The organism is Microbispora hainanensis, from assembly GCF_006874475.1.
Classification (GTDB): Bacteria; Actinomycetota; Actinomycetes; order Streptosporangiales; family Streptosporangiaceae; genus Microbispora; species Microbispora hainanensis.
On record NZ_VIRM01000003.1, the window covers coordinates 1 to 114,872 of the forward strand.

At 72.3% G+C, this 114,872-nt stretch carries 104 protein-coding genes and 1 riboswitch (1 of these 105 running past the window's edge); of the genes, 36 read left to right on the forward strand and 68 right to left on the reverse strand.

Features of this window, described 5'->3' with window-relative positions; genetic code table 11:
- The first annotated feature begins 225 nt into the window (after window positions 1-225).
- The 5 genes from FLX08_RS02945 to FLX08_RS02965 all read left to right on the forward strand — a co-directional run bounded on the left by FLX08_RS02945 (window position 226) and on the right by FLX08_RS02965 (window position 3,551).
- Window positions 226-711, forward strand: a complete 486-nt coding sequence (locus tag FLX08_RS02945) for a hypothetical protein (RefSeq protein ID WP_142616628.1) — start codon at window positions 226-228, stop codon at window positions 709-711.
- 134 nt (window positions 712-845) lie between these two features.
- Window positions 846-1,382, forward strand: coding sequence for a hypothetical protein (locus tag FLX08_RS02950; RefSeq protein ID WP_142616629.1), 537 nt, complete (start codon window positions 846-848; stop codon window positions 1,380-1,382).
- 2 nt (window positions 1,383-1,384) lie between these two features.
- Entirely contained in the window at window positions 1,385-1,840 is a 456-nt protein-coding gene (locus FLX08_RS02955; RefSeq protein ID WP_142616630.1) for a hypothetical protein, read from the forward strand.
- Window positions 1,780-2,919, forward strand: a complete 1,140-nt coding sequence (locus tag FLX08_RS02960) for a sensor histidine kinase (protein WP_142616631.1) — start codon at window positions 1,780-1,782, stop codon at window positions 2,917-2,919. Before FLX08_RS02955 ends, FLX08_RS02960 begins: the two co-directional genes overlap by 61 nt.
- Window positions 2,916-3,551, forward strand: a complete 636-nt coding sequence (locus tag FLX08_RS02965) for a response regulator (protein ID WP_142616632.1) — start codon at window positions 2,916-2,918, stop codon at window positions 3,549-3,551. Before FLX08_RS02960 ends, FLX08_RS02965 begins: the two co-directional genes overlap by 4 nt.
- Window positions 3,552-3,634: 83 nt before the next feature.
- Here the strand turns inward: FLX08_RS02965 and FLX08_RS02970 are convergent, their stop codons facing one another.
- Window positions 3,635-5,065, reverse strand: coding sequence for a M1 family metallopeptidase (locus FLX08_RS02970; protein ID WP_142616633.1), 1,431 nt, complete (start codon window positions 5,063-5,065; stop codon window positions 3,635-3,637).
- A 64-nt stretch (window positions 5,066-5,129) separates the two neighbouring features.
- The gene (locus tag FLX08_RS02975) at window positions 5,130-7,904 is read right to left on the reverse strand and encodes a M14 family zinc carboxypeptidase (protein ID WP_142616634.1); all 2,775 of its coding nucleotides are present in this window, start codon (window positions 7,902-7,904) and stop codon (window positions 5,130-5,132) included.
- A gap of 405 nt (window positions 7,905-8,309) precedes the next feature.
- Between FLX08_RS02975 and FLX08_RS02980 the strand changes: the two genes are divergently transcribed.
- Window positions 8,310-10,235, forward strand: coding sequence for a protein kinase domain-containing protein (locus FLX08_RS02980; RefSeq protein ID WP_142616635.1), 1,926 nt, complete (start codon window positions 8,310-8,312; stop codon window positions 10,233-10,235).
- 92 nt (window positions 10,236-10,327) lie between these two features.
- Entirely contained in the window at window positions 10,328-11,938 is a 1,611-nt protein-coding gene (locus FLX08_RS02985; protein WP_142616636.1) for a serine/threonine-protein kinase, read from the forward strand.
- 125 nt (window positions 11,939-12,063) lie between these two features.
- Here FLX08_RS02985 and FLX08_RS02990 read toward each other — a convergent pair whose 3' ends face one another.
- From FLX08_RS02990 to FLX08_RS03000, 3 genes are read right to left on the reverse strand one after another with little or no spacing between them, the layout of a single operon-like run.
- Complete coding sequence (locus FLX08_RS02990) at window positions 12,064-12,993, reverse strand: RluA family pseudouridine synthase (RefSeq protein ID WP_142616637.1); 930 nt, start codon at window positions 12,991-12,993, stop codon at window positions 12,064-12,066.
- Window positions 12,986-13,543, reverse strand: a complete 558-nt coding sequence (lspA, locus tag FLX08_RS02995; protein WP_244312299.1) for a signal peptidase II — start codon at window positions 13,541-13,543, stop codon at window positions 12,986-12,988. Before lspA ends, FLX08_RS02990 begins: the two co-directional genes overlap by 8 nt.
- Window positions 13,544-13,596: 53 nt before the next feature.
- Window positions 13,597-13,989, reverse strand: coding sequence for a TraR/DksA family transcriptional regulator (locus FLX08_RS03000; protein WP_142616638.1), 393 nt, complete (start codon window positions 13,987-13,989; stop codon window positions 13,597-13,599).
- A gap of 696 nt (window positions 13,990-14,685) precedes the next feature.
- Here FLX08_RS03000 and ileS point away from each other — a divergent pair.
- Window positions 14,686-17,844 (forward strand): isoleucine--tRNA ligase, encoded by a 3,159-nt coding sequence (gene ileS, locus FLX08_RS03005; RefSeq protein ID WP_142616639.1) that lies wholly within the window; start codon window positions 14,686-14,688, stop codon window positions 17,842-17,844.
- A 212-nt stretch (window positions 17,845-18,056) separates the two neighbouring features.
- On the opposite strand, the gene FLX08_RS03010 is transcribed toward ileS, so the two are convergent.
- The 18 genes from FLX08_RS03010 to mraZ form a co-directional block, all read right to left on the reverse strand.
- Entirely contained in the window at window positions 18,057-20,126 is a 2,070-nt protein-coding gene (locus tag FLX08_RS03010) for a hypothetical protein (RefSeq protein ID WP_142616640.1), read from the reverse strand.
- A 46-nt stretch (window positions 20,127-20,172) separates the two neighbouring features.
- On the reverse strand, window positions 20,173-21,036 hold the full coding sequence (locus FLX08_RS03015) for a DivIVA domain-containing protein (protein WP_142616641.1): 864 nt from the start codon (window positions 21,034-21,036) through the stop codon (window positions 20,173-20,175).
- A gap of 49 nt (window positions 21,037-21,085) precedes the next feature.
- Window positions 21,086-21,373 (reverse strand): YggT family protein, encoded by a 288-nt coding sequence (locus tag FLX08_RS03020; RefSeq protein ID WP_142616865.1) that lies wholly within the window; start codon window positions 21,371-21,373, stop codon window positions 21,086-21,088.
- A gap of 83 nt (window positions 21,374-21,456) precedes the next feature.
- Entirely contained in the window at window positions 21,457-21,984 is a 528-nt protein-coding gene (locus FLX08_RS03025; protein ID WP_142616642.1) for a cell division protein SepF, read from the reverse strand.
- Window positions 21,985-22,118: 134 nt separating this feature from the next.
- Window positions 22,119-22,832 carry a YggS family pyridoxal phosphate-dependent enzyme gene (locus FLX08_RS03030; protein ID WP_142616643.1) on the reverse strand — a complete coding sequence of 238 codons (714 nt, stop codon included), beginning with the start codon at window positions 22,830-22,832 and terminating at the stop codon, window positions 22,119-22,121.
- Between the two features lie 33 nt (window positions 22,833-22,865).
- Complete coding sequence (gene ftsZ, locus FLX08_RS03035) at window positions 22,866-24,329, reverse strand: cell division protein FtsZ (protein ID WP_142616644.1); 1,464 nt, start codon at window positions 24,327-24,329, stop codon at window positions 22,866-22,868.
- Between the two features lie 247 nt (window positions 24,330-24,576).
- Window positions 24,577-25,248, reverse strand: coding sequence for a cell division protein FtsQ/DivIB (locus tag FLX08_RS03040; protein ID WP_142616645.1), 672 nt, complete (start codon window positions 25,246-25,248; stop codon window positions 24,577-24,579).
- Between the two features lie 31 nt (window positions 25,249-25,279).
- On the reverse strand, window positions 25,280-26,704 hold the full coding sequence (gene murC, locus FLX08_RS03045; RefSeq protein ID WP_142616646.1) for a UDP-N-acetylmuramate--L-alanine ligase: 1,425 nt from the start codon (window positions 26,702-26,704) through the stop codon (window positions 25,280-25,282).
- Window positions 26,701-27,780: an undecaprenyldiphospho-muramoylpentapeptide beta-N-acetylglucosaminyltransferase gene (murG, locus tag FLX08_RS03050; protein ID WP_142616647.1), complete on the reverse strand. Its 1,080-nt coding sequence runs from the start codon at window positions 27,778-27,780 to the stop codon at window positions 26,701-26,703. Before murG ends, murC begins: the two co-directional genes overlap by 4 nt.
- Before the next feature lies 1 nt (window position 27,781).
- Window positions 27,782-29,242, reverse strand: coding sequence for a putative lipid II flippase FtsW (gene ftsW, locus FLX08_RS03055; RefSeq protein ID WP_142616648.1), 1,461 nt, complete (start codon window positions 29,240-29,242; stop codon window positions 27,782-27,784).
- Window positions 29,239-30,615, reverse strand: coding sequence for a UDP-N-acetylmuramoyl-L-alanine--D-glutamate ligase (gene murD, locus FLX08_RS03060; RefSeq protein WP_142616649.1), 1,377 nt, complete (start codon window positions 30,613-30,615; stop codon window positions 29,239-29,241). Before murD ends, ftsW begins: the two co-directional genes overlap by 4 nt.
- Window positions 30,597-31,673, reverse strand: coding sequence for a phospho-N-acetylmuramoyl-pentapeptide-transferase (gene mraY, locus FLX08_RS03065; RefSeq protein ID WP_142616650.1), 1,077 nt, complete (start codon window positions 31,671-31,673; stop codon window positions 30,597-30,599). Before mraY ends, murD begins: the two co-directional genes overlap by 19 nt.
- Entirely contained in the window at window positions 31,670-33,037 is a 1,368-nt protein-coding gene (locus FLX08_RS03070) for a UDP-N-acetylmuramoyl-tripeptide--D-alanyl-D-alanine ligase (protein WP_142616651.1), read from the reverse strand. Before FLX08_RS03070 ends, mraY begins: the two co-directional genes overlap by 4 nt.
- 63 nt (window positions 33,038-33,100) lie before the next feature.
- Window positions 33,101-34,672: a UDP-N-acetylmuramoyl-L-alanyl-D-glutamate--2,6-diaminopimelate ligase gene (locus FLX08_RS03075; RefSeq protein WP_142616866.1), complete on the reverse strand. Its 1,572-nt coding sequence runs from the start codon at window positions 34,670-34,672 to the stop codon at window positions 33,101-33,103.
- A gap of 79 nt (window positions 34,673-34,751) precedes the next feature.
- The gene (locus FLX08_RS03080; protein ID WP_244312300.1) at window positions 34,752-36,482 is read right to left on the reverse strand and encodes a peptidoglycan D,D-transpeptidase FtsI family protein; all 1,731 of its coding nucleotides are present in this window, start codon (window positions 36,480-36,482) and stop codon (window positions 34,752-34,754) included.
- Between the two features lie 986 nt (window positions 36,483-37,468).
- Window positions 37,469-38,335, reverse strand: a complete 867-nt coding sequence (ftsL, locus tag FLX08_RS03085; RefSeq protein ID WP_142616652.1) for a cell division protein FtsL — start codon at window positions 38,333-38,335, stop codon at window positions 37,469-37,471.
- Window positions 38,332-39,255 (reverse strand): 16S rRNA (cytosine(1402)-N(4))-methyltransferase RsmH, encoded by a 924-nt coding sequence (gene rsmH / locus FLX08_RS03090; RefSeq protein ID WP_142616653.1) that lies wholly within the window; start codon window positions 39,253-39,255, stop codon window positions 38,332-38,334. Before rsmH ends, ftsL begins: the two co-directional genes overlap by 4 nt.
- A 284-nt stretch (window positions 39,256-39,539) precedes the next feature.
- Window positions 39,540-39,971, reverse strand: a complete 432-nt coding sequence (gene mraZ, locus FLX08_RS03095; protein WP_079318531.1) for a division/cell wall cluster transcriptional repressor MraZ — start codon at window positions 39,969-39,971, stop codon at window positions 39,540-39,542.
- A gap of 491 nt (window positions 39,972-40,462) precedes the next feature.
- Here mraZ and FLX08_RS03100 point away from each other — a divergent pair, with 491 nt between their 5' ends.
- From FLX08_RS03100 to FLX08_RS03110, 3 genes are all read left to right on the forward strand, one after another.
- Window positions 40,463-41,443, forward strand: coding sequence for an AAA family ATPase (locus FLX08_RS03100; protein ID WP_142616654.1), 981 nt, complete (start codon window positions 40,463-40,465; stop codon window positions 41,441-41,443).
- Window positions 41,444-41,603: 160 nt separating this feature from the next.
- A complete protein-coding gene (locus FLX08_RS03105) occupies window positions 41,604-42,860 on the forward strand; it encodes a DUF58 domain-containing protein (protein ID WP_142616655.1) in 1,257 nt (418 codons plus the stop codon).
- 35 nt (window positions 42,861-42,895) lie between these two features.
- Complete coding sequence (locus tag FLX08_RS03110; RefSeq protein WP_142616656.1) at window positions 42,896-45,337, forward strand: transglutaminase TgpA family protein; 2,442 nt, start codon at window positions 42,896-42,898, stop codon at window positions 45,335-45,337.
- 186 nt (window positions 45,338-45,523) lie between these two features.
- Here FLX08_RS03110 and FLX08_RS03115 read toward each other — a convergent pair whose 3' ends face one another.
- The 14 genes from FLX08_RS03115 to FLX08_RS03180 all read right to left on the reverse strand — a co-directional run bounded on the left by FLX08_RS03115 (window position 45,524) and on the right by FLX08_RS03180 (window position 58,020).
- A complete protein-coding gene (locus FLX08_RS03115; protein ID WP_142616657.1) occupies window positions 45,524-45,904 on the reverse strand; it encodes a DUF3040 domain-containing protein in 381 nt (126 codons plus the stop codon).
- Window positions 45,905-46,051: 147 nt separating this feature from the next.
- The gene (locus FLX08_RS03120; RefSeq protein WP_142616658.1) at window positions 46,052-47,296 is read right to left on the reverse strand and encodes a DNA polymerase IV; all 1,245 of its coding nucleotides are present in this window, start codon (window positions 47,294-47,296) and stop codon (window positions 46,052-46,054) included.
- 42 nt (window positions 47,297-47,338) lie between these two features.
- Entirely contained in the window at window positions 47,339-48,061 is a 723-nt protein-coding gene (locus tag FLX08_RS03125) for a class I SAM-dependent methyltransferase (protein ID WP_142616659.1), read from the reverse strand.
- A 98-nt stretch (window positions 48,062-48,159) separates the two neighbouring features.
- Window positions 48,160-48,570 (reverse strand): transcription antitermination factor NusB, encoded by a 411-nt coding sequence (nusB, locus tag FLX08_RS03130; protein ID WP_142616660.1) that lies wholly within the window; start codon window positions 48,568-48,570, stop codon window positions 48,160-48,162.
- 1 nt (window position 48,571) lies between these two features.
- A complete protein-coding gene (gene efp / locus FLX08_RS03135; protein WP_079318503.1) occupies window positions 48,572-49,132 on the reverse strand; it encodes an elongation factor P in 561 nt (186 codons plus the stop codon).
- 25 nt (window positions 49,133-49,157) lie between these two features.
- Entirely contained in the window at window positions 49,158-50,219 is a 1,062-nt protein-coding gene (locus tag FLX08_RS03140) for an aminopeptidase P family protein (protein ID WP_142616661.1), read from the reverse strand.
- Window positions 50,220-50,359: 140 nt separating this feature from the next.
- A complete protein-coding gene (locus FLX08_RS03145; RefSeq protein ID WP_142616662.1) occupies window positions 50,360-51,394 on the reverse strand; it encodes an LLM class F420-dependent oxidoreductase in 1,035 nt (344 codons plus the stop codon).
- 95 nt (window positions 51,395-51,489) lie between these two features.
- Window positions 51,490-52,290, reverse strand: a complete 801-nt coding sequence (locus FLX08_RS03150; RefSeq protein WP_142616663.1) for an SAM-dependent methyltransferase — start codon at window positions 52,288-52,290, stop codon at window positions 51,490-51,492.
- A 77-nt stretch (window positions 52,291-52,367) separates the two neighbouring features.
- Entirely contained in the window at window positions 52,368-52,943 is a 576-nt protein-coding gene (locus FLX08_RS03155) for a nucleotidyltransferase family protein (RefSeq protein ID WP_142616664.1), read from the reverse strand.
- A complete protein-coding gene (locus FLX08_RS03160; RefSeq protein ID WP_142616665.1) occupies window positions 52,940-54,040 on the reverse strand; it encodes an XdhC family protein in 1,101 nt (366 codons plus the stop codon). Before FLX08_RS03160 ends, FLX08_RS03155 begins: the two co-directional genes overlap by 4 nt.
- Entirely contained in the window at window positions 54,033-55,235 is a 1,203-nt protein-coding gene (locus FLX08_RS03165; protein WP_244312307.1) for a vWA domain-containing protein, read from the reverse strand. The genes FLX08_RS03160 and FLX08_RS03165 overlap by 8 nt, the downstream gene beginning before the upstream one ends.
- On the reverse strand, window positions 55,228-56,130 hold the full coding sequence (locus FLX08_RS03170; RefSeq protein ID WP_142616666.1) for an AAA family ATPase: 903 nt from the start codon (window positions 56,128-56,130) through the stop codon (window positions 55,228-55,230). The genes FLX08_RS03165 and FLX08_RS03170 overlap by 8 nt, the downstream gene beginning before the upstream one ends.
- Window positions 56,131-56,236: 106 nt before the next feature.
- Window positions 56,237-56,557 carry an ArsR/SmtB family transcription factor gene (locus tag FLX08_RS03175; RefSeq protein WP_142616667.1) on the reverse strand — a complete coding sequence of 107 codons (321 nt, stop codon included), beginning with the start codon at window positions 56,555-56,557 and terminating at the stop codon, window positions 56,237-56,239.
- Between the two features lie 185 nt (window positions 56,558-56,742).
- Window positions 56,743-58,020, reverse strand: coding sequence for a flavin-dependent oxidoreductase (locus FLX08_RS03180; RefSeq protein ID WP_142616668.1), 1,278 nt, complete (start codon window positions 58,018-58,020; stop codon window positions 56,743-56,745).
- 239 nt (window positions 58,021-58,259) lie between these two features.
- Between FLX08_RS03180 and FLX08_RS03185 the strand changes: the two genes are divergently transcribed.
- From FLX08_RS03185 to FLX08_RS03215, 7 genes are all read left to right on the forward strand, one after another.
- On the forward strand, window positions 58,260-59,018 hold the full coding sequence (locus tag FLX08_RS03185) for an IclR family transcriptional regulator (RefSeq protein WP_142616669.1): 759 nt from the start codon (window positions 58,260-58,262) through the stop codon (window positions 59,016-59,018).
- A 179-nt stretch (window positions 59,019-59,197) separates the two neighbouring features.
- Entirely contained in the window at window positions 59,198-60,682 is a 1,485-nt protein-coding gene (locus FLX08_RS03190) for a UbiD family decarboxylase (protein WP_167530255.1), read from the forward strand.
- Window positions 60,679-61,713 carry an ABC transporter substrate-binding protein gene (locus tag FLX08_RS03195; RefSeq protein WP_142616671.1) on the forward strand — a complete coding sequence of 345 codons (1,035 nt, stop codon included), beginning with the start codon at window positions 60,679-60,681 and terminating at the stop codon, window positions 61,711-61,713. Before FLX08_RS03190 ends, FLX08_RS03195 begins: the two co-directional genes overlap by 4 nt.
- A complete protein-coding gene (locus FLX08_RS03200) occupies window positions 61,710-62,510 on the forward strand; it encodes an ABC transporter ATP-binding protein (protein ID WP_142616672.1) in 801 nt (266 codons plus the stop codon). The genes FLX08_RS03195 and FLX08_RS03200 overlap by 4 nt, the downstream gene beginning before the upstream one ends.
- Entirely contained in the window at window positions 62,507-63,346 is an 840-nt protein-coding gene (locus FLX08_RS03205) for an ABC transporter permease (RefSeq protein ID WP_142616673.1), read from the forward strand. Before FLX08_RS03200 ends, FLX08_RS03205 begins: the two co-directional genes overlap by 4 nt.
- Complete coding sequence (locus tag FLX08_RS03210; RefSeq protein WP_142616674.1) at window positions 63,343-63,996, forward strand: UbiX family flavin prenyltransferase; 654 nt, start codon at window positions 63,343-63,345, stop codon at window positions 63,994-63,996. The genes FLX08_RS03205 and FLX08_RS03210 overlap by 4 nt, the downstream gene beginning before the upstream one ends.
- A 101-nt stretch (window positions 63,997-64,097) precedes the next feature.
- Window positions 64,098-64,715, forward strand: a complete 618-nt coding sequence (locus tag FLX08_RS03215; RefSeq protein WP_142616675.1) for an HD domain-containing protein — start codon at window positions 64,098-64,100, stop codon at window positions 64,713-64,715.
- 192 nt (window positions 64,716-64,907) lie between these two features.
- On the opposite strand, the gene FLX08_RS03220 is transcribed toward FLX08_RS03215, so the two are convergent.
- A complete protein-coding gene (locus FLX08_RS03220; RefSeq protein WP_142616676.1) occupies window positions 64,908-65,174 on the reverse strand; it encodes a DUF4031 domain-containing protein in 267 nt (88 codons plus the stop codon).
- Window positions 65,175-65,690: 516 nt separating this feature from the next.
- Between FLX08_RS03220 and FLX08_RS03225 the strand changes: the two genes are divergently transcribed.
- The gene (locus FLX08_RS03225) at window positions 65,691-65,966 is read left to right on the forward strand and encodes a hypothetical protein (RefSeq protein ID WP_142616677.1); all 276 of its coding nucleotides are present in this window, start codon (window positions 65,691-65,693) and stop codon (window positions 65,964-65,966) included.
- A gap of 282 nt (window positions 65,967-66,248) precedes the next feature.
- Complete coding sequence (locus FLX08_RS03230; RefSeq protein WP_208761238.1) at window positions 66,249-66,839, forward strand: hypothetical protein; 591 nt, start codon at window positions 66,249-66,251, stop codon at window positions 66,837-66,839.
- 33 nt (window positions 66,840-66,872) lie between these two features.
- Here FLX08_RS03230 and FLX08_RS03235 read toward each other — a convergent pair whose 3' ends face one another.
- The gene (locus FLX08_RS03235; RefSeq protein WP_142616678.1) at window positions 66,873-68,000 is read right to left on the reverse strand and encodes an epoxide hydrolase family protein; all 1,128 of its coding nucleotides are present in this window, start codon (window positions 67,998-68,000) and stop codon (window positions 66,873-66,875) included.
- Window positions 68,001-68,088: 88 nt separating this feature from the next.
- On the opposite strand from FLX08_RS03235, the gene FLX08_RS03240 reads away from it, so the two are divergent.
- The 5 genes from FLX08_RS03240 to FLX08_RS03260 all read left to right on the forward strand — a co-directional run bounded on the left by FLX08_RS03240 (window position 68,089) and on the right by FLX08_RS03260 (window position 72,908).
- Entirely contained in the window at window positions 68,089-69,054 is a 966-nt protein-coding gene (locus tag FLX08_RS03240) for a helix-turn-helix transcriptional regulator (RefSeq protein WP_142616679.1), read from the forward strand.
- Window positions 69,055-69,125: 71 nt separating this feature from the next.
- Window positions 69,126-69,971 carry an ABC transporter permease gene (locus FLX08_RS03245; RefSeq protein WP_142616680.1) on the forward strand — a complete coding sequence of 282 codons (846 nt, stop codon included), beginning with the start codon at window positions 69,126-69,128 and terminating at the stop codon, window positions 69,969-69,971.
- A 92-nt stretch (window positions 69,972-70,063) separates the two neighbouring features.
- On the forward strand, window positions 70,064-70,789 hold the full coding sequence (locus tag FLX08_RS03250) for an ABC transporter ATP-binding protein (RefSeq protein WP_425280611.1): 726 nt from the start codon (window positions 70,064-70,066) through the stop codon (window positions 70,787-70,789).
- Window positions 70,786-71,778: an ABC transporter substrate-binding protein gene (locus FLX08_RS03255; protein ID WP_142616682.1), complete on the forward strand. Its 993-nt coding sequence runs from the start codon at window positions 70,786-70,788 to the stop codon at window positions 71,776-71,778. The genes FLX08_RS03250 and FLX08_RS03255 overlap by 4 nt, the downstream gene beginning before the upstream one ends.
- Window positions 71,775-72,908, forward strand: a complete 1,134-nt coding sequence (locus FLX08_RS03260) for an LLM class flavin-dependent oxidoreductase (RefSeq protein ID WP_142616683.1) — start codon at window positions 71,775-71,777, stop codon at window positions 72,906-72,908. Before FLX08_RS03255 ends, FLX08_RS03260 begins: the two co-directional genes overlap by 4 nt.
- A gap of 98 nt (window positions 72,909-73,006) precedes the next feature.
- On the opposite strand, the gene FLX08_RS03265 is transcribed toward FLX08_RS03260, so the two are convergent.
- Window positions 73,007-73,456: a PH domain-containing protein gene (locus FLX08_RS03265; protein WP_142616684.1), complete on the reverse strand. Its 450-nt coding sequence runs from the start codon at window positions 73,454-73,456 to the stop codon at window positions 73,007-73,009.
- On the opposite strand from FLX08_RS03265, the gene FLX08_RS40360 reads away from it, so the two are divergent.
- Entirely contained in the window at window positions 73,455-73,622 is a 168-nt protein-coding gene (locus FLX08_RS40360) for a hypothetical protein (protein ID WP_167530256.1), read from the forward strand. The two genes, FLX08_RS03265 and FLX08_RS40360, sit on opposite strands and share 2 nt — an antisense overlap.
- A gap of 10 nt (window positions 73,623-73,632) precedes the next feature.
- Here FLX08_RS40360 and ribH read toward each other — a convergent pair whose 3' ends face one another.
- The 5 genes from ribH to ribD are packed head-to-tail and all read right to left on the reverse strand — an operon-like array spanning window position 73,633 to window position 77,721.
- The gene (gene ribH, locus FLX08_RS03270; protein WP_142616685.1) at window positions 73,633-74,103 is read right to left on the reverse strand and encodes a 6,7-dimethyl-8-ribityllumazine synthase; all 471 of its coding nucleotides are present in this window, start codon (window positions 74,101-74,103) and stop codon (window positions 73,633-73,635) included.
- Window positions 74,100-75,359 carry a bifunctional 3,4-dihydroxy-2-butanone-4-phosphate synthase/GTP cyclohydrolase II gene (locus FLX08_RS03275; RefSeq protein WP_142616686.1) on the reverse strand — a complete coding sequence of 420 codons (1,260 nt, stop codon included), beginning with the start codon at window positions 75,357-75,359 and terminating at the stop codon, window positions 74,100-74,102. Before FLX08_RS03275 ends, ribH begins: the two co-directional genes overlap by 4 nt.
- A gap of 17 nt (window positions 75,360-75,376) precedes the next feature.
- The gene (locus FLX08_RS03280; protein WP_142616687.1) at window positions 75,377-76,009 is read right to left on the reverse strand and encodes a nicotinamide mononucleotide transporter family protein; all 633 of its coding nucleotides are present in this window, start codon (window positions 76,007-76,009) and stop codon (window positions 75,377-75,379) included.
- Window positions 76,006-76,614 carry a riboflavin synthase gene (locus tag FLX08_RS03285; protein WP_142616688.1) on the reverse strand — a complete coding sequence of 203 codons (609 nt, stop codon included), beginning with the start codon at window positions 76,612-76,614 and terminating at the stop codon, window positions 76,006-76,008. The genes FLX08_RS03280 and FLX08_RS03285 overlap by 4 nt, the downstream gene beginning before the upstream one ends.
- On the reverse strand, window positions 76,615-77,721 hold the full coding sequence (ribD, locus tag FLX08_RS03290) for a bifunctional diaminohydroxyphosphoribosylaminopyrimidine deaminase/5-amino-6-(5-phosphoribosylamino)uracil reductase RibD (protein WP_244312314.1): 1,107 nt from the start codon (window positions 77,719-77,721) through the stop codon (window positions 76,615-76,617).
- 132 nt (window positions 77,722-77,853) lie between these two features.
- Window positions 77,854-78,004: riboswitch (FMN riboswitch) on the reverse strand.
- Window positions 78,005-78,343: 339 nt separating this feature from the next.
- On the opposite strand from ribD, the gene FLX08_RS03295 reads away from it, so the two are divergent.
- From FLX08_RS03295 to FLX08_RS03315, 5 genes are all read left to right on the forward strand, one after another.
- Window positions 78,344-79,372 (forward strand): ABC transporter permease, encoded by a 1,029-nt coding sequence (locus FLX08_RS03295; protein WP_142616689.1) that lies wholly within the window; start codon window positions 78,344-78,346, stop codon window positions 79,370-79,372.
- A 62-nt stretch (window positions 79,373-79,434) separates the two neighbouring features.
- Window positions 79,435-81,198 (forward strand): ABC transporter substrate-binding protein, encoded by a 1,764-nt coding sequence (locus tag FLX08_RS03300; protein ID WP_208761239.1) that lies wholly within the window; start codon window positions 79,435-79,437, stop codon window positions 81,196-81,198.
- Window positions 81,199-81,277: 79 nt separating this feature from the next.
- On the forward strand, window positions 81,278-82,258 hold the full coding sequence (locus FLX08_RS03305; RefSeq protein WP_142616691.1) for an ABC transporter permease: 981 nt from the start codon (window positions 81,278-81,280) through the stop codon (window positions 82,256-82,258).
- A 50-nt stretch (window positions 82,259-82,308) separates the two neighbouring features.
- The gene (locus FLX08_RS03310; RefSeq protein ID WP_142616692.1) at window positions 82,309-83,373 is read left to right on the forward strand and encodes an ABC transporter ATP-binding protein; all 1,065 of its coding nucleotides are present in this window, start codon (window positions 82,309-82,311) and stop codon (window positions 83,371-83,373) included.
- Entirely contained in the window at window positions 83,370-84,401 is a 1,032-nt protein-coding gene (locus FLX08_RS03315) for an ABC transporter ATP-binding protein (RefSeq protein WP_142616693.1), read from the forward strand. The genes FLX08_RS03310 and FLX08_RS03315 overlap by 4 nt, the downstream gene beginning before the upstream one ends.
- Window positions 84,402-84,526: 125 nt before the next feature.
- On the opposite strand, the gene rpe is transcribed toward FLX08_RS03315, so the two are convergent.
- Window positions 84,527-85,198 carry a ribulose-phosphate 3-epimerase gene (gene rpe / locus FLX08_RS03320; protein WP_142616694.1) on the reverse strand — a complete coding sequence of 224 codons (672 nt, stop codon included), beginning with the start codon at window positions 85,196-85,198 and terminating at the stop codon, window positions 84,527-84,529.
- 80 nt (window positions 85,199-85,278) lie between these two features.
- The gene (locus FLX08_RS03325; protein ID WP_142616695.1) at window positions 85,279-86,565 is read right to left on the reverse strand and encodes an MFS transporter; all 1,287 of its coding nucleotides are present in this window, start codon (window positions 86,563-86,565) and stop codon (window positions 85,279-85,281) included.
- A 55-nt stretch (window positions 86,566-86,620) separates the two neighbouring features.
- On the opposite strand from FLX08_RS03325, the gene FLX08_RS03330 reads away from it, so the two are divergent.
- Entirely contained in the window at window positions 86,621-87,493 is an 873-nt protein-coding gene (locus FLX08_RS03330) for a winged helix-turn-helix transcriptional regulator (protein ID WP_142616696.1), read from the forward strand.
- Window positions 87,494-87,505: 12 nt separating this feature from the next.
- On the opposite strand, the gene FLX08_RS03335 is transcribed toward FLX08_RS03330, so the two are convergent.
- From FLX08_RS03335 to pyrR, 20 genes are all read right to left on the reverse strand, one after another.
- A complete protein-coding gene (locus FLX08_RS03335; RefSeq protein WP_142616697.1) occupies window positions 87,506-89,005 on the reverse strand; it encodes an RsmB/NOP family class I SAM-dependent RNA methyltransferase in 1,500 nt (499 codons plus the stop codon).
- 122 nt (window positions 89,006-89,127) lie between these two features.
- Complete coding sequence (gene fmt, locus FLX08_RS03340; RefSeq protein WP_142616698.1) at window positions 89,128-90,057, reverse strand: methionyl-tRNA formyltransferase; 930 nt, start codon at window positions 90,055-90,057, stop codon at window positions 89,128-89,130.
- Window positions 90,057-90,605, reverse strand: a complete 549-nt coding sequence (gene def / locus FLX08_RS03345) for a peptide deformylase (RefSeq protein ID WP_142616699.1) — start codon at window positions 90,603-90,605, stop codon at window positions 90,057-90,059. Before def ends, fmt begins: the two co-directional genes overlap by 1 nt.
- Before the next feature lie 46 nt (window positions 90,606-90,651).
- Window positions 90,652-91,893 (reverse strand): hypothetical protein, encoded by a 1,242-nt coding sequence (locus tag FLX08_RS03350; protein WP_142616700.1) that lies wholly within the window; start codon window positions 91,891-91,893, stop codon window positions 90,652-90,654.
- 23 nt (window positions 91,894-91,916) lie between these two features.
- On the reverse strand, window positions 91,917-93,584 hold the full coding sequence (locus FLX08_RS03355) for a hypothetical protein (RefSeq protein WP_142616701.1): 1,668 nt from the start codon (window positions 93,582-93,584) through the stop codon (window positions 91,917-91,919).
- Window positions 93,585-93,624: 40 nt separating this feature from the next.
- Window positions 93,625-96,435, reverse strand: coding sequence for a primosomal protein N' family DNA-binding protein (locus tag FLX08_RS40365; protein ID WP_280117082.1), 2,811 nt, complete (start codon window positions 96,433-96,435; stop codon window positions 93,625-93,627).
- A 143-nt stretch (window positions 96,436-96,578) separates the two neighbouring features.
- The gene (gene metK, locus FLX08_RS03370) at window positions 96,579-97,766 is read right to left on the reverse strand and encodes a methionine adenosyltransferase (RefSeq protein WP_142616702.1); all 1,188 of its coding nucleotides are present in this window, start codon (window positions 97,764-97,766) and stop codon (window positions 96,579-96,581) included.
- A 186-nt stretch (window positions 97,767-97,952) separates the two neighbouring features.
- Window positions 97,953-98,321 carry a hypothetical protein gene (locus FLX08_RS03375; protein ID WP_142616703.1) on the reverse strand — a complete coding sequence of 123 codons (369 nt, stop codon included), beginning with the start codon at window positions 98,319-98,321 and terminating at the stop codon, window positions 97,953-97,955.
- A gap of 69 nt (window positions 98,322-98,390) precedes the next feature.
- Window positions 98,391-99,734, reverse strand: coding sequence for a bifunctional phosphopantothenoylcysteine decarboxylase/phosphopantothenate--cysteine ligase CoaBC (gene coaBC / locus FLX08_RS03385; RefSeq protein ID WP_244312316.1), 1,344 nt, complete (start codon window positions 99,732-99,734; stop codon window positions 98,391-98,393).
- A gap of 14 nt (window positions 99,735-99,748) precedes the next feature.
- Window positions 99,749-100,012: a DNA-directed RNA polymerase subunit omega gene (gene rpoZ, locus FLX08_RS03390; protein WP_142616704.1), complete on the reverse strand. Its 264-nt coding sequence runs from the start codon at window positions 100,010-100,012 to the stop codon at window positions 99,749-99,751.
- Window positions 100,013-100,025: 13 nt separating this feature from the next.
- Window positions 100,026-100,586, reverse strand: a complete 561-nt coding sequence (gmk, locus tag FLX08_RS03395) for a guanylate kinase (protein ID WP_244312323.1) — start codon at window positions 100,584-100,586, stop codon at window positions 100,026-100,028.
- Window positions 100,587-100,708: 122 nt separating this feature from the next.
- Complete coding sequence (gene mihF, locus FLX08_RS03400; RefSeq protein ID WP_030450375.1) at window positions 100,709-101,032, reverse strand: integration host factor, actinobacterial type; 324 nt, start codon at window positions 101,030-101,032, stop codon at window positions 100,709-100,711.
- Window positions 101,033-101,251: 219 nt separating this feature from the next.
- Window positions 101,252-101,950, reverse strand: coding sequence for an orotidine-5'-phosphate decarboxylase (gene pyrF, locus FLX08_RS03405; protein WP_142616706.1), 699 nt, complete (start codon window positions 101,948-101,950; stop codon window positions 101,252-101,254).
- Complete coding sequence (locus FLX08_RS03410) at window positions 101,947-102,921, reverse strand: dihydroorotate dehydrogenase (RefSeq protein ID WP_142616707.1); 975 nt, start codon at window positions 102,919-102,921, stop codon at window positions 101,947-101,949. Before FLX08_RS03410 ends, pyrF begins: the two co-directional genes overlap by 4 nt.
- Before the next feature lie 21 nt (window positions 102,922-102,942).
- Window positions 102,943-103,800: a dihydroorotate dehydrogenase electron transfer subunit gene (locus FLX08_RS03415; RefSeq protein ID WP_142616708.1), complete on the reverse strand. Its 858-nt coding sequence runs from the start codon at window positions 103,798-103,800 to the stop codon at window positions 102,943-102,945.
- 114 nt (window positions 103,801-103,914) lie between these two features.
- Window positions 103,915-107,193 carry a carbamoyl-phosphate synthase large subunit gene (carB, locus tag FLX08_RS03420; RefSeq protein WP_142616709.1) on the reverse strand — a complete coding sequence of 1,093 codons (3,279 nt, stop codon included), beginning with the start codon at window positions 107,191-107,193 and terminating at the stop codon, window positions 103,915-103,917.
- Window positions 107,186-108,412 carry a glutamine-hydrolyzing carbamoyl-phosphate synthase small subunit gene (gene carA / locus FLX08_RS03425; protein WP_142616710.1) on the reverse strand — a complete coding sequence of 409 codons (1,227 nt, stop codon included), beginning with the start codon at window positions 108,410-108,412 and terminating at the stop codon, window positions 107,186-107,188. The genes carB and carA overlap by 8 nt, the downstream gene beginning before the upstream one ends.
- A complete protein-coding gene (locus FLX08_RS03430; RefSeq protein WP_142616711.1) occupies window positions 108,409-109,710 on the reverse strand; it encodes a dihydroorotase in 1,302 nt (433 codons plus the stop codon). The genes carA and FLX08_RS03430 overlap by 4 nt, the downstream gene beginning before the upstream one ends.
- A 26-nt stretch (window positions 109,711-109,736) precedes the next feature.
- Entirely contained in the window at window positions 109,737-110,672 is a 936-nt protein-coding gene (locus FLX08_RS03435) for an aspartate carbamoyltransferase catalytic subunit (RefSeq protein ID WP_142616712.1), read from the reverse strand.
- On the reverse strand, window positions 110,669-111,226 hold the full coding sequence (gene pyrR / locus FLX08_RS03440; protein ID WP_142616713.1) for a bifunctional pyr operon transcriptional regulator/uracil phosphoribosyltransferase PyrR: 558 nt from the start codon (window positions 111,224-111,226) through the stop codon (window positions 110,669-110,671). The genes FLX08_RS03435 and pyrR overlap by 4 nt, the downstream gene beginning before the upstream one ends.
- Before the next feature lie 489 nt (window positions 111,227-111,715).
- Between pyrR and bldD the strand changes: the two genes are divergently transcribed.
- The 4 genes from bldD (at window position 111,716) to FLX08_RS40370 (ending at window position 114,423) form a co-directional block, all read left to right on the forward strand.
- Window positions 111,716-112,210 (forward strand): transcriptional regulator BldD, encoded by a 495-nt coding sequence (bldD, locus tag FLX08_RS03445; protein ID WP_030508976.1) that lies wholly within the window; start codon window positions 111,716-111,718, stop codon window positions 112,208-112,210.
- A 204-nt stretch (window positions 112,211-112,414) separates the two neighbouring features.
- On the forward strand, window positions 112,415-113,659 hold the full coding sequence (locus FLX08_RS03450; protein ID WP_142616714.1) for an arginine deiminase: 1,245 nt from the start codon (window positions 112,415-112,417) through the stop codon (window positions 113,657-113,659).
- A 66-nt stretch (window positions 113,660-113,725) separates the two neighbouring features.
- On the forward strand, window positions 113,726-113,995 hold the full coding sequence (locus FLX08_RS03455) for a hypothetical protein (protein WP_142616715.1): 270 nt from the start codon (window positions 113,726-113,728) through the stop codon (window positions 113,993-113,995).
- A gap of 266 nt (window positions 113,996-114,261) precedes the next feature.
- Complete coding sequence (locus tag FLX08_RS40370; RefSeq protein ID WP_167530257.1) at window positions 114,262-114,423, forward strand: hypothetical protein; 162 nt, start codon at window positions 114,262-114,264, stop codon at window positions 114,421-114,423.
- A gap of 157 nt (window positions 114,424-114,580) precedes the next feature.
- On the opposite strand, the gene FLX08_RS03460 is transcribed toward FLX08_RS40370, so the two are convergent.
- Window positions 114,581-114,872 carry the 3' portion of an SAV_6107 family HEPN domain-containing protein gene (locus tag FLX08_RS03460; RefSeq protein ID WP_076432068.1) on the reverse strand. 146 nt of this gene lie beyond the right edge of the window, so the window shows 292 of its 438 coding nt (coding positions 147-438); its start codon lies beyond the right edge, outside the window; its stop codon occupies window positions 114,581-114,583.

The window sequence follows — 114,872 nt, forward strand, 5'->3', positions numbered from 1 at the left end:
CACTCTTCGAAGCTTACCTCCGGAAGCCACCCAATCAAGCTCGACGCCCGAAATACACCTTCTTCATCCCTAACCAATCGACTGACCGTTTCAGAGGCCCTAGCCGACATGGCTGTGGCTTTTTTGATGCCCCCCAACCCGACATGGAGAGGCCCCCCTTTTTCCCAATGGACGAGAACGAGAACAGCCAGCCCGACAACTCCCCTTCTGGTGAGGCCACCGACAATGGCGGGACGCCGCCGAACCGACCAGGCCGGCGAAAAGGACCTGGCGGCCGAGCTGGAGAAGTGGAAGCACTTCGCTCGGGAGCACGAGAAGAAGTGGCAGAAGGCCAGTGGTGAGCTGGAGGAGCTTCGCAAGGCGCAGATGACCGACGCGGAGCGGGCACTTGCCGAGGCCGAGGGGCGGGGCCGCAAGGCCGCGCTGGAATCGACCTCGAAAGAGCGTGCCAAGCTCAAGCTTGAGGCTGCGGCTGCGGCTGCGGCTGCGGCTGCGGCTGCGGCTGCGGCTGCCAAGGCTGGCGTGGACATCACGCCGCTGCTGGACAAGCTCGACGTCTCCCAGTTCTTGTCCGAAACCGAGGACAACGACAACGAGATCGGTGACTTCGTCTCTCAGTTCTCCGCTCAGTTCGCAGCCCGCAAGCAGCCGAAGTTCCCACAGGGAATCGGGATCGGCCCGCAGAGCAACAGAGCAAGCCGGGTCAGCTGACCCATGCCGATCTGAAGCGGATGACGCCCAAGGAAATCGCTGAGGCCGAGGCCAAGGGCCTCTTTGACGACCTCAAGAAGGGGCTCATCTGAGTCCTCTCCCCCAGATAGCCCCACTCGGATTGGACATCATTCATGGCTTTTGACTCCGCCACTCACGGCCAGGTGAAGCCTGGTTTCGTCCCGGAGATCTACTCGGCGAACCTCCAGGTGCGCCTGGAGGGCATGCTGGTCCTCGCCAGCGCCCTGGTCGCCAACCGCGACTTCGAGGGTGAGATCAGCAACCAGGGTGACACGGTTCACGTGCCGCTGGAAATCCTGGACCCGACGATCACCCCGCACCACATGCAGAACGGCCTGGGCACTCCCGAGGAGCTGGGCCTCACCGACACCGACATCAAGATCACCGAGGCGGACGGCTTCAACTTCCGCGTTGAGGACATCGCGGCTGTCCAGAACGCCGTCAAGGGTCTGGTCGCCAAGGTTCAGGAGCGCGCCGCGCGCAAGCTCGCCGAGAAGGCAGACCTGTTAGGTGTCAAACCTGATCACCACGGCGGAGGGCACCGCCGACCCGCGCGGCAAGACCGTCACGAAGATCGTGCGGGACGACGCCCAGGAGCCCTCAAGGCGTACGAGACGATCGTCGCCGCGAACCTGGTCCTGGACAACTAGATATGCAGTCCGGCCGCTACATCGTGGTCAACCCGAAGGTCCGCTCGGAGCTGCTTTTGGACGAGCGGTTCATCTCGGCCGACAAGTACGGCGGGGGCTCGGTGATCACCAACGGTGAGATCGGCCGCATCCTCGGCATGGCGGTCTACATGACCACGGTCATGCACGGCCGGGACATGGTCGTCCGCCACCAGATGGCCGTGACGTTCGCCAACCAGATCGTCAAGACGCCCTGGCCTGCCTCATGCACGGCTCCTGAGCGACGACCTCAGCGGCAGGTTCGCCGCGATCACCGGCGCATGGAGCGTCGAGCGGGACACGGCCATGACCATCGTCATGGTCCCGATGGGCGATTGCATCCGGTCCGGATCTCTCTAGGGTCGAGACCATGGCGCGTATGGATTGGCTCCGTGTCGCCGATCGGCCGTCCCTGTTCAACTTCGTGTTCTGGGCGATGACGGCCATCCTGACCGCCGGCCTCGTGCAGGCGGCCGTGACCCGCACCACCGCCCTGCCGCACGTCGCGCTCTTCGGCGCCGACCTGGTGCTGGTCGCGGCGCTCTGGCCGGCCCTGCCCTGGAGCCGCGGGCGGGGCCGCCTCTGGGTGGCGCCGCTGTTCCTGGCGGCGACGCTCACGCTGGGGGTCACCGGTTCGGCGGGATATCACCTGCCCCTGATCCTGCTCGCGGTGGCCGACCTGGCCTTCCTGTACGGCATGCGCGTCGCGACGGCCATCCTGTCGTGCGTCGTGGTCCTGTGCGCCGTCACGCCTCCGCTCGTCGGTTCGACGATCGCCGACGGCCTGGTCCAGGCCGCCTCGATGGCGATGTTCTCCGCGTTCGTCCTGGGCATGGTGGCGTCCATACGTGAGGCGCGGCGCAGGCGCGAGGAGGCCCAGGGGTTGCTGGAGCGGATCAGGGAGCTGGCCGTCGCCGAGGAGCGGGCGCGGATGGCGGCGGAGATGCACGACTCGGTCGGCCACCACCTCACCGTCATCAAGATGGGCCTGGAGAACGCCGAGCGGTTCCGCGAGCGCCGCCCCGAGGCCGCCTGGGCGGAGGTCCGCCAGGCCAAGGAGCTCACCGTGGAGGCGCTGGCCGACGCGCGGCGCTGGGTGCGTGCGCTGCGGCCGCTCGCGCTGGACGGCCGCGTCGGCAGCGCCGCGCTCGAACGGCTCGCGGCGTCGTTCGACGGCACCGGCATCAGCGTGAGCTTCGAGGTGCGGGGCGAGGAGCGGCGGCTGGAGGCCGACACCGAGCTCGTCCTCTATCGGGTGCTGCAGGAGGGGCTCACCAACGCGCTGCGGCACGCGAAGGCGGAGCACGTGCACGGCACGCTCACGTTCGGAGACGGCCGGGTGGCGCTCGTGGTCAGCGACGACGGAACGGGCCGGGACGACGGGTCGCGCGGCGGCTTCGGGCTGGCGTCGCTGGCCGATCGGGCCAGGGCGCTCGGCGGCACGCTGGCCGGCGGCAACAGGCCGGGCGGCGGGTTCGAGTTGCGCGCCGAGCTGCCGCTGGCGGGGGTGCGGGCATGACGCCGGTCACGGTGGTGCTCGTGGACGACCAGGCGCTGCTGCGCCAGGGGCTGCGCAAGCTGCTTGAGGTCGAGGACGGCATCGAGGTCGCCGGCGAGGCGGCCGACGGCTACGAGGCGCTGCGGGTGATCGGCGACCGCCGCCCGCGCGTGGCGCTCGTGGACATGCGCATGCCGGGCATGAACGGCGTGGAGCTGATCGTCCGCCTGGCCGCCGCGCATCCGGAGGTGGCGGTCGTCGTGCTCAGCACGTTCGACGAGGACGAGTACATCTTCGGCGCGCTGCGCGGCGGCGCGACCGGCTATCTGCTGAAGGACTGCTCGCCGGAGGAGCTGGTCTCGGCCGTCCACCGGGTGAGCCGCGGGGAGACCGTGCTGGGCAGCCCGGTGGCGGCCCGGCTCGTCGCCGAGCTGCGGCACCTGCCGGTGAACGCGGTCGCCTTCCGCGGGCAGGAGCTGCTGTCGGCCCGCGAGGTGGAGGTGGCGCGGATGGTCGCCGCCGGGGCCGCCAACAGGGAGATCGCGGCCCGGCTGTTCATCACGGAGGGCACGGTCAAGAACCACGTGTCGAGCGTGCTGCGCAAGCTGGGCCTGCGCGACCGCATCCAGCTCGCCCTGCACCTGCGTCCCTGAGCCGCGCCCGGCCGCGCTTGCGTCCCTGAGCCGCGCCTGCGGAGAGCCGGCGGCTCCCGCGAACGGGAGCCGCCGGACGAGGGTCACCAGGAGGCGGGCTTGCCCTTCTGGAACAGCCACACGTCGAAGAACGCCTTCAGGTCCTTGCCCGAGACCTTCTCCGCCGCCTGGATGAAGTCGGCGGTGCTCGCGTTGCCATACCGGTGCTGGGCGGCCCAGTCCTTGATCAGCGTGAAGAAGGCGGTGTCGCCGATCTTGCCGCGCAGCGCGTGCAGCGTCATCGCGCCGCGGTTGTACGGCACGTTGCCGAACATGTCCTCGGGGCCGGGGTCGGCCGTGACGACCTGCCAGAACGACGAGGTCGCCGCCCGGCCGTAGTTGCTGGAGCTGTCGAACGTCTGCTGCGCGGTGGCGCCGCCGGTGTGCTCGGTCCACAGCCAGGTCGCGTACGTCGCGAAGCCCTCGTTGAGCCAGATGTCGGACCACTTGGCGACGCTCACGCTGTCGCCGTACCACTGGTGCGCGAGCTCGTGCGCCATCGTGCCGACGCTGGGCGCGCTGGAGAAGATGGGCTTGGTCTGGCTCTCCAGGGCGTAGCCGACGTCCGGCGCGCGGTCGATGATGGCGCCCGCCTGGTTGTACGGGTACGGCCCGAAGATCGAGGAGAAGAACTCCAGGATGTCGGGGATCCTGGCGACGGCCGCGGCCGACTGGGCCTCCAGACGCGGGTCCACGGCGGTGTAGACCGGGATGCCGCTCGGCGTGGTCGTCTCGTTCACGGTGAAGTTCCCCAGCGTCACGGTGGCGAGGTAGGTCGCCATCGGCTCGGCCGAGTCCCACACGAACGTCGTCCTGCCCTTCGCGGTCGTCTTGGACACCAGGCGGCCGTTGCCGACCACCGTGACGCCCTCGGGGACCGTCGCACGGAAGGTGAACGTCGCCTTGTCCGTGGGGCTGTCGTTGGACGGCAGCCAGGCCGGGGCTCCCTGCGGCTCGCCCGGCACGAAGGCGCCGTCGTCGGTCGGCACCCAGCCCTCGATCGACTCGTCGGGGTCGGTGATCACCGGCGGCGTCCCGGCGTACGTCACCGTGACCGTGAACGTCTCCCCGGTCTTGAGCTTCGGCCGCGGCGTGACGACGAGCTCCTGCCCGTCCCGCCGGAAGTCGGCCGGATGCTTGCCCACCTTCAGCGACGTGATCTCCGGCCCGCGGAAGTCCAGGTCGAACTGGTCGAGGTCCTGGGTGGCGACCGCGGTGATCACCGTCGTGGCGTCCATGACCTTGGTGGCGGGGTCGTAGGAGAACGTGACGTCGTAGTGCCGCACGTCGTAGCCGCCGTTGCCCTGGTCGGGGAAGTACGGGTCGCCGAGCGAGGGGGCGCCCGCGGAGAAGCGCGGCGCTCCGGGGTTGCCGGGGGCCGCGAGGGCCGTGGTCGCCTGGGTGGCGGCGAGCAGCGCGGCCGCGAGGGCCGCGCCGCCGAGCCGCGCCGCCCGGCGCGAGCGGGACGAGGTCATGAGGTTCCTTTCAAGGTCCGGGCGGCCGGGAGACCGGCCGCCCGGCCCGGTGTCTTACGTGGGATCAGGCGACGACGGAGCGGAGCGGGATGCCCGCCGCGCCGAGGTCGCGGACCAGGTCGCGGACGAACGGGTGCTCGTCGGCGGACAGGCCGTCGGGGTTCGGGATCGTGATGTAGGACGAGCCGTCCGCGGACGCGGTCTGCGCCGTGTCCGTGTAGCGCTCGACCACCGCCTGCGCCCGCGCCAGGTCGGCGTCGGCCACCTGGATGACGATCGGCCGCCACTCGCCGCCGAGGTTCGGCGGCTCCTCGGCCGTCGCCGCGGCGCTGCGCAGCGCGTCCGGAGCGACGCGCAGCTTCGCCTGGGGCGAGGCCTGCGGCGCCGGGTAGAGCACGGCGTTGGCGAGCAGGTGGATCCCGTTCTCGTTGTACGCCCGGAACAGCGGGTTGTACGCGAACAGCACGGCGTGTCCGGCGCCGGTCGGCTCGTCGACGAGAGAGGCCGTGCCCTTGAGCGCCTCGGAGCCCACCGTGTAGCCGTTGGACCAGAAGGTGTCGTCCGTGGGGTAGGTGAGCACGTTCACCCCGGTCTGGCTGGGGTTGAGGATCGGGTCGCCGTTGTTGAACTGGAAGTCCTCCGCCGGCCGGCCGAGCGACACCGGGCTGTCCTGGGCCACGTCCACCCGGAAGTGCGAGCCGATGACCTGGTAGCCGGTCGGCTTGGCCTTCTCCGTCGTGGAGGTGAGGCCCGCGGCCCGGGCGACCCGGGTTCCCTCGTTGCGCAGCCCGACGTACGTGCCGCCCGCGGCCACCCACTGCCTGAGGTTGGCCAGGCCCTGCTCGGTCAGGCCGCCGTTGGAGCTGCTGCCGTCCGGGACGAGCAGGACGGTCCGCTCGGTGAACGCCGGAGTGTTGCCGTTGACGTCGGCCGTGGTCACCGGCTTGAGGTCGAGACCCCAGCGGGCGCCGAGCACGTAGCGGGCCTCGCCGTAGGACCCGGAGGTGGTGGAGACGCCGGTGCCGGCGAACAGGCCGACGTCGGGGGTGCGCAGCGCGGCGCCGGAGGCGGGGGCGCGGACGCCCTCGACCGTCACGCCCAGCGAGCGGGCGAGCTTGTCCAGATCGCCGCGCTTCATGGCGGTCTCGGGCAGGGTGACGACCCCGCTGGTGACGTCACGCGTGAGCGGCACACCCGCGCCGAGCAGCCGGAAGGTCAGCTCGGAGGCGGCGGCGGAGTCCATCGGGTAGGCGTACGACCCGCCCTTGGGCGCGTTGGAGGCGACGCCGCCGTCGATGTCCTTGACGAGGTCGGCCTTCGGCGACACCGCGTCGCCGGTGGAGATGGTGTCCACGCCCGCGAGCAGCGGGTTGCTCCACGAGGAGACGTCGTAGAAGTACGGGAACGGGACATAGGGGTCCTCGCCCATGACCGCCTGGATCCAGTGCTTCTGCGGCTGGTCCATGGGGATCCAGTAGGCCCCCTCGGGCACCGTCACGTCACTGGCCGTCCGGCCGCCGAAGACCCGCGCGGAGGGCACCTTCACCGGATTCTTCACCCGGTAGACCTCGACGTCCATACGGCGCAGCCGCTCGACCAGCCGGCGTACGTCGCCGAGCTGGCGGTCGGGCAGCAGGAAGTAGGACCGGATCGTGATGTCGGGCACCGGGAACCGGACGGTGTTGGCCGGCTGCACGACCTCGTTCGGCTCCAGGGCGCCCGCGGCGCCCTCGGCGAGCGAGGTCTGCCAGATCGAGTAGTAGCCGTTCAGCACCTCACGCCGGTTGTCGGCGGCCCAGCCGGTCGTGGCCCACTGGGTGTTGAACTGCTGCTGCACCCGGTCTTCGACCGCCGAGGAGCTGCCCTTCTCGAAGGTCATACCGGCGGCGCCGAAGCCCGTGGCCGGGACGCTGTCGCCGTAGCCCATGTAGAACAGGTCGTACGTCGCGTAGTTGAAGTAGCACTCGGTGGTGACCACGTCGTCGCAGGCGCCGTTGTAGCCGAAGCCGGCGGCGTTCGCCGCGCCGATGCGGTTGATCCAGTCCACCGGCTGGTCGGCGATCTCGTGGTGGATCGGGTCGGCGTTCGGCGGGAAGAAGTACTGCCGGCCGCCCATCTCGTGGGCGTCGACGAAGACCTGCGGCGGATAGCGGCGCAGCATCTCGAGCTTGCCGTCGGTCTCCGGCTGGGTGCGCGCGAACCAGTCCCGGTTGAGGTCGAAGCCGTACTCGTTCGTCCGGCGGCTCGCGTCGCGGCCGTCCGGGTTCTGGGTCGGCATGATGACCGTGAGCAGGTTGTCGTTGCGCTTGGCGACGTCGCAGGACAGGCCACTGGCCAGCTCGTACAGGGTCTTGAGCGCGGCGTCGGCGCCGCTCTTCTCGCCGCCGTGCACGTTGCCGGCGATCCAGACGATGGCGGGCGAGTCGTCGGCGATGCGCGCCGCCTTGTCCGCCTTCAGCGACCTCGGGTCGCGCAGCGAGCGGATCTGGTCCGCGATCTTCTTGAGCTGCCCGGGGACCATGTTGTGGGAGTCGGACACGATGGCGTAGGGCAGGTCCTGGCCGGTCACGCTGTGGGCCACGGTGCCCGTGACCACGCGGTCCGAGGCGCCGCCCACGGCCTCCACGTACTTCTCGATCTCTTCGGTCGTGAGCACCCGGGGCTGGCCCTTGCCCAGCGGGAAGCCGAAGAACTGCTCAGGGGAGGGCACCTTGGCCACGTGGGCGTTCGGGTCGGTGTCGCACTCCGCGGGCGGCTTGCCGCCCGGCTTGGCCAGCGCCGGGGTCGCGGGCGTCAGCGTGAGCGTGGCCGACACCAGGACGGCGGCGCCGAGCGCCATGCCATAAGGGGATCTTCCGCACAGCAATGTGCGTAACCGCATCTCGCCTCCAGGCGGGGGGACGGGGAGGTCTCGGTGGGAGAGCGCCCGTCCGGGAAACGACAAAGTCACTGCGGACAGTATTAGAACGGAATAAACCGGACAAGCCGCGGCGAAACATAACCATGCGCGAACGGAAACTGTGAGAAATGGCGTTTTCGCAAGTCAATGTGCCAGCGGCTGTCCGAATCACCCTTTTATAACGTCCGATAACAACTGGGCATCGGGTTCGCCCGCCACAGCGGCGGTCACAGCCGGTCGGCGCGGCCCGCGACGTCCCCGCCGGCGCCGGGCATCGTGTGATCGAAGACGGACGTCCGCGCGCTCCGCTGTGGGACCATTCAGGATGTTCGGAGGAGGGACAGGGTGGACGAGGAGCGCCGCGTCGCGGGCAGATATCACCTGCTCGAACCGATCGGCCGCGGAGGCATGGGCGTCGTGTGGCGTGCCCACGACGACCTGCTCGACCGCGCGGTGGCCGTCAAAGAGGTGCTCTACCACCCCACTTCCGACGAGGACAGGGAGACCTTCAACCGCCGCACCATCCGTGAGGCGCGGGCGGCGGGCCGCATCGACCATCCGAACGTCGTCGTCGTCCACGACGTCATCGAGGAGGACGGCCGCCCCTGGATCGTGATGCAGCTCGTGCGGTCGCAGTCGCTGGGCCAGGTGCTGCGCGACCAGGGCCCCCTGCCGCCCGCCCGGGTCGCCGCGATCGGCCTGCAGGTGCTCGACGCGCTGTGCACGGCGCACGCCGCCGGGGTGCTGCACCGGGACGTCAAGCCGGAGAACGTGCTGCTCAACGGGGAGACCCGGGTGGTGCTCACCGACTTCGGCATCGCGACGATGCCGGAGGAGGCCGGGCTCACCATGACCGGCGGCATCATCGGCACCCCCGCGTTCATGCCGCCCGAGCGGCTCAACGGCGAGCCCGCGACCCCCGAGTCCGACCTGTGGTCGCTCGGCGCGACGCTGTACGCCGCCGTCGAGGGCGCGACCCCGTTCGACCGCAAGACGCCCGTGGCCACTCTGGCCGCCATCCTGCACGACGAACCGGCCCCGCCCCAGCGGGCGGGTGCCCTGAGGCCGGTGCTCGAAGGGCTGCTGCGCAAGGACCCGGCGCGGCGCATGGGCGCGGCCGAGGCCGCGGCCCTGCTCAACGCCGCCGTGACGGCCGCATCCGGACCCCCTGCGACCACCGCTGCCCCCGCCGCTGCCGCCCCCGGTCTCCCGCACAACCGGCCCGAGCCCGGCCCGTGGAGCGGCGCACCGTCCGGGCCGTCGCAGCCTCCGTCCGGTCCCCCGCAGCCGCACGGAACCCCGCCGCACGGAACCCCGCCGCACGGTGGCACGGCCATGTGGCCCGGGAGCGCCGGTCCCGAGGGGCCCACGGGCCCCGGCGGCGGCACGGGCATGGCGGGCCACCCCACGGCACCGAACGGCGGAGGGGTACACGCGGGCCACGCCGGTCCCGGCGGTCCCGGCGTTCCGCCGGGAAGCCGGGCCGGCGCGTACCCCGCACCGGGTGCTCAGGGACGTGGCTCCGCGGCCAAGGAGACCCCGGCCAAGGTGATCCTGCTCGTCGTGTTACCGCTGCTGCTCGTGGCCGCCGTCGCGGGCGGCTGGTACGGCTACCGCTCGCTGGCCGGCGACGGGACCCTCGCCCAGGACCCCACACCCACGGAGATCGGCCCCACCACGGGCACCGATCACCCGTCGGGGGACATCTCACCGAGCGTCTCCCCCGAGCCGGCCACGCCGTCGGAGGATCCCACGCCGGCGGCGGAACCGTCAGAGGATCCCTCGCAGGAGCCGTCGCCCGCATCCTCCACGCCCGCCGCGGTCACGCCGCCGAAGGGGTGGAAGATCCACCGTGACGCGCTGGGCTTCTCCATCGCCCTGCCCTCCGGCTGGGTCCCGTTCGGGAGGGAGGGCGACCGGGTGCGCTTCCACCATCCGAACAACCGCGACTACCTGCAGGTGGACCTGACGCCGTGGGAGGACCCCGATCCGGTGACGGCCCTGCGCATCGTCGAGATGAACTCGACCAAGCGGGGCTACCTGCCGGGCTACGAGCGCATCGCCTACAGGACGAGCCGTTACCTCGGGGTGGAGTCGGCGGAGTGGGAGTTCACGTTCACACCGAGCTTCGGCAAGGTGCGGGTGATCGACCGCGCCTTCAGGCTCGGCGACGGCCGGTCCATCATGCTCTATTGGCAGGCCGCCGACTCCCGGTGGACATCCGGCCTGTCCTATTTCAAGGCCTTCACGCGCACCTTCCAGCCGGCCTGACGATCCGGGGAAGATCGGCAGGTCGAGAGGGAATTCGCCCGGATGGGCAATGACCTCGCATGCGTTCGCCCAAGACGGGTAGCGCGAACACCATGGCTGAAGCGCAGACCTCCGAACGTGTCGTGGCAGGACGCTATCGCCTGATCGAGCCGCTGGGGCGGGGCGGCATGGGCACCGTGTGGCGAGCCGTCGACCAGGTGCTCGAACGGGAGGTTGCCGTCAAGGAGCTGCTCGCGTCGGCCGGGCTCACCGGCGCGGAGCGGGAGGTCTTCACCATCAGGACCTTCCGCGAGGCCAGGGCCGCCGGGCGGCTGAGCCATCCGGGCGTGGCGGCGGTGTACAACGCCTTCGAGGAGAACGGCTATCCCTGGATCGTCCTCGAACTGATCCCGTCCCGGACGCTGGGATCGGTCATCCACGAGGAGGGCCCGCTGCCGCCCCGGCGGGTGGCGGAGATCGGGTCCCAGGTGCTGGCCGCGCTGCGCGTCGCCCATGCGAACGGGGTGCTGCACCGGGACGTCAAACCCGACAACGTGCTGCTCGCCGACGACGGCCGGGTCGTGCTGACGGACTTCGGCATCGCCGCGATGGAGGACGACTCACCGGTCACCCGCACCGGCATGCTGATCGGCACCCCGGCGTTCATCGCACCGGAACGGGCGGCGGGACGGCAGGCACAGCGGGCGTCCGACCTGTGGTCGCTCGGAGTGACGCTGTTCATGGCCGTCGAGGGGCGCTCGCCGTTCCACCGGGGGCACGCGCTGGCGACGCTCGCCGCGGTCATGTACGAGGAGGCGGGCCCGCTTCACAACGCCGGGCCGCTGGCACCGGTGATCGAGGGCCTGCTGGTCAAGGACCCGGCCCGCAGGATGACCGCGGCGTACGTCGCGCAGCACCTGTACGCCGTGGCCACCGGCCAGGTGACCGACCCGGTCGTGCCGCGCCCGCGCCAGCCGCCCCGGCTCGCCCGGCTGATGCCCGTCTTCGACACCTCGCCTTCGGCTCCCGTCTCCGCCCCCACGCCCGTGTCCTTCGGCGAGGGCACCCCGACACCGGTCCCGGTGCCCGCACCGGTGCGCGGACGGCGCAGGCCGTGGGCGCTGGCGGCGGGTTCCGGGGCACTCGTCGCGCTCGTCGGGCTGGTGGCCGGCGCGATCGCGTTCGCCACCGCCAGGTTTCCGGCCGACCCGAGGGGGACCGCCGTGGTGAGCACGCCCACGGTGACGGTCTTCGCGACCAGGACCGCCGAGCCCAAGACCGCCGAGGCCGCCGAGACCGGTAAGCGGGCCGGGAGCCGCGGAGCGGAGAAGACGGCCACCCAGCCGGTGGCGAACCCCGGCGCCGCAGGCGGGCACCGTACGGAGGATCGCGGCGGGGCTGCCGGCAGGTCCGCCGGGAGGCCGCCCGGGAAGCCCGGCGGGGGAAAGCACAAGGACAAGCCCACGGGGGCCGCGTCCAAGGGCGCCGGCAAGCCCAAGGGGTCTCCACCGGCGAAGCGGAACGACAAGGGATCCGCCGGCAAGCCCGGGAACGGCGGCGGCAGCGCCAAGCCGTCCCAGGGCGCGGGTGGGGGCCAGGGAAAAGACGAGGGCCGGGAGCCCACCACCGACGACACCGGTGACCCCGGCGACCCCGGCGACCCCGGCAACCTCGGTGACATCCCCGACGGCTACACCCAGCCCGAAAACGACTGGGCGGCCTGACTCCAGCCGACTCCGAAAGGCCCCGGCGCCGGGGCCAGACACCCGCTCGGCTGGCCGGGGGAACCCTGCGTGCCGGCGCACCGCCCGTCCTCAAAGCCCCTGGAGCTTGCGGAGCCGGGGCAGGCTCAGCCCTCGTCGGCGAGGATCTCCAGCGCGTGGGCGAGGTCCGCGGGGTAGTCGCTGGTGAAGGTCATCCACTCGCCCGTCGCCGGGTGCTCGAACGACAGCGAGACCGCGTGCAGCCACTGCCGGCCCACGCCGAGGCGGGCGGCGAGGGTGGGGTCGGCGCCGTACAGCAGGTCGCCCACGCACGGGTGCCTGAGGGCGGCCATGTGGACCCGGATCTGGTGGGTCCTGCCGGTCTCCAGCTTGATGTCGAGCAGCGACGCCGCCCGGAACGCCTCGATCGTGTCGTAGTGCGTGACCGAGTCCTTGCCTCCGGCGACCACCGCGAAGCGCCCGTCGCCCGCCGGATGCCGGTCGATCGGGGCGTCGACCGTGCCCCGCAGCGGGTCCATGTGCCCCTGGACGAGCGCGTGGTAGCGCTTGTCGACCGTGCGTTCCTTGAACGCCCGCTTGAGGTGCGAGTAGGCCCGCTCGCTCTTGGCGACGACCATGACGCCGGTGGTGTTGGCGTCGAGCCGGTGAACGATGCCCTGCCGCTCCGCGGCGCCGCTCGTGGACACCCGGTGGCCGCCGCCGAGCAGGCCGCCGATCACGGTGGGGCCGGTCCAGCCGACGGTCGGGTGCGCCGCCACGCCGATCGGCTTGCTCACCACGACGACGTCGTCGTCCTCGTACAGGATCGTCATGCCGGGCACCGGCTCGGCCACGGGCATCGGCGCGGCGGGCGGCGGCGGGATCGTGACGTCCAGCCAGGCCCCGGCGTGGACGCGGTCGGACTTCGCCGGGACGGCGCCGTCGACCAGCACGTCCCCGGAGGCGATCAGTTCGGCCGCACGGGTGCGGGAGAAGCCGAAGAGGCGGGCCAGGGCGGCGTCGAGGCGCTCGCCCTCCAGGCCGTCCGGCACGGGCAGGCTGCGCTGGTCACCCATCGGTCCGCTCCCTCGCCGGCTCGCCGGCCTGCGTGTCCGCCTCACCCTCCGTGTGGCTCCGCCCGCGGTCCTCGACCGGCTCCGGCGTGTCCGTCTGGCGGGTGCCGTCGATCTGGTAGCCGCGCCAGGCGAGGAACACGGCGAGCACACCGCCGCACACGATGCCCGAGTCGGCGAGGTTGAACACCGGAAAGCGGGTGACCGGGAACACCTGGATGAAGTCGACCACATGCCCCTGGAAGGGGGCCGGCCACCGGAAGATGCGGTCGGTCAGGTTGCCGACCGCACCGCCCAGCAGCAGGCCCAGCGTGATCGCCCAGGGCAGGCTGTGCAGCTTCCGCGCCGTACGCACGATCGCGACGACGACGGCCAGCGCGATCACCGTGAACACGATCGTCATGCCGGTGCCGATGCTGAAGGCGGCGCCGGCGTTGCGGATCACGGTCAGCACCAGCGCGCCGGGCACGACGGTGAGGGGCTCCTCGTGCTCCAGGAACTCCACGACGAGGAACTTGCTGACCTGGTCGAGCACGTAGACGACCGCGGCCACGACAACGAGGAGAGCGATCTTCCGCGCGCGGTCGGGCCGCGGCGGTGCACCGCTCAGCGGCGCTCCTCCCGCTGCTTGCACGCTACGCACAGCGTCGCCCTCGGGAATGCCCGAAGACGCTCCTTGCCGATCGGCTTGTGGCACGATTCGCACTCTCCGTAAGTCCCTGCCTCGACGCGGGCGATCGCCCGCTCGTTCTGCGCGAGCAGGTCGCGCGCATTCAGGGTAAGGGCGATCTCGCGCTCACGCTCATAGGTCTTGGCCCCGGCGTCCGCCGGATCGTCCCCCGCGCCCTGGCTCACGTCTCCGGACGCGAGCTGCTCCTCCGCCCGGGCGATGTCGGCGCGCAGTTCCTCGATCTCGTGCCGCAGCCGCTCGCCGACCTCCGCGAGCTCCTCGCCGGACCAGACGTCGTCACTGATGGCGGTTCTCGCCGTGCGCGTCATTGCGGGCCTCCCCTTCGCCCAGAACCCGTCGGGCTCAGGGCACCCGTCGAGCGGGTGCGATTCGAGCCGGTCCGGGCAGAATAAGTCGCCGATAACGAATCGGCAACGGACTCGCCGAGGCTTTTACCCCATCCGTACCGGGCTGGGGCATTCGGCCAGCTCCTCCTCGTCACGCTCTGTATCGATCAGTTTGTCGCGGACGGTGCCACCGGGACCATGCCCCGGATCCCGAGACGAAGGCCCGCGGACCGCCACCGGTCGTCCTTCCGACGGCCGCCGGGGCCCACCCGCACACCCTCACAACAATCGCGGGGTCTGCGCGTGTTCCTCCCTATTCCCGGGACGAGCCCGGTCTCACCCCGAACGTCGCGCGCATATCGGGAAGCCCTTCCGCCCGCGTTGCGTTATCGTCGTAGTCTGCAAGGCGTTGATGGGGACGAGTACCTCCGCATCCGCCCGCTCAGCGACCCGGGGACGGTGTGAGCCCGGGGCGGGCCGCGCAGGGAAGATCACCCCGGAGCCGCCGGAAGAAAGGCCGTCCCGGCCGAGTAGAACCGGCAGCGGAGAGAAAACGAGAGGGCGCCCGGCCAGGCCGGTCGTCAAGAAGGGTGGTACCGCGGAGCCGTCGCCGGCTTCGTCCCTTCACGCCATGTCAGCAGCGCTGTCACAGCCACCGCGTGGAGGTCCCGCCCGACGATGTCTTCCCACTATTTCCGCTCACTTCCCGCGCAGGTCGACCTGCCGGCCCTCGAGCACGAGGTCCTCGAACGCTGGCGGGACGGGAAGGTCTTCGAGCGCTCGCTGCAGCAGAACGCCGAGGGCCCCACCTGGGTGTTCTACGAGGGCCCGCCGACCGCCAACGGCATGCCCGGCGTCCACCACGTCGAGGCCCGCGTCTTCAAGGACGTCTTCCCCCGCTACAAGTCGATGCGCGGCTACCACGTGCCCCGCAAGGCCGGCTGGGACTGCCACGGCCTGCCGGTCGAGGTCGCCGTCGAGAAGGAACTCGGCCTGTCCGGCAAGCCCGAGATCGAGTCGTACGGCATCGCCGAGTTCAACGCGCGCTGCCGCGAGTCGGTGCTGCGGCACGTGGACGCGTTCGAGGAGATGACCGAGCGGATGGGCTACTGGGTCGACATGTCCCAGGCCTACCGCACGATGGACCCCCAGTATGTCGAGGCCGTCTGGTGGTCGCTCAAGGTCGTCTGGGACAAGGACCTGCTGTTCCGCGACCACCGGATCACTCCGTACTGCCCGCGCTGCGGCACCGGCCTGTCCGACCACGAGCTCGGCCAGCCCGGCGGCTACGAGACCGTCTCCAGCCCGTCGGTGTACGTGCGCATGCCCGTCCTCTCCGGCCCGCTGGCCGAGATGGGCGCCTCGCTGCTGATCTGGACCACCACGCCCTGGACCCTGGTGTCCAACACCGCCGTCGCCGTGCACCCCGACGTCACGTACGTCGCGGCCCGGCGCGGCGACGAGGTGCTGGTCGTGGCCGAGCCGCTGCTGCGGCGGGTCCTCGGCGAGGACGCCGAGGTGCTGGCCACCTACCAGGGCTCCGAGCTGGAGCACACCGTCTACCAGCGCCCCTTCGACCTGGTAGACATCGAGGGCGCCCACTACGTCGTGCTCGGCACCTACGTCACGGTCGAGGACGGCACCGGCCTGGTCCACCAGGCTCCCGCCTTCGGCGCCGACGACATGGCCGTCTGCAGGCGCTACGGCCTGCCGGTGGTCAACCCGATCGGCCCGGACGGCCGCTTCCTGCCGGACGTGCCGTTCGTGGGCGGCATGTTCTTCAAGGACGCCGACGAGCCGCTGACGGAAAACCTCCGCGAGCGCGGCCTGCTGTTCCGCGGCGAGCACTTCGAGCACAGCTACCCGCACTGCTGGCGCTGCCACACTCCGCTGCTCTACTACGCGCTGCCGTCCTGGTACATCAGGACCACCGCGATCAAGGACCAGCTCCTCGCCGAGAACGAGCGCACCAACTGGTTCCCCGAGACGATCAAGCACGGCCGCTATGGCGAGTGGCTGCGCAACAACGTCGACTGGGCGCTGTCGCGGTCGCGCTACTGGGGCACCCCGCTGCCGCTGTGGGTCTGCTCCGAGAACGAGGACCACGTCACCTGCGTCGGCTCCCTCAAGGAGCTGGGCGAGCTGGCGGGCCAGGACCTGACCGGCCTCGACCCGCACCGCCCGTACGTCGACGACGTGACCTTCCCCTGCCCCACGTGCGGTGCGGAGGCCCGGCGCGTGCCCGACGTGATCGACGTCTGGTACGACTCCGGCGCCATGCCGTTCGCCCAGTGGGGCGCGCCGCTGGTCAACAAGGACGTCTTCGAGAGCTCCTTCCCCGGCCAGTTCATCTGCGAGGCGATCGACCAGACCCGCGGCTGGTTCTACTCGATGATGACCGTCGGCACGCTGGTGTTCGGCCGGTCGTCGTACGAGAACGTGCTCTGCCTCGGCCTGATCCTCGCCGAGGACGGCCGCAAGATGAGCAAGCACCTGGGCAACGTCCTGCAGCCGATGCCGCTCATGAACCAGCACGGCGCCGACCCCCTGCGCTGGTACATGGCCACCTCCGGGTCCCCCTGGGCCCCGCGCAGGATCGGCCACGCGGCGCTGGAGGAGATCGTCCGCAAGGTCCTGCTGACCTACTGGAACACCGCGTCGTTCTTCACGCTCTACGCCAACGCCGAGTCATGGTCCCCGGCCCGGAGAGCCGAGGCCCCGGCGTACGCGGACCGGCCGCTGATCGACCGGTGGGCGCTGGCGGAGCTGCACCGCACGGTGGCCGAGGTCACCGCGTCGATGGAGGAGTTCGACACCGCCCGGGCCGGGCGCCGGCTCACCGAGTTCCTGGACGACCTGTCCAACTGGTACGTCCGCCGCTCGCGCCGCCGCTTCTGGTCCGGTGAGGCGTCCGCCTTCGCGACGCTCTACGAGTGCCTGGAGACCGTCACCCGGCTCATGGCCCCGCTCGTGCCGTTCCTCACCGACTACCTGTGGGACGTGCTGCGCGACCCGGACGCCCCGGCCTCGGTGCACCTGGCCACCTGGCCCGAGGTGAACACCGCGCTGCTCGACCCCGAGCTGTCGGAGCGGATGGCGCTGGTGCGCCGGCTCGTGGAGCTGGGCCGCTCGGCGCGTGCCTCGTCGTCGGTCAAGACCCGCCAGCCGCTCGGCCGGGCCCTGGTCGGCGCTCCCGGCTGGGCCGCGCTCCCCGGCGAGCTGCGCGACCTGATCGCCGACGAGCTCAACGTCCAGCGGCTGGAGGACCTGTCCGGGTTCTCCGCCGACCTGGTGACGTTCACGGTCAAGCCCAACTTCCGCAGCCTCGGCAAGCGGTTCGGCTCACAGACCAAGCTGGTCGCGGCGGCCGTGTCGGGCGCCGACCCGGCGGAGCTGGCCCGCGCCCTGCGCTCGGGCGGGTCCGCGACGGTCGACGCCGGTGAGCTCGGCACGGTGGAGCTGGGCGCGGACGACGTGATCGTCACCGAGCAGCCGAAGTCCGGCTGGGCCGTGGAGACCGGCGCGGTGGACACCGGCACCGGCGAGACCGTGGCGCTCGACCTGGCGATCACCGACGAACTGCGCCGGGCCGGCCTGGTCCGCGACGTGATCCGGCTCGTCCAGGAGGCCCGCAAGTCGACCGGCCTGTCCATCACCGACCGCATCCACCTGTGCTGGTCGGCCAAGGGCGAGCTGGCCGAGGCGCTGCGCGAGAGCGGCGACGCCGTCGCCGAGGAGGTGCTGGCGGCGAGCCTCACCGAGGGCGCCCCGGACGAGGACCTGCCGGTGCACGAGGACGCCGACCTCGGCCTGTCCTTCCGCCTCCGCAAGGCCTGATCCCGTCACCGATGGGGCCGGTCGCGCCGACCGGCCCCATCGGCGTCACAACGGGGCGTGCGCCCCGGCACGCGTCCAGGTCGCCGGCAGGTGGACCGCCGCCTCGGCGGCTCCGTCTACGGCGGGAACGAGCACCACGAGCCGCTGCCGCGGATCGCCCGCCACGCGGCTGGGCCCGGCTCTCCTCCGGGCTTCGAGCCGGGGGGAGGGTGCTAACTCTCGTTCTGGCAGACCGAGCAGGGGGTGAGGCCGGCCTTGTCGGCCTCGGCCCGCGTCATGGTCTCGATACCCGAGTCGCCCATCCCACTGATCAGGGGGCACTCGTCCTCGTGGTAGCGCCGCGTGCCGATCATGACCCGCACCGGCGCGTCCCCGTCCGCGGACGGCTCCGCCGCGTCGGCGGCGCGATCCTGACCGGTCTCGTCGCCGGACCCGCCACGGTCCTCGCGGTCCGTGTCCGTACCGCCGGGGCGGGACGTGGCCGCCTTGCCTGGACGGGCCGTAGTGGCGGCGCGATCGCCGTCGCCCGCGCCGTCCTCCTCGTTGGAGGCGCCAGCCCGCTTGGCGGTGCTCCCGGCGGCGGGTGCCGGGCCGGAGGTGGAGCCGGCCGAGGCCGCGGATCCGGCGCGCCCGGATCCGCGGGTCTCTGCCGGCTCCACCGGCTTCCGGGCCCCCGCACGCGGGGGCGTGGGGGAATCCTCCGGTCCGGACGCCGTGCCGGCGTCCGCGGTCCCGGAGTCGTTCTGGTCGTCACGGGCCTGCTTGCCGTCCGCCCGGGGAGAGGCGGCCGGCCGCGGCGAGGCCGCAGCCGCGCCCTTGGCCTTGCCCTTGGCGGCGGGTCCGCCGGACTCGCCGTCCTCCGGCGACGGGGTGTCCTCTGTCGCCTCCCCGGCGCCCGCCGTGGACCTCGCGGGGTCCCACGGCTGGGAGAACATGCCGGGCTTGAACCAGCCGTGCTCCGCGGTGTCGGTGAGCGACTCGTCCGTCTCGTCGTCCGGCCGGCCCGGTGCCGATCCCGTCGCCGGCGAAGACCAGGCCGGTGCGGACCATGACGTGGCAGAAGGCCGGGACGACGCGGAGGAACCGGACGACGATCCCGAAGGCGCGGCGGAAGACGAGGCGGAAGACGAGGACGGCGGGGTGGAGGCGGCGGGCCGCTGCGGCGTCGTCTCGGAGCCGGACTCCTGCGCCGCGCGCCGGCCGAACCAGTCCACGGGCGTGTGCGTGCCATCCCTGGGTCCGGCGCCGGCCTCGGAAGTCGTGTCGTCCTGGTCGGTAGCCTCGGTGCCGGCGATCTTCCCGGACGTTTTCTCCGCCGTCTCGCGGGGCTCTTCGCGCGCTTCGTCGTCGGACGGCGCAGACGATCCCTCTGTGGAAGGGGCGGCTGCGGAAGAGCCGGACGCGGGGGGAACGACCGTGGCACCCGCCTCGCCGGCAACGGATGTGCCGGGGCCGGAGGACTCTGGACCGGGCGACTCGGGCAGGCGCGGCCCCGGGACGCCGGGCTGAGGGAACCGCGCGACAGGCGGCTCACGATCAGCGGGCGTGGAGCGGGACGGGGTCCTGCCGGTCGTGCCGGAGGTCCCGGCCGAAGGCGTGGTGGTCGTGGGAGCGGCTTCCGCGCGCAGGCTCTCGTCGCGGGCTGTGTCGCCGCGGGATGTGTCGCCGCGGGATGGGGCCTCCTCCGGCTCCCCCGTACGGGTGGAGACCTCGGGGAGACAGGTGGTGCAGGGCGTGAAGCCCTCCTCGCGGGCCTCCTCGTGCGTCAGCTCCTCGGTCTCACGCCCGGCGAGCTGGCGGCAGGTGGCCAGATGGAAGCGCTTGCGCCCGGGGATCACGAGGACGATCGCGTCGGGGGCGAGGCCCCGGCCGGAACCGGCCGGCGGCCGCGTGATCGGTCCCGTCCGCTGGGGTGGCGGGGACGGGAAGGTCTGCGGGGGCAATGCCCCGTGATGTGTGACCGGTGGGGCCGCCAGCATGGGCGTGGCCACCGGATGCGCCGGTGCCCCGGCAAGGGCTCCGCCGTACGCCCCGCTCACGGCACCGACGTGCGCGAGCTGGGGCACGGACGAACCCTGGGGGGTGGGAGCGGTTCCCTCGGCGGCACGCCCACCGGCAGGGAACAGCTCGTGGCGCCTCAGCAGTGCCCCGATCAGCAGACAGACCGCCGACAGCACGCTGACGACGATCGACCACATCACGAGAGGGGGCGTCCCCAGCACGACGCCTGCGATGAGCAGGACGATTGCGGCGAGGACCAGGGCGGCACTGATGAGGATCACGGGGGGTTCTCCGAGCTATCGGGTCCCTGTGGGGACCCGCCACTGCTTACCGGCGGTCGTTGTGGGGGCCGTCGGGTCCGGGGAAGGCGCCGGAGTGCTGCGAGGGCTCCTGGCCGAACGGGTTGGGGGCCCCGCCCATCTGCTGGGGAGCAGGGGCGACGGCGTGGGCCATGGCCGGGGCGGCGCCCACGATCGGGAAGCCTCCACTGCCCTCACCGGCCACGTTGAGCTCGGCGAGCTGGTTCTCCAGGTACAGCTTGAGACGGCTGCGGTATTCGCGCTCGAAGCTGCGCAGCTCCTCGACCTTGCGCTCCAGCTCGTCGCGGGTCTGCACGAGGGTGCCCATGGCCTGGCGGTGCCGCTCCTGGGCGTCGCGCTCCAGCGTCTCGGCGCGGGCGCGGGCGTCGCCGATGATCTGCTCGGCCTGGCGGCGGGCCTTGCCGAGGATGTCGTCGGCCTCACGACGGGCGCGGGTCACGGTCTCGTCCGCCTCGCGACGGGCGTCGGCGATCGCCTGGTCGGCCGTCTGCTGGGCGAGGGCGAGCACGCGGGCCGCGGTGTCCATGTTGTCCTCGGCGGGCGGCAGGCCCATGCCGACGGGAACCGGCTCGGGGCGGGCCGGCTCCGGAGGCTTGATCGGCTCCGGCTGGGGCGCCATCATCTCGGGCTTCGGCTCGGCCACGGGAGCGGGAGCCATCTGCATGGAGCCGGGCATGCCCATGCCTCCGGGCACCTTGCCTCTGAGGCACTCGGCCAGCTTCGCGCGGAGTTCCTCGTTCTCCTGGATGAGGCGGTCCAGCTCGGCCTCGACCTCGTCGAGGAAAGCGTCGACCTCCTCCTCGTCGTACCCCGGCCTCAGCCGGGTGGTACTGAACTGCTTGTTCCGCACATCAGCGGGCGTCAACGGCATTTGGGTCTCCTTGGCGCGCTTGGAGTCTGTCCGGTCGGACGGTACCCGATCAACGAAGCGCGTTCACGACTTGGATCAAGACCAAAACCACAATGAACAGCACTGTGAAGCTCAGGTCAAAGGCCACCGTACCCAACCTGAGGGGCGGAATGAAACGGCGGAGGAACTTGAGAGGTGGGTCGGTCACTGTGTAAACGACCTCCGCCAGCACCAGGACGACCCCTGTGGGCCGCCAGCCGCGGGCGAACGCCTGCACCGTATCTATGATCATTCTGCCGATCAGCAGGACCAGGAAGAGGGTCAGGGCGATGACCAAGATCTCACTAATGATCCCCACGGTCGAGCCCCGCCTCCCCTCGGTCCAGCCGTCCTCGGGCCGCACGGGCACCGCTCTGCCGGTCACTGTTCATGTAGGGAACTCTAGCTCTGGTTGAAGAAGCCGCGTTCCGCGATTCTGGCCTTGTCCTCGGCGGTCACCTCAACGTTGGCGGGGGACAACAGGAACACCTTGTTGGTAACACGTTCGATGCTGCCGTGTAGGCCAAAGACGAGACCTGCCGCGAAATCGACAAGGCGTTTTGCGTCGCTGTCGACCATCTCTGTCAGATTCATGATGACCGGCGTGCCCTCACGGAAGTGCTCGCCGATCGTGCGCGCCTCGTTGTACGTGCGGGGATGCAGGGTGGTGATACGCGCCAGATCGGTCGTACGGCGCTCGAGCACGGTCGTGGGAGGACGCGGGGCGGGGACGGCCGTCTCGGTGTCGTCCTCGCGCTCCAGGGGCCCCGAGTGCGTGCCCGAGGGCCCGGCGAAGCCGCGCCGCGGCGACTCGTACTCCTCGTCGCCGTAGTCCTCGTCGGTGCCGTATTCTGCCGCATACCTGTCTTCGTAGCGGTCGTCCTCCACGAGACCGAGGTAGACCGCCATCTTGCGCATCGCGCCGGCCATCGCTCGTCGTCCTCCGCGTTACTGGTGCCTTCAAGGTCCCTTTGGAAGGCCAGGGCGGTAGCCGTACCCCCCTTGGAGCTCACCGCTGATCGACCTCTACCTGTGCGCGGACACCATGGTCCACTTGGGGGACATTACCTGACGAAGGGCTTTCGGCGGCCGAGCAACGCCGTACCGACTCGAAGGTGTGTCGCGCCGTTCGCCACAGCTTGGGGGATGTCTCCGCTCATTCCCGCCGATATGACGTCGGCGGCGGGGTGTTCCTCGCGGACCCGCTCGGCGACGGCCCGCAGCCGCGCGAACGCGGCGGACGGGTCCTCCCCCAGCGGGGCGACCGCCATGACTCCCCGCAGGCGCAGCCCCTCCGTCTTCGCCACGAGCCCGGCGAGCGCCGGCACCTCCTCCGGCGCGGCGCCGCCCCGTCCGGCCCCGCCCTCGCCCGGCGCGGCGTCGAGAGCGACCTGGATGAGGCAGTCGACCTCGCGCCCCGCGCGTACGGCCTCGCGGCCGAGCGCGTCCACCAGCCGGGGACGGTCCACCGAGTGGACCATGTGGGCGTAGGACGCGACCGAGCGGACCTTGTTCGTCTGTAACTGGCCGATGAAGTGCCACGTGAGGCCGAGACCGGCGCACTCGGCCGCCTTGGCCGCCGCCTCCTGGTCGCGGTTCTCGCCGACGTGCGCCACGCCGAGCTCGGCGAGCAGCCGCACGTCGGAGGCCGGGTAGGTCTTCGTCACCGCGATCAGGGTGATCTCCGACCGCGACCGGCCGACGGCCCGGCAGGCGTCCTCGATGCGCCGCTCCACCTCGGCCAGGGCCGCGGTCAGCTCCTCGCGCCGGTCAGCCACGGACCGTTCCCCCGGCCGTACGGATGCCCAGCGTCACTTGAGGAAGTCCGGCACGTCGAGTTCCTCCTCCTGCTCCTCGAACACCACCGGACGCCGGGGACCCGGCTGAGCTGTCCTGGATGTGATCGGGGTCGGCGGCTCGGGAGCCGGGCGCGGGATCGACAGCGGCCCGGTGGCGCCCTGGTCACGCCCGCCGTCGGCCGCCGCGTCGCGCTGGAACGGCGTGACCGCCTCGGCCTGCTGGGCCTCCGGCCCGGACGCGGCCTGCGACGTCGCCTGCTGGACCGGCTGGCTCACGGGCTGGGCCGGCGGCGGCACGGGGTTCGACGGAAGCGCGTTCACCGAGAACTGGGTCGCCGGCGGATTCGCGGGCTGCGCCGGAGCGGGTGCGGGCTGCGCCACACTGCTCACCGGACGCACCGGCGGTTGCGCGGGCTCCGCGCGCTGCTCCGGCTTGGCCGGCGCGGGCGCGGGACGGGCCGCTGGTGCGGGCGTCGCAGGACGGGTCTGCTGGGGCCGCGACAGCGGCGCGGCCGCCGGCTTGGCCGGCTCGGGCTCGTCGAACCCGGCCGCGATGACCGTCACCCGCACCTCGTCGCCGAGCGCGTCGTCGATGACCGTGCCGAAGATGATGTTGGCGTCGGGCGCGGCGGCGTTGCTGACCAGCTGGGCCGCCTCGTTGATCTCGAACAGCCCCAGGTCGGAGCCGCCCGCGATGGACAGCAGCACGCCGTGGGCGCCGTCGATGCTCGCCTCCAGCAGCGGGCTGGATACCGCCATCTCCGCGGCGGCGACCGACCGGTCGTCACCCCTGGCGTGGCCGATGCCCATGAGGGCCGAGCCCGCGCCGGACATGACCGACTTCACGTCTGCGAAGTCCAGGTTGATCAGACCGGGCGTGGTGATGAGGTCGGTGATGCCCTGCACACCGGACAGCAGCACCTGGTCGGCGGCCTTGAACGCGTCGAGCACGCTCACCTGGCGGTCGGAGATCGACAGCAGCCGGTCGTTCGGGATGACGATCAGGGTGTCGACCTCCTCGCGGAGGGTCTCGATGCCGGCCTCGGCCTGCATGGCCCGGCGCTTGCCCTCGAAGCTGAAGGGCCGGGTGACCACGCCGATCGTCAGCGCGCCGAGCGAGCGGGCGATGCTGGCCACGACCGGCGCGCCGCCGGTGCCGGTGCCGCCGCCCTCGCCCGCGGTCACGAAGACCATGTCGGCGCCCTTGATGACCTCTTCGATCTCCTCCCGGTGGTCCTCGGCGGCCTTGCGGCCCACCTCCGGGTTGGCGCCCGCGCCGAGGCCCCGCGTGAGCTCGCGCCCCACGTCGAGCTTCACGTCGGCGTCACTCATCAGCAGCGCCTGGGCGTCAGTGTTTATGGCGATGAACTCGACGCCCTTGAGTCCCTCCTCGATCATCCGGTTGACGGCGTTCACTCCGCCGCCGCCGATGCCGACGACCTTGATGACCGCGAGGTAGTTCTGCGGTGCTGCCACGACGAGGGGCCTTTCCGCTCGTTTGCGTTTCATGCGGGCAGGGCCCGCCGTCTTCTGAACTCTCACCCTCAAGTTGAGATTTAGAGTTATGTCAACCTGAGGATTGATACGGACAGTAGGGTTGCGCGTCCCCCAGGGTCAACTAACCGCGCCGCAAGGCCGTCCGGCGTGTCGCGCGCTGTCCTTTTCGCACGAAGCCCCGCTCCCGGGCGGGCCCGGACCACGTTTTCCCGGCCCGTGAGAAATCTCACTTGACCGTCACCACCTGCGGCGAGCTGACATCGTAGCTGGTTCCCGGCTTGGCGAGGGCGGCGAGCAGGACACGTCCCTTCTGCGCCGAGCGCTCCGCGTCTCCCCACACGACCGTACGGCCGTCGGTGAGCTTGAGCGTGATCGACCGGGGCGAGGGGACGCGCAGCTCCCGCAGGCGCTGCAGGACGCTCTCGGGCAGCGCCCGGAGCACGGTGAGCCCGGCCCTGGTGGCGGGGTCGTCCACGGCGGCCCGCTGGACGCGCAGCACGGGCAGCCGGGGCGGGGCCACGGCCACCTCCTGCAGGACGACGCCGTAGCGGTCGACGACCGCGGTCGTCAGGCCCATGGGCACGGCGGCGGCGGGAACGCGCTCGACCACGCTGATGTGCAGCGTTCCGGGCCAGCCGCGCTCGACCGTGGCCGACTCGACCGCGCGCATCGCGCGCACCCGCTGTTCGACCCCGGCGAGATCGACGGTGGCGAGCGGCGTGCCGGTGCGCACTCCGACGACCTGCCGCACCTGCTCGGCGGGGATCCGGTTGTTGCCGGTGATCTCGACCTCGCGCACGCCGAGGACGGGCGAGAAGAACACGACCCACGTGGCGACGCCCACCACCCCGCCGGCCAGCAGGGTGGCGAGCGCCGAACGCCGGACGGCCCGCCTCACCGGTCCCCCACGCTCCGGATCACGGCGCGCATCACCGGGCGGACAGCTCCGCGACGATCTTCGGGCCGAGTTCCGTCACGTCTCCCGCGCCCATCGTCAGCACGATGTCGCCGGGGCGGGCCCGGCCGGCGACGAGCTCCGGCACGGCCCGCCGGTCGGGCGCGTAGACGACCCGCTCGGCGGGAAGCGGGACCTTCCCCGCGACCAGAGCGCCGGAGACCCCGGGCTCGGGGTCCTCGCGCGCGCCGTACACGTCGAGCACGATCACCTCGTCGGCGAGGCCGAGCGCCGCGCCGAACTCGTCGGCGAAGAACCGGGTGCGCGAGTAGAGGTGCGGCTGGAAGACCGCGATGACCCGGCCGTCGCCGGTCACGACGTCGCGGGCGGCGCGCAGGTCGGCGGTCAGCTCGGTCGGGTGGTGGGCGTAGCTGTCGAAGACCGTCACGCCCGCGGCCTCGCCCTTGGACTCGAACCGCCGCTTGGCCCCGGTGAAGGCGGCCAGGCCCTCCTTGACGTCGTCGAAGCCCAGGCCGAGGTGGAGCGCCACGGCGATCACCGCGGTGGCGTTGAGCGCGTTGTGCCGGCCCGGCACGGCGAGGCGCACCTCGCCGCGTCCCGGCCCGCCGGGCACGGCGGGGCCGAGCTCCACGCCGAACTCCACGCCGAGGCCGCGCGGCACCACGTCGGTCGTGCGCAGGTCGGCGCCGGCGCTCTCGCCGTACGTGACGACCGTGAGGCCGCGCTCACGGGCGAGGGGCACGAGGGCGGCGGCGCCCGGATCGTCGGCGCACACCACGAGCAGCGACCCGATGCGCTCGACGAAGCGGGCGAAGCTGTCGTGGACGGCCTGGGGGTCGCCGTAGTTGTCGAGGTGGTCGGCCTCGACGTTGGTGACCACGGCGACGCCCGGCGCGAGCATGAGGAACGAGCCGTCGCTCTCGTCGGCCTCCGCGACGAACACCTCGCCCGCGCCGTCGTCGGCGCCGAGCCCGGTCGTCACGAGCTGCCCGCCGACGCAGTAGGACGGGTCCTCGCCGCACTTCTGCAGCGCCACGGTCAGCATGGAGGTGGTCGTGGTCTTGCCGTGCGTGCCGGCGACGGCGATGCCGGTGCGGCCGGCCATGACCGAGGCCAGCGCGGCGGCGCGCGGGATCACCCGCAGGTTCTGCCGCAGCGCCTCCCCCAGCTCCGGGTTCGAGTCGCGGATGGCGGTGGACACCACGACCGTGTCCACCTCCTTGATATGGGAGGCGGCATGGCCGACGTGGATGACGGCGCCCAGCTCGCGCAGCTCGGCCAGCAGCTCCGAGGGCCGCGCGTCGCTGCCCGACACCGGCACGCCTCGCTTGAGCAGGATCCGGGCGATGCCGGACATGCCGGCACCGCCGATGCCGATGAAGTGCACCCGCCCCAGGTCGGCCGCCGGGACGGGATCCACGAGCTTGACGAGACTCATCGGTGAGCGATCTCCAGCACCTTGCGGGCGAGCGCCATGTCGGCGTCCTTGCGGCCCATCCGCGATGCGGCCTCGGACATCGCGACCACGCGCTCGGGGTCGTTCAGGATCGGCAGCAGCGTCTGGACGATCCAGGCCGCCGACAGGTTCGCGTCGTCGACCATCAGGCCGCCCCCGGCCCGCACGATGGGCTCGGCGTTGAGGCGCTGCTCGCCGTTGCCGTGCGGCAGCGGCACGTACGCCGCGGGCAGCCCCACGGCGGTGAGCTCGGCGCAGGTCATGGCGCCCGCACGGGACAGCACGAGGTCGGCGGCGGCGTAGGCGAGGTCCATCCGGTCGACGTACGGCAGGATGACGTACTGCGGGTCGCCCGGCGGCGGCTCCACCTCGACGGTGTTCTTGGGCCCGATCACGTGCAGCACCTGGACGCCCGCCGCCCGCAGGTAGGGCGCGGCCTCCAGCGCCGCCTGGTTGATCGAGCGGGCGCCCTGGGAGCCGCCGAACACGAGCAGCGTCACCCGGTCGGACTCCAGCCCGAAGTACGACCGCGCCTTGTCGCCCATCGACAGGCGGTCCATCATGCTGATCTCACGGCGCAGCGGGATGCCGATGTACTCGGCGTTCGGGAGCACGGCGTCCGGGTGGCCGGTGAAGACGTGCTCGGTGATGCGGGCGCCGAGCCGGTTGGCCAGGCCGGGCCTGGGGTTGGCCTCGTGGACCACGATCGGCACGCCGCGCCGCCGGGCTCCGAGGTAGCCGGGCGTGGCGACATATCCCCCGAAGCCGACCAGGACGTCCGCGCCGACCTTGTCGAGGATGCCCGCGGCGCTGCCGATGGCCCCCGCGAGGCGGCCGGGCACGGTGAGAAGCCGGGGGCTGAGTGAGCGGGGCAGCGGCACGGCGGGCACGAGTTCGAGCTCGTAGCCCCGGGCGGGCACCAGGCGGGTCTCCAGGCCGCGCTCGGTGCCGAGGCAGGTGATGCCGATCCTCGGGTCGAGCCGGCGAAGCGCGTCGGCCAGCGCGAGCGCCGGCTCGATATGGCCGGCCGTCCCGCCGCCGGCGAGGACCACCCTCATGTCACTCCCTGTCTTCGCGGACGTTCTCCCGGACGCTTTCGCGGGCGTCTTCCCGGATCTTCTCGCGAATGTCGCCGCGTCCGTTCCCTGTCGTTCCTCTTCGTGCCGTCGGCGGCCGCGCCGCCCGCTGACGGGCCGGTGCCCGCGAGACCGCGGGCCGCCGCCCGGCGCGGCCGTTCAGGCCAAGCCAGCTTAGAGCCCGCGCGGCCGGTCCCGGGCCACGGGCGGCAAGCGCCTCGGCCGCTCCGGGCTCCTGTTTGGCGAACGACACCAGCATGCCGAGCGCGGCGAGCGTCGGCAGCAGCGCCGATCCGCCGTACGAGACCAGCGGCAGCGGGATACCGGTGACCGGGAAGACCCCGATGACCGCGCCGATGTTGACGACGGCCTGCCCGGCGATCCAGGCGGTGACGGCGGCGGCCGACAGCCGGACGAAGGGGTCCTTCGTCCTGATGGCGATGCGCAGCCCGGCATAGCCGAGCAGGCCGAACAGCGCGACCACCACGAGCGTCCCCATCAGCCCGAGCTCCTCGCCCAGGATGGAGAAGATGAAGTCGCTCTCCGCGTGCGGCACGTAGTTCCACTTCTGCCGGCCCGCGCCGAGCCCGAGGCCGAACCAGCCGCCCGAGCCGATGGCCATCAGCCCCTGGGCGGATTGGAAGCCCTCGTTCTGCGCGGTCTCCCACGGGTGCAGGAAGCCGGTGAGGCGGTCGAGCCGGTATGGCTCGACGAGGATCATAGTGGCGGTCGCCAGCGCGAGCAGCGCGAGGATGCCGCCGAACAGCCGCACCGGCGCGCCGACCACCCACAGCAGCGCCAGGAAGATCATCATGAGCACGAGCGTCGTGCCGAGGTCGCGCCCGAGCATGACCAGGACGGCCAGCAGGGCCACGCCCGGCATCAGCGGGATCAGCAGCTGCCGCCACTCGATGCGGCCGGCGCGCGCCCGCGTAGCGAGCAGGTCGGCCCCCCACAGCACCAGGGCCAGCTTCGCCGGCTCCGACGGCTGCACCGAGAACGGACCGATGACGATCCAGCGCTGGGCGCCCAGCAGCTCCTGGCCGAGGAAGATGACCATCAGCAGGCCGAGGATCGACAGGCCCATCAGCGGATAGCCCGCCAGGCGGAAGAACCGCTGCGGCAGCCGGGAGCAGGCCCACATCAGCGGAAGCCCGATCGCCACCGAGGTGACCTGCTTGAGGAACCAGTAGAACGGGTCGCCGATCCGCTGCAGCGCCTCGATGCTCGACGCCGACAGCACCATCATCAGCCCGAGCGCCAGCAGCAGGGCGCTGCAGCCGAGCACCAGGTGGTAGGACGTCAGCGGGCGGCCGAGCAGCTCGCGCAGCGCGGCGAGCTGGGCGGCGGCCCAGCCGACGGGCTCGGGCCCCTGACGCTCCGGCTCGCGGACGGTGGCGGCGCCGGGCGAGCCGGTCGCCGGGCCGGTCGCTGGGCCCGTCACGAGGCCGCCAGCCGCCGCACGGCTCGGGCGAAGGCCTCCCCACGCGCTCCGTAACTCGCGAACATGTCCAGTGACGCCCCGGCGGGGGCGAGCAGCACGGTGTCACCCGGGGTGGCGAGCCGGGCGGCTTCGGCGACGACACGGTCCATGACCCCAGTGTCTTGCTCCGGCACGTCCACCACGGGGACATTCGCGGCGTGTCGCGCCAATGCGCGGCGGATCACATCCCGGTCGGTCCCCAGCAGCACCGCGCCGCGCAGCCGGTGCGCGGCCTGCCGTACGAGGTCGTCGACGTCGGCGCCCTTGAGCTGACCACCCGCGATCCACACGATCGACGGGTAGGCGGCCAGCGACGCGGCGGCCGCGTGCGGGTTGGTGGCCTTGGAGTCGTCCACGTAGTCGACCTCGCCGACCCGGGCCACGTGGGCGATCCGGTGCGGGTCGGGGGTGAACTCCCGCAGGCCGCGGCGTACGGCCTCGGGCGGCACGCCGTACGCGCGGGCCAGCGCCGCGGCGGCGAGCGCGTTGGCGACGTTGTGCGGCGCGAACGGCCGCACGTCGGCGAGGCAGGCCAGCTCCTCCGCCGAGGTCACGGGGTCGGCCACGAAGGCCCGGTCGACCAGCAGGTCCTCCACGACCCCCAGCTCCCCCGGGCGGGGCACGGCGAGCGTGAAGCCCACCCGCGAGGCGTACGGCTCGGCCAGCCGGGACGACGACGCGTCGTCGGCGTTGTAGACCACCGTCCCCGCGCCCGCGAAGATGCGCGCCTTGGCCGCGGCGTACTCCTCCATGGAGCCGTGCCAGTCGATGTGGTCGGGCGCCACGTTGAGCACGGCCCCGGCGAGCGGGGCCACGGTGGACGACCAGTGGAGCTGGAAGCTCGACAGCTCCACGGCCAGCACGTCGTAGGGCCCGTCGACGGCCTCGACGATGGGGACGCCGACGTTGCCCACGGCCACGGCCTTGTGACCGGCGGCCGACAGCATGGACGTGAGCATGCGGACGGCGGTCGTCTTGCCGTTGGTGCCGGTCAGCGCCAGCCAGGGGGCCGCGGGCTCCCGCCGCAGCCGCCAGGCCAGCTCGACCTCCCCGATGACCTCGACGCCCGCGTCCGCGGCGGCGACGAGCAGCGGGTGGGTGGGACGCCAGCCGGGCGAGGTGACCAGGAGCGTGGTCCCGGCGGGGAGGGCGGGCTCGCCGAAGCGCACCTCCACGCCCAGCTCGGCGAGCTCGGCGGCCGTGGCGCGCTGCCGCTCGCCGTCCGCGGCCTCCAGCACGGTCACGCGCTCGCCGCGCGCCGCCAGGGCCCGCGCCGCGGCGGCGCCCGACACGCCGAGGCCGGCGACGACGACGGTCACTGCTTCGGCATCCATTCGAGGTAGAACAGCCCGAGACCGGCGGCGACGCACAGCGCGGCGATCAGCCAGAAGCGCACCACGATCGTCGTCTCGGCCCAGCCCGACAGCTCGAAGTGGTGCTGGAGCGGCGCCATCCGGAAGACGCGTCTGCGGGTCAGCTTGAAGGACCCGACCTGGATGATCACCGACATCGTGATGATCGCGAAAAGGCCGCCCAGGATGACGAGCAGGAGCTGGGTCCGGGTGGTGAACGCCAGGCCGGCGATCACACCGCCGAGGGCCAGCGAGCCGGTGTCACCCATGAAGATCTTGGCGGGCGGGGCGTTCCACCACAGGAAGCCCAGGCAGGCGCCCAGCACCGCCGCCGCGACCACCGCCAGGTCCAGCGGGTCGCGCACCCAGTAGCAGTTGGGGCCGAAGCCGACCGTCGTGCAGCTGTTGCGCAGCTGCCAGTTGCCGATCAGCACGTACGCCGCGAGGACCAGGCAGGTGGCGCCGGAGGCCAGGCCGTCGAGGCCGTCGGTCAGGTTCACCGCGTTCGAGAAGCCCACGATGAAGAACACGACCCAGATCATGAACCCGATCAGCCCGATGGACGGCCCGATGTCCCGCAGGAACGACACGTGCGTGTCGGCCGGGGTGACGGCGTAGGCGTTGGGGAACCGCAGCACCAGCACCGCGAAGATCGCGCCGATGACGAGCTGCCCGCCCGCCTTGGCGCCGCTGCGCAGGCCCAGGCTGCGCTGCTTGTAGATCTTGATGAAGTCGTCGAGGAAGCCGACCGCGCCGAGGCCCGTCATCAGGAACAGCACCAGCAGTCCCGACGCCGTCGGCGGGTCGCTGACCGCGGAGAAGACGGTCACCCCGTGCGCGACGAAATAGCCGATCAGCGACGCGATGACGATCACCGTGCCGCCCATCGTGGGAGTGCCCTTCTTGTCGTAGTGTCCCGACGGGCCCTCCTCCCGGATGTTCTGGCCGTAGCCCCTGCGGGCGAACAGCCGGATGGCCAGCGGCGTGCCGACCATGGACAACATCAGCGAGATCGCCCCCGCGATGAGGATGTTCCTCACCGGGCGTCACCTCCGAGGATCGCCTCGGCGACCCGCTCGAGCCCGGCCGCACGCGGCCCCTTCACCAGCACCACGTCGCCCGGCGCGAGCCGGCCGGACAACTCCCGCGCCGCCGCGGCGGCGTCCGGGACGTGGATCGCGCCGGGCGCGCCCCGGAGCACCGGCCCGGCGTCCTCCCCCACCACGACGACGGCCTCCAGGCCCGCGCCCGCGGCCAGCCGCCCGAGGTCCTCGTTGAGCGCCGCGCTGTCCTCGCCGAGTTCACGCAGCGCGGCGATCACCGCGAACCGCCGCCGTCCTTCGCCGATCACGGTGAGGCTGCCGAAGGCGGCCCGCATGGAGTCGGGGTTGGCGTTGTAGGCGTCGTTGATCACGGTCACGCCGTCGGGCCGCTCGCCGACCTCCATCCGCCAGCGGCTGCGCGGCTCGGCCGCCGACAGCTCCTCGGCGATGGCGGCCACCGGCAGCCCCAGCTCGTACGCGGCCGCCGCCGCGGCCAGGGCGTTGTCCACCGCGTGCGCGCCGTACAGGCGCAGCCGGACCGGGGCGGCGCCGGACGGCGTGCGCAGCGTGAACGAGGCGCGGCCGGTCGCGTCGAGCGTCTCGTCCTCCGCCCGCACGTGCGCCTCCGGCGAGCGCCCGAAGTAGGTCACCCGCGCGCTCGTACGGCCGGCCATCGCGCGCACCAGCGGGTCGTCGGCGTTGAGCACGGCGACCCCGTCGGCGGGCAGCGCCTCGACGAGCTCGCCCTTGGCCTGCGCGATGGCCTCCTTGCCGCCGAACACCCCGAGGTGGGCGGTGCCGACGTTGAGCACCACGCCGATGCGGGGCGGGGCGATCTTCGCCAGATAGGCGATGTGGCCGACGTTGCGCGCGCTCAGCTCCAGCACCAGGAAGCGGGTGGTCTCGTCGGCCTTGAGGACGGTCAGCGGGTGGCCGATCTCGTTGTTGAACGAGCCGATGGGGGCGACCGTGGGGCCGAGCCGGGCGGCGAGACCGGCCAGCAGGTCCTTGGTCGTGGTCTTGCCCGCGGAGCCGGTCACCCCGGCCACGGTCGTGCCGGGCAGCTCCGACAGCACGGCGGTGGCGAGCGAGGCCAGGGCCGCGAGCGGGTCGCCCACGATCACGGCCGGCGTGTCGACGGGCCGGGTGGCGAGGACGGCGACGGCGCCGGCGTCGTGGGCCTGCCGGGCGAAGTCGTGCCCGTCGGCCCGTTCACCCTTGATCGCCACGAACAGCGAGCCCGGTCCGGCCGCCCGTGAGTCGATCACGACGGGTCCCCGGACCACGGCCCCGGGGTCGGCCACCCCGTGTAGTGCTCCGGACGTGATCTCGGCGACCCGGGCCAGCGGCAACGGGATCATGGTGTCTTTCCTGCTCTCTTTCGCGTCGCTAACTCGGCCGCCCGGACACGGCCCGGCATCGGCTCACGCATCGGCGGCCTCTCGCGCCGCCCGCCGTGCCCGGCTCCGCTCCGCGATGGCCGCGGCGGCCACCTCACGGTCGTCGAAGGGAATGACCTCGCCCCCGACATACTGCCCCTGCTCGTGTCCCTTGCCGGCCACAACTACCACATCTCCGGGCACCGCACCGCCGACCGCCAGACGGATGGCGGCCGCCCGGTCCGGCTCCACAACCACGTGGGCCCGCTCCTTGATGGGTACCCGCAGCGCGCCCTCCAGCATCGCGGCGAGGATCGCGAGCGGGTCCTCCGTACGAGGGTTGTCGCTGGTGAACACGGCGAGGTCGGCGAGACGGACGGCGGCCTCGCCCATCATCGGGCGCTTGCCGCGGTCGCGGTCGCCGCCGCAGCCCAGCACGATCACCAGGCGGCCGCCCGGCCCGTCGTCCAGCACGGCGCGCAGCGAGCGCAGGACCGACTCGACCGCGCCCGGCTTGTGCGCGTAGTCCACGATCACCTGGACGTCGTCCGCGCCCGGCACCCGCTCCATCCGGCCCGGCACGCCGGCGAACTCGCCGACGCCGGTCACGGCGGCCTGCAGCGGGACCCCGGCCTCCACCAGCGCCACCAGCGCGCCGAGCGTGTTGGCCACGTTGAACGGGCCGGGCAGGGCCACCGACACCTCGGCCTCGACCCCGCCGGGCCCCACCAGGCGGAACGTGCTGCCCGCGGAGCCGAGGCGCACGTCCTCGGCGCGCCAGTCGGCCTCCGGCGCCCCGGTGGCGGAGAACGTGGTGATCGGGATCTTGGCCGTCCCGGCCAGCTCCCGTCCGTGGGCGTCGTCGATGTTCACCACGCCCGCCCGGCTGAACTCCGGGGTGAACAGCCGCGCCTTGGCCGCGAAGTAGTCGTCCAGGTCGCGGTGGAAGTCCAGGTGGTCCTGCGAGAGGTTCGTGAAGATCGACACGTCGTAGCACAGGCCGTCCACCCGGCCGAGGGCCAGGGCGTGGCTGGAGACCTCCATGGCCGCCGCGCTCACGCCCCGCTCGCGCATCAGCGCGAACAGCCCCTGCAGGTCGGTCGCCTCGGGGGTGGTGAGCTCGGGGGTGAACCGGACGTCGCCCGCGCGGATCTCCACGCCGCCCACCAGGCCGGTGCGGTGGCCCGCCGCCCGCAGTCCCGCCTCCAGCAGGAACGTCGAGGTGGACTTGCCACTCGTGCCCGTGACGCCGATGAGCGCGATGCCGTCGGCCGGCTTGCCGTACACCCAGGCGGCGACCTGTCCGAGCACCGCGCGCGGGTCGGGCACGACGAGCACCGGCAGCCCGGTGGCGACGGCCCGGTCGCGGCCCTCCTCGTCGGTCAGGATCGCCGTCGCGCCCGACGCCAGGGCGTCGGCGGCGAACTCCGCGCCGTGCCGGGCCTTGCCGGGCGCGGCCACGTACAGGTCGCCGCGCCGCACCCGGCGCGAGTCGAGGGTGATGCCGGTGACCGTGCCGCGCACCGCCCGCGCTCCGGGGGACGGGACGGCCGACGAGGTGCCGAGCAGGGACGCCAGGGCGGACAGCGGGCGGGCCTGGACGGCCTCGGGACGCATGGACGACGGGGAACGCACGGCGAGAGCGTACCCCCCTCCGTCGCTCGTCCCGGCCACGTCGGCTCCGCTCACGTGGCCGTCACTCCGACGGGCGAAGGACCATCGCGGGCGCCTTCGTGCCGGTCGGCGGGATCTTCCTGCTCTTCAACGCGAAAGTCATGACGTCCTTGAACACCGGGGCGGCGACGGAGCCGCCGTAGTGGTCCTTCTTCGGGTCCTGGATCACCGCCAGGGCGACCAGCCGGGGCTGGTCCGCCGGGGTGAAGCCGACGAACGTGGCGGTGTACCCGCAGTATCCCGCGCACTTCTCGTCGTAGCGCATGGCGGTGCCGGTCTTGCCCGCGACACGGTAGCCCTCGATCGAGGCCTCCTCTCCCGTGCCCTCGTTGCCCACCACGGCCTCCAGCATCAGCGCGATCTTCTTGGCGTTGGCCTCGCTGATCACCCGGGTGCCCTTCGCCGGGGGGCTGGGGACGAACGCGCCGTGCTCGTCGGTGGTGCCCGCCACGATCGAGGGGGTCAACCGCACTCCGCCGTTGGCGATCGTCTGGTAGACGCTGGCCATCTGCAGCGCGGTGACCGAAATGCCCTGGCCGTAGGCGATCGTACAGCGCTGGCTGCCCGACCACGTCTGCCACTCGGGCAGCAGGCCGGCCTGCTCACCGGGGACCCCCGACCCGCTGCGCGCGCCGAACCCGAAGGACCGGAACATGTCGTACAGCCGCTGACTGGTGATCTTCTCCGATACCATGATCGTGCCGACGTTGCTCGACTCGGCGAGGATCCCGGTGAACGTCAGCGGCTCGGGCTTGTGCGGATGGGCGTCCCTGAGCTGCTGGTCGGCGCACTGGATGTGATCGGGCACACGGAAGACGGTCTCGGGGGTGACCGCGCCCGCCTCCATCGCCGCCGCGGCCGTGATCACCTTGTTGGTGCTGCCCGGCTCGAAGATTTCCGACACGGCACGGTTGGCGCGGTCCTCGGCCGGGGCCGACTGCCAGTTGTTGAGGTCGGCCTGGGGCGCGTTCGCCATGGCGAGGATCTGCCCGGTCCGCACGTCCATGACGATCACGCTGCCGCTGCGCGCCCGGCTCGCCCGCACCTGCCGGTCGAGCGCCTGCTCCGCCGCCCACTGGAGGTCCCTGTCGATCGTCAGGCGCACGTCCCGCCCGGGCACCGGCGCCTCGCGCTGGCTGCGCGTCATCGGGATGCGCTGCCGGTTCGCGCCGAGCTCGACGCTCTGCTTGCCGTCCTTGCCCGCCAGGATGTCGTCGTACGCGCTCTCCAGGCCCTCCAGGCCCCTGCCGTCGACGCCGACGAAGCCGACCAGGCCGCCCGCGAGCGAGCCTCCGGGATAGAGGCGGCGGTAGGTCTCCTTCATGCCCACGCCCTTGAGCTCGAAGCCCATGATGCGCTTGGCCCGCGGCGGCTCGACGTCACGGGCGAGCGGGATGTACCGCTGGGTGGTCTTGGCCAGCGCGGCGGCGATCTCCTCCTTGGGCTTGTTCAGCTCCCGGGCGAGCGTGGTGGCGACCAGGTCGCGCTTGGCCGGGTCGACGTCCGCGGGGTCGACGTAGATCTCCCTGGCCTCGACCGTCACGGCGAGGTCGTGGCCCCCGGCGTCGGTGATCGAGCCGCGCTTGGCCGGCAGCGTCTCGGGGCGCACGCGCTGCTCGGCGGCCCTCGCCTGGAGCACCTTGGAGTCGAACCCCTGGAGCTGGACCAGCCGGCCGGCGAACAGCGACAGCACGATCGCCATCACCACCAGCGCCGCCCGCAGCCGCCGGGCGGGGTTGCCCAGCCGGAGCACGGCGGGCGGACGCGGCGGGCCGGGCGGGCCCGAGAAACGCTGCGGGCCGGACGAACGCCGCGGGCCCGGGGGACGCTGAGAACCGGGCGGACGCGGCGGAGCGCCGCCGGTGCGGGGACGACCCCCGCCGGTGCCGCCCGTCCCGCCGGACGCACCGGGTGCGGACGACCTGGACGCGGACGGCCGCGATACGGACGGCCGTGATGTGGACGGTCGCGGCGCGGATGACCTCGGCGCGGACGGGCTCGCCCCGGACGGGCGTGGCGCGCCGGTCCTGCCCGGGGCGTCCGCCTTCGACGACGCACCGTCTCCGGCCGTCCCCGGCGTTCCCGGGGCGCCGGACCTGCCGGGGGACCTTCCCGGGACATCGGGCCTTCCTGCGGCGCCGGGTTTGCCTGAAACACCGGGTTTGCCGGAAACGCCGGGCCTTCCTGCGGCGCCCTGCTTTCCTGAGGCGCCGGGCTTTCCCGAGGCGCCCTGCTTTCCTGTGGCGCCCTGCTTTCCTGTGGCGCCGGGACGCGGATCGCCGCCGGCCGCGGCGCGCGGGCGGCCGGAGGCACCAGACCCGCCTCCCCGCGCACCGTGGCCCGACCCACCGTGGCCCGACCCACCGTGCCCCGGCGTACCGTGGCCCGGCATGCCGCCGTGCGGCCGGGCGGGGCGCCGCCCGGGCGACTCGCCGCCGCGGCCGTTCCTGGTGTCGTCGCGCCCGCCCGCGGCGTCGCGCGCGCCGTCCGCCCGGCCGCCGCCCTGCCTGCCTCCGCCTTCCGGGGCACCGCCGGTGCGGCCGCGCCGGGCCGAGCCGCCCGTCGCGTCGTCGCGTCCGGGGTCGGCAGGACGGCCGGGACGACCGAGCCTCGGCGGCCCGTCCTGGCGGGGCGGCCGCCCCGGGGAGCCCGGGCTCCTCCTGTCACCGCCCGGGCCCTGGCCACCGCCTCGCCCGCTGGGACCCCCGCGGCCGGGACCCGGGTTCCGGCCGCTGTCTCTCACCGGTCCGTGCCCTCCTTCTGGGCCTGCTCCTGCGCCGTGCCGCCGCCCGCGTCGATGAACTTCGGCGCGGACTTGTCGGGCTCGAGGCCCTGCCCCGCGGCCTGCTCCTTCACCGCGTTGGGCTGCGTCCACTGGCGGAGCTGGTTCTCCTGCTCCGCGGCCTGCTCGTGCAGCTCGTCGATGCTCGACTGCAGGTCGCTCAGCCTGAACGAGTCCTTCGAGAGGACCACGTTCAGCAGCAGGAGGGTCACCAGGCCACCGCACATGAGGCCCACGACGAGCAGCACGAAGGGCGCACGCGGCGGCCGCCGGAACGCCCGCCGCGCCATTGTGGCACGCGTGGTCGCCGCCGGCCGGGTTTCCGGACCGCTGCGCCGGACGCGCCGCGGCGCGGGCGCGACCTCGGTGAGACCCCTGGCCTCACGGGACGGCGCGGGACGGGTCGCCGTACGGGATGCGGCCGTGCCGGACGTGGCAGGGGCGGCCGTACGCACCCGGGAGCCGTCGCGCTTCGGGGCCGCGACGGATCCCGCGGACGCCGCGGCCGCCTCACCGGGGCGCGCGTCCGTACGAGCCTTCCGGGGAGCCGGGACCGCCTCACGACGGGGCCGGCCGTCCGCGCCCGGCCGGGACGCCGGGGCGGCCTCACGGCTGCGGCTCTGCGCGCCGCCGCGGGGAGCCGGGACGGCCTCGCGCGCGCGGTCGTCGCCTGTCGCGGGCGCGCCGGGGCGGACGCGGCGCTTGTCGGGAGCGGCGACGGCCTCGCCCGCCGTCGCGGCGGTCCGGCCCGGCGTGCGGCCGGGCACGCGGGGCGGCGCGGCCGTGCGCCCGGCCGCCCTCCTGCTCTCCTGCTCTGTCCTCATCCCTCGCGGATCCTCTCTGCCGCCCGCATGCGGGCCGAGGCCGCCCGCGGGTTGCGGGCCACCTCCTCGTCGTCCGGGAGCTCCGCTCCCCTCGTCAGAAGGCGGAACCGGGGCTGGTGAGCCTCCAGGGGGACCGGCAGCCCGGGAGGGCTGGTGTCCCTGGTTCGCGCCGCGAGGACCTGCTTGGTGAGCCGGTCCTCAAGGGAGTGGTAGGCGAGCACGACCACGCGCCCGCCCAGCGCCAGCGCGTCCAGTGCGGCGGGGAGCGCCTGTTCGAGCGCCGACAGCTCGCCGTTCACCTCGATGCGCAGCGCCTGGAACGTTCTCTTCGCGGGGTTGCCTCCGGTCCGCCTCGTGGCGGCGGGTATCGCCGCGCGGACCAGGTCGGCAAGCCGTTTCGTGCTGGTGATGGGGTCCTTGGCGCGCTCCTTGACGATGAGGTTCGCGACGCGTGCCGCGAACCGCTCCTCGCCGTAGTCGCGCAGGATGCGGGTGAGGTCCGCGGCGGAGTAGGTGTTCACCACACGCTCGGCGGTGAGCTCCTGCTCGCGGTCCATCCGCATGTCGAGGGGGGCGTCGTAGGAATAGGCGAAACCGCGCTCGGCCTCGTCGAGCTGAGGGGAGGACACGCCGAGGTCGAACAGCGCGGCGTTCACGCGGGGCCGTCCGGCGTCACGGAGCACATCGGCCAGTTCGTCGGAGACGGCGCGCACCAGAGTGATCCGGTCCGCGTACGGCGCGAGCCGGGCGGTGGAGCGCTCGATGGCGGTGGGGTCGCGGTCGATGCCGACGAGGTGGAGGGAGGGGTGGGCGGCCAGAAGCGCCTCGGCGTGCCCGCCGAGACCGAGGTTGGCGTCCACGGCCACCGGCTCCGGTCCGGACAACGCCGGAGCGAGCAACTCCAGCACGCGATCGAGCATGACCGGAACGTGACCACCCGGCTGACCGGGCTCTTGCGACAACGCTTCCAACCCCCATTTAACGCCGCAGTACTCGCGGATTCGCGGCTGTGCCGCCGGTGACTACCCAACGGACCCCCACCCATGCCGGTTCCCGGAGAACCGACCCGTCCGGCCAGGTCCCCATCCGCGTCGCCGGCCGTGGCGTCTGACACCGGGGAAGGTGCATCAGCTGCCACATGGGAGCGGGTGGAGACCTCGCCGAACGTCACCGACGGGTCAATTGATCAAAAGAAAGGACCGATCTACAGAATCCCGGGCAGCACCTCCTCCGACAGATCGGAGAATGCCTGTTCCTGGGCCTCCAGGTAGGTGTCCCATGCCTGGGCGTCCCAGATCTCCAGTCGCGTGTTGGCGCCGATCACGACGCAGTCACGTTCCAGCCCGGCGTAACGCCGCAGCGTCTGGGGAATCGTGATGCGTCCCTGCTTGTCCGGCACCTCGTCGGACGCGCTGGCGAAGAAGACACGGCTGTAGTCGCGGACCGCCTTCGCCGTCACCGGAGCGGTACGCAGGGCCTCGGTGATGCGCTGGAACTCCTCTACGGGGAAGACGTAGAGGCAGCGCTCCTGGCCTTTGGTGATCACCAGACCCTCCGCCAGCTCCTCGCGATACTTCGCCGGCAGGAACAGCCGTCCTTTGTCGTCGAGGCGCGGGTGGTGGGTGCCGAGGAACACCGGACCCACCTCCTGTGCCTTGTGGAGCGCTCAGCGCTCTAGCCCCTGCCCTCCACTGCGCACCACCATACTCCACTTCTCCCCACCGTCAACTGATTCTGACCGTGTCGGCATTCAAAATCGGCGGCGTTTTCCCAGGTGAAATGGGGTGGGTCGGAGTGGGGCGCCGCGGCGCCCCCTACCCCGCGCGCGGGCGTGTCGGCACCCCGGAAACCCCGCCGCGTACGGGGTTCCCGGCGGCGGCCTGAGCGGGGTGGAGGAACCCGGTGGGGGGAAGTGGAGCGCGCCGGGGGCGCGCCCGGCTTCACGTGTCACGGGATTCGGACGAACGCACGACGTGACCGTGAAGAGACGCCACAACACTGTGGGCAGTTCACCCGGATTTCCGGACAAAGTCGCCCTAGAACCAGAGGGGACATAGGGTCAGTACACAGAATGGAAAAGGAACGTATAACGCCCCATTCTCGGGGACGCACCCTCAAGGAGACCTGGTGGCAGTAACTCCCGACGTCACCGATGCTTCAGCCCGGCTCGAGGATCTCATCGATACCGCCCACCGGATCCGCGCCTCGATCGAATCAGTGATCGAAGGCAAGAGTGACGTCGTCCGCCTTACTATCACCGTGCTCCTGGCGGAGGGCCACCTGCTGATCGAGGACGTGCCCGGTGTGGGCAAGACGATGCTCGCCAAGGCCCTGGCGCGCTCCATCGACTGCCCGGTCAAGCGGGTCCAGTTCACCCCCGACCTGCTGCCGAGCGACATCACCGGTGTCAGCGCGTACAACCAGCAGACGCGGGAGTTCGAGTTCAAGCCCGGACCGGTCTTCGCCAACATCGTCGTCGGCGACGAGATCAACCGCGCCTCCCCCAAGACGCAGTCCGCCCTCCTGGAGTGCATGGAGGAGCACCAGGTCACGGTCGACGGCGTGACCTACGCGCTGGAGGCGCCGTTCATGGTCATCGCGACGCAGAACCCGATCGAGATGGAGGGCACCTATCCCCTCCCCGAGGCGCAGCGCGACCGCTTCACCGCGAAGATCGCCATGGGATACCCGGAGCCTGCCGCCGAGCTGGAGATGCTCGACGTGCACGGCGCCTCACAGCCGCTGGACAAGATGGAGCCGGTCGCGACCACCGCGGAGGTGGCCGCGCTGATCGAGGCCGTCCGCGCGGTCTACGTCTCCCAGCCGGTCAAGCGCTATGCGGTCGACATGGTCGCGGCCACCCGGCACTCCCCCGACCTGCGGCTCGGCGCCTCCCCGCGTGCCACCCTTCATCTGGTGCGCAGCGCGCGGGCCCACGCCGCGCTGTCGGGCCGCGACTACGTGATCCCGGACGACCTGCAGGAGCTGGCCGTCCCCGTGCTGGCGCACCGCCTGCTGCCGAGCCTGGAGGCGCAGGGGCAGCGCCGCCGCCCCGAACAGCTCGTCGGCGAGCTGGTGCGGCGCGTCCCGGTGCCCGACGCCAAGTAGCGACGCGAGCGGGCCGGATGCGAGTGGGCCGGATGCGAGCGGATGCAAGTAAGCAGCGCGCAGTGGACCGGGTGCGAATGAGCCGGGCACGAGTAGGCAGGCCGCGAGTAAGCAGGGCGCGCGCCCGGCAGTGTGACAGTGAGCAAGTGACGGAGGGCCCATGATCGGGCTGAAGGCTCTGACCTCGCGAGGACGCTCGTTCCTCGCGTCCGGCGTGGCGGCCCTGCTGTGCGCGCTCGTCCTCGGCGAGCAGGACCTGCTGCGCGTGTCCGTGCTGATCATCGCGATGCCGTTGCTCGCGTCGATGGTCGTGGCCCGCACGCGTTATCGGCTGGCCTGCGCCAGACGGCTCACCCCGGCGCGGGTGCAGGCCGGCGAGCAGACCACGGTCACCCTGCGGCTGGAGAACGTCACCCGGCTGCCCACCGGGCTGCTGCTGGTGGAGGACACCCTGCAGTACGCGCTGGGCACCCGGCCGAGGTTCGTCCTCGACCGGATGGAGTCGCGCGGCGTCCGGGAGATCGACTACAAGGTGAGCTCGGACCTGCGCGGGCGCTTCCCGATCGGGCCGCTCTCGGTGCGGATCGCCGACCCGTTCGGGCTGGTGGAGCTGACCCGCTCGTTCACCATCACCGACACGCTCGTGGTCACGCCCGAGGTGGTGCCGCTGCCGCCTGCGCGCCTTTCCGGCGAGTACAGCGGCGGCGGCGACAGCCGTACGCGGTCGGTCGCGGCGGCGGGCGACGACGACGTGGCGCCTCGCGAGTATCGCCAGGGCGACGACCTGCGCCGGGTCCACTGGCGCTCGACCGCGCGGCACGGCGAGCTGATGGTCAGGCGCGAGGAGCAGGAGTGGCAGAGCCGGGGCGCGCTGCTGCTCGACACCCGCAGGCACGCGCACCGGGGCGAGGGGCCGCGCTCGTCGTTCGAGGTCGCGGTCTCCGCCGCCGCGTCCATCGGCGTGCACCTGTCCGCGGAGGGGCTCGCCCTGCGCCTGGTCACCGACCAGGGCGCGGGGCACGTGGTGGACACCGGCCAGTCGTGGTCGCTGCTCGACACGCTCTCGGTCATCCGGCAGAGCACGGCGCGCTCGCTGGAGCACGGCGTCGGCGCGCTGCGTCAGGGCGGCGGCGAAGGGCTGATCATCGCGGTCCTCGGGGGGCTCGACCCGGAGGAGGCCCGGGCGCTCGCGCAGCTCAGGCACTCGGGCGTGACCGCCGTCGCGATCCTGCTCGACCTCGCCTCCTGGGACCGCGCGTCCGGGCACGGGGCCTCCTGGGACGCCGTCGCCGAGGAGAACGCGAGGGCCGCGCGGTCGGTCCTGACCGGCGCCGGGTGGCGGGTGCTCGACCTGCCCGCCGGCACGTCGCTCGCCGACGTGTGGCCGGAGGCCGGAAACAAGAGGAGCGCGGCCTGAGCCGGCCGCTCCGGCGGGACGGAAGGTAGGAAGCAATGAAACTGCCGGTTGCGGCGGGGCTGGCCACGGCGGCCGTCACGATCACGCTCTATCCGCTCTTCGAGGGCGGCACCTGGTTCTGGTCCTGCATCGGGACGATCCTCGTCGTCACCGTGACCGGGACGGTGGCCTCCCGCCTGGGCGCCCGCCCGTGGGTGGCACCCGCCGTGACGCCCGTGGCGGTCCTGATCTACCTGACGCTCGTGTTCACGCCGGACGAGGCGTGGCTGCGGATCATCCCCACCAAGGACTCGATCGTCCGGCTCGCCGAGCTGATCGGCTCCGGATATGACGACATCCAGCGGTACGCCGCCCCGGTGCCGGACAACCCCGGCATCATGCTGCTCACCACGGCGGGCGTGGCGCTGATCGCCCTGCTCGTGGACGTCTTCGCGGTGCGGCTGCGCCGGGCGGCCCTGGCCGGGCTGCCGATGCTCGGCCTGTTCACCGTGCCCGCGGCGGTGATCACGGACCCGATCGGGTGGATCGCGTTCGTCGTCGCGGCCTTCGGCTACATCGGCCTGCTCGTCGCCGACGGGCGCGAGCGGCTGAGCCGCTGGGGCCGGGCCGTAGTGGTGCGCCGTTCCTCCGGCGCCTCGCGTGGCGCCGCCCCCGACACCGAGCGGCTCGCTCTGTCGGGCAAGCGCATCGGCGTGACGGCGATCGCGCTGGCCGTCCTGGTGCCCGCGCTGCTGCCGGTCCTCTCCCCCGATCCGCTGTTCGGCTTCGGCGTCGGCAACGGCCTCGGCGGGGGCGGCGGCAACATCGGCATCCCCGACGCCATCGCCAAGCTCGGCGGCCAGCTCAGGCAGCAGCGCAACGCGACCGTGCTCACCTACACCAGCAGCGACGACGTGCCGCGCTATCTGCGGATCTACTCGCTCGACGTCTTCGACGGGACGAAGTGGACGCTGGCCCCGCTGCGCGGACGCCCGGAGGACCGCGTGTCGGAGGGGCCGCTGCCGCCCGTTCCCGGGCTCCGGCCCGGGGTGGCGGTGAAGCGCGCCGAGATGCGGGTGACGATGAGCGAGGAGATCGACAGGCTCCACTTCCTGCCGCTGCCCTACCCGGCCAGGCAGGTCGAGGCGGACGGCGACTGGCGCGCCGACCGGGCCTCGCTCATGGTCTTCTCCACCGAGGACGAGGCGGCCGGGCTGGACTATCGGGTGACGACCGAGGAGCCCGAGCCCACCCTGACCGAGCTGCGCACGGCGGTGACCCTCCCGGACACCGACCGCTACCTGCAGCTGCCCGAGGGGCTCGACCCCCGGGTGGCCGCCCTCGCCCACCGGGTCACCGCCGACGCCGCCTCGTCGTACGAGGCCGCGGTCAAGCTGCAGGAGTGGTTCACCCGGGACGGCCGGTTCACCTACGACGTGCGCGCGTCCGGATCGGGCGCGCAGGCGCTGTCCCGGTTCCTGCTGCGCGACCGCATCGGCTACTGCGAGCAGTTCGCCGGGGCCATGGCCGTGATGGCGCGCCTGCTCAACATCCCGGCGCGGGTGTCGATCGGATACACCGGCGGCACCAAGATCGGCAATGAGTGGACGGTCCGCACGCACGACGCCCACGCGTGGCCGGAGCTGTTCTTCGACGGGATCGGCTGGCTGCGGTTCGAGCCCACCCCCACCGGGGCCGCCGGGCAGGGCACGGCCCAGGTGCCGCTCTACTCGCTGCCCGTCACGCCGACGGACGACCCGACGGCGAACCCGTCCGGCGGGCCGTCGTCGAGCGAGGATGACGACGCCGGCCAGAGCGCCGGGCCGGCCCGGCCGAACCCGCGCCAGCTCGACCGCGACCTCGACGGCACGGCCATCGCGGCCGACCCCGGCACGCCCCTGCCCGTCAAGATCGGCATCGGCGCCGCCGCCGCGCTCGCGCTGCTGTTGCTGCCCGCCGCCGCGCGGGTCGTGGTGCGCCGCCGTCGCCTTCGCCGGGTCACGCGTACGGCGGCGGGAGGCCACGCGGCCTGGGCCGAGCTGCGCGACATGCTCACGGACCTGGGAATGGCCGGGGAGCCGAGCGAGACGCCGCGCGCGCTCGGCCGCCGGATCGGCGAGCGATACGCGCTCGGGCCGCAGGCCGCCGAGGCGCTCACCCGCGTCGTCACATCCGAGGAACGGCTCAGGTACGCTCCCACGCCCTCGGCGTCGGGGCCCGTCCCGGCGGACCTGCACCGGATCAGGCGCGACCTGGCGTCGAAGGCCTCACGGTGGCGGCGTCTTGGGGCCGCGCTCGCCCCGATGTCCGTCCTGCTGCGGGTGCGGGCGGCCGGCGAGGGCGCGCTCGACGTGTTCGACCGGCTGGAGGGGCTGCGGCTCTGGCGGGGGCGGCCCGGCGGAACGCGGGCGGCGACCACGCCGGAACGCCCGGGCGGCACCCGGGCCGGGGCGGACGACCCCGCGAGGGAGCTGACCCTCACCGGCGCCCGCCGCTGATCTCCCGGCCCCCGGCCCCCGGCAGCCGTTAGCCGGCCGAGCCGCCGCCGGGGGCGCCGGGCCCCGCCGGGCGCGCGGCAGGCAGCAGCCGTATGCCAAGGCGGAGCCGGGGGCGCCGGGCGGCGCAGACGACTCGGTGGGCCCGGGAAGCGGGCCCACCGGCGGTGGCTCAGAGTGTGACGGGGATCAGTGCTCGTCGTGGCGGCGGCGCCAGCGCTCCTCCATGCGCTCCATGAAGCTCTGGCGCTGGGGACGGCGGCCACGGCCACGGGCCGCGGGCGGGGAGTCGCCGAACCCGTTCATGCGCTTCCAGCTCGACAGGCCCCACAGGCAGGTTGCCAGCATGACCACGAAACCGGCGGCACCGAGCCAGATCTGGGCCGCGACGACGCCGACCATCAGCAGGACCACGCCGAGTGCGAAGCCTATGGAGGCCTTCACCAGGCGGCGCTTGTAGTGGCTGCGCGGATCGCTGATCCGTACGGTGTTCGCCCACTTCGGGTCCTCGGCATAGAGGGCCTGCTCGATCTGGTCGAGCAAGCGCTGCTCGTGCTCAGACAGCGGCACGGCGCCTCCCAAGGACGGCCCCATTCAGGGGAAGACGGCAACGGACGACACGGGGTGTCCGAACCTCGCGGTCGGTTATCCCCAGAATACGAGGCCTCAGACGTAGGCGAAAGAAAACGTCCAACGCGGTCCAAACCGGAGGTGACGTCATAGACCTATTGGACCAAACGGACGCCGAACAAGCGATGCCGGCTTCACCGCGTCCGGGCCGAAACGGCGGGCCGCCCGGTCCATCGCCTGTTCGGCCTCCCGCCAGCCGGTCTCCCGCTCTCCCAGGCCGAGCTGACGCGTCGCCGCGGCGGCCGGGATCAGGTTCTCCACACGCACGCCGACCAGCCGCAACCGCACCCGCTCCAGCCCGGCGGCCTCGTAGAGCTCGCATGATGTGTCGAAAATCTCCTTCGCGACGTCGGTCGCCTCGCGCAGCGTACGCGACCGGGTGATGGTCGTGAAGTCGGATCGTCGGAGTTTGACGCTGACCGTGCGGCCGACATGCCCGCCGGCCCGCAGGCGCGCGGCGACCCGCTCCGACAGCCGCAGCAGCTCACGCCTGATCGTCTCGGGGTCGTCGACGTCGTGCGGGAATGTCTCCTCGTTGCCGATGCTCTTGTCGGGCGCGTGCGGCACCACCCGGCGTTCGTCGCGCCCCCAGGCCAGGGCCGCCAGGTGCGCGCCGACGGCGCCGAACTCGCGCTGGAGCGTCGCCGCCGGCACCTGGGCCAGGTCGCCCACGGTGCGGATGCCGAGCCGTACGAGGGCCTGCTCGGTGCGCTCTCCCACGCCCCACAGGGCGGCGACGGGCAGCGGGTGCAGGAACTCGACGACCCGGTCGGCCGGGACCACGAGCAGGCCGTCCGGCTTGCACTGGCGCGAGGCGAGCTTGGCCACGAACTTCGTGCTCGCCACCCCCACCGAGCAGGTGATGCCGAAACGCTCGGCCACCTGGGCGCGGATCATGCGGGCGATGGCCGCGGGGCTGCCGAGCCTGCGGCGGGCCCCGCCGACGTCGAGGAACGCCTCGTCGGAGGCGATCGGCTCCACTTCGGGGGTGATCGCCTTGAAGATCTCCATCACGCCGCGGGACACCTCGGCGTACGCGGCGTGGCGGGGCGGGATGACCGTGGCCTGCGGGCAGATGCGCCGGGCCCGGGTCATCGGCATCGCCGAGTGGACCCCGAACCTGCGGGCCTCGTAGGTGGCGCTCAGCACGACCCCGCGCGCGCCCGTGGCGCCGACGATGACCGGGGTGCCCCGCAGCTCCGGACGGTCGAGCAACTCGACGCTGGCGTAGAAGGCGTCCATGTCCACGTGGAGGATGGGGCAGCCGCTGTCGTCGGCCGGGCCGTCCGGCGGTGGCGACGGATCCCGAGGCAGCAGCTGGTTCCGGGACATGAGGTCACCCTACCCGACCACCGCGCTATGCGAACATCTTTTCTACTGGCGGTAGGCGATGACGTGGATCTGAGTGGCGATGTCGCGGAGCACGGGGTGGGTGGCCGCCGCCCGCTCCAGCGCCACGAGGCCTTCGGGGTCGCTCTCGGCCAGCATGCCCGGCACGAGGTCGGCGAAGATCCGCACGCCCTGCACCTCTCCGACCGTGAACCCGGCGCCGGACAGCAGCTCGCCCAGCGTCTCGCGGGAGAAGCGGCGCGGCGTGGGGTCGCGGTCGCCCCAGCGGCCCGCCGGGTCGGACATAACCCGGCGCGCCTCGTCGAAGTGACCTGCCAGCGAGCGGTGGACCGCCGCGGCGACCGAGCTGGCGGCCAGCACGCTCACCACTCCGCCAGGACGCAGGATGCCGCCGACCGCGCCCAGCGCACCCGCCGGGTCCTCGACGTACTCCAGCACGCTGTGGCACAGCACCAGGTCGGTGCTGCCGGGCTCCAGCAGGTCGCCGAGGTCGGCGGCGTCGCCCTGCAGGCCCTTCACGCCGACGCCCGTCTCGGCGGCCCGGCGCTCCAGCGCGGCCAGCGAGTCGGGGGTCGAGTCGACCACGGTCACGGCGTGCCCGAGCGTGGCCAGCGGCACGGCGAAACCGCCCGTGCCGCCGCCGGCGTCGACGATGTCGAGGGTGTCGCGCCCGGTGGCGGCCGTCCGTTCGGCCAGGAGCGCGCGCAGCGCCTCCCAGACGACGGCGCGGCGTGTGGCGTCACGCACTTGCGGCCTCCCTGTCGGGCCTCTCGGAGCTGTCGGCCTCCCGGACCGCCCGAGCCGCCCGGGACGCCGGGCTGTGGTCGGGCCGAGGGGCCGTGGGGTCAGAGCGAAAGCGAGGGCTTGAGCTGCTTGAAGCGGGCCAGCAGCCCGTTGACGAACTGCGGCGACTCGTCGGTCGACAGCTCCGCGGCCAGGTGCACCCACTCGCTGATGACCACGCCCTCCGGAACCTCCTCCGACCACAGCATCTCGTAGGTCCCGCCGCGCAGGATGTTGCGGTCCACGGCCGGCATGCGCTCCAGGGTCCAGCCCTCGGCGTACGTCGAGATCAGCTCGTCGATGCGGTCCAGGTGGCGGACCACGCCCTCGACGATGAAGGAGGTGTACTCGTTGACCGGCGGGTCCGCCCGCTCGACCCGCTCGGCGAGCACGTCGAGCGGGCTCAGCTGCCGGGCCTCGGCCTCGAAGAGAACGTCCAGCGCGCGGCGGCGGGCCTTCCCCCGAGCCGACACGTCAGGCCCGACCGAGGTACTCGCCGGTGCGAGTGTCGACCTTGACCTTCTCACCGGTCGTGATGAAGAGCGGGACCTTGATCTCGGCGCCGGTCTCCAGGGTGGCGGGCTTGGTGCCGCCGGTGGAGCGGTCGCCCTGCAGGCCCGGGTCGGTGTGCGAGATCGTCAGCTCGACGGCCGCCGGGAGGTCGACGTACAGCGGGTTGCCCTCGTTGAAGGCGACGGTCGCGGTCGTGTTCTCCAGCATGTAGTTGGCCGCGGTGCCCACCACGTCGCGCGGGACGTTGACCATGTCGTAGGTCTCGGTGTCCATGAACACGAAGTCGTCGCCGTCGAGGTAGGAGTACTGCATGTCACGCTTGTCGACGTTCGCCACGTCGACCTTCACGCCGGCGTTGAAGGTCTTGTCCACGACCTTGCCGGACAGGATGTTCTTGAGCTTGGTGCGGACGAACGCGCCGCCCTTACCCGGCTTGACGTGCTGGAACTCGACAACGGTCCACAGCTCCCCACCGTCGAGCTTGAGCACGAGTCCGTTCTTCAGGTCGTTCGTCGTCGCCACGTAGCGTCTCCCGCGTGCGGCTGCCCTACAGGACGAGCAGCTCCTTGGTCGTCAGTGTGAGAAGCTCCGGCCCGTCAGCACGCGTCACCAGCGTGTCCTCGATGCGCACACCGCCCCTGCCCGGAAGATAGACCCCCGGCTCGACGGTGATCGGAACTCGATCCTCTAGTCTACCGGTCCTGCCAGGGCCCAGGAACGGCAGCTCGTGGATCTCCAGCCCGACTCCGTGACCCAGCCCGTGGCCGAACCGCTCGGCGTGACCCGCCTCGGCGATCACGTCGCGCGCCGCGGCGTCCACCTCGTGCGCCGTCGCCCCCGCCCGTACGGCGTGGCGGCCCGCGCGCTGGGCCTGCCGTACGAGGTCGTGGAGGTCGCGCTGCCAGGGGGCGGGCGGGCCCACCGCGACCGTGCGGGTCATGTCCGCGTGGTAGCCGTCGTAGCGGGCGCCGAAGTCCATGGTCACCAGGTCGCCCCGCTCGACCGGCCGGTCCGAGGGCGAGTGGTGCGGGATCGAGCCGTTGGGGCCGCTCGCCACGATGGAGTCGAAGGCCGGCTTGTCCGCGCCGAGCTCGACCATGGCGGCCTCCAGCCACCGGGCGATCTCCCGCTCGGTGACGCCGGGGGCGATGCGCTCCACGACCAGCGAGAACGCCTCGTCGGTGATCGCGCAGGCGCGGCGCAGCGCGGCGATCTCCCCCTCGTCCTTGACGGCCCTGACGGCCTCCACCAGGCCGCCGGCCGGATGGAGGCCGGCGTGCCCGGCGGCCAGCCGCTGGAACAGCCCCACCGGCATGTGGTCGGCCTCCACCGCGATCCGCGCCGCGGGGGGCACGCGGCCGAGCAGGGCCCCCGCGACGTCGCGCTCCTCCGTCACCTCGACGCCCGCGCACACCGCCTGGGCCGTCTCCAGGTAGCGCGAGTCGGTGGCGAGCGCGGCCTCACCCGTCGCGGTGACGAGCACGGCGGCGTTGGAGCTGCTCAGGCCGGTCAGGTAACGGACGTTGACCGGCCAGGTGACCAGGGCGGCGGCCGCCTCGTGCCCGGAGAGGGCCGCGGCCAGCCGCGCGCGGCGGGATTCGTACGTCACGCCCCGGACTCTACGCCCGCCCGGCGTCCCTCACACGCCGGAGCCGAGGCGGCCGCCGGGCCGGAGCCCGCCGGGAATCGTCGGGCAGGGCGGGCCGCCGGGCACGCGGGCGCGAGGAGGCCGCCGGACCGGGGGGCGGCTCAGGCGGCCATGCCCTTGATCTTCTCGATGAGCTTGACGCGCTCCTCGTGGGTGGGGGCGATGGGGGCGACGTTCAGCGTGGTGACCCCGGCCTCGCGCAGCGCGGCCAGCCGCTCCCGCACGTGGCCCTCCGGGCCGACCAGGGACACGCGCTCCAGCAGCTCCCTGGGCACCAGCGCCTCGGCCTCCTTCTTCCTGCCCTCCAGGTAGAGGTCCTGGATCTGCTCGGCCTCCTTCTCGTAGCCGTAGCGGCGGGCCAGGTCGTTGTAGAAGTTCCTGCCCTTGGCGCCCATGCCGCCGATGTAGAGGGCGGCCATGGAACGGCCCAGCTCCAGCACGCCCTCGACGTCGTCGCCGATCGCGAGCACGGCCTGCGCGATCACGTCCAGCTCGCCGAGAGCGGGATCCCTGCGCTCGCGACCTGCGGCCAGCGAGGGGCCCCACACCTCGCCGGCCTTCTCCGGCATGTAGAAGATCGGCTCCCAGCCCTCGGCCAGCTCGGCGGCGAGCTCCACGTTCTTCGGCCCGATGGCGGCGATGACGATCGGGACGCGCTCGCGCACCGGGTGGTTGATCAGCTTGAGCGGCTTGCCGAGGCCGGTGCCGCCCTCCAGGGGCAGCGTGTAGTGCTTGCCGGAATACTCCAGCCGCTCGCGCCGCCAGACCTTGCGGCAGATCTCGATCACCTCGCGGGTGCGGCCGAGCGGCGCGGTGTACGGCACGCCGTGGAAGCCCTCGATCACCTGCGGGCCCGATGCGCCGATGCCGAGCGTGAACCGCCCGTCGGAGACGTAGTCGAGACCGGCGGCCGTCATGGCCAGCAGGGCCGGCGTGCGGGAGTAGATCGGCAGGATGCCCGAGGCGATCTGCAGCCGCTCGGTCCTCGCCGCGATGTAACCGAGCTGGCTGACGGCGTCGAAGCTGTACGCCTCGGCCACGAACACGATGTCGAGCCCGGCCTTCTCGTAGTCGGCCAGCTCGGCGACGGTCTCCTTGAAGCCCCCCGAATAGTTGAGGGCCATCCCGATCCGCATCCGCTTCGTCCTTCCGCGCGTGAACCCGCCAGTAACCGAATGATGTTCCGTACTCGGGTCCCAAGGCTAGCCAGCCGGAAGGGCCGTGACCACTGTCAGGGGCGGCGGCCGACGCCTCCGAGCACCGGCAGGAAGCCGCCGCGCAACGGCAGCGCGTCGGGCTCGGGGCGCCACTCGTTCAGCGGCACCGTGCCCGGCTCGACCATGTCGAACCCGTCGAAGAACCGGGCGATCCGCGCCGCCGGCCTGGCCTCGAAGGGCGCGTTGGCCCTGCCGTACACGCCGCCCGCCGCGGCCATCGCCTCCGGAACCGGGTCGGAGCAGGCGTGCGAGATGACGACGTGGCTTCCGGAGGGAAGGACTTCACGGTAGGCCGCGACGATCCCCTCCGGGTCCTCCTCGTCCGGCACGAAGTGGAGGCAGGCCACCAGCAGCAGCGCGACGGGCCGGTCGAAGGCGAGACCGGCCGCCGACGCCGCGGCGACGATCTCCTCGGGCCCGCGCAGGTCGCCCTCCAGGAAGCGCACCCGCGGATCGCCCTCCAGCAGGGCCCGCGCGTGCGCCGCCACCACCGCGTCGTTGTCCACGTACGTCACGAGCGAGTCGGGGGCCTCCTTCAGCGCGATCTCGTGGACGCTGCCCTGCGTCGGCAGCCCGGCGCCGAGGTCGAGGAACTGGCGGATACCGCACTCGGCCGCCAGGTAGCGCACGGCCCGGCCGAGGAACGCGCGGTTCTCCCGCACGGCCTCCCGTACGTGCCCCTTGGACAGCTCGACGATCCGCTCGGCCGCCGCCCGGTCGGCCGGGAAGTGGTTCTTGCCGCCCAGGTAGTAGTCGTACATGCGGGCGACGTTGGGCTGAGTGACGTCGAATCCGCCGGGCGCCTGCTCCGTCATGACCACGCTCCCTGCTCGGCCGGACTGCTTTCGCGATCATTGTGACGGAGCTCACCATTGGCGGCGAATCGGGCGAATCACCCTTCGCGGAGCCGGCGCAGGTCGGCCGGTGTGTCGACGTCCGCGGGGTCGCCCGCGTCGTCGCAGGGCACGGCCGTGAGCAGTTCGGGATGCGTGCGCAGGAAGGGCCGCGCGCCCACGTCGCCCTCGGCGAGCGCCGCCACCTCCGCCAGGTGCTCGCGCGCGACGAGCACCGGGTTGCGGGGCGCCCCGCCGTACGCCGCGACGGCGACCCGGGCGCCCGCCTCGAACGCCGCGATCAGCCGGCGCACCGCCTCGGGCCGCACCAGCGGCTGGTCGGCCAGCGCGATCACCACGGCGGGGGCGGACGGCGGCAGCGCGCGCAGCCCGGCCCGCAGCGACGATCCCATGCCGGACGCCCACCCGGGATTGCGGACGACGACCGCACCCGCGACCGGCACCTCGGCGGCCCCGAGCACGATCAGCACCGGCCGGCACCCGCCCTCGGCGAGCAGCCGCACCCCGCGGTCGGCGAGCCGCTCCCCCTCGAACTCCACCAGCGCCTTCGGCCCGCCGAGCCGGCTGCCGCCCCCGGCGGCCAGCAGCAGCCCGGCGACCGCCGCGCCGCTCACCGCGACTCGCCGTGGATGCGCCCCGACGTCTCGCTGAGCGGCCTGCCGCTGCCGCCCCAGCGCAGCCGGATCAGCTCGGCCGCGATCGACACGGCCGTCTCCTCCGGCGTGCGCGCCCCGAGGTCGAGCCCGATGGGCGATCTCAGCCGGGCCAGCTCGTCCTCGGTCAGGCCCGCCTCGCGCAGCCGCGCCAGCCGGTCCTCGTGCGTGCGCCGCGACCCCATCGCCCCGACGTACGCCGCGGGAGTGCGCAGCGCCACCTCCAGCAGCGGCACGTCGAACTTCGGGTCGTGGGTGAGCACGCAGATCACGGTGCGCTCGTCGACCTCGACGCCGGACAGATAGTCGTGCGGCCAGGCCACCACGACCTCGTCGGCCTCCGGGAACCGCTTGGCCGTGGCGAAGACCGGCCGCGCGTCGCACACCACCACGTGGTAGCCGAGGAAGCGCCCGATCCGCGCGACGGCCGCGGCGAAATCGATCGCGCCGAAGACCAGCATGCGCGGCGGCGGCGCGAACGACTGCACGAACACCCGCAGGTCGTCCAGCCGCCGCTCGCCCTCGGGGCCGTAGCGCCGCACGCCGGTCAGCCCCTGCGCGAGCATGCCGCGCACGTCGTCGTCCACCGCGTCGTCGAGCCGGGCCGAGCCGAGCGAGCCCGCCGCCCGGTCCGGCCAGACCACGCGGCGCGCCCCCACGCGGCCGGGGCCCGCGACGATCGTGGCCACGGCGACCGGCCGCCGCGCCGCGACGTCCGCGGCGACCTCTCCGAGCTGCGGATAGTCCTCCCTGGAGACCGGCTCCACGAACACGTCGATGATCCCGCCGCAGGTGAGGCCGACCGCGAAGGCGTCGTCGTCGCTCACGCCATACCGCTCCAGCACCGGCGTCCCGGTGGCGACGACCTGCGCGGCGAGCTCGTAGACCGCCCCCTCGACGCAGCCGCCCGACACGCTGCCGGCCGCCTCGCCGTCGAGGACGGCCATCGCCGCGCCGGGCGGGCGCGGCGCGCTGCGGAAGGTGCCGACGACGGTGGCGAGGCCGAACCGCCGCCCCTGCTCCCACCAGCGCAGCACCTGGTCGAGCACGTCACGCATCGGCCCCTCCCCTCCCCGCGGCCCGCACGGGCCGGTCGCCGGCCAGCAGCGCGGCCAGTTCCTCGTACGCGGCCAGGCTGTGCCCCGCGACGAAGTCCGTGACATAGGGCAGCGCCGCGCGGATGCCCGCGGTCAGCGGCAGGTACGCCGGGTCGCCCTTGTGCGGGTTGACCCACACGACGCGGCGGGCCAGCCGCGACAGCCGGGCCATCTGCGCGCCCAGCAGGCCGGCCTCGCCCCGCTCCCATCCGTCGGAGGCGATCACGACGATCGCCCCCCGGGGGTCGGGCAGGCGCAGCAACGCCCGCACCTCCTCCCCCAGCCGGGTGCCGCCGCTCCAGTCAGGGATGGCCGCCGAGCACTCGTCCAGGGCGTGGCCGGGGTCGCGGTGGCGCAGCGCGGCGGTGATCCTGGTGAGCCGCGTGCCGATGCTGAACACCTCGGTCGCCCGCGGCTCCGCGCGCACCAGCGCGTGGGCGAAGCGCAGCAGCGTGTCGGCGTAGGCGGCCATCGAGCCGCTGACGTCCACGAGCATGACGACCCGTCGCGGCCGGTCCCTGCGCACGCGGCGGCGCAGCCGCGCCGGTTCCCCGCCGTGCCGGAGGATCTCCCTGACCGTGCGCCGCGCGTCGATCGCGCCGCCGTGGGGCGACAGGCGGTGACGGCGCGTCCTGCGCGGCTGCCGCGCACCGCGCAGCAGCGCGAGCAGGCGGTGCACCTCCCGCCGCTCGGCCTCGCTCATCCGCGCGACGTCCCGGCGCCGCAGCACCTCGATCTCGCTCGCCGTGGCCGGGGGCGCACCCGCCTCGCCCGCCGGTTCCGGCTCCCCGCCGCCGTACGGCGACGCCACCGGGCGGGTCACGGACACGGTCATCGCGCGTACGCGGTGCGGCGGGGCGGAGGCGGCGGAGAAGTAGGCCGCGAAGCAGCGCTCGTAGCGCACCAGGTCGTCGGGCCCGGCGCACAGGGTGAGACGGCCCGCCCAGTAGACGTCCCGCCCGTCGGCGGCGTCGAGATGGCCGAGCGCCGCCAGGAAGGTCTGCGTGCGATGGTGGTCGGCCGCGACCCCCGCCGCCCGCAGCGTGCGGGCGAACCCGGTCAGCACCGCGACCGGCTCCGGGCCGCCGGGCGGCGCGGGCGGGTCATGGGGACGGCCGCTTCCGCCCCGCCCGGTCACGGCGGCGTCGTCAGCCACGGCCGCCGTCCGGTGTGAGCAGCCCCCGGGCACGGACGGTCTCCTGGTCCTCCCGGTGCTTGAGCACCGCGCCCAGCGTCGCGGCGGCCAGGGCCGGATCGAGCTCCACCGCGCCGAGCGTGAGCAGGGCCTCGGCCCAGTCGAGGGTCTCGGCGATGCCCGGCGGCTTGACCAGGCCGGCCTCGCGCATGCGGCCCGCCGTCCGCGCCACGTCGGCCGCGAGCCGCTCCGCGCATCCGGGCAGGCGCCGCCGCAGGATCGCCACCTCCCGGTCGAACCCGGGGTGCTCCAGCCAGTGATACAGACAGCGCCGTTTCAGCGCGTCGTGCACCTCGCGGGTCCGGTTGGAGGTCAGGACGACGACCGGCGGGGTCGCCGCCCGGATCGTCCCGATCTCCGGCACCGAGATCGTGAAGTCGGACAGCACCTCCAGCAGGAACGCCTCGAACTCGTCGTCGGCCCGGTCGATCTCGTCCACCAGCAGCACGCCGGGCTGCGTCTCCAGGGCCCGCAGCAGCGGCCTCGCGATGAGGAACCGCCGGTCGTAGATCTCGCCCTCCAGCGCGGCGACGTCGGCCGCGCCCGCCGCCTCGGCCGCCTTGAGATGCAGGAGCTGCCGGGGGAAGTCCCAGTCGTACAGGGCCTGCGCCGCGTCGAGCCCCTCGTGGCACTGCAGCCTGATCAGCGGCGCGCCGAGGATCGCCGCCAGCGTCTTGGCCAGCTCGGTCTTGCCGACGCCCGCCTCGCCCTCCAGGAACAGCGGCCTGCCCATCTTCAGGGCGAGGTAGGCCGCGATCGTCACGCCCTCGTCGGCCAGGTAGTCGTGATGGTCGAGCAACTCCGCCAGCGTCGCCGGCGCGTCGAGGTCCGAGATCGTGGTCGTCCGCCGCAGCACACGGCCAGGCTACGTGGCGGCGTTCCGCGAGGCTCTGGCCGAATCCACCAAAGCCGGACGGGTCAGGCGGGGCCGCGTCACCACGATCGCACAGACCCGTCCGGTCCTACTCCGGAGCGGTGCCGAGCACGGCGTCCAGCAGGCCGGGGAAGCGGTCGTCCAGGTCCTCCCTGCGCAGGCTCACGTATCGCTGCCTGCCCTCGGGGACGTTGCGGACGACACCGGCCTCGCGGAGGGTCTTCAGGTGGTGCGACAGCGTCGACTTCGGCACCTCTCCCCCCGCGGGCTGGCACGCGGCCACCTCCAGCGGCCCCTGCGCGAGCCGCCGTACGAGCGCCAGCCGCGAGGGGTCGCTCAGCGCGAACAGCACGTCGGTCAGCACCAGGCTCGCGGCGTCGGGGTGCGGGAGGTCCCGGGCTCCAGGCATAGTTCGATAGTAGTCGAACTATCGCGCGCCGCGCCGTACTGCGTGACGGCTCGGAACGGCTCGGAACGCTCGGAACGCTCGGAACGCTCGGAACGCTCGGAACGCGGCGCACCGCCACCCCGGCGACGCCGGTCTTCGTCCTGCTCATAGCCGCCGAGCGTGCGGCCCGCGCGGCCCGATCCGGCTCAGCGCTGGCCGCGCAGGGCCTCGGCGGAGTAGCCCGCGATCTCCTTGTATCGCTGGGAGATCGCGGCCAGCTCCTCCACCTTGATCACGTCGTCGATGGACTCGAAGGGCCGGTCGCCGGTCCGCTGCCACACCTCGCGGATGATCACGTCCGGCGGCATGCTGCGGTTGGCCAGCACGACCTGCGCGGTCGCGGGCAGCCGTTCCGCCTCGTACGCGCGCAGCGCGGCCACCGTGCCGGACGTGCCGCTCAGATGGGTGCGCAGCGCCTGCGCGTCGAGGATCGCCTGGCCGGCGCCGTTGGAGCCGCGCGGCACCATCGGGTGGGCGGCGTCGCCGAGCAGGGTGATCCGGCCCTCGCTCCAGTGGTCCAGGGGGTCCTGGTCGACCATCGGATATTCCAGAACGGTCTCGGAGGCCCGCATCATCGCCGGCACGTCGAGCCAGTCGAAGTGCCAGTCCTCGAAGGCCCCGATGAAGTCCTCCAGGGCGCCGCGCCGGTTCCAGTCGCGCTGCAGGTGCCGGGGCGTCTGGATCTCGACGACCCAGTTGATGAGCTGGTCGCCGTCGGGCAGGTTCCTGATGGGATAGGCGACGAGTTTGCCCCGGTCGATCCAGCCGGCCCGCACCATGCTGGCCCCGGACAGGAACGGACGGCCCTTGGTCACGCCCCGCCACATGTTGATGCCCGAATAGCGTGGCGTGCCCTCGTCCGGGTGGAGCTGCTTGCGCAGCACCGAGTGGATGCCGTCGCAGCCGACCAGCACCCGGGCCCGTACGGACGGCAGCGGGTCGCCGCCGGGACCGGTGAAGTGGGCGGTCACGCCGTTCTCGTCCTGCTCCGCTCCGGCGCACCGGTGGCCGAGCACCACGGCGTCCGCGCCGATCCGCTCCCGCACCGCCGCGAGCAGGACCGCCTGGAGGTCGCCGCGATGGATCGAGTACTGCGGATGGTCGTAACCGGCGTAGCGGCCGGACGGCTCCCGGTAGATGAGCTGGCCGAAGCGGTTGAAGAACACCGATTCCCTGGTGACCACGCCGGCCTCGGCCAGCGCGTCGCCGAGGCCGAGCCGGTGCAGGACGCGGGTGGAGTGCGGCAGCAGGTTGATGCCGACGCCCAGCGCACCGAGATCGGGCACGGCCTCGTAGACGCGGCAGCCGATCCCGGCGTCGTGCAGTTCGAGGGCGAGCACCAGGCCGGCGATGCCGGCGCCGACGATGAGGACCTCTTCCTCGACCGGGAGGCTTGCGGGATCGGGGAGGGACCGTGGCGGCATGAGGACTCCTGGCTCCTGTGCTGTCGGGCTGTCGGACTGTAGGGCCGTCGGGCGGGGGGAATGTGCCGGTGCCGGCGGTTCCGTCCCGGCAGGTCCGCGCATCAGGCGGTCCGGGTCGCGGCGAGCGATGACGACGGCCTCGCGGTGGGGCGGCGCCTGGTCCGGCGCCGAGCACATGCTGCCATCATGTTGTGCACTACAGACGCATTTGGGGCGACTTTTCTGTTATACAGAACAACATGCCTGACACTCTCCCCCCTTACGCCATCGGCTCGGTGGACAAAGCGCTGCAGATCCTGCTCATGATCAGAGACCGGGGGGAGGTGCGGGTCACCGACGTCAGCGACGAGCTCGACGTCGCCCGCTCCACGGCCCACCGGCTGCTGCTCACGCTGGCGCACCGCGGATTCGTCGCCCAGGACCGGGTCACGAAGGCCTACCGCGCCGGCCGGGTCGTGGTGGAGATCGGGCTGACGGCGGTCGGCGGGCTCGACGTGCGCCGCAAGGCCAGGCGGCACATGGAGTGGCTGGCGGCCGAGTTGCACGAGACCATCAACCTGATCGTGCTGGAGGGCAACGGCGCCCGGTTCATCGACGGCGTGGAGGGCGACCGGCCGCTGCGGGTGTCGTCGCGCACCGGCACGCTGCTGCCCGCCCACAGCACCTCGGGCGGCAAGGTCCTGCTCGCCGAACTGCCCGACGACGAGGTGCTCGCGCTGTTCCCCGACGGCCTCACCCGGGTCACCGACCGCACCATCACCGACCCCGACGCCCTGCGAGCGGAGTTGCGCAGTGTGCGCGACCTCGGCTACGGGGTGAATCACGAGGAGAGCGCCGCCGGGCTGGACGCGGTGGCCGTCTGCGTGCGCGACCATCTCGGCCGCGCGCTCGCCGCGCTCGCGGTCAGCCTGCCCCACCAGCGCATGACGCAGGGAAACCTGCACACCATGCTCCCCCTGCTGCGCGCCGCCGCCGAGGGAATCAGCCAGGATCTGTGACCGCGCTGCGGGCTGATTTGTTGCGCTGTGCAGAATCTATGGCCGCGTGATTCCCTTTTGTGAAAACGCACCGTAACTTCTGGCACGAAACGATCCGGACGCTGTGCCATGAGACGGATACCTGTCATGATTCTGCATCAAAACGGTCACTTCAGCATGCTTTCGCGCAGGTGGCGCCGGTGAGCTACAACGACTACGACGCTCCCCACGCCGACCTGCGCGAGCTGATCGAGCGGATCGACCGGTCCGGTCAGCTGGTACGGCTCGGCGGTGTCGACCCCCACCTCGAGCTCGGCACCCTCATCGAGCTCATCGCGCACCGCGGTGGCGAGGGCGGCCCGGCCGTCCTTTTCGACGACCTCGTGGGCGCCAAGCCCGGCCACCGCGCCTTCTCCGGCGCCACCAACTCGGCCGGACGGCTCGCCCTCACCCTCGGCCTCCCGGCGCCCGGCCATCCGCTCGACGTCGTGCGCGCGTACCGCGACCGGATGAAGACCCACCAGCCCATCCCCCCGGTCACCGTGGACGACGGCCCGGTGCTGGAGAACATCCTGCGCGACGACGAGGTGGACGTGACCGCGCTGGTCGCGCCGCTCCTGCACGAACGGGACGGCGGGCGCTACATCGGCACCGACGACCTGGTCACCATGCGCGACCCCGACGACGGCTGGGTCAACATCGGCACCTACCGGAGCATGGTGCACGGCCCCGACCGGGTCGGCCTGTGGATGTCCCCCGGCAAGCAGGGCAGGCAGATCAGGGAGAAGTACTTCTCCCGCGGCGAGCCCTGCCCGGTGCTGATCTCCTGCGGCCACGACCCGCTGCTCTTCCTCGCCTCCGGCAACGAGCTGCGTTACGGCCTGTCGGAGTACGACTACGCGGGCGGGCACCGCGGCATGCCGTTCGAGGTGGTGGCCTCCGAGCTGCACGGGCTGCCCATGCCCGCCCGGGCCGAGCTGGTGCTCGAAGGCGAGATGTATCCGGGCGACGTCGCGCCCGAGGGGCCGTTCGGCGAGTTCACCGGCTACTACGCCGGCGGCCGCTCGGACCAGCCCGTGGTGCGCGTCCGCCGCGTCTACCACCGCAACGACCCCATCGTGACCGTCGCCTCCCCCATCAGGCCCCCCTCGAACTTCTCGTACAGCAAGTGCGTGATGAAGGCGGGCATGATCTGGGACGAGGTCGAGCGGGCCGGGCTGTCCGGCGTGCAGGGCGTCTGGTGCCACGAGGCGGGGGCGGCCCGGCTGTTCAACGTCATCTCCGTCAAGCAGGCCTACGACGGCCACGCCAAGCAGGCCGGGCTGCTCGCGGCCTCCTGCCAGTCCGGCTCCTACCTCGGGCGCTTCGTCGTCGTGGTGGACGAGGACATCGACCCGACCGACATGTTCGACGTGCTGTGGGCCATGTCCACCCGGTGCGACCCGGTCGACGACATCGAGATCATCCGCCGGGCGTGGAGCGGGCCGCTCGACCCGCGCATCCCGCACGGCCAGACGCACAACTCGCGGGCCGTCATCATGGCCGTCCGCCCGTACGACCGCATCAAGGAGTTCCCGCCCGTCGCCGAGGCGAGCCCGGAGCTGCGCGAACAGGTCGCGCGCAAGTTCGCCGGCGTCCTGGCGGGACTCGGCTCCTCATCCCCCCGACAGGAGGAAGCACAATGATCAGGTTCCGCCTGGCCGCGGTCGTCGCGGTGACCGCCTCCCTCGCCCTCGGCGTCGCCGCGTGCGGCGGCGACGACTCCGCCGCCTCCGAGGACGGCGCCACCATCACCTACGGCATCTACGAGCCCGGCGCCGACTCCGGCTATCTGCTGATGGGGCAGGAGAAGAACTTCTTCGCCAAGCACGGCGTCACGGTCAAGGTCGTCCAGCTGAAGAGCGCCGCACAGGCCTTCCCCGCGCTGCTGGCCAAGCAGGTCGACGTGATCCAGGGCAACCCGAGCGAGGCGCTGCTCGCGTCGCAGAAGGGCGCGAAGCTCAAGTTCGTCGGGTCCACCATGCCGGGCCAGAACTACGCCATCTATGGCAAGAGCGACCTCGCCTCCATGTCCGCGTTGTCCGGCGCCACGCTCGCCATCTCCACCCCGACCGGCCTGCCGGCGGTGGTCGCCAAGGCCATGATGCTCCAGTCGTCCGTCGACCCGTCCTCGGTGAAGCTCGTCAACTCGGGCGGGTCGTCCGACCGCTACAAGGCCGTGGTCTCCGGGCAGGTGCAGGCCGCCTCCGCGCCGCTGGACTACACGGCGCAGGCCGCCAAGGACGGCGTCAACCTCCTCGCCCGGGCCAAGGACGTGGTGCCCGACTTCCCCCGGTACGCGCTGATCACCAGGGACGACGTGCTCCAGGCGAAGGGCGACGCGGTCACCGGTCTCATCGCCGGCCTGGTCGAGGGCATCCGCTATGCCGACGGGCATCCGGACGAGGCCAAGGCGCTGGCCGCCAAGACCCTGAAGGTGGCGGCGAACGATCCGATGATCTCCGAGACGTACAAGGAGTTCCACGACGGCGGCTACCTGGCCATGAACGGCGAGATCCCGGTCAAGCAGATCAAGTATCTCGCCGACCTCCAGGTGAAGCTCGGCATCGCCACGACGGCGATCCCGGTGGACCCGCTGGTGGACGACAGCTACCGGCAGAAGGCCGTCGGCCAGCTCGGCGAGGTCCCCTCGAACTACTACGGAGACAGCCGATGAGCGACGACCTCGCGGTGGACGTACAGGGTGTGTCCAAGGTCTTCGTCGACGACAAAGGGCGCGAGGTGCACGCGCTGCGGGACGTGACGTTCCAGGTGCGCCGCTCGGAGATCGTGGCCCTGACCGGGCGCAGCGGGTGCGGAAAGACCACCCTGCTGCGGATCATCATGGGCCTGGAGCACCCGACCTCCGGCATGGTGAAGGTGGACGGCGATCCGGTGCGCGGCTGCGGGCCCAACCGGGGCATCGTCTTCCAGAACGCGGAGCTGCTGCCCTGGCGCACCGCGCTCGCCAACGTCGAGTTCGGCCTGGAGGCCCGCGGCCTGCCGAAGGCGGAACGGCGGGCGGCCGCCGAACGGGCGATCGAGCTGGTCGGGCTGACGCACGCCGCGAACCGCCGCCCGCACGAGCTGTCCGGCGGCATGCGGCAGCGGGTCGGCATCGCCCGCGCGCTCGCCATCGACCCCGCCGTGCTGCTCATGGACGAGCCCTTCTCCGCGCTCGACGCGCAGACCAGGGAGAAGATGCAGGGCGAGCTGCTGGAGATCCACGAGCGCACCGGCAAGACCATCATCTTCGTCAGTCACGACATCGACGAGTCCGTGCTGCTCGCCGACCGCGTGGTCACCCTCGTGCCCGACCCCGGCCGGGTGCACGGGGTGCTCGACACCGCCTTCGGCCGCTCCACGTCCCTCGACGAGCGCCGCGACTCCGCGGAGTTCGCCCAGCGCCGCCACGAGCTGCTGCAACTCGTGCACGGCCGCGAGATCCGGCAGCAGGATGGAGTGTCCGCATGACCGCCCTGGCAGAGCAGGCGGCGCCCACCGACGACGAGACCGCGCTGTCCAGGAAGATCCGATCCCAGCGCCGCAGCGGCCGTGACCGCCTCGTCACCGCCGCCGGCGTGGTCGTCCTGCTGGCCATCTGGGAGATCGCCGCCCGGCAGGTCGACCCGATCCTGGCCGCGCCGCCCAGCGCCGTGCTCAGGGCGCTGATCAGCATGATCGCGGACGGCACGCTGCTCACGGCGGTGTGGGAGAGCGCCCAGCCCTTCCTGACCGGCTACGTGCTGGCCATCGTGGCCGGCGTGCCGCTGGGCCTGCTCATCGGCCGGTTCCGGGTCGTCGAGGCGGCGATCGGCTGGCTGGTCATCGCGGGCTACGCGATGCCGATGATCGCCCTCACCCCGGTCTTCATGCTCTGGTTCGGCCTGGGCTTCGCGGTCAAGGCCGCAATGGTGATGACCATGACGGTCTTCGCCATCGCCATCAACACCTGGAACGGCGTGCAGCACGTGCCGCGCACCCTCATCGAGGTCGGCACCGTCTTCTGCGCCTCGCAGCCGCGCATCCTCACCCAGATCGTGATCCCGTCCGTCATCCCGTCGATCATGACCGGGCTGCGGATCGGCATCGGCAAGGCCGTGGTCGGCATCGTGATCGCCGAGTTCTTCACCGCGATCGGCGGCGTCGGCGGGGTCATCGTGGACGCCGGGCACAGCTTCCAGCCCGACCGCATGTTCGCCGCGGTCGTCGTGCTGATGGCCGCCGCGGTCGCACTGACCGGGCTGATCGGCCTGATCGAGCGGCGGCTGGCCCCCTGGAACCGGTCGATCGCGGGAGGCTCGCGATGAACACCCCGATCGCCGGCGCACCGCGCCGGGTCGTCGTCGGCGTCTCCGGCGCGACCGGCACGGCCCTGGCCGTACGGACGCTGCAGCTGCTCGGCGCGGCGGGAGTCGAACGGCACCTCATCGTCAGCCCCGCCGCCCGGCGCACGGCGGCGTACGAGATGCCGGACGCCGCGTTCGACGCCGAGGTGGTGCACAACTTCCGCGACATCGGCGCCTCCATCGCGTCCGGCTCCTACCCGGTGGACGGGATGATCGTCATCCCGTGCAGCGTCAAGACGCTCGGCGCCATCGCCTCGGGGGTGTCGGAGAACCTGCTGGTGCGGGCCGCCGACGTGACCCTCAAGGAACGCCGCCGGCTCGTGCTGTGCGTGCGCGAGACGCCGCTGCACCTGGGACACCTGCGGGCGATGGTCACCGCGACCGAGATCGGCGCGATCATCGCGCCCCCGATGCCGGCCTTCTACTCCAATCCGGAGTCGCTGGACGACGTGGTGGACCACATCGTGGCCCGGGCGCTGTCGCTGATCGGCGTGCACGTGCCCGGCGCGCCGCCGTGGCAGGGGACTCCCGCCTCGGCGACGCGTACCGGCGGCCAGGAGCAGCCCGGCGACGCGGACCCGGCCACCGCGCTCGGACGTCCCGGCTGGTGACCCGCCGGCCCAGGGGTTCCGGTGGGAGCCCGGACGAGCGGGTGGTTCGGCACGGTTTAGGTTCGGCACGGTTTAGGTTCGGCACGGTTTAGGTTCGGCACATGACCGACGATCGGAGCCTGCCCCGGCCCGGCTGCCTCACCGGCTCGCCCGCCGGGCGGGCGCTCGCGGCAGAGCTGGAGGCCCGCTGGGCCGAACCGCACCGGCGCTACCACACCACGGCCCACCTGCGGGCGGTCCTGGCCGCGATCGAGCCGCTCGCCGCCCAGGCCGGGGACGCCGACGCCGTACGGCTGGCGGCGTGGTTCCACGATGCCGTCTACGAGGGGCGGCCCTGGTGGGACGAGGAGCGCAGCGCCCAGCTCGCCCAGGCCCGGCTGCCCGCCTGCGGCCTGCCCGCGGAGCGGGTGCGCGAGGTGGCCCGGCTCGTGCGGCTCACGGCGGGGCACGCCTACGAGCCCGGCGACAGGAACGCGGCCGTCCTGTGCGACGCCGACCTGGCGATCCTCGCGGCTCCGCCCGGCGCCTACGAGACGTACGCGAGAGCCGTACGCGAGGAGTATCGGCACGTGCCGGACGAGGCGTTCCGGGTCGGACGTGCCGGGGTGCTGCGGGAGTTGCTCGGCAAGCCCCGCCTGTTCGGCACTCCCGTGGGCCGGGACCTGTGGGAGGCGCGGGCCCGTGAGAACGTCGCCGCCGAGCTGGCCGGTCTTCTCTGATCGGCACGCCCAGGCGGCGGATCGCGTGCGAGTCGCGCGAGTGACCGCCAGGCCGGGTTGGAAGCCGCAGCCGGATCAGGCCCCGCAGACCGATGTCACTGCCCGGGTTTGGAGCCGCTGCCCGGGTTTCGAGCCGCTGCCCCGTGCACGTTCACGCGATCTGATGCCGGCCGGGCGCCTTTACGATGTAGATCAGGTGCGGGTCTTCGGACGGCGCAGGCCGGACGCGCGCAGGCGGCGCACCAGCTCCTGACTGCCGACGGGCTCGGCACCGAGGAACACGGCCCGGTCGTAGACCGTCTCCGGCACGTCGTAGTGGTCCCGGTCGAAGGCGCGCTCGGGCACGCCGAGCAGGCGGGCGAAGTCGTGCAGCTCCTCCAGCGAGCAGTCGCTGACCAGATGGGACCACAGCAGGCCCCGGGGTCCCGGCCAGTTCGGCCGGTCGATCAGCACCGCCATGCGCCCCTCCCCCGGGCCCGTCGGGTGACCCGCGGCGGCGGATCACCCACCGCGCCGCGGGTCCGGGGGGTGTCCCCCCGTGTCGTCCCGGGTGAGCATAGTCCTCGGCCCCGCCCGCCACCCCGCCGCCCGTCCCCTCCGATACGGCAGCCGACGCCGGGACCGAGGAACCCCCGAACCAGATCCGGAACCAGATCCGGAATCAGAGCGGATCCGGAGCGAATTCGAAGCGGAATCAGCTCGGATTCGGACCGGAATCAGTGCGGATGCGGTGCGGTCTCAGCACGGATTCCGGGCGAATTCAGCGCGGATTAGCGCGAATTCCGGGCGGGAAGACAGATCGCCGGAGAACGCACCGGAAATCCCCCAAGGACCACCCCGGCGGAGATCACCTCCTAGCACTTCCCGGGAACGCGCTTACATTTGGGACAGCATTTGAACTTGCGATGGTTTGTGCATCGATAAGTGCACCTGGGCGGCTTCGGATTCGTATAGGCATCACCGGGAGCCGCCCGCGTGACGGTCGCGCCGTCCACGCCGGCCGACGCCGGAGACGCCGCAGCCGGCCAGAGCGCGATCGTGCCGAGCAGCGCCGAGCCGACGATGATGCTCAATCGCCCACCTCGCATGACCTTTCTCCTCTCCATCAAGCCGCGGCGCGGCTGTTCAGGCCTTTTCTCCCTCATTGTCCGGATCCCCTCCGGGAGGCGTCCAGCCCATCGCCCGCCATCGCGCATGATCCAGGGAAAAGCCGATGCGAATCCCGGCGCGGCGATTGGCAGGGATCGATGAATGACGGGCCGGGCCGGCCTCGGAATGGCCCCGCCCCGGGTTTCCGCCGACACGGGATCTACGTCGACACGATGCGCCGCACCGGGCCGGGCCGGATTCCCCGGCGGCTTCGCCCGCATGTCCCGCGCTTTCGTCATGCCAAAGGTGCGGCGGCCCCAAAATGTCCGTCCGGCCACGGCATGGAAAGTGCCCCGGCCCGGCAAAAGCCCGCATACTCGCCATCTGGACGGCAACCGTCGGGAGCCAGGGGTCACAGGAGCCATGGGTCACGGGGGGAAGACGATGGCTGCACGAACCGTCCGGTCCGTTACCGCGCTCGCGGCGGCGGCCGTGCTGACGGCGGCGCTGCTCGTCGGCTGCGGCGGCGGCACGACCGCGGTCGTCCCGATGTCCGGAGGCGCCGCGGGGGCCGGCCCGGCGGCGGTCGCCACGCCGACCGCCGCCGAGACCGAGGACAACTCACCATGCCCGACCGGCGGAAACGTCAAGAAGTTCGCCAAGACGCGGTTCGCGCTGCACGCGGGTCTCGCGCTCGGCGCCTTTCACCGTTACATCTACAAACCGCTGCGCAGCGGCGGCTTCAAGGCCGGGGCCGACAAGCGCAAGCGCACGATCGCCAAGGCCGCGATCGCCGGCGTCTTCGCCCTGCACCAGTTGAAGGTCGCCAAGCGCTTCGCCAGGGCCAATCCGGCCCTGTGCAAGGCCGTCGAGGGCGTCAGCTCCCGGTTCAAGACGCTGGCAGGCAAGCTGCACGACGGCACCGCCACGCCGGCCGACATCGCCGCAGGCAAGAGCTCGATCGACGGCCTGCAGCGCGACGCGTTGAGGACCGGCTACAAGTTCAAGGAGCAGAACGTCACCATCCCCGGGTGAGCCGTGGGTGACGACGCCGCCGGCCCGGACCGGTCAGCTCACCTTGGAGAAGAACGCGCGGATGTCGGCGGCGAGGTGATCCGGCCGGTCCATCGCGATGAAGTGATGGCCGCCCGGGTTGTCCTCCGGCCAGTGGAGGATCGTGTTGTGCCGCTCCGCGAACCGGCGGATGCCGGGCGGTCCGCTGTAGACGCCGGTCGGCGCCGCCGTCTGGCCCTCCGGCCAGGCGAAGCCGGTGCTCTCGTAGTAGGGCCAGGCCGACGTCCCGAACGTCCCGGTGAACCAGTAGAGGCTCACGTTGGTCAGGAACAGATCCCGGTCGATCACCTCCTCAAGAGGCTTGCCGGAGGCGTTGAACTCGTGGAACTTCTGGGCCATCCAGGCCAGTGCCGCGACCGGTGAGTCATGCCAGCCGTACGTGAACGTCTGCGGCGCCGCGCGCAGCAGACCGTGGTGGTCGACGCCGTTCATCCAGTCCTGTTCCATCAGCCCGGCATAGGCCGCCCGCTCGTCCTCGGTCATCTCCGGCAGGTCCTTCTCGGTGGGGAAACCGAGACCGCTGACGACGTAGACGCCGACGACGTTGTCCGGTGCCGCCTTGGCCAGCTCCGGGGCGACGTAGGCCCCGAAGTCCCCGCCCTGCGTGCCGTACCGCTCGTAACCGAGACGACGCATCAGCCCGGCCCAGGTGCGCGCCACGCGCGCCGCGGTCCAGCCGGTGCCGCGCGGCGGTGCGGAGAAGCCGAAGCCCGGCAGGGAGGGCACCACGACGTGGAACGCCCGGCCCCCGCCGTACGCACCGGGGTCGGTGAGCCTGCCGATGAGCTCGGTGAACTCCAGGAACGAGTTCGGCCAGCCGTGCGTGAGGACGAGCGGCAGGGCGTCGGGCTCGGCGGAGCGCACGTGCAGGAAGTGGATCTCCTGACCGTCGATCTCGGTCATGAACTGCGGGAACTCGTTCAGCCGCGCCTCGTGCGCGCGCCAGTCGTACTCCTCGCGCCAGTGGCGCGCGAGCTCACGGAGGAACGCGGTGGGGACGCCACGGCTCCAGCCGTCGCCGGGCAGCTCACGGGGCCGGCGGGCGCGGTCCAGCCGGTCGTTCAGGTCGGCCAGGTCGGCCTGCGCGATCTCGATGCGGAAAGGGCGGATCTCGGGGCTCATGTCTCTCCCAGTGGGTCGCGATGACGGGATCGACGTTAGGAGCCAAGTAGGTCATGGACTGTCCTAGTTGACCGGGCATGCTTGGTCCATGAGTGACATGTCCGCACGGCTGCTCGGCCTGCTGTCGCTGCTGCAGACTCCCCGCGAGTGGCCGGGGAGCGAGCTGGCCGAGCGTCTGGGAGTCAGCCCCCGGACCATCCGCCGCGACGTCGACCGCCTGCGCGAGCTGGGATATCCGGTTCAGGCGACGATGGGCGCGGTGGGCGGTTACCGGCTCGCCGCGGGCGCCGCGATGCCGCCGCTGCTGCTCGACGACGAGGAGGCGGTGGCCATCGCCGTCGGCCTGCGTACGGCCGCCGCGCACCCGGTGGAGGGCATCGACGAGGCGTCCGTGCGGGCCCTGGCCAAGCTGGAGCAGGTGCTGCCGTCGCGGCTGCGGCACCGGGTGAGCTCGCTCGCCGCCGCGACCGTCCCGATGCTCGCCGGAGCCGAGCCGTCGGTGGATCCGCGGACCCTGACGGTGCTCGCCGGAGCCGCCGCCAACCGCGAGCGGCTGCGCTTCGCCTACCGGTCCGCGGACGGCGCCGAGACCAGGCGCCTGACCGAGCCGTACCGCCTGGTCGCCTCCGGACGCCGGTGGTATCTCATGGCGTTCGACAACGACCGCGACGACTGGCGGATCTTCCGCGCCGACCGGATCGGCGACCCCCATCCGACCGGCGTACGGTTCCCGGGACGCGTGCCGCCGGACCAGGACCCGGCCGAGTTCGTCACCGCCACACTGCACTCGTCCGCGCCGGTTTACGAGGTGGTGGCGACGCTACGCCTGCCGGCCGGTCAGGCGGCACGCCGGCTCGGCGCCGCCGCGGGGAGCGTCGAGCCGATCGACGACCACAGCTGCCGCCTGCGCGGGCGGGCCGACACCCTGGAGTGGCTCGCGTCGCGCCTGCTCATGCTCGGCTGCGAGTTCGCGGTGCACGAGCCGCCGGAGCTGCGGGCGTATCTGCGTGCGCTGAGCACGCGCGCCGCTCACGCCTCGGCACTCGGCAATTAACCTATTGACTTGGTAGGAAATACGGGCAACTCTGGTGGCGAATCCTTCGTCGTCAACAGCGAGGTGTGTCCATGTCCGTCGTCGAACTCCAGGGCGAGTTAGGCGGCGCGGTCCGGGCGGGTCCCCGGCCGCGTCCCCGCTCCGCCACGGCTCGCGGTCCGCGGAGGGGGTGGCACAGGTGGGTCAGCCCCCTCGTCGTCGTGCTGCTGTGGCAGCTCGCCAGCACGCTCGGGCTGCTGCCCGCCCGGTTGCTCGCCGCCCCGTCGCAGATCGCCGCGACCGCGCTCGACCTGGTGGGCTTGGGGACGCTGCCCACGGCGATCACGGTGTCCCTCGAACGGGTGCTCCTCGGCTTCGCCGCCGGCGCGCTCGCGGGCGTCGGCCTCGCGCTGGTCGCCGGGCTGAGCCGGGCCGGTGAGAGCGCCGTCGACCCGATCATGCAGATGCTCCGGGCGCTGCCGTTCTTCGGCCTGATCCCGCTGTTCATCCTCTGGTTCGGGATCGGGGAGACGCCCAAGGTGCTGCTGGTGGCGCTCGCCGTCTCCTTTCCGCTCTACCTCAACACGTTCGCGGGCATCCGGGGCGTGGACGGCAAGCTCGCCGAGGTCGCCCGTACGCTGCGGCTCGGCCGGGCCGCGCTCGTACGGCACATCGTGCTGCCCGGCGCGCTCCCCCAGACGCTCGTCGGGCTGCGGCAGAGCCTCGGCGTGGCCTGGCTGGCGCTGATCGTGGCCGAGCAGATCAACGCCGACGCCGGCCTCGGCTACATGATCAACGACGCGCGGGAGTTCCTGCGCACCGACGTGATCGTGGTCGGCCTGCTCGTCTACAGCGCGCTCGGCCTGCTCACCGACGCCCTGGTCCGGCTGCTGGAAAGGAGGGCGCTGGTATGGCGGCGCGAGTTCCTGTCCCGGTGAGTGGCACGGTGAACAGCACGGTGACCGGCACGGCGACCGGCACGGTGACCGGCACGGTGAGCGACGCGGCGGACGCCCCGGTGAACGCTTCGGTGAACGCTTCGGTGAGTGGCACGGCGGTGGCCACCGTGCGCGGGCTCACCCGGCGCTTCGGCGACCGCACCGTGCTCGACGGCCTCGACCTGACGATCGAACGCGGCGAGTTCGTCGCGCTCCTCGGTCGCAGCGGCTCGGGCAAGTCCACGCTGCTGCGCGCGCTCGCCGGCCTGGACGAGGAGGTCGAGGGCGGCCTGGAGGTGGACGGCTCGGTCGCCGTGGCCTTCCAGGAGCCCCGGCTGGTGCCGTGGAAGCGGGTGCGCGACAACCTGACGCTCGGCCTGAACGTGCCCGACCCGGCCGGCCGGGCGGAGGCGGCGCTGGCCGAGGTGGGCCTGGCCGACCGCGCACGGGCGTGGCCGCTGACGCTGTCCGGCGGCGAGGCGCAGCGGGCGAGCCTGGCCCGCGCGCTCGTCCGCGACCCGGGGCTGCTGCTGCTCGACGAGCCGTTCAGCGCCCTCGACGCGCTGACCCGGATCACCGTGCACCGCCTGGTGCTCGACCTGTGGGCGGCGCACGGCCCTGCCGTGCTGCTGGTGACCCACGACGTGGACGAGGCGCTGCTGCTGGCCGACCGGATCCTGGTGCTCGACGGCGGGCGCCTCGCACACGAGTGGACGGTCACCGCGCCGCGCCCCCGGCACCGCGACCACCCCGACCTGCTCACCCTGCGCGCGGCCCTGCTGTCCGCGCTGGGCGTCACCCCGGAGGGACCCGCATGACCAGGAGACCGCTCGCCGCGCTGCTGATCGTCCTCGCGGCCGTCACGGCCTGCGCCTCGACGGGACAGGGCACGTCCGGAGGGAACGACGGACAGGCCGCGGGCCGCGTCACCCTCCGGGTCGGCGACCAGAAGGCCGGGTCGCAGGCCCTTCTCAAGGCCGCGGGGCTGCTCGACGGCACCTCCTACGCGATCACGTGGTCGCAGTTCACCTCCGGTCCGCCGCTGCTTGAGGCGGTCAACGCGGGCGCGGTCGACATCGGCGGCGTGGGCAACACCCCGCCCGTCTTCGCCGCCGCCTCCGGCTCGAAGATCAAGATCGTGTCGGCGTACCGGCAGAGTGCCAAGGGATCGGCGATCGTCGTCCCCGACGGGTCGGCGATCACGTCGCCCGCGCAGCTCAAGGGCAAGAAGATCGCGGTGGCGAAGGGCAGCTCCGCCCACTACCACCTGCTGGCGGTCCTGAAGAAGGAGGGCCTGTCGTTCAAGGACATCCAGCCGCAGTATCTCCAGCCCGCCGACGCCCTGGCCGCGTTCTCGTCGGGCACCGTCGACGCCTGGGCCATCTGGGACCCCTTCACCTCGCAGGCCGAGATCCAGCACAAGGCCCGGCTCCTGATCGACGGCCAGGGCGTCGTCAACGGCCTGGGCTTCCAGGTCGCCGCTCCCGCCGCGCTCGAAGACGCGAGCAGGCGGGCCGCGATCGACGACTTCCTCACGCGTCTCGCCAAGGCGCGGAACTGGGCCGCCGGCCACCTGGACGAGTGGGCGAAGGTGTGGGCGCAGGAGACGGGCCTGCCGGTCGAGGTGGCGAACGCCGCCGTGGCCAACGCCGTCGCCACCCCCGTCGTGATCGACGACGCGGTCGTCGCCTCGGAACAGGAGATCGCCGACGCGTTCACGGCCGAGGGCCTCGTGCCGGGCACCATCACCTTCTCCCAGTTCGTCGACGACCGCTTCAACGACGTCGTCAGGAAGGCGCAGCAATGAGATTCCACTGGTTCCTGCCCACCTCGGGAGACGGCCGCTCCATCACCGGCGGCGGACACGGCCTGGCACGCCGGCACGGGCAGCCGAGAGCCGCGGCGTCTCGGCCGCCCACGATCGACTACCTCGCCCAGGTCGCCCGCGCGGCCGAGCATGCCGGGTTCGAGGCCGTGCTCACCCCCACAGGCACCTACTGCGAGGACGCCTGGCTGGTCACCGCCGCGCTGACCCAGGTGACGACGCGGCTGAAGTTCCTGGTGGCGTTCCGGCCGGGGGCGCTGTCCCCGACGCTCGCGGCGCAGATGGCCGCCACCTACCAGCGGATCTCCGGCGGCCGGCTGCTGCTCAACGTGGTGACCGGCGGCGAGGCGGCCGAGCAGCGGCGGTTCGGCGACCATCTGGGCAAGGACGAGCGGTACGCGCGGACCTCGGAGTTCCTGTCGATCGTGCGCGGCGCCTGGGACGGCCCGTTCGACTTCAGGGGCGACTACTACGAGGTCGAGGGGGCGACGGTCGCCGAGCGGCCCGACCCGGTGCCCGAGCTGTACTTCGGCGGCTCCTCGGCCGCCGCGGGCCCGGTGGCGGCCCGGCACGTGGACGTCTATCTCACCTGGGGCGAGCCGCCGTCCCAGGTCGCGGCAAAGCTCGACTGGATGCGCGAGCTGGCCGCCGCCGAGGGCCGCACGCTGCGCTTCGGCATCCGGCTGCACGTGATCACGAGGGACACCTCCAAGGAGGCGTGGGCGGAGGCCGGGCGGCTGCTCGACCAGATCTCCCCCGAGGACATCGCGTCGGCGCGGGCCGTCCTGTCCCGCAGCGAGTCGGTCGGGCAGCAGCGGATGCTCGCGCTCCACGAGGGCTTCCGCGGCGGCGGGCCCAGGGACCTGGAGATCCACCCCGGGCTGTGGGCGGGGGTCGGCCTGGTGCGCGGCGGCGCGGGCACCGCGCTGGTCGGCAGCCACGCGGAGGTCGCCGACCTCGTGGAGGAGTACGCCTCACTCGGCGTGGAGGAGTTCGTCCTGTCGGGCTACCCGCACCTGGAGGAGGCCCTCTGGTTCGGCGAGGGCGTGCTGCCCGAGCTGCGCGGGCGCGGTGTGCTCGGCGCCGCCGAGCCCGTACGGCTCAGCGCCTGACGGCGTCGCCCACCGGGGCTCCGTGGCCGTGACAGGAGGTCCCGGCACCAGCGGTCAGAAGCCCCGCCGTCCGGCAGGCGGTCCGGCCCTCGTCGCCGTCAGAGGCGGTCGGGGGCCTCGCCGCGCTCGCGGATCAGGGCGGTGAGCTGGGCCACCGCCCGCCGCGATCGTTCCCGCTCGGTGCTCTGGATGCCCATCGCGCCCAGGCTGTCCCCGTTGGCGAGGTCCAGCTTGGGCCAGGGATCGCCCTCCACCATCGTGACGTCCAGCACCTCGGCCCACTCGAAGCGGTGGACCCTCAGGGCGTTCACCACCGTGATCCCCTGCTCGTCCGCCGTGACCCGCAGGCGGCCGAGCAGGTGGAGCACGCACGCCACCGCCACGCCGAAGGCGACCATGCCCAGCCGGTCGGGGAGCCGGAACTGCTCCGGCAGCCCGACGGCCAGCAGGATCGAGCCGATCACCATCACCGCCGCCATGCCGTACGCGATGATCGTCGTGATGCGGGGACGCCACGTGACGGGCAGCGGAGGCGCGCTCTCAGGCATGACGACCCCCGCGGCCCGGCCCGGCGAGGCGGTGTACGGCGTCCCCGGCCTGCGGGGCCGCGGGCGGATACTGCGTGATCACCAGTCAAGTCTTCCCGACTCGGCGCTGCGGATGCGAGGACTGCGGATGCGAGGGCTGCGGCTTCGCAGGCTGCGGTTCACGTGACCGGGCGAGGTCAGCCGGCGAGGCCGCGAAGGAGGAGGGCGGTCTCCAGGGCGGCGATCGTCGCCTCATACCCCTTGTCCTCCTTGCTGCCCGGCACGCCGGACCGGTCAACCGCCTGATCAAGGGTGTCACAGGTGAGCACCCCGTTGCCCACCGGGGTCGACTCGTCGAGCGAGACCCTGGTCAGGCCCGTGGTCACCGAGTCGCAGACGTAGTCGAAGTGGGCCGTCTCCCCGCGGACCACCACGCCGAGCGCGACGACGGCGTCGCAGCGCCGGGCCAGGGCCTGCGCGACCACCGGGATCTCCAGCGACCCGGCCACGCGGGCCGTGACCGCGGCCGCGCCGCTGTCGCGCGCCGCCTGCTCCGCCCTCGCGAGCAACTGGTCGGTGATCTTCTCGTGCCACCGGGCCGCGACGATGCCGACGGTCAGCCCGCCCGCGTCCACCGCCGCCGCGTCCGGCCGTCCAGCGCCGCTCATGAAGCCTCCTTGCCGAAGTGTTCGCCGTGAATGTCCCGGGGGACTTCGCCCGAGATCTCGTGACCGAGCCGGTCGCGCTTGGCGGTCAGATACTTCTCGTTGTAGGGGTTCATCGCCACCGGCATGGGCTCGCGGCCCAGGACCTTGATGCCGTAGCCGTCCATGCCCCGCACCTTGGCCGGGTTGTTGGTCAGCAGCCGCACCGACTTCACGCCGAGGTCGGCGAGCATCTGCCCGGCATTGGAGAACTCCCTGGCGTCCACCGGCAGCCCCAGCTCCAGGTTGGCGTCGACGGTGTCGCTGCCGTTGTCCTGCAGGCTGTAGGCCCGCAGCTTGGCCAGCAGGCCGATGCCCCGCCCTTCGTGGCCGCGCAGGTAGACGATCACGCCGCGCCCGTTCTCGGCGATCATGCGCATGGCGGTGTCGAGCTGCACGCCGCAGTCGCAGCGCAGCGAGCCGAGCACGTCGCCGGTGAGGCATTCCGAGTGCGCCCGGACGAGCACGTTCTCGCCGTCCTCGATGTCGCCGTACACCAGCGCGACGTGCTCGCCGCCGTCGAGCGCGCTGGCGTAGCCGTACGCCCGCCAGACACCGTAGCGGTTGGGGATGCGCGTCTCGGCGACCCTGGTGACCATCCGCTCGGACCTGCGGCGGTGCTCGATGAGCTGCTCGATCGACACGAGCGCGAGGTCGTGCTCGTCGGCGAACTCGCGCAGGCGGGGCAGGCGCGCCATCGTGCCGTCATCGTTGACGATCTCGGCGAGCGCGCCGGCCGGGGTCAGCCCGGCGAGCCTGGCGAGGTCCACCGACGCCTCGGTGTGCCCGGGCCGCGCCAGCACGCCGCCCTCCCGGTAACGCAGCGGGAAGATGTGCCCCGGCCGGACCAGCTCGTACGGCTCGGTGGCCGAGTCGCACAGCGTCCTGATCGTCTTGGCCCGGTCGGCGGCGGAGATGCCCGTCGTCACCCCGTCCCTGGCGTCCACACTGATCGTGTACGCGGTGCGCAGGCGCTCGCGGTTGTCCTGCACCATGAGCGGCAGGCCGAGCCGGTCGAGCGTGGCGCCCTCCACGCCGACGCAGATGACGCCGCTCGTGTAGCGGATCATGAAGGCGACCAGCTCGGGCGTGGCCTTCGACGCCGCGAAGATGAGGTCGCCCTCGTTCTCGCGGTTCTCGTTGTCCACCACCACGACGGGCTTGCCGTCCCTGATGTCGTTGACGGCCCGCTCGATCGGATCCAGCCCGATCCCGCTCATGGGGCGCCTTCCCTCACTCATGCGGTCACCGCCCGCAACTCGCGCGACCGGCGCAGCCAGTCACGGAACCCGATCATCACCATCACGAAGAACAGTCCGTACACGAGGCCGGAGACCACCAGCCCGGACCTGAACGCCAGCGGCACCCCCACGAGGTCCACGGCGACCCAGATGATCCAGAAGTCGACCAGCGCCTTGCCCTGCGCCCAGGTCGCCACCGCGCTGCCGACGAAGATGTAGGCGTCCGGCCACGGCGCCCAGGAGATGTTCCAGCCCTGGGAGTTGAGGAAGGTGAACAGCAGCGCGACCGCGACCGTCCCGGCGATCATGACGCCCACGAGCGCCCCGCGCTCCCGCACGCGCGCCGAGCGGATCGGCAGCTCCGCGCCGCCGCGCGTGCCGCGCGACCACTTCACCCAGCCGTAGACCGCGAGGATGCCGAACAGCGCCTGCTTGAGCGCGTTGCCGGTGATGTGCGCGCTGAACGACGCCGTGAACAGCAGCACGGAGCCGACGAGCTGCACCGGCCAGGTCCAGATCGTCTTCCTGATCGCGAGCCACACGGTGCCCAGCGCGCACACGTTGCCCACCAGGTCGGTCCACAGGACGCGCTGTCCCAAGACGTCGAACCCGGCCTCCGTCCAGCTCATGCCGAGGCCCCCTTGGCGGTCGCCGCGGTGAGCTTCTCGACATACTTGGCGATCACGTCGACCTCGAGGTTGACCGGCTCGCCGGGCTGCTTGCGGCCGAGCGTGGTGAGGTCGAGAGTGGTGGGGATCAGGCTGACGGAGAAGGTGTCCTCCGTCACGGCGGCCACGGTGAGGCTGACGCCGTCCACCGCGATCGAGCCCTTCTCGACGACATAGCGGGCGAGGTTCGCGGGCAGCGAGAGCCGCACGACCTCCCAGTGCTCCCCGGGCTCGCGCGACAGCACCTCCCCGGTGCCGTCGACGTGGCCCTGCACGATGTGCCCGCCGAGCCGCTGGTCGGCGCGTACGGCACGCTCCAGGTTGACCCGCGAGCCGGGGCGCAGCGCCCCGAGCGACGACCGGTCGAGGGTCTCCTTCATCACGTCGGCGGTGAAGGAGTCTCCCTCGGCGCCGGCCACCGTGAGGCAGACGCCGTTGACGGCGATCGAGTCGCCGTGCCGGGCGTCGCCGGTGACGACCGGGCCGCGCACCGTGAGGCGCGCGGAGTCGCCCAGCGGCTCGAGTGCCACGACCTCGCCGAGCTCCTCGACGATTCCGGTGAACATTCAGCTCTCCTTAGGGGACTGCGGGGCGGAGGACTTGGGACGCAGGACGAGCCTCAGGTCCGGCCCGACAGGGGTGACGCCGGCGAACTCCAGCCGGTGGATCTCGGTGATCGTGGAGGCGCCCGCGGGGCCGAGCGCGGCCGTCCCCGCCCCCAGCAGGGCCGGGGCGAGGTAGCCGACGACCCGGTCGACCAGGCCCTCCCGGAGAAAGGAGCCGGCGAGGAGGGGCCCGCCTTCGATCAGCACGCTCACGACCTGCCTGCCGTGCAGCTCGGCCAGGAGCGCGCGCAGGTCGATCCCGCCGGGGACGCGCGGGAGCCGTACGGCGTGGGGGGACAGGTGGGCGGGAACGGCCGCGTCCTCGGCCACGGCGACCAGCGTCGGAGCCTCGCCGTCCAGGACGCGGGCGGCGGCCGGGGTGCGGGCGTCGGAATCCACGACCACGCGCAGCACGGGCGCCTCGCGGAGCGGGGCGGGGACGCGGGCGGTGAGCCGGGGGTCGTCGGCGAGCACGGTGCCGATGCCGGCGACGACGGCGTCGCTCTCGGCCCGCAGGCGGTGCACGTCGGCCCTGGCCTCGGGCGAAGTGATCCACTGGCTGGTGCCGTCCTCGGCCGCCGAGCGGCCGTCCACCGTGGCGGCGAACTTCCAGGTCACGTACGGCCGGCCGGCCCGCACGGAGGTCAGCCAGGCGGCGTTGACCTCCTCGGCCTCGGCGGTCAGCACGCCCTCGTCCACCACCACGCCGTGCTCCCGCAGGACGGCGGCGCCGCCCGCGGCCTTCGGGTTGGGATCGGAGACGGCGACGACGACCCGGGCCACGCCCGCCTCAAGGAGGGCGGCGGAGCAGGGGCCGGTCCTGCCGGTGTGGTTGCAGGGCTCCAGCGTCACGTAGGCCGTGCCGCCCCTGGCCCGTTCGCCGGCCTCGCGCAGCGCCACGACCTCGGCGTGCGGCCCTCCGGCGTAGGCGTGGAAGCCCTCGCCCGCGACCTCGCCCGAGCGATCGAGGATCACACAGCCGACGACGGGATTGGGGCTGGTGCCGCCCAGGCCCCGGGCGGCGAGCGCGATCGCGCGCCGCATGTGAAGGATGTCCTGTGAGGTCACCCCGGTCTTCCTCTCGCCGTTGTCTACGGCGGGCCCCGGGGTTCGTTCGGGATGCGGCCTCGCATCACCTGCACGGACGGCCTCGCTGCCGGCGCGGCCACACGGCCGCCCGGCGGCACCACGACCGCCCGTTCGCGCGCTTCCTCCCATCCGGACTTTCACCGTCGGTCCTGGAATCTCACCAGGTCCACCGGCCGATGGCTTCGGCCGGGTCGCGGACTTCACCCCTGGGGGCAGGGATGTCACCGCCGGTTCGGAATTACACCGACCCCGGAGCACGCTGCTCTGCTACCCGTCAGTGTAGCCGTGCCCGGCTCGTCGCCCGAAGGTGGGATTGGGGTGATCTGTAGCACACGCTTACCAGTTGCGTTTCGTCTCGGCAGTGTGCGAGTTGTGTCACAAAGTTGTGACACAAAAGCATTTGTGTAATAAGGAGTGTTCCGCGCCGCGTATACCGAGGTCAATGCGGTCACAGGACACAAGGTGATTTACTTTGCACAACGAAGCAAGCATGCGGCGAACTGCCCGCCTCAAGTGATTGACCCCTGCAAAATTAGTTGCCAGGGTTCCCTATAGTCGGATCTCTTCCGATCGTTAATGGTCCATCCGGGAGCACCGCACCATGACGTTCCCCTCCTCGACCGCGACCGACGCCGGCGCGGAGTCCGCGGACACCGCGGACGCCGCAGGCACGGCCGGTTCCGGTCCTGCCGTCGTCGGCCGCTCGCCCGGCCAGCTCATGTGGCGCCGCTTCCGGCGCGACAAGACGGGCGTGGTCTCGGCCATCATCGTGCTCGCGTTCTTCCTGATCGCGTTGCTGGCTCCCGTGATCGCCTCGCTGTACGGCAAGGATCCGTACACGACCTACGGCCAGAACCAGCCCGGCCTGCTCAACGACTTCGGCTACCCGATCGCGCCCAACGGCGGCATCAGCGGCGACTTCTGGTTCGGCCTGGAGCCCGGCCTGGGCCGCGACGTGTTCACCCAGCTCGTGTTCGGCATCCGCACCTCGCTGAGCATCGCCCTCGTCGTGACGGTGATCACCACCATCATCGGCGTCGCGATGGGCATCACCTCCGGCTACCTCGGCGGCAAGACCGACTACGTGATCGGCCGGGTCATCGACACGCTGCTCGCCTTCCCCTCGCAGCTCTTCCTGATCGTCTTCCTGCCGGTCGTCGAGGCCGCGATCGTGCTGCCGGAGGAGGAGACGCCCGTCTGGCTGCGCTACGTGTCCATCTGCGTCGTCCTCACCGTCCTCGGCTGGGCCACGATCGCCCGGTTGCTCCGCGCACAGGTGCTGTCGCTGCGGGCGCGCGAGTTCGTCGAGGCCGCCCGCGTCACCGGCGCGTCGCCGTTCAGGGTGATCTTCAAGGAGCTCCTGCCCAACCTCTGGACTCCGATCATCATCCAGTCCACGCTCGCGCTCCCGCTGTACGTGGGCGCCGAGGCCGGTCTCGGCTTCCTGGGCGTCGGCATGACGGAGCCCACCCCCGACTGGGGCCGGATGTTCCAGGTGGGGGTGAACGTCTACCACTCCGACGTGACCTACCTCCTGTTCCCCGGCGTCGCGATGCTGATCTTCGTCGTCGCCTTCAACCTGCTCGGGGACTCCATCCGCGACGCCTTCGACCCCAAGACAAAGCGCTGACCACACGCGCTCTCCCCCATAGGAAGGACCACATGAGATCGCATAGCAGGCGGATCGCCTCGATGACGGCCGTGCTTGCGGCAGGCGCGCTCGCCCTCGCCGGCTGCGCCAAGGGCGGTGGCGGCGGGGCGCCCCAGGGCGCTGCGGGCACCTCGCAGAAGCCGCTGGAGAACAAGGCCGTCAGCGCCATCTCGGTCGGCACCGCGGCCGACTCCACCGGCCCCGCTCCCGAGGTGCCGGGCGCCAAGCCCGGCGGCACGGTCTACATGATCGACCGGGACGACTTCAGCCACCTGGACCCGGGCCGCGTCTACGTGAACTACAACTCCTCGGTGTCCCACCTGTTCACCCGCCAGCTCACCGCGTACAAGCACGACGACTCGGGCGACATCAAGCTCGTCGGCGACCTGGCCACCGACACCGGCACCACCACCGACAACGGCAAGACGTGGAAGTTCACGCTCAAGGACGGCCTGAAGTGGCAGGACGGCTCGCCGATCACCTCCGCTGACATCAAGTACAGCTTCGAGCGCCTGTTCGCCGACTTCATCACCGAGGGCCCGGACTACGCCGAGACGTGGCTGGTGCCGGACCCGAAGAAGCCGTTCCGCGACCAGTACAAGGGCCCGTACGACGGCAAGGAGCTCGACACGATCGAGACTCCGGACGACAAGACGGTGGTCTTCCACCTCAACGGGGAGCACCCGGACTTCAACTTCACCGTGGCCATGACCGGCTACGGCGCCGTGCCCAAGGCGCAGGACACGAAGCAGAAGTACGACAAGCAGCCGTTCTCCTCGGGTCCGTACAAGATCGTGAGCCACATCACGGACAAGTCGCTGGACCTGGAGCGCAACGAGAACTGGGACCCGAAGACGGACCCGATCCGGCACGCGTACCCGGACAAGTTCCACATGGAGTTCGGCCTGCAGGCGCAGCAGACCACCGAGCGCTTCATGGCCGACACGGGCAACGACAAGCAGGCGTTCACCTTCCACAACCCGGTCGCCCCCGAGCGGGTCCAGGAGGTGCTGGGCGACGCCGAGCTGATGAAGCGGTCGCTGCAGGGCCTGACGCCGTTCACGACCTTCTACAACATCAACACCACGCGGGTCACCGACGTCAACGTCCGCAAGGCCATCATCACGGCCTGGCCGTCCAAGCAGATCCAGCAGCTCCAGGGCGGTGAGATCTCGGCCGGCAAGATCGCCACGACGGTCATGAGCCCGACGGTCCTCGGCTACGAGCAGTTCGACCTGTACAACAAGCTCCAGAAGCCCGAGGGCGACCCCGAGGCGGCCAAGGCGCTGCTCGCCAAGTCGGGCGACCCGAACCCGACCGTCGTCTACGCCTACAACCAGACCCCGGTCCAGGAGAAGGTCACCGTCGCCATCAAGGAGGCGCTGACCAAGGCCGGCTTCAAGGTCGTGGCCAAGCCCCTCAACCCGACGACGTACTACGACGCCATCGGCCCGGTGGACAACAAGTTCGACATCTACTGGGGCGGCTGGGCGGCCGACTGGCCGACCGGATCGACCTCGATCCAGCCGCAGTACGACGGCCGGCTGATCTCCGACAACCAGCCGAACTACACGCACCTCAACCTGCCGGAGATCAACGACGCCATCGACAAGGCGAACGCGATCAGCGACCCGACCGAGGCCGGCAAGGCGTGGGCCGCGATCGACCGGCAGATCATGGACCAGGCCGCGATCGTCCCCGAGTTCTACCAGACCTACTTCGGTCTGTACGGCTCGGGTCTCGGCGGGGTCAAGTTCGACCCGATCGAGGGTGAGCAGTCGGCCCTCGACATCTACGTGAAGTAGCAGCAACCCGGGTCCGCCGTCCCCTCACCGGGGCGGCGGGCCCCCTGCCCGTCCCGCCCGCAGGAGCAAGTGCGAGACCATGACCAGCTACCTGGTACGCCGCGTCGCCGGCGCCCTCGTGATCCTGATGATCATCAGCGCGATCACGTTCTACCTCTTCTACGCCGTCCCGCGTGACCCCGCCCGGGCGTTCTGCGGCAAGATCTGCCAGCCCGAGACGCTGGCGTTGATCCGGCACAACCTGGGCATGGACGAGCCGCTGTTCGTGCAGTACTGGCACTGGCTGGCGGGCATCTTCACCGGCCGCGAGTTCGTCCAGTTCGGCGAGTGCCCGGCGCCCTGCCTCGGCTACTCCTTCGCCACCCAGGAGCCCGTCTTCGGCGCCATCGTCGACCGCTTCCCGGTGACGCTGTCGCTCACCCTGGGCGCGTCGGTGGTCATCCTGGCGTTCGGCATCATGACCGGCATGATCGCGGCCTGGAAGGTCGGGCAGCCGCTCGACAAGATCGCCAGTGCCTCGTCGGTCGTCGGAGCCTCGCTCCAGATCTACTTCGTCGGGCCGCTGCTGGCGTTCTACCTCGTGGACACCCTGCAGCTGATCCCCCGCCCGTCGTACGTGCCGATCACCGAGAACCCGGTGGAGTGGTTCACCCACCTGCTGCTGCCGTGGGTGGTGTTGTCGATCATCTTCACCGCCAACTACACGCGCATGACCCGATCGCAGATGGTCGAGCAGCTCGCCGAGGACTACGTCCGCACGGCCCGCGCCAAGGGCATGTCGAGCAAGGCGGTCTTCTTCCGCTTCGCCTGGCGTGGCGCGATGATCCCCATTGTCACGATCTTCGGTGTCGACCTCGCCACGCTCCTGGGCGGCGCGATCATCACCGAGCAGACGTTCAGCCTGCACGGCATCGGCGAGCTCGCCGTACGCGCCGTGCAGAACACCGACCTGCCGATGCTGCTCGGCGTGACCATCGTGGGCGCGGCGGCGATCGTCCTGCTGAACATCCTGGTGGACGTGCTCTACGCGTTCATCGACCCGCGGGTCCGCCTGACCTGAGCCCGCCCTGCCAACGCCCTACCAAGTCGAACCGGGAACTGGAGCAGCAAGTGACCACCGTGTCGTGGAGCGGCGAGCCGGGGACCTCGCGCGGCCCCGGGCCGTTCCTGTCCGTCCGCGACCTGAGCGTCGAGTTCAGCACCGAGGACGGCATCGTGCACGCCGTCGACAACCTGTCCTTCGATCTGGAGAAGGGCACGACGCTCGGCATCGTCGGCGAGTCCGGATCGGGCAAGTCGGTGACCAACCTCGCCATCCTCGGCCTGCACGACCCCGCCCACACGAAGATCAGCGGGGAGATCTGGCTGGAGGACCAGGAGCTGACCTCGGCGGACGGCACCACGATGGAGCAGCTCCGCGGCAACCGCGTCGCGATGATCTTCCAGGACCCGCTGACCGCACTGTCGCCGTTCCACACGATCGGCCGGCAGATCGGCGAGGTCTACCGCAAGCACAAGGGCGCGAGCAAGAAGGAGGCCCGCGACCGGGCCATCGAGATGCTCCGCCGCGTGGGCATCCCCCAGCCGGAGACGCGGGTGGACCACTACCCGCACGAGTTCTCCGGCGGCATGCGCCAGCGCGCGATGATCGCGATGGCGCTGGTGTGCGACCCCGACCTGCTCATCGCCGACGAGCCGACGACCGCACTCGACGTGACCGTGCAGGCGCAGATCCTCGACCTGCTCAAGGAACTCCAGCAGCAGTTCGGCACCTCGATCATCCTGATCACCCACGACCTCGGCGTCGTGGCCGGCACCGCCGACAACGTCATGGTCATGTACGCCGGGCGGGCCGCCGAGCGCGGCACCGTCCGGGAGGTGCTGCGCGAGCCGCAACACCCCTACACCTGGGGCCTGCTGTCGTCGATGCCGCGCCTGAACGCGTCCGTCGACGTCCCGCTGACGCCGGTGCGCGGCACTCCCCCGAGCCTGCTGAACCCGCCGTCCGGATGCCCGTTCCACCCGCGCTGCGACTACACGAAGCTCGCCGGGCCGGAGCTGTGCTTCGGCCAGCGGCCGTCGATCTCCCCGGAGACCGGGCACGGCGACGCCTGCTACCTCACGCTGGAGCAGAAGAGGGAACTCCGCACCGCGAAGACCGAGGACCACGCATGAACGAGACGCTGCTGGAGCTCAAGGACCTGGTCAAGCACTTCCCCGTGCGGGGCGGCGCGCTGATCAAGCGTCAGGTGGGGGCCGTCCACGCGGTGGACGGCATCGACCTCACGGTCGGCGAGGGCGAGACCGTCGGCCTGGTGGGCGAGTCGGGCTGTGGCAAGTCCACCAGCGGCCGCCTGGCGGCCCGCCTGCTCGAACCGACCTCGGGCAAGATCCTCTATCGGGGCCAGGAAATCAGCCACAGCTCGCGCCGGCAGCTCAAGCCGATCCGGTCCGAGATCCAGATGATCTTCCAGGACCCCTACAGCTCGCTCAACCCCCGCCACACCGTGGGCACGATCATCCGCGGGCCGATGGAGGTCAACGACATCAACCCGCCCGGCGGGCGCAAGAAGCGGGTCCAGGAGCTGCTGGAGATCGTCGGCCTCAACCCCGAGCACTTCAACCGCTTCCCGCACGAGTTCTCCGGCGGCCAGCGGCAGCGCATCGGGATCGCCCGGGCCCTGGCGCTCGACCCGAAGCTCATCATCGCCGACGAGCCGGTCTCGGCGCTGGACGTCTCCATCCAGGCCCAGGTGGTCAACCTGCTGCAGGAGCTGCAGCGCGACCTCGGCATCGCGTTCCTGTTCATCGCGCACGACCTCGCGATCGTGCGGCACTTCTCGCAGCGCGTCGCCGTGATGTACCTCGGCAAGATCGTGGAAGTGGGCGACCGTCAGTCGATCTACGAGCGGCCCCGGCATCCGTACACGCACGCCCTGCTGTCGGCGGTGCCCGAGCCGGACGTGTCGAGCGAGCCACGCGAGCGCATCCGCCTGGCCGGCGACGTCCCGTCGCCGATCAACCCGCCGTCCGGCTGCCGGTTCCGCACGCGCTGCTGGAAGGCCCAGGACAAGTGCGCCACCGAGGTGCCGCCCCTGGTCAGGCTCAGCGGCAACCGCGAGGGTCACCTGACCGCCTGCCACTTCCCCGATGCGCCCACCACACAGGGCGAGGACGTGGTCCTCGACCCCGCCCTCGCCTGACACGCTCTCACTGACACACGCCACGGGCGCGGCCCCCTCGGGGGCTCGCGCCCGTCGCCGTTTTCCCGCATCCCAAGTACGCCCGCTGCCCGTGCCTGCACCGGCGCCGGGCCGGACAAGGCCGTTCAGGCGGGCGGGGCGGCCCGTTCGGCGAGGCTCCTGAGCTCCTCGACGGCGCGGGCGGGGTCGTCCGAGCCGTAGACGGCGTTGCCCGCCACGAAGACGTCGGCCCCGGCCTCGGCACAGCGCTCGATCGTCTCCGCGGACACACCGCCGTCGACCTGGAGCCACACCTCGCCGCCGTACTTGTCGATCAGCGCCCGGGCCCGCGCCAGCTTCGGCAGCACGATGTCGAGGAATCGCTGCCCGCCGAAGCCCGGCTCGACGGTCATGACGAGCATCATGTCGATCTCGGGCAGCAGGTCCTCGTACCCCTCGACGGCGGTCGCCGGGTTCAGCGCCAGACCGGCCCTGGCCCCGGCGGCGCGGATCGCCCGCAGCGTGCGTACGACGGCCTTGGCCGCCTCTGCGTGGACCGTCACACTTGCCGCGCCCGCCTCCGCGTAGTCCGGTGCCCACCGATCCGGGTCATGGATCATGAGGTGGCAGTCGATCGGCGTCGAGGTGGTCTTCAGCAGCGACTCGACGACCGGCAGGCCGAGCGTCAGGTTCGGCACGAAGTGGTAGTCCATGACGTCGACGTGGAGCCAGTCGGCGACGTCCTTGACGCGTGCGGCCTCGTCGGCGAGGCGGGCGAAGTCCGCGGACAGGATGCTGGGCGAGATCTGAACGGCCATAGTGCCTGCAGTCTATTTCGCCCGGACCTGCGTCCCGCCCCTTCCCCCGGCGTCTCGGACGGCACGGCGCGGGCGTTCGCTCAGGCCTCGGCGGCGAGCTGCCGGTCATGCGGCGGCGGGCCGGTGGATTCGCCGCTCCCCCGATAGCCGGTGAGGTCGCGCAGGTGCCGGATCGGCGAGGCCAGCAGGACCAGCGGGATGCAGACGGCCGGGACGACGAAGATCAACAAGGTGGTCCGGCCGCCGAGCAGCCCGGCGACCAGTCCGGCGACCAACCCGCCGATCGGGATCGCGCCCCAGGAGACGAAGCGGACCGTGGCCATCACCCGAGACAGCAGGCCGGGCGGGCTGGCGATCTGCCGATAGGTCCGGGTCACCACACTGATCACCACGATGCCGGCGGCGAACACCACGTTGCCCGCGGCGAAGGCGGCGAAGCCCGGCCAGCCGGCGCCGAGGGGGACGACGAGCGCCCCGGCGACCGTGGCGAACCCGGCGACGATCAGGGCGCGGGCGGTGCCGAGCCAGGCCGTGACCCGGTTCGTCAGGGCCGCGCCGATCAGCGAGCCGACGCCGTCCGCCGCCAGCAGCAGGCCGACGAGACCGGGCGCGGCGTGCAGCTCGCGTACGAGATACAACGCGTAGAGCGCCTGCTGTGCCCCGCAGACCGTGTTGGCCGCGGTGGCGGCCCACATGCACGGGCCCATGACCGGGTGACGCACCACGAAACGCCAGCCTTCGCCGATCATCGCGCGCACCGGCGGCCAGCGGTCGGGTGCCTGTGCGCGGCGTTCGGGCAGGGTCCGCAGCAGCAGGGCGGAGACGAGGTAGCCGGCCGCGTCGACGAGGAGGGTGGGCACCGCCCCGAGCACCTGGACGACGAGGCCGCCGACGGACGGCCCGCCGAGCTGAGTGGTCGCGTGAGTGCCGGACGTCAGGCTGTTGCGCGACTGCAACTGCTCCCTGCTCACGATCGACGGCAGGAAGGTCGAGTTGGCGACGTCGAAGAGGACGTTCGCGAAGCTCGTCACGAGGGCCACGATCACCAGCTGGGCGACCGTCAGCCGGTCGAACCACCAGGCCAGCGGGATGGAGACGACCGCCGCCGCACGGGCCAGGTCGGCGCCGACCTGCACCCTTCGCATGGGAAGCCGCTGCACCACCACCCCGGCGGGCAGGCCGATCACGACCCAGGCGACATAACCGGCGGCGACGATCAGGCCCATCTCGAACGCGGAGGCGTCGAGGACCGTCAGGGCCGTCAGCGGCAGCGCCACCGCGCCGACCGCCGAGCCGACCGCGCTGACCGTGCCGGCCGTCCACCACCGCCAGAAGACGGCCGCCCCGCCTCCGCTGTCGATTCCCATCCCGGCGCCTCTCCGTTCAGTGAGTTCCAATCTGGAACGCACTATACTGGAGCGCGTGAAGCGCGCCGATCTCCCCGACTCCGACTGCGGTATCGCGCAGGCCCTCGGAGTGATCGGCGACTGGTGGACGTTCCTGATCGTGCGGGACGTCGCCGGCGGCATCACCCGCTTCGACGGCCTTCAGCGTGAGCTCGGCGTCAGCCGTCGAGCGCTGACCGAACGCCTGGCCGGGCTCGTCGACCACGGGGTGCTGGAGAAGCGGCCCTATTCCGAGCACCCGCCGCGCTACGACTATGTGCTGACCGCGAAGGGCGAGGGCCTGCTGCCGGCGCTCATCGCCCTGCAGGACTGGGGCACCAGACATGTGATGGGCGACGGGGCGCTGACCGCGACCAGCGAGGACGGGTCCGCCGAGAGCCGCCGCGTGCACGATCTGGTCGGCCGGAAGGTGCCGGACGTCGTGCTGGAACGGCACGACGGCGAACCGGTCACGCCCGCCGCGCCGGGCGTCTGGAGCGTGTTGTTCTTCTTCCCCGGCGCCTTCGCCCCGGGCACCCAGGGCTACCCGCCCGGCTGGACCGACATCCCGGGGACGAAGGGCTGCACTCTGGAGGCTCTCACCTACGCGTCACGGTGTGCCGGCTTCGAGGCGGCAGGAGCCGTGGTCCGAGGCGTGAGCACGCAGCGGCCCGACCAGCTGGCCGCCTTCGTCGCGCACGCGAAGTTGCCCTATCCCCTGCTGTCCGACCAGGACAGCAGGCTCGCCGCCGGGCTGCTGCTGCCGACCTTCCGGACGGCCGGCGCCGACCGCTTCAAGCGCCTGACTCTGCTGGCCGACCCCGGCGGGATCATCCGGGCGGTGCAGTTCCCGATCAACGATCCGGCCGGTTCGGTGGACGAGATGCTCGCCATCGTCCGCGATCGATAACGTCCGAGACCGTCAGGTGCGGCGCAGCAGCGCGAGGAACATCGCGTCCGTGCCGTGCCGGTGCGGCCAGAACTGGGCGTACGGGCCGTCTCCGAGGCCGGGCACCTCCGGCAGGAACGCGCGGGCGTCCAGCACCTCCACGCGGTCGCGCACGTCCTCCACCACCGCCCTGGTCTCGGCCAGGTGCGGCGAGCAGGTGACGTACGCGACGACACCGCCCGGCCGGACGGCCTCGAGCGCCGAGCCGAGCAGCCGCCGCTGCAGCGCGGTCAGCTCGGGGATGCTCCGGGGGTCTCGCCTCCATCGGGCCTCCGGACGCCTGCGCAGGGCGCCGAGCCCGGTGCAGGGGGCGTCGAGCATCACCCGGTCGAACGCGCCCGGCCGCCAGGCGGGCCGCGTGCCGTCGGCCGTGATCACCTTCGCCTCGCGGGTGGTGCCCCACACCAGCCGGGCGCGGTGATACTGCACGTCGGCGCCGAGCAGCCGGGCGCCGCGCTGGGCCGCCACCGCGTCGAGCAGCCCGGCCTTCCCTCCCGGGCCCGCGCACATGTCCAGCCAGGTGGAGTCCTGGTCGAGCGGCACACGGGTCAGCGCGAGCGCCACGAGCTGGCTGGCCTCGTCCTGCACCGCGGCCCGCGCCCCCCCCACCGCCGGCAGGGAGCCGGGGTCGCCCTCCGGCAGATAGGCGGCGTACGGCGAGTAGGCGCCACGCTCGGCCCCCGCCGCGACCAGCTCCTCCACCGTCGCCCGGCCCGGCCGCGCCACCAGCGCCACGCGGGGCCGCTCGTTGTCGGCCTCAAGCAACGCGGCCGTCTCGTCCACGTCACCGCCGACCGCGTCGCGCAGAGCGGTGACGATCCAGCGCGGGTGGCTGTAGGCGATCGCCAGGTTGCCGATCGGGTCCTGGTCACGCGGCGGGGCGACGATCTCCAGCCACTGCTCCAGCGTGCGGCCCGCGACCTTGCGCAGCACGGCGTTGGCGTAGCGGGACGGGCCCGGCCCGACACGCAGCCGCACGAGGTCGATGGTGGCGCTGACCGCCGCGTGGGGCGGGATCCGGGTGCGCAGAAGCTGGTGGACGCCCAGGCGCACCGCGTCGAGCAGCGGCGGGTCCACCTCCTCCGGCGGCCGGTCGCTGCACGCGGCGATGACCTCGTCGTAGGTCCCGAGGCCGCGCAGCGTGCCGTACGCCAGCTCGGTGGCGAGGGCCGCGTCACGGCCGGAGATCCGCCGCTGCCGCAGCAGGGTGGGCATGAGCAGGTTCGCGTACGCGTCGCGCTCGTCGACGGCGCGCATCAGGTCGTAGGCGGCGTTGCGCGCCTCGTCGCGGGGCGGGCGTCCGCGGCCCTGCCGCGGCTGCCCCGCCTTCGCCGCGTGCGCGGCCTGCCCGCCGCGTCCCGGCCTGCCGCCGCGCCCCGGGCGGCCCTGTCCGGAGTCGCCCCCCGGGCCGCCGCCCTGGCCACTCCTCTGGCCACGCCGCGCGCCGCCGCCCTGCCCTCTGCCCTGATTCACGGTGTCACCCTCGACCCTGCCACGACCCTGCCACGACCCTGCCCATCTCGATGCTGCCGCCTTCGGCCCTGTAACCTGCGACGTCACCTGCGATGTCACCGGCGACGCCGTCGCGGGGCCGTTCAGACCAGGGTCTCACCATCCGCGAACCGGACGCCGCGGCCCCATTCGGCCGCGCTCATCTGGCGCTTGCCCTGTGGCTGCACCTCGCCGAGCTCCACCGGGTGGGTGCCGGTCCCGACGAGGACGGACTTCCGCGTGGCCGCGATCTCGCCGGGGGCGAGCTTGCCCGCGTCGGGCGCGAGCCGCACCGGGCCGATCTTGACCCGCTGGCCGCGGAACTCGGCCCACGCACCGGGAGCCGGAGTGCAGGCCCGCACCAGCCGGTCGACCCGCATCGCGGGCGCGGTCCAGTCGATCCTGGCGTCCTCGACCGTGATCTTGGGGGCGATGCTGACGCCGTCGGCGGGCTGCGGGCGCGCCTCCAGCGTGCCGTCCTCGATCCCGTCGAGCGTGGCCAGCAGCAGGCCCGCGCCGGCCTCCGCGAGCCGGGCCAGCAGGGCGCCGCTCGTGTCGTCCGGCCGGATCTGCTCGGTGAGCACGCCGAACACCGGCCCCGCGTCCAGCTCCTTCACGATGCGGAAGGTCGAGGCGCCGGTGACGTCGTCGCCGTGCAGCACGGCGTGCTGCACGGGCGCCGCGCCGCGCCAGGCGGGCAGCACGGAGAAGTGCAGGTTGATCCACCCCTGCGGGGGGATGTCGAGCGCCGCCTGCGGCAGCAGGGCGCCGTACGCGACCACAGGGCAGCAGTCGGGGCCGATCGCCCTCAGCCGGTCGAGGAACTCCGGGTCTGCGGCCTTCGCCGGCTTGAGCACCTCGATCCCCGACTCCTCCGCGAGCTGCGCCACCGGGCTGGGATGCACCTTGCGGCCACGGCCCGACTGCGCGTCCGGCCGGGTCACCACGGCCGCCACCTCGTGCCGGGGCGAGTCCAGCAGGGCGCGCAGCGACGGAAGCGCGGTGTCGGGCGTGCCGGCGAAGACCAGGCGCACTACAGGGCCCTTCCCTGCGTGGCGTGCGGCGAGACCTTCACCACCGGCGCCGACAGGCCGCTCCACTCGGCCTCGCGGATCGCCTTCATCGCGAGCTTGCGCTGCTTGGGGTCCAGGCGGTCGATGAACAGCACGCCGTCGAGATGGTCGGTCTCGTGCTGGAAGCAGCGCGCCATGAGGTCGGTGCCCTCGATCGTCACCGGCTCGCCATGCATGTTGAAGCCCTTGGCCACCGCCCTGATCGCGCGGGGCGTCGGGAAGGTCAGGCCGGGGAAGGACAGGCAGCCCTCCTCGCCCTCCTCGTCGATATCGCCGCCGAGGTCGAGATCGGGGTTGATGAGGTGCCCGAGCTGCTCGTCAACGTAGTAGGTGAACACGCGCAGGCCGACGCCGATCTGCGGCGCGGCCAGGCCGGCGCCCGGCGCGTCCATCATGGTGTCGGTCAGGTCCTTGACGAGCTTGCGCAGTTCCTTGTCGAAGTCGACCACCGGCTCGGCCGGGGTGCGCAGCACCGGGTCGCCGAACAGGCGGATCGGCTGAATGGCCAAGGGTTGACTCCGTTCACGTCACGTACACGAGGAGGATCACCCCAGTCTACGGGCGTGAACGCACCTTCATCGCCGTCTTCCTGGCGGTCTTGGCGATCAGCGGATCGGGGTGGTGCCTGCCGAGCATCTCCAGCACCGCGAGGGCGTCGGGGTGGTCGGCCCGGCCCATCTGGGGCACCAGCGTCAGCAGGTCCTCCCCGAGGAGGTCGAAATGGGCCACCGAGTCGACCGGGGCGCCGATGTAGAGCAGGGCGGCGAGGGTGTCCACCGCCACCCAGGCCCCGTCGCCCTCGCCGAGGGCCGGCGCCTCCAGGTCCCGTACGCCCAGCCAGGCCGCGGCGTAGCGCCACATCATCGGCTCGTCCAGGGCCTCCCGTACGGCCTGCGCGGCCTCCGGGCCCAGCTCCTCCAGCACGGTCCCGGCGGTGCCGCGCTGGGCGGCGTTGCCCGACGCGGCGATCTTGATGAGCTCGCGCGCCGCGTCCTCGGGCACCCGGCGCTCCAGCCACAGCGTGGCGGCGCTGGCCGAGGCCCGGCCGGTCAGCATGGCGTCGATGAGCTCGGCGGCGCCCAGCTCGGCGAGCGCGGCCACCTCGCCGAGCGACGGCGCGTCGTGGCCCTCCCTGAGCAGGTCGCGGCGCACGGCCCACACGCCCGGCTGGGTGAGCCGGACGAGCTCCCCGGTCAGCTCGATCAGCCCGCAATACTCCAGCAGCGCCATGGCCGCCGCCAGCTCCCCCGGCAGCGTCATCCGCAGCCGCCGCAGGTCCGCCGGCCGCGCGTCGCACCCCACCTCGTGGGCCTGGAGGATGCCGCCGGCCAGGGCGGCGAGCGGCATGCCCTCACGCACCGAGTAGATCGTCGCGAGGATCTCGGTCAGGTGCTCGTCGATGACCGCCGACCCGGTCAGGCCCTCCTCGGTGCGGTCGAGCACGTCCATGACCACGCCGTCCCAGAACTCCATGGGGTCGGGCACGCCGGGCCCGGGGCGGGCGCCCTGCCGGGTGACCTCCACGAGGCGGCCGTTGACCGCGACCACCCACAGCAGGCGCAGCCTGGCGGCCTCCAGGCCCAGCTCGGCGACGACCGCCTCGGCCTCGGCGGGGTGCGGCAGCCCCTGCTCGGTGACCTCGCACGCACCCCGGGGAGAGGCCGCGCAGCGGGCCCCGACCCACTCGGCGACGCGGCGGGCGTCCCGCACGAGCGGGACCTCCCGCACCGCGAGGACGAGCTGCTCGTCGGGGGCGATGTCGACCGGCGGGAAGGTGAGCACGTCGCTGTCGGCCATTCCAGCAACTTACTGCACAGCAGTCACCTGATGCCCCGCGAACGAGCCTTGAAAGCCGCTTTCCGGGCGGCTTTGGCGGCGGCCTGGTCCGTCAGCGTGCTGCCGAGCAGTTCGAGAACCTCGACCACGTCGGGGTGGTCGACCCGCCACATGTCCTCGATCAGATGGGCGGGCGGCCCCGAGGCCGCGATGTTCTCCGCGAAGCCCTCCGGGTCGGCCTCGGCGGCGGGCAGCGCGAGCGCGAGCATGTCGACGCTCACCCACAGGACCTCCTCGGGGGTGAGCGCGGGCGCGTTCAGGCCCCGCGAGGACAGCCAGTGGATCGCGTGCGGACGCAGCTCGGCGTCGTCCAGGTAGGACCGCACGACCGGCGCCGCCTCGACGCCCAGCCGGTCGACGATGGTCACCGCGACCCCGCGCACCTCCGCCGGGGCGCCGGCCACGGCGGCGAGCAGCTCCGACGCCGCCTGCTCGGGGGTGCGCCGCGACAGCCACTCGGCGATGTCCCGCTCGGCCGCCTCGTCCGTCGTGCCGTCGCCGATCAGGCCGGCGATCAGCCCGCTCGCGTCGCCCTCGGCCGGGGCGGGCGCGAGCGGGGCGTCCAGGCCCATGCCGGCGTACAGCTCCCGCAGGCCCCACAGGGCGTGCGCGGTCAGAGCCAGGCCGTCCTCGGTCCGCTGGACCGTTCCCGCATACACCAGAGTGGTCAGCGCCTCGTCGAGCCGCCCGACGGGCCGCCCCGCGGCCACCTCGCGCAGGTAGTCGGCGAGCGCGTCCACCGGGACGGGCGACTGCAGCCGATAGAGCAGGTCGTGGATCTGGGACATCCCCTCGTCCACGACCGCCTCCCCGGTGAGCGGCACGGGCCTCTCGACGAGGAACTCCAGCGCCGACCGCCACAGGTCGAGCAGTTCGTCCTCACCGCGCGCGTCCAGCTCGCGGAAGTCCTCCGCGACCACGACGGCCGTGCCGTCGAGCCGGGCCAGGCCCAGGTCGAGCGCGAGCCGCCACGCCGGCTCCGGGCACTCGACGCCGAGCTCGGCCGTGCACGCCCGCGCGTCCCTGACCCGCATGGACCGGCGCTTGGTCACCGTGCGGCCGCCCTCCGCCAGCCAGGTCACCACCAGGTGGGCGTCGCGCAGCAGCGGCACCTCGCGTACGGCCCGCGCCACCTCCTCACGCGGCGCGAGCCGTACGGGCGGCAGGGGCGCGCAGCCGGGGCAGTCGCACTCGCCGCCGTCCGCCGCGTCCTCCGCCCGCGCGGACTGGGCCGCGTCGAGCTCCAGGGAGTCGGGCCCGATCGCGCTGAACAGGCTCTTGGCCATGCCGAACTTGGACGTGTCGGCCAGCGCCTGCGGCATCTCGGGCTCGATGCGGTCGATCGTCTCCCGCATCCGGACGGCCGTCTTGCTGCCGATCTCGCCCGTGTCCAGCAGGAACTCGACCAGTGTCCGCGCCGCGGCGACCGTCTCCGCCGCGCTCTCCGGCGGCGCGATGACCTTGCGCGGATAGATCTCCAGCAGGAGCTCCTCGAAGGTGCCCGGCCGGAAATCGCCCAGCTCGTTCACCTCCAGGTAGTCGCTGGCGTAGTCGCACAGCAGACGTACCTCGTCGACGTCGACCTCGACGTTCCGCTCGCGCCCCCAGGCACGCAGGCCGTCGATGGCCCGGTTCACCCATTCGATCGACACAGGGGCACGCTAACGGCTCGCTTTGTGCGAGGCGAATCGGTCAGATGAGGTCGAGCGGATCAATGTTCACACGGACCACGTCCGGAGCCTTGCGCGCGGAGCGCACACCGGAGGCGCCCTTGAGCGCCCGGGCCAGCGCGGACCCGAGATAGCGCGGCACCCGGACCATCGCCCGCTCCAGCCCGCCGTCCACCGGCACCGGCCCCAGCACCTGCGCTCCGGAAGGCAGGTCGGCGGCCGTCAGCGTCTCCCGGATCGCCGCGGCCGGGCCCGTCAGCGTCGCCATCCGGACGGCCGGGGGAAAACCCAGCTCGGCCCGCTCGTCGAGCTCGCGTTCCGCGAAGGTGACGGGGTCCCAGCGCAGCAGGGCCTGTACGGCGGGCACCGCGGCGTCGGCCAGGACGACCAGCTCCCCCGCCGGCCGCAGCAGTGCGGCGGCGTTCATCCAGCGCCGCAGCGCCTCCTCGGCCGCGCGCAGGTCGGGACGGCCCAGCAGCGCCCACCCGTCGAGCAGCACGGCGGCCGCGTAGCCGCCGTCCGGCACGGGCTCGGCCCCGGGCGTCGCCACGACCAGCGCGGGGGCGCCGCTCACCGTCGCGAGCACGCCGTCGCGTCCGCTGGTGCGCACGGCCACCGAAGGAAAGGCCCGGCCCAGTTCCTCGGCGGTGCGCCGGGCGCCCACGATGACGGCCCGCACGCCCGTCCCGCCGCAGGACGGGCAGCGCCAGTCGCCCGCGATCCGGCCGCACCAGCGGCAGTAGGGCACGGCGTGCCCGCCGCGCAGCGCGAGCGGGCCCGAGCACACCGGCCCGGTGGCCGTGGGCTCCATGAGCACCGGCTCCGCGAGCGGTCTCGCCCTGCCCCCCGCCCTGCCGCCCGCCTGGCCGGTTTCGGCGGGGGCTCCGGGCCGATGGAGGTTCGATCCGCGTCCCGTGGCCGTCGCGGCGCGGCCCCGCGCGTCGCCGCCGAGCGCCGGCGCGCCTCCCGGGGCGGCGTCCGCCGCCGGGGCAGGGCGCACCAGCGGCAGGCCCGAGCAGCGGGCGGGGGCACGGCAGTGACGGCACGCCAGCGCGGGCAGGTAGCCCCTGCGCGGCACCTGGACGAGCACAGGACCGTGCTCCAGGCCCTCCCGCAGCGCCCGCCAGGCGATGCTGGGCAGGCGCGCCGCCCTGGCCGCCTGGTCGCGGGCCAGCTCCGCGTCGTCACCCGCCGGGCGCACCCGGGGCGCCCGGGCCCTGACCGCCGCCCTGTCCGGGACGAGCGGCGCGGCCCAGCCCGTCTCGGCGAGCGCCGTGGCCTCGGCCGTGCGCGCGTAGCCGCCGACGAGCAGGCCCGCCCCGGCCTGGTACGCCCGCAGGGCGAGCACCTCCCGTGCGTGCGGATAGGGCGCGTGGCGCTCGGCGTGCAGGTCGTCGCCGTCGTCCCAGACGACCGCCAGCCCCAGGCGGGCCACCGGCGCGTACGCCGCGGGCCTGTTGCCCACCACGATGCCGATCTCGCCGCGCAGCGCCTTGAGCCAGCGCCGGTAGCGCTCCGCGGGCCCGAGGTCCGCCGTGATCGCCACGTGCGGCGTGTCCCCCAGGGCCGCGGTCACCAGCGCCACGTCCTTGCCGTCGGGCACCACCACGACGACGTCCCGGCCGCCGTCCAGCGTCGCGCGCGCGGCGGCCGCGATGGCGTGCGGCCACGCCGGCCCGTCCGCGTCCGTGCCGGGCAGGGCCGTCCACACGGCGCGCGGGGCCCTGCCCTCGGCCAGCGCCTCCAGGAAGGACGCGCCGGCCGGGTAGGCCCCCCAGGCGTCCCCATACGCCCGCACCGCGTGCCGCCCCGCCTCCCCGCGTGGCACGGTCTCATGCGGCACCGCCTCGGGCGCGGCCTCGCCTCGCGCGGCCTCGTGTGACGCGGGCTCGGGTCGTGCCGCCTCCCCTCGCACCGCCTCGTGTCGTGCGGCTTCGGATGGCGTGGTCTCTCCGCGGATCGCCGCCGCGGGCCCCGCATCTTGAGGGGCCGCCTCCTGCCCCGATCCCACGTCCTCGGCGGGGCGTGAGGGATGGCCGTCGTCGGCGGTCGCGCGTACGGGCTCGGGGGCGGGCGGAGGAACGTCGCCGTCGCCCGGGGAAGCCGCCCGGCGGGCGGGGGTTCTCGCCTCGCCCTCGACCCGGGCGTGCCGCGGCGGAACGGCCAGCCGCAGGACGTCCGACATGGTCCCGGCGTAGCGGTCGGCCACGGCGCGGGCCAGCCGCGCGATGTCGGGGGTGAGGACGGGCTCCGGGGAGATCACTCGTTCCAGGAAGGACAGCCGGCCCTCGTGCTCGCTCTCGGGGAGCCGTTCGAGCAGGAAGCCGTCGGCGAGCTGCCCGGCGAAGCGGACGCGCACCCGGCAGCCGGGCACCGCCTCGGCGTCCATCGTGGTGGGGACCAGGTAGTCGAAGGGACGGTCGAGGTGCGGCAGCGGCGTGTCAACGACGACCCTGGCGACGGGAAGGTTCTGCGCCGCCTCACGCGCGCCCTTGGAGGCGCCCGTCCGCGCTCGCCCCGTGGCACCCCGCGCTGCGGCACCCTGCCTCTGCGCCGCCGCGCCTTGACCTCGTGCGGCGGCATCCTGCCCCCGCGCGCCCCGGCCCTGCGCTGTCGCTCCCTGCCCCTGCGCTGTCGCTCCCTGCCTCTGCGCTGTCGCTCCCTGCCTCTGCGCTGTCGCTCCCTGCCTCTGCGCTGTCGCTCCCTGCCTCTGCGCTGTCGCTCCCTGCCTCTGCGGTGCCGCGCCGGGCGCCCGCTCGGGCCGCCGTGCGGCGGCCGGGGGCGCCGGAAGGAGCGCCTCCTGAGGATGCGGGGCGCGGGTCGGCTCGGTCACGTCTACGTCCTACCAGACGAGGCGAGCCGCAATCGCACGTACGCCCACCGCCTGTGGACATCCGGCTGCCCGGCGGGCATGCCCGGGCGGCGCCCGCCGGCAGAGGCGGGCGCCGCCCGCAGTGCGGTGCCGTCAGGCGGGGGTCACAGACCCGCGGCCGTACGCAGGGCGTCGGCCCGGTCGGTGGACTCCCAGGAGAAGCCCTCGCGGCCGAAGTGGCCGTACGCGGCGGTCTCGGAGTAGATCGGGCGCAGCAGGTCGAGATCGCGGATGATCGCGGCAGGGCGCAGGTCGAAGACCTGGAGCACCGCGTCCTGGATCACGTTGACCGGCGCCTTCTCGGTGCCGAACGTCTCGATGAACAGGCCGACCGGCTGGGCCTTGCCGATGGCGTAGGCGACCTGGACCTCGCAGCGGTCGGCCAGGCCGGCCGCGACGACGTTCTTGGCGACCCAGCGCATGGCGTAGGCGGCCGAGCGGTCGACCTTGGACGGGTCCTTGCCGGAGAAGGCGCCGCCGCCGTGGCGGGCCATGCCGCCGTAGGTGTCGATGATGATCTTGCGGCCGGTGAGGCCGGCGTCGCCCATGGGCCCGCCGATCTCGAAGCGGCCGGTCGGGTTGACCAGCAGGCGGTAGCCCTCGGTCTCGATCTCCAGGTCGGCCAGCACGGGCTCGACCACGTGCTCGCGGATGTCGGGGGTCAGCATCTCCCGCAGATCGATCTCCGGGGCGTGCTGGGTGGAGACGACGACGGTGTCGAGGCGGGCCGGGCGGTCGCCGTCGTACTCGATCGTGACCTGGGTCTTGCCGTCGGGGCGCAGGTAGGGAACCGTGCCGTTCTTCCGCACCTCGGACAGGCGGCGGGCCATCCGGTGCGCGAGCTGGATCGGCAGCGGCATCAGCTCGGGGGTCTCACGGCAGGCGTAGCCGAACATCAGGCCCTGGTCGCCCGCGCCCTGACGGTCGAAGTCGTCGGCGCCCTCGCCCTCGCGGTGCTCGTAGGCGTCGTCCACGCCCTGCGCGATGTCCGGCGACTGCGCGCCGATGGACACCGACACGCCACAGGAGGCGCCGTCGAAGCCCTTGTGGGAGGCGTCGTAACCGATCTCGAGGATCTTCTCGCGGATCAGGGCGGGGATGTCGACGTAGGTCTCCGTCGTCACCTCGCCGGCGACGTGGACCTGGCCAGTGGTGATCAGCGTCTCGACGGCGACCCGGCTCTTGGGGTCGTCCTTGAGCATGGCGTCGAGAATCGCGTCACTGATCTGGTCGGCGATCTTGTCCGGGTGGCCCTCGGTGACCGACTCGGAGGTGAACAGGCGACGGGACAACTCAGGGCTCCTCATGCAGCGGCTGCTGACGTCCATGAGTGACCGGCGGTAGAGCCGGGCCCCACCGCGGTCACTCGATGCTCACGCGAGTCTAGCCCTAGGCGCTGCGGAGCCGCGAAGCCATCCGGATTCGGGTCACCGGGGTTGCTGCCCGCGAACGGGCCCGCCGCGCCCGCCTACGGCGTGTCAGAGATCGGGCAGGGGGTCTCTGGGCAGGTCACCGGGTGTGAACGCCTCCGCGTCCGCCGCCGCCACCACGGCGGCGTACTCGTCGTCGACCTCCAGGGTCATGCCGCCGATTTCGATGCGGGGACCCGACCCGAACTCGATCGGCCCGAGCCGGGTGCGCCGGGGGTAGCGCGCCCACACCCCCGACGGCTCGTCCCTGCTGAACATCTTGGTGGACAGCAGGGTGATCGACCGGTCCGTCACGACGACGAGGAAACCGATCGTGGCAGGGGGCGGCAGGGCCACCGCGGGGAACACGTAACGGATGTCCTCTCCGGGGCCGAGCATCGCCCGGCAGCGCTCCCTGATCGTGGCGGACACCGGCATGGCGATCGCTCCCTCGACGCACGACCTGTGGGGGCTGGGGCGGGCGCCCGCGCCGGCACCACGCGAAGGTCAGGCGAGACGCTGCGCCACCAAATCCCACACTACGTCGGCGAGATCCTCTTTGGGACCCCTCGGAATCTCCACGGACCCGCCCTCCGCAGTGAGGACGACCGCCGCGTTGTCCGGCGTGCCGAACGCGAGGTTCTCCCCGACCTGGTTCACCACGAGCAGGTCGCAGCCCTTGCGTTCCAGCTTGGCTCTGCCGTTGGCCAGGACGTCGTCGGTCTCCGCCGCGAATCCCACGATCACCCGGGGACGCGGCCCGCCGGCCCCGGCGTCCTCCGCGGCGCCCGGCCCATCGGCCTCGGCGTCCTCCGCGGCGCCCGGCCCATCGGCCTCGGCGTCCCGCACGGCGCCCGGGCCGTCGCCGGTCTCGCGTCCGTCGCCCGTCGCCTCGGCGTACGTCTCCCGCTTGGCCCGGCGGATCTCCCCCAGCTCGGCCAGGATGTCTGGATTTTTCGCCAGATGGATCGGATCGGGCTCGGCGGACGATTTCTTGATCTTCGTGTCGCTCTGCCGTACGGGCCGGAAGTCGGCGACCGCGGCGGCCATCACGACCGCGTCGGCGTGCTCGGCCGCCGCCAGGACCGCGTCGCGCAGCTGCCGCGCCGACTCGACCCGGACGACCTTCGCGCCCGCGGGGTCGGGCAGCGTCACGTTCGCCGCCACGAGCGTGACCTCCGCGCCCCGGGCGACGGCCGTACGGGCGAAGGCGTAGCCCTGCAGCCCGGAAGACCGGTTGCCGATGAAGCGCACGGGGTCGATCGCCTCGCGGGTGCCTCCGGCAGAGACGACGACGTGCCGGCCGGCCAGGTCCTCGCGCCGCCCGGCCAGCACCCGGCGGCACACCTCGAAGATCTCGGCGGGGTCGGGCAGCCGCCCGGGGCCGGTGTCGGCGCCGGTGAGCCGGCCGACGGCGGGCTCGATCACGATCGCGCCGCGCTCGCGCAGCGTCGCCACGTTCGCCCGTGTGGCCGGGTGCTCCCACATCTCGGTGTGCATAGCGGGCGCGAACACCACCGGGCACCGTGCCGTGAGCAGGGTGTTGGTGAGCAGGTCGTTGGCCAGCCCGTGCGCGGCGCGGGCCAGCACGTCCGCCGTCGCCGGGGCGACGACCACCAGGTCGGCGGACTGCCCGATGCGCACGTGCGGCACCTCGTGCACCGACTCCCACACCTCGGTGGTCACCGGATTGCCCGACAGCGCGGCCCAGGTCGGCTCGCCGACGAACCGCAGAGCGTCACGGGTCGGCACGACGCGCACGTCGTGCCCCGACTCGGTGAACAGGCGGAGCAGCTCGCAGGACTTGTAGACCGCGATGCCGGCGCTCACGCCCAGCACGACAGACGTCATGACGGAGGCGGCGCTCAGCCCTCGATGGGCTCAGAGGTGAGGAGGCCCTCGGAGATCTCGCGCAGCGCGATGGACAGCGGCTTCTCCTGGGCGTGGGTCTCCACGAGGGGCCCCACGTACTCCAGCAGGCCCTCGCCGAGCTGCGAGTAGTAGGCGTTGATCTGGCGCGCCCGCTTCGCACCCATGATCACGAGGCTGTACTTGCTGTCGACGATGTCGAGAAGTGCGTCGATCGACGGGTTGGTGATGCCTTCCGCGTAGGCGGAGCTGCTTGCCACGTCAGTGATTCCCCTAGCTAGGTGAGTTTCCCATCAAGGTTATCAGCCGGTGGCACACGTCCTTGACGGACGTGTTGACGATCGTGAGATCGAACTCCTTCTCCGCCGCCAGCTCGATCCGGGCCATCTCCAGGCGCCGGGCGATCACGTCGGGAGGCTCGGTGCCGCGGCCGCGCAGCCGCCGCTCCAGCTCCTCCCAGCTCGGCGGGGCGAGGAACACCAGCAGGGCATCGGGCATCGTCTTGCGCACCTGCCTGGCGCCCTGGAGGTCGATCTCCAGCAGGGTGGGGACCCCTGTCGCCAGCTTCTCCAGCACCGGCCCTCTGGGCGTGCCGTAGCGGTTGCCGGCGAACTCGGCCCACTCCAGAAGCTCCGCGGAGGCGACGAGCCGGTCGAACTCGTCGTTGCCGGCGAAGAAGTACTCCACGCCGTGCTGCTCCCCCGGGCGGGGCTTCCGGGTTGTCACCGAGACCGACAGCCACACCTCTGGGTGGGACCGCCGGAGCTCGGCGACGACCGTGGACTTCCCCACACCCGACGGACCGGACAGGACCGTCAGGCGCGGGCGAGGCATGGAGTCACCGCCGTGTGTCCTGGACCCGCTGGTCGCGACTGCCTCGTGGGCCCGATCTCCAGCGGACCGGGACATGTCGGTCACTCCGTACCCCCGTGAAACTCGCTCGTACGTCGCCGAGATCAGCTCTCGGCGCCGCCGAACTCGCGCTCCAGGGAGGCGCGCTGGTTGGCGCCGAGACCCCGCACGCGGCGGGATTCGGCGATACCAAGGCGCTCCATGAGCTGCTTGGCGCGGACCTTGCCGACGCCAGGGAGCGACTCCAGCAGAGCCGAGACCTTCATCTTGCCGATGACGTCGTCGGTCTGCCCATCCTTCAGCACCTCAGCCAGCGAAACCGCGCCGTGCTTGAGCCGGTTCTTGACCTCGGCACGCTCCTTGCGTGCCTTGGCAGCCTTCTCAAGAGCTGCGGCGCGCTGCTCGGGGGTCAGGGGAGGAAGAGCCACGCCGGGTCACCTCGAATTTCTTGTCGATGTACTCGGACGGGAGGGGAAACTAGCTGGTCTTGGCCGTAACGGCAACGTCAAGGGCGGTTTCTCGGACTACAAAATTGATTTTACTACTTTTGGTATTCGAAAAGTCACTCTTCGTAGATCAAAACCGCCTCAGCAGGCCCTAAGCAGGATGACGCAAGGTGACGGCGTCCGAGGCCGGAGAGGGCCCGCTCAGGCGCTCACGCGGCGCAGCGCGGCGGCGATCCCGGCGGCCGCCGCCCCGGGGTCGGGCGCCCCGGTGATGGGCCGTCCGATCACCAGCAGATCGGCCCCCTGGGCGATCGCGTACTCCGGCGTGGCCACCCGCGCCTGGTCCTGGGTGTCGGCGCCGGCGGGCCGCACGCCAGGAGTGATCAATGTCACGTCCGGGCCGACCTCGTCGCGTACGGCCGCGACCTCCCTGGGCGAGCAGACGAGGGCCTGGGCGCCCGCCCCGACGGCCACGGCGGCCATACGGCGCGCGATGTCGGCAGGGGGTCCCTGGATGCCTATCTCGCCGAGATCCGCCTCGGAAAGCGACGTCAGGAGCGTCACGGCCGCGATCTGGGTGTTGGGGGCCGCCTCGACGGCCGCCTTGACCATCGCGTGACCCCCCGCGGCGTGCACGGTGAGGTACGTCGGCTTGAGCCGGGCCACCGCCCGGGTGGCGGCGCCGACGGTGTTGGGGATGTCGTGCAGCTTGAGGTCCAGGAAGACCTGCACGCCGCTCGCGCCGCGCACCGAGGCGATCACGTCGGGCCCGTAGCGCAGATAGAGCTCCAGCCCCACCTTCACCGTGGAAACGTGCGGGGTGACCAGACCGGCCCAGCGGGCCGCGGTCTCCATGTCGGGCGCGTCCAGGGCGACGGCGATGGGAGCAGGCGTGGTCAAAGCGAACTCTCCTCGAGATCTGTGCGTGTTCGTGGTTGCGCGCCCGCCGGGCGGTGGGCCAGGCCCACGGCGTCGGCGAGCCGGTCGAACCCCCGCTCCTGCAGAAGCTCCTCAAGCTCCCTCAGGACGCGCGGGCAGGCGTAGGGGTCGTGGAACAGCGCCGTGCCCACAGCGACGGCGCAGGCGCCCGCCAGGACGAGCTCAAGGGCGTCCCTGCCCGTCGTCACGCCGCCCATGCCGATGATGGGCACTCCCGGCAGCGCCGCGTGCACCTGCCACACGCAGCGCACCGCCAGGGGCCGTACGGCGGGGCCGGACAGACCGCCGGTGCCGGCCGCGAGCGAGGGGCGCATCGTGTCCACGTCGATGCTCATCCCGATCGGGTTGTTGATCATGGCGAGGGCGTCGGCGCCGCCGTCCACGCACGCGCGTGCGACCGCGACGACGTCCGCCACGTCCGGGGACAGCTTGGCGATCACCGGCACCTCGTACGGCGTGGCCGCGCGCACCGAGGCCACGACCTCCGCCGCGGCGGCCCCCTCGCGGGCGAACACCCTGCCGCGGTCCTCGACGTTCGGGCACGACAGGTTGATCTCCACGGCGGTGATGCCCTCGACGCCGGCCAGGCGCCGCGCCAGCGCGGTGTACTCGGTCACGGTGCCGCCGCCGATCGACACGACCGTGCGGGCTCCGCGCTCGGCCAGCCACGGCAGCTCGCGCTCCAGGAACGCCTCGACGCCGGGGCCCTGCAGGCCGACGGCGTTCAGCAGCCCGGAGGGGGTCTCGGCCATCCGGGGCGTCGGCCGTCCCGCGCGCGGGGCCATGGTGATCGACCGGGTGACGAACGCGCCCAGCCGGTGGACGTCGGAGAACTGGGCCAGCTCGCGGCCCGTCCCGCCGCAGCCCGAGGCGGTCAGCACGGGGTTGGGCAGCTCCACATGGGCCAGGTACGTGCGCAGGTCGGCGGTCACGGCCGCCTCCCCCGCCCCGGCTCAGGCATGCCGTCCGCCGGGCGCGCCGAGCGCGTCGAACGGGATCGTCCCGACGTCGTCGAACCGCACCCGCTCGCCCCGGAACACCGGCCCCTCGGTGCAGGCGCGGACCATGCGGGTCACGCCGTCGTCGCCGATGACCGGCACGACGCACGTCATGCAGACCCCGATGCCGCAGGCCATGGACTCCTCCACGGCCACCTGCACGGGGATGCCGAACTCGGCGGCGACCGCCGTGACGCCGCGCAGCGTCACCATCGGCCCGCACGCGTAGACCGCGTCGGCCCGCGCGTCGGCGATCACCCCGGGCAGCACGTCGGTCACCGTGCCGCGCATGCCCAGCGAGCCGTCCTCGGTCGTCAGCGTGGTCGTCTCGCCCATCCTGCGGGCCCGCAGCGCCCCGAAGACCCGGTCGGCCGACGGCGCCCCCAGCACGAAGTCGATGCGGCAGCCCCGCTGCTGCAGCGCGTCCGCCAGCGCGAACAGCGGCGCCGCGCCGTGCTCGTCGCCGACCAGTACGCAGGTGCAGGGGTCGCGGGGCAGGGGGAACGGACGGCCGAGCGGGCCGACCAGGTCGAGCGTGTCGCGCGCCCGGAGGTCGGCGAGCCAGGCCGTCCCGGCACCGCGCACGCCGAAGACGAGCTCCACCGTGCCACCGTAGTCCGGCTTCACGTCGTGGATCGTGAAGGCCCGCCGGGTGAGCATCGAGGAGTTGCGGCCTCCGACGGCGACCGTGACGAAGTGGCCGGGCCGGAACCGGTCGGCGATGCCCGGTGCGACGACCGTGAGCGCATGGTAGGCGTCCACGCGGCGCGTCGTCAGCACCGTCCCCGTGACCTGAACCGGACTCCCGGCCACTCCCTTCCTCCCTGCCTATGGCGCTCGCTTCCCTCACGCCACCCTGCTCATGGCGCTCGCTTCCCTCACGCCACCCTGCTCATGGCGCTCGCTCCGCTCGCGCGTCCTCCGCGTTCAGTCTCGCAGCCTCCTGGCGTGTTCCTGCAGGGAACACACGTCGATGTCGCCCCTGACGATGTGCTGGATGCCCTGCACGGCAGCCGCGAGGCCCTGGACGGTCGTGATGCAGGCGATGCCGCGGTTGACGGCGGCGGTGCGGATCTCGTACCCGTCCAGGCGCGGCCCGCCCTGACCGGGGCTGCCGAACGGGGTGTTCACGATGAGGTCCACCTCTCCGTCGAGGATGCGCCGCACGATCGTCGGCTCGCCGCCGGGCCCCGTCCCGTCGCTGTGCTTGCGCACGATCTTGGCACGTACGCCGTTGCGGCGCAGCACCTCGGCGGTGCCCTCCGTGGCCAGGATCTCGAAGCCGAGGTCCGCGAGCGCCTTCACGGGGAAGATCATGGCCCGCTTGTCCTTGTTGGCGACCGAGACGAACGCCCGTCCCTTGGTCGGCAGCGCTCCGTAGGCCGCCGCCTGCGACTTGGCGAAGGCCGTGCCGAAGAACTCGTCGATGCCCATGACCTCGCCGGTCGAGCGCATCTCCGGCCCGAGGACGATGTCCACGCCGCGGAACCGGTTGAACGGCAGCACCGCCTCCTTGACCGCGACCGGCGCGTCCAGCGGCAGCGTGCCGCCGTCGTAGCCGGCCGGCAGCATGCCCTCGGCGCGCAGCTCGGCGATCGTCGCGCCCAGCATCAGCCGCGCCGCCGCCTTGGCCAGCGGCACCGCCGTGGCCTTGGACACGAACGGCACCGTACGGCTGGCCCGCGGGTTGGCCTCCAGGACGTACAGCACGTTGGAGGCCATGGCGTACTGGACGTTCAGCAGGCCGCGCACGCCCACGCCACGGGCGATGGCCTCGGTGGCCGAGCGGATCCGCTTGATGTCGAAGCCGCCCAGCGTGATCGGCGGCAGGGCGCACGCCGAGTCGCCGGAGTGGATGCCGGCCTCCTCGATGTGCTCCATGACGCCGCCGAGATAGAGCTCCTCGCCGTCGAACAACGCGTCCACGTCGATCTCGATCGCGTCGTCGAGGAACCGGTCGATCAGCACCGGGTGCTCGGAGGCCGCCTTCGCCATGTACGCCCCGAGGGTGTCCTCGTCGTACACGATGGCCATGCCGGCGCCGCCGAGCACGTACGACGGCCGCACGAGCACCGGGTAGCCGATCTCCTCGGCGACGGCCTTCGCCTGGTCCACGGTCGTCGCGGTGCCGTGCTTGGGCGCGGGCAGCCCGGCCTCGGCGAGGACCCGTCCGAACGCGCCGCGGTCCTCGGCGAGGTGGATCGACTCCGGCGAGGTGCCGACCACGGGCACCCCCGCGTCCTTGAGCGCCTGGGCGAGCCCGAGCGGCGTCTGGCCGCCGAGCTGCACGATGACGCCGGCCACCGGCCCGGTCTGCTGCTCGGCGTGCACGACCTCCAGGACGTCCTCCAGGGTGAGCGGCTCGAAGTAGAGCCGGTCGGAGGTGTCGTAGTCGGTCGAGACGGTCTCGGGGTTGCAGTTGACCATCACGGTCTCGTAGCCGGCCCTGGCCAGCTCGAACGACGCGTGCACACAGGCGTAGTCGAACTCGATGCCCTGGCCGATGCGGTTGGGCCCGCTGCCCAGGATGATCACCTTGGGCCGGTCCCCCACCGGCACCTCGGTCTCCTCGTCGTATGTGGAGTAGAGGTACGGCGTGCGCGCGGCGAACTCGGCGGCGCAGGTGTCCACGGTGTTGTAGACGGGCCGGACGCCGAGCTCGTGGCGCGCGGACCGCACCTCGGGCTCCGGCACGCCCAGGATCTCGGCGATCTGCGCGTCGCTGAAGCCGTGCCGCTTGGCCAGCTCCAGGGTGGGCCGGTCGAGCGCGGTGATCGACCGGGCGACCTCGTCGATCGCGAAGAGCTGGTCGACGAACCACGGGTCCACCGACGTGGCCTCGTGGACCTGCTCGGGGGTCGCGCCCGCCCTGATGGCCTGCTGCATGGTGCGCAGCCGTCCGTCGTGCGGCCTGCGGCAGGCCTCCAGGAGCTCGTCCAGGTCGCCGGGCTCGCCCGCCCAGCTGAACGACGACCCCTTCTTCTCCAGCGACCGCAGCGCCTTCTGCAGCGCCTCCGGGAAGGAGCGGCCGATCGCCATCGCCTCGCCGACCGACTTCATGTGGGTGGTCAGCGTCTGGTCGGCCCCGGCGAACTTCTCGAACGCGAACCTCGGCACCTTGACCACGATGTAGTCGAGCGACGGCTCGAACGACGCCGGGGTCTCCTTGGTGATGTCGTTGGGGATCTCGTCGAGGGTGTAGCCGATGGCGAGCTTGGCGGCGATCTTGGCGATCGGGAAGCCGGTGGCCTTGGACGCCAGCGCCGACGACCGCGACACGCGCGGGTTCATCTCGATGACGATCATGCGGCCGGTCTCCGGGTCGACCGCGAACTGGATGTTGCAGCCGCCCGTGTCCACGCCGACCTCGCGGATGACCGCGATCGCGACGTCGCGCATGTTCTGGTATTCGCGGTCGGTCAGCGTCAGCGCGGGCGCCACCGTCACGCTGTCGCCGGTGTGGACGCCCATCGGGTCGATGTTCTCGATGGAGCACACGATGACCACGTTGTCGTGGCGGTCCCGCATGACCTCGAGCTCGTACTCCTTCCAGCCGAGGATCGACTCCTCAAGGAGCACCTCGGTGGTCGGGGACGCGTCGAGGCCGGCGCCCGCGATGCGGCGCAGCTCCTGCTCGTCGTGGGCGAAGCCGGAGCCGGCGCCGCCCATGGTGAAGCTCGGGCGGACGACGACGGGGTATCCCAGCTCGCCGGCCGCGGCCAGGCACTCGTCCATGGTGTGGCAGATCGCGCTGCGCGCCGACTCGGCGTTGAGGCCGCGCTCGGCGGCGACCTTGGCGACGATCTCCTTGAACCGCTCGCGGTTCTCCCCCGCCTGGATGGCGTCGATGTCGGCGCCGATCAGCTCGACGCCGTACTTGTCGAGCACGCCCGCCTCGTGGAGCGCCACGGCGGTGTTGAGCGCCGTCTGGCCGCCCAGCGTGGGCAGCAGCGCGTCGGGCCGCTCCTTGGCGATGATCTTCTCGACGATGTCCGGCGTGATCGGCTCGACGTAGGTGGCGTCGGCGAACTCCGGGTCCGTCATGATCGTGGCGGGGTTGCTGTTGACGAGGATGACCCGGAAGCCTTCGCTGCGCAGGATGCGGCAGGCCTGGGTGCCGGAGTAGTCGAACTCGCACGCCTGTCCGATGACGATCGGGCCGGAGCCGATCACCATGACGGACCTGATGTCCGTACGCTTAGGCACCCTTGGCCCCCTTCTTGTCGTCGGTGTCCTCGGTCGCGCTCCGTCGTGCCTGGGGCGCGCCAAATGACTGAGCCTCGCTCGCAGGTGGGGAGACACGCTGCGCGCCGCTCCCTCGCTCCCTCCTGCGCTCCATCAGCTCGCAGAACTCGTCGAACAGGTACGCGGCGTCGTGCGGGCCCGCGGCCGCCTCGGGGTGGTACTGCACGCTGAACGCGGGACGGTCCAGCAGGCGCAGCCCCTCGACGCAGTCGTCGTTGAGGTTGACGTGGCTCACCTCGGCCGCGCCGTACGGGGTCTCGAAGGGGCCGTCGAGCGGCGCGCGCACGGCGAAGCCGTGGTTGTGCGCGGAGATCTCGACCTTGCCGGTCCTGCGGTCCTGCACCGGCTGGTTCACCCCGCGGTGGCCGTACCGCAGCTTGTAGGTGCCGAGGCCGAGCGCCCGCCCGAGGATCTGGTTGCCGAAGCAGATGCCGAAGAACGGCACGCCCGCGTCCAGCACCTCGCGCAGCGACTCGACCGCGTAGTCGGCCGTGGCCGGGTCGCCGGGGCCGTTGGAGAAGAAGACGCCGTCCGGGTCGAGGGCGAGGATGTCGGCCGCCGTGACGGTCGCCGGCAGCACGTGCACCTCGCAGCCCCGCTCGGACATCCGCTCCGGCGTCATCGCCTTGATGCCCAGGTCGACCGCGGCGACGGTGAAGCGCTTGCGGCCGCGCGCCGGCACGACGTACGGCTCGGCCGTGCTGACCTCGCGGGCCAGGTCGGCGCCCTCCATGCCGGGTGAGCGCCGCACCCGCTCGACCAGCTCGCCGATGTCGCCGCCCTCGCTGAAGACGCCCGCGCGCATCGCGCCGCGCTCGCGCAGGTGGCGGGTGAGGGCGCGGGTGCCGGGCATGGCGATGCCGACCACGCCCTGGTCGCGCAGGTAGTCGTCGAGCGTCCTGCGGGAGCGCCAGTTCGACGGGATCCGGGACGGCTCGCGCACCACGTAGCCCGCGACCCAGACCCTGCCGGACTCGGGGTCCTCGTCGTTGACGCCGGTGTTGCCGATGTGCGGGGCGGTCATCGCCACGATCTGGCGGTGGTAGGAGGGGTCGGTGAGCGTCTCCTGGTAGCCGGTCATGCCGGTGTTGAAGACCATCTCGCCGAACGTCTCGCCCACGGCGCCGTACGGGGTTCCCTCGAAGACGCGTCCGTCCTCGAGCACGAGCAGGGCTGTCATACGAGCTTCCCTTCGAGAACGGTGGGGCGGCCGCGCAGGAACGTCGCGACGACGCGGCCGGGCAGGGTCAGCCCCTCGTAGGGGGTGTTGCGGCTCTTCGACGTCATCGCGGACGGGTCCACCGGCTGCCGGACCGACGGGTCGTACAGCGTGACGTTGCCGGGGGCGCCGGCCTCGATCGGGCGGCCGTGGCCGGCGAGCCTGCCGATCCTGGCCGGCCGCGCGGACATGCGGTCGGCCACCCCGGCCCAGTCGAGCAGCCCGGTCTCGACCATGGCCTCCTGGACCACGGACAGAGCCGTCTCCAGGCCGATCATGCCCATGGCCGCCGCGGCCCACTCGGTCTCCTTGTCCTCGACCGGGTGGGGCGCGTGGTCGGTGGCCACGCAGTCGATCGTGCCGTCGGCCAGCGCCTCGCGCAGCGCCCGCACGTCGTCGGCGGTGCGCAGCGGCGGGTTCACCTTGTAGATCGGGTTGTATGGCCCCAGCGGCGAGCTCTCCGCGCAGGAGTCGGTCAGCAGCAGGTGGTGGGGGGTGACCTCGGCGGTCACGTCCCAGCCCTTCGACTTGGCCCAGCGGATGATCTCGACCGAGCCCGCGGTGGAGACGTGGCAGACGTGCAGCCGGGAGCCGACGTGCGCGGCGAGCAGGCAGTCGCGCGCGATGATCGCCTCCTCGGCGACCGCCGGCCAGCCGGTCAGGCCGAGCCTGGCCGACACCTCGCCCTCGTTGAGCTGGGCGCCCTCGGTCAGCCGGGGCTCCTGGGCGTGCTGGGCGACGACGCCGCCGAACGCCTTGACATACTCCAGCGCCCGGCGCATCAGCACGGCGTCGGACACGCACTTGCCGTCGTCGGAGAAGACCCGCACGCGGGCCGCGGAGTCGGCCATCGCGCCGAGCTCGGCGAGCTGGCGGCCTTCGAGGCCGGAGGTCACCGCGCCCACGGGCTGCACGTCGCAGTGGCCGAATTCCTGGCCGAGCCGCCAGACCTGCTCCACCACGCCGGCGGTGTCGGCCACCGGGGAGGTGTTGGCCATCGCGTGGACGGCGGTGTATCCGCCCCGCGCCGCGGCCTGGGTGCCGGTCTCGACGGTCTCGGCGTCCTCCCGGCCGGGCTCGCGCAGGTGGGTGTGCAGGTCGACCAGGCCGGGCAGGGCGACCAGCCCGTCGGCGTCGATCGTCTGTCCGGCCTTCGCGCCCGAGAGGTCGCCGATCTCCGCCACGACGCCGTCGCGCAGCAGGATGTCGCCGGGGGCGCCGCCCAGGATCCGCGCGCCCTTGATGAGGATGGTGGTCACAGTTCCCTCGTGAACGTCGTACGTGCTCATTCGGCGCCTCCGATCGCGGGCTCGGAACCGCCGAGCAGCAGGTAGAGGACGGCCATCCGGACCGTCACGCCGTTGGTGACCTGCTCGACGATCGTCGAGCGCGGCGAGTCGGCGACCTCCGCGGAGATCTCCATGCCGCGGTTCATCGGGCCGGGGTGCATGACGACGGCGTCGTCGTGCAGGCGGGCGAAGCGGTCGCGGTCGAGGCCGTAGCGGCGGCTGTACTCCCGCGCCGAGGGGAAGTAGGCCGCGTTCATCCGTTCGAGCTGGACCCGCAGCATCATCACGACGTCCGACTTGGGCAGCACGGCGTCGAGGTCGTACGAGACCTGGCAGGGCCAGGTCTCGACGGCCACCGGCAGCAGGGTCGGCGGGGCGACCAGCGTCACCTCCGCGCCGAGCGTGTGCAGCAGCAGCACGTTGGACCGGGCGACCCGGCTGTGCAGCACGTCGCCCACGATGGCGATCTTCAGGCCCTCCAGGCGGCCGAGCCTGCGGCGGATGCTGAAGGCGTCGAGCAGCGCCTGGGTGGGGTGCTCGTGGGTGCCGTCCCCGGCGTTGATCACGCTGCCGCGCACCCAGGTGGCCAGGCGGTGCGGCGCGCCCGAGGCGCTGTGCCGGATCACCACCGCGTCGGCGCCCATGGCCTCCAGGGTGAGCGCGGTGTCCTTCAGCGACTCGCCCTTGGACACGCTCGACCCCTTGGCCGAGAAGTTGATCACATCGGCCGACAGGCGCTTGGCCGCGGCCTCGAAGGAGATGCGGGTGCGGGTTGAGTCCTCGAAGAAGAGGTTCACCACCGTGCGGCCGCGCAGCGTCGGCAGCTTCTTGATGGACCGCTGCGAGACCTGCGCCAGCTCCTCGGCCGTGTCGAGGATGAGGAGCGCGTCGTCGCGGGTGAGGTCGCCGGTCGAGATCAGGTGATGCTTCATCGGTCGTCCTCCTTGATGAGCACGACCGCGTCGCGTCCGTCGGTCTCCTCAAGGAAGACCTTGACCTTCTCGCTCTTGGAGGTCGGCAGGTTCTTGCCGACGTAGTCGGCGCGGATCGGCAGCTCGCGGTGGCCGCGGTCGACGAGCGTGGCGAGCTGGACGGCCCTGGGCCTGCCCACGTCGTTCAGCGCGTCGAGCGCGGCGCGGACGGTGCGGCCGGAGTAGAGGACGTCGTCCACGAGGACGACGGTCCTGCCGTCCACACCGTCCTGGGGCAGTTCGGTGCGGCCGAGCGGACGTGCGGGCCGCAGGCGCAGATCGTCGCGGTACATCGTGACGTCGATGGCGCCGACGGGGACTTTGATTTCCTCGAACTGGGCGATGCGCCCGGCGATGCGGTGCGCGAGGGTGGCGCCGCGGGTGGGGATCCCGATCAGGACGATGTTCTCCGCACCCCTGGTGCGTTCGAGGATCTCGTGTGCGATCCGGGTGAGCGCCCGGTGGATGTCGGGCCCCTCCAGTACGGCGCGGGCCTGATTTCGGGCATCAGACATCAAAAAGTCACCACCTTTCCCGCCTCACGGGACGGGTCTTAAAAGGGTGTCGGTTCTGCTTAGAGTATCAGGGCCGTCTGCGAACCCCCCTCCCGCCAGGGGTGATGCCATCGCGGAGGGCGTTCGCCCTCGGCGTGACGAGGACGCGCCGGGGCCTCAGGGGGACCCCCGGCGCCGTTCACGGGACGCGCCGGGGACGTCCGGGAGACGGGCGAGGGACGTGCCGGGGATCGGAAGCCACATCACACCGGGTGTCGGTGATTTCGGTGAGAGCACTGTTTCACGCTCTTTTTTCCAATCAGCTTGACCTTTGGGAGTGTCGGCTTTACCGTCACTGTCCGTAACCACAACACGCGACCTTCCTGGGTAAAACCCGACGCAGCGGTCACCGAAGGTGCCGGTCTCGGGCACCAGCCCCGGTGTTCGGAACGCTTAGGACAAGGACGCACAATCAAGTGAGAAGAGACATAGAAAGCCGGGGGCCACACGATGCCGTCTGACTACGCCAAGTCGCTGGGCGCGCGCCTGCGCGCCATCCGGACCCAGCAGGGGCTGTCCCTGCACGGTGTGGAAGAGAAGTCCCGCGGACGGTGGAAGGCCGTCGTCGTGGGCTCCTACGAGCGGGGCGACCGCGCGGTGACCGTGCAGAAACTCGCCGAGCTCGCGGATTTCTACGGAGTGCCGGTGTCGGAGCTTCTTCCGGGCGGAGCCGCCCCCAGCCCGCTTGCGCCCGCTCCCAAGTTGGTCATCGACCTTGAGCGCCTTTCACAGCTGCCGAAGGACAAGGCCGGCCCGCTTGCCCGTTACGCCGCGACCATCCAGAGCCAGCGGGGTGACTACAACGGCAAGGTGCTGTCCATCCGGCAGGAGGACCTGCGCTCGCTGGCGGTCATCTATGACAAGTCACCGGTCGAGCTGACCGAGGAGTTCATCCACTGGGGCGTGCTCGACGCGGAGGCCCGTCGCGCCGTCGAGTCCTTCTGACAACCTCACGCCCGGACGCGGCTCCCCGTGACGATGCCGGCCTTCTCCGGCACGCGTCGTGCCTGACGGAGCACGCCTGCCGCGGGTGGCCCGGGCGGCGCCTTCGCGGCATCGGCGCCGGCGGTCCTCTTCGTCACGGGCGGCGCCTCCGCAACGGGGAGCCGCCCGTACGACTGATTCCCGCCATGCGGGGATAGGCAGGACATGACGTTTTTCGTGGGCTCCGAGGTGGGCAGGCTTCGCCGGGTTCTGGTCGACATACCCGAACTCGCGCTCAAACGGCTCACCCCGGGCAACAAGGACGGCCTGCTGTTCGACGACGTGCTGTGGGTGCAGCGCGCGCTGGAGGAGCACCGGGAGTGGTGCGAGGTGCTCGCCGGGCGCGGCGTCGAGGTGCACCACCTCCGCGACCTCCTGCGGGAGGTGATCGAGATCCCCGACGCGCGCAAGCACATCCTCGACGGCAGCGTCGACGAGCACTGGTTCGGCCCGCTGGCCGCCGACGCGATCCGCAACGCCCTCGACGCCCTCGACGCGGACACGCTCGCGCCGCTGCTGCTCGGCGGGATCACCAAACGCGAGATCCTCGAACTGGGCTGTGACCCGGCCTCCATCGTCTTCCACACGCTCGGCCTGGACGACTTCGTCCTCCCGCCGCTGCCCAACCACCTGTTCGCCCGCGACACCTCCTGCTGGATATACGACGGGGTGTCGATCAATCCCATGCGCAAGAAGGCGCGCAGGCGGGAGACCGTCAACTACGAGGCGGTCTACCGGTGGCACCCGCTGTTCGCCCCGGGCTACGGCAACCCGGACGGCGGCGGTTTCAACGTCTGGTACGACGGCGTGCGCATGGCCCCGGCCACCATCGAGGGCGGCGACGTCCTGGTGCTCGGTGACGGCGTCGTGCTCGTCGGGGTGAGCGAGCGCACCCAGCCGCAGGCCGTGGAGATGCTGGCGACCAACCTGTTCCGATCGGGGTCGGCGACCCGCATCGTGGCGCTCGACCTGCCCAAGACCCGTGCGTTCATGCACCTCGACACCGTGATGACCAACGTCGACGTGGGCGTGTTCACGAAGTACGCCGGGCTCGGCATGCTCCCCTCCTACACGGTGGAGCCGGGCGACACCGACAAGGAGCTGAAGGTCACCGATCACCCGCCGGAGGACATGCACAAGGCGATCGCCCGGGCCATCGGCCTCGACGACATCAAGGTCCTCACGCCGACGCAGGACGTGCACGCGGCCGAGCGGGAGCAGTGGGACGACGGCTGCAACGTGCTGGCGCTGGAACCCGGCGTGGTCGTGGCCTACGAGCGCAACACCACGACCAACAACCATCTGCGCAGGCACGGCATCGAGGTCATCACCATCCGGGGCAGCGAGCTCGGCCGCGGCCGCGGCGGGCCGCGGTGCATGAGCTGCCCCCTGGAGCGCGACCCCGTCTGACCGCCCCCGCGATCCCGCCGGCCCGGATCCCTCACGGTACGCAAGCGTGTGAGTATGGTTCCCGCTATGAACGGAGGCAGGAAGGCGCGGATAACGATCACTGTGGACCCCGCCGTGCTTGCGTACGCCGAGCACCTCGTGGCGGCCGGCAAGGCCACCAGTGTGGCCGCCGTCTTCAACGACGCCATCGCGGAAAAGCGCATCACCGAGCAGCGCGCGCTCGCCCTGCTGCGCGAACGCGCCCGCCATGCCGACCCCGAACGAGTGGCCCGCATGATGCGGCATGTGAACCGCCAGCTCGCCGAGCATGGTTTCCCGGCGGCGTCCGGTGAGTGACTTCACCCCCACGCCTTACATCCTCACCACCAGCGTGCTGACCGACGTCGCCCGCGGGGACGCGGACCTGATCGGCCTCCTGCAGGACTTCGACCGGGCCGGTCAGACGCTCGTCGTCCCCGCGCTGGCGGCCGCCGGGGCGCTCCTCGACGGCCGCGGCACGCCGGAGGCCCAGACCCTGCTCGCCCGCCGGCCTGGCCGCGTTCGAGCATGCCGTCGTCGCCCCGCTGGACGGCATCGCACAATCCGCCAAGCTCGTCGACACGATGGCCGTCACCGGCCTCGACATCCATGACGCTCACGCCGCCGCCATCGCGGACGTGTCGGTCTGCCCGATCCTCACCCTGCGCGGCGGCAAATGGCAGCGACCGTCCCGGGCCCTGGACAACCCGCTGCACGTCATCGAGATCGCCGACCCAGACGAATAGGCCCCATGCGGCACGTTCGTGAGGCCCGACGCTTGCGGCCCAAGGCGCGGCGTCAGCCGGGCCATGCGCGCGATGGGCCCACAGCCCAGAACTCGGCGCAAGCCCGCGATGGGCAGGCGCGGTGCCAACCTGCCGGGGCAGGACGCCGGATGTGGCGTCAGCCGGCCATGGGGAGGGTGGGGCGGCCGGGCAGGCCGAGGATCGACTCGACCTCGCCGACGAACCTGTCCGCCTCCGCTATGATTTCCTCCGCGTCGTTCTGCGTAACGGCGCGGACCATGCCGGCCTCGGCCGCCGCGCGCTTGGTCGCGCTCACCGCGAAGTAGGCCGCCCAGTCCGCGAGCTTGGGTTCGGCCTCCGGGAGCAGCTCCCAGGCGCTGCGCAGCCGCCGCCTGCGGCCGTCCATCGGACGTGGACGGGCCGCGAGGATCCCGGCGGCCGCTCGGAGG

Bases quoted from the DNA above. Each gene is read 5' to 3' on its own strand.
- FLX08_RS02945 (WP_142616628.1), top strand. From the start codon at position 226: ATGGCGGGACGCCGCCGAACCGACCAGGCCGGCGAAAAGGACCTGGCG.
- FLX08_RS02950 (WP_142616629.1), top strand. From the start codon at position 846: ATGGCTTTTGACTCCGCCACTCACGGCCAGGTGAAGCCTGGTTTCGTC.
- FLX08_RS02955 (WP_142616630.1), top strand. From the start codon at position 1,385: ATGCAGTCCGGCCGCTACATCGTGGTCAACCCGAAGGTCCGCTCGGAG.
- FLX08_RS02960 (WP_142616631.1), top strand. From the start codon at position 1,780: ATGGATTGGCTCCGTGTCGCCGATCGGCCGTCCCTGTTCAACTTCGTG.
- FLX08_RS02965 (WP_142616632.1), top strand. From the start codon at position 2,916: ATGACGCCGGTCACGGTGGTGCTCGTGGACGACCAGGCGCTGCTGCGC.
- FLX08_RS02970 (WP_142616633.1), bottom strand. From the start codon at position 5,065: ATGACCTCGTCCCGCTCGCGCCGGGCGGCGCGGCTCGGCGGCGCGGCC.
- FLX08_RS02975 (WP_142616634.1), bottom strand. From the start codon at position 7,904: ATGGCGCTCGGCGCCGCCGTCCTGGTGTCGGCCACGCTCACGCTGACG.
- FLX08_RS02985 (WP_142616636.1), top strand. From the start codon at position 10,328: ATGGCTGAAGCGCAGACCTCCGAACGTGTCGTGGCAGGACGCTATCGC.
- FLX08_RS02990 (WP_142616637.1), bottom strand. From the start codon at position 12,993: ATGGGTGACCAGCGCAGCCTGCCCGTGCCGGACGGCCTGGAGGGCGAG.
- FLX08_RS03000 (WP_142616638.1), bottom strand. From the start codon at position 13,989: ATGACGCGCACGGCGAGAACCGCCATCAGTGACGACGTCTGGTCCGGC.
- ileS (WP_142616639.1), top strand. From the start codon at position 14,686: ATGTCTTCCCACTATTTCCGCTCACTTCCCGCGCAGGTCGACCTGCCG.
- FLX08_RS03015 (WP_142616641.1), bottom strand. From the start codon at position 21,036: ATGCCGTTGACGCCCGCTGATGTGCGGAACAAGCAGTTCAGTACCACC.
- FLX08_RS03025 (WP_142616642.1), bottom strand. From the start codon at position 21,984: ATGGCCGGCGCGATGCGCAAGATGGCGGTCTACCTCGGTCTCGTGGAG.
- murC (WP_142616646.1), bottom strand. From the start codon at position 26,704: ATGAGTCTCGTCAAGCTCGTGGATCCCGTCCCGGCGGCCGACCTGGGG.
- murG (WP_142616647.1), bottom strand. From the start codon at position 27,780: ATGAGGGTGGTCCTCGCCGGCGGCGGGACGGCCGGCCATATCGAGCCG.
- murD (WP_142616649.1), bottom strand. From the start codon at position 30,615: ATGGATGCCGAAGCAGTGACCGTCGTCGTCGCCGGCCTCGGCGTGTCG.
- FLX08_RS03070 (WP_142616651.1), bottom strand. From the start codon at position 33,037: ATGATCCCGTTGCCGCTGGCCCGGGTCGCCGAGATCACGTCCGGAGCA.
- FLX08_RS03075 (WP_142616866.1), bottom strand. From the start codon at position 34,672: ATGCGTCCCGAGGCCGTCCAGGCCCGCCCGCTGTCCGCCCTGGCGTCC.
- ftsL (WP_142616652.1), bottom strand. From the start codon at position 38,335: ATGAGGACAGAGCAGGAGAGCAGGAGGGCGGCCGGGCGCACGGCCGCG.
- rsmH (WP_142616653.1), bottom strand. From the start codon at position 39,255: ATGCTCGATCGCGTGCTGGAGTTGCTCGCTCCGGCGTTGTCCGGACCG.
- FLX08_RS03105 (WP_142616655.1), top strand. From the start codon at position 41,604: ATGATCGGGCTGAAGGCTCTGACCTCGCGAGGACGCTCGTTCCTCGCG.
- FLX08_RS03110 (WP_142616656.1), top strand. From the start codon at position 42,896: ATGAAACTGCCGGTTGCGGCGGGGCTGGCCACGGCGGCCGTCACGATC.
- FLX08_RS03120 (WP_142616658.1), bottom strand. From the start codon at position 47,296: ATGTCCCGGAACCAGCTGCTGCCTCGGGATCCGTCGCCACCGCCGGAC.
- FLX08_RS03145 (WP_142616662.1), bottom strand. From the start codon at position 51,394: ATGCGGATCGGGATGGCCCTCAACTATTCGGGGGGCTTCAAGGAGACC.
- FLX08_RS03150 (WP_142616663.1), bottom strand. From the start codon at position 52,290: ATGACGGAGCAGGCGCCCGGCGGATTCGACGTCACTCAGCCCAACGTC.
- FLX08_RS03160 (WP_142616665.1), bottom strand. From the start codon at position 54,040: ATGCGTGACGTGCTCGACCAGGTGCTGCGCTGGTGGGAGCAGGGGCGG.
- FLX08_RS03175 (WP_142616667.1), bottom strand. From the start codon at position 56,557: ATGCCTGGAGCCCGGGACCTCCCGCACCCCGACGCCGCGAGCCTGGTG.
- FLX08_RS03180 (WP_142616668.1), bottom strand. From the start codon at position 58,020: ATGCCGCCACGGTCCCTCCCCGATCCCGCAAGCCTCCCGGTCGAGGAA.
- FLX08_RS03185 (WP_142616669.1), top strand. From the start codon at position 58,260: ATGCCTGACACTCTCCCCCCTTACGCCATCGGCTCGGTGGACAAAGCG.
- FLX08_RS03195 (WP_142616671.1), top strand. From the start codon at position 60,679: ATGATCAGGTTCCGCCTGGCCGCGGTCGTCGCGGTGACCGCCTCCCTC.
- FLX08_RS03200 (WP_142616672.1), top strand. From the start codon at position 61,710: ATGAGCGACGACCTCGCGGTGGACGTACAGGGTGTGTCCAAGGTCTTC.
- FLX08_RS03205 (WP_142616673.1), top strand. From the start codon at position 62,507: ATGACCGCCCTGGCAGAGCAGGCGGCGCCCACCGACGACGAGACCGCG.
- FLX08_RS03210 (WP_142616674.1), top strand. From the start codon at position 63,343: ATGAACACCCCGATCGCCGGCGCACCGCGCCGGGTCGTCGTCGGCGTC.
- FLX08_RS03215 (WP_142616675.1), top strand. From the start codon at position 64,098: ATGACCGACGATCGGAGCCTGCCCCGGCCCGGCTGCCTCACCGGCTCG.
- FLX08_RS03220 (WP_142616676.1), bottom strand. From the start codon at position 65,174: ATGGCGGTGCTGATCGACCGGCCGAACTGGCCGGGACCCCGGGGCCTG.
- FLX08_RS03230 (WP_208761238.1), top strand. From the start codon at position 66,249: ATGGCTGCACGAACCGTCCGGTCCGTTACCGCGCTCGCGGCGGCGGCC.
- FLX08_RS03235 (WP_142616678.1), bottom strand. From the start codon at position 68,000: ATGAGCCCCGAGATCCGCCCTTTCCGCATCGAGATCGCGCAGGCCGAC.
- FLX08_RS03240 (WP_142616679.1), top strand. From the start codon at position 68,089: ATGAGTGACATGTCCGCACGGCTGCTCGGCCTGCTGTCGCTGCTGCAG.
- FLX08_RS03245 (WP_142616680.1), top strand. From the start codon at position 69,126: ATGTCCGTCGTCGAACTCCAGGGCGAGTTAGGCGGCGCGGTCCGGGCG.
- FLX08_RS03255 (WP_142616682.1), top strand. From the start codon at position 70,786: ATGACCAGGAGACCGCTCGCCGCGCTGCTGATCGTCCTCGCGGCCGTC.
- FLX08_RS03260 (WP_142616683.1), top strand. From the start codon at position 71,775: ATGAGATTCCACTGGTTCCTGCCCACCTCGGGAGACGGCCGCTCCATC.
- FLX08_RS40360 (WP_167530256.1), top strand. From the start codon at position 73,455: ATGACGACCCCCGCGGCCCGGCCCGGCGAGGCGGTGTACGGCGTCCCC.
- FLX08_RS03265 (WP_142616684.1), bottom strand. From the start codon at position 73,456: ATGCCTGAGAGCGCGCCTCCGCTGCCCGTCACGTGGCGTCCCCGCATC.
- ribH (WP_142616685.1), bottom strand. From the start codon at position 74,103: ATGAGCGGCGCTGGACGGCCGGACGCGGCGGCGGTGGACGCGGGCGGG.
- FLX08_RS03275 (WP_142616686.1), bottom strand. From the start codon at position 75,359: ATGAGCGGGATCGGGCTGGATCCGATCGAGCGGGCCGTCAACGACATC.
- FLX08_RS03280 (WP_142616687.1), bottom strand. From the start codon at position 76,009: ATGAGCTGGACGGAGGCCGGGTTCGACGTCTTGGGACAGCGCGTCCTG.
- FLX08_RS03285 (WP_142616688.1), bottom strand. From the start codon at position 76,614: ATGTTCACCGGAATCGTCGAGGAGCTCGGCGAGGTCGTGGCACTCGAG.
- FLX08_RS03295 (WP_142616689.1), top strand. From the start codon at position 78,344: ATGACGTTCCCCTCCTCGACCGCGACCGACGCCGGCGCGGAGTCCGCG.
- FLX08_RS03300 (WP_208761239.1), top strand. From the start codon at position 79,435: ATGACGGCCGTGCTTGCGGCAGGCGCGCTCGCCCTCGCCGGCTGCGCC.
- FLX08_RS03305 (WP_142616691.1), top strand. From the start codon at position 81,278: ATGACCAGCTACCTGGTACGCCGCGTCGCCGGCGCCCTCGTGATCCTG.
- FLX08_RS03315 (WP_142616693.1), top strand. From the start codon at position 83,370: ATGAACGAGACGCTGCTGGAGCTCAAGGACCTGGTCAAGCACTTCCCC.
- rpe (WP_142616694.1), bottom strand. From the start codon at position 85,198: ATGGCCGTTCAGATCTCGCCCAGCATCCTGTCCGCGGACTTCGCCCGC.
- FLX08_RS03325 (WP_142616695.1), bottom strand. From the start codon at position 86,565: ATGGGAATCGACAGCGGAGGCGGGGCGGCCGTCTTCTGGCGGTGGTGG.
- FLX08_RS03350 (WP_142616700.1), bottom strand. From the start codon at position 91,893: ATGGCCGACAGCGACGTGCTCACCTTCCCGCCGGTCGACATCGCCCCC.
- FLX08_RS03375 (WP_142616703.1), bottom strand. From the start codon at position 98,321: ATGCCGGTGTCCGCCACGATCAGGGAGCGCTGCCGGGCGATGCTCGGC.
- coaBC (WP_244312316.1), bottom strand. From the start codon at position 99,734: ATGACGTCTGTCGTGCTGGGCGTGAGCGCCGGCATCGCGGTCTACAAG.
- gmk (WP_244312323.1), bottom strand. From the start codon at position 100,586: ATGCCTCGCCCGCGCCTGACGGTCCTGTCCGGTCCGTCGGGTGTGGGG.
- carA (WP_142616710.1), bottom strand. From the start codon at position 108,412: ATGACAGCCCTGCTCGTGCTCGAGGACGGACGCGTCTTCGAGGGAACC.
- FLX08_RS03435 (WP_142616712.1), bottom strand. From the start codon at position 110,672: ATGAAGCATCACCTGATCTCGACCGGCGACCTCACCCGCGACGACGCG.
- pyrR (WP_142616713.1), bottom strand. From the start codon at position 111,226: ATGTCTGATGCCCGAAATCAGGCCCGCGCCGTACTGGAGGGGCCCGAC.
- bldD (WP_030508976.1), top strand. From the start codon at position 111,716: ATGCCGTCTGACTACGCCAAGTCGCTGGGCGCGCGCCTGCGCGCCATC.
- FLX08_RS03450 (WP_142616714.1), top strand. From the start codon at position 112,415: ATGACGTTTTTCGTGGGCTCCGAGGTGGGCAGGCTTCGCCGGGTTCTG.
- FLX08_RS03455 (WP_142616715.1), top strand. From the start codon at position 113,726: ATGAACGGAGGCAGGAAGGCGCGGATAACGATCACTGTGGACCCCGCC.
- FLX08_RS40370 (WP_167530257.1), top strand. From the start codon at position 114,262: ATGGCCGTCACCGGCCTCGACATCCATGACGCTCACGCCGCCGCCATC.